Source organism: Breoghania corrubedonensis (assembly GCF_003053845.1).
Lineage (GTDB): Bacteria > Pseudomonadota > Alphaproteobacteria > Rhizobiales > Stappiaceae > Breoghania > Breoghania corrubedonensis.
Genome location: NZ_QAYG01000001.1, coordinates 746519 through 859213 on the forward strand (window position 1 = coordinate 746519; position 112695 = coordinate 859213).

Below are 112695 nucleotides of genomic sequence, written 5' to 3' on the forward strand. Positions count from 1 at the left end.
TCGCGGGGGCCGTAGCTCTGGCGCACGTCCGGGATCGGATAGGCCATCAGGTGATCGTAATCGATCATGCGCGCGCCTCCTCGTCGAGTTCGATGACGGCATCGAGCGCAAAGGCGCCATCGGGCAATGCCAGGACGGGGTTGAGATCGATGGAGACGAGCCGCGGACCGGCGGCGGCGGCAAACGCCGAGAGCCGGGAAAGCATGTCGGCCAGCGCATCGATATCGGCGGCGGGCCGGCCGCGCGCGCCCTTCAGGATCGAAGCTCCCTTGATCGAGCCGATCGTTTCCTTAGCCGCCTCATGATCGAACGGGCAGGTGCGGATGGCGACGTCGTTGAGGATCTCCACGAAGATGCCGCCGAGGCCGAAGACGGCGACCGGACCGAAGACCGGATCGCGGCTGATGCCCATCAGGCATTCCACGCCGCCGGACAGCTGGCGGGCGACGAGGACGCCGGAAATGTGAGCGCCGGGCGCGGACGCGGCGACGCTGGCGAGGATATCGCCGTAGGCGGCGCGGGCCTCGATCTCGTCCGCGATGGCGAGCTTCACGCCGCCGATATCGGACTTGTGGACGATATCGGGCGAGACGATCTTCATCACCACCGGAAAGCCGAGGTCCGCGGCGGCCCGGGCGGCCTCATCCGCGCTGCGGACGATGCGTTCGGGCGCGGCCTGAATGCCGGCCCCGCCAAGCAGCGCCTTGGCCTGATGTTCATCGGGCGCGGTTTGCGGCAGCGCCACGGACGGAAGCGCGGGCCGCGATGCTTCCGGCGCCGTAAACGCCGCGCCGACCCGGCCCATGGCGGCGATGGCGCGCACCGCGCGCGAGGGATCGGTAAAGACCAGGCAGCCGGCCCTCTCGTAGGCCGCGACCTTCTCGTCGTCGGCGATGATGCACAGCGCCAGCAGACGGTCGGGGAATTCCGCGCGAAGCCGTTCCAGCGTCTTGATGAGGCGCGGGGCGAGGCTCGCGCCGCCGGCGACATAGGTGAGGAAACACAGGATCGAGCGATAGCCGCCATCGGCCAGCGCGGAACGGGTGAAGGCTTCAAACAGGCTCAGGTCGTTGAGCGCCTGGGCGGTGCAGTCGAGCGGGTTCGCCGGTGCGCCGTAGGGCAGCAGGTCGAGGAGCTTGGCTTGCGCCGCTTCAGGCATGAGCGGCATCGGCAGGCCCTGTTCGGCCGCCTCGTCGGTCGCCACGATGCCGGCGCCGCCGGAAACGGTGATGATGCCGAGCGAATTGCTGGCGGGATAGATGCGCGGGCGCGCGGCATAGGCGAAATCGAGCATCTGCTCGGTGTCGCGCACCCGGATGACGCCGTGTTCGGCGAGCACGGCTTCGGCGACCGCATCGTCGCCGGTGAGCGAAGCGGTGTGAGAGGCGGCGGCCGAGGCGCCGAGGCTGGAGCGGCCGGATTTCAGCATGAAGACCGGTTTTTTCGCCGCGCGCGCCGCATCAAGGGCTGCGAGCAGCTTCGGCCCGTCGCGGAAGCCCTCCTGATAGGCGAGGATCACCTCCACCTCGTCCGCGCCGGCCATCCAGCCGATGGCATCGGCGACCGTCACGTCGGCCTCGTTGCCGGTGGTGATCAGCACCGAGGCGCCGAGCCCGCGAAGGCGCGCCATCGCGGCCAGATGCGCACCATAGGCTCCCGACTGGCTGGCGATGCCGATGGGGCCGGACAGCGGAAAGGCCAGTTCCAGCGAGGAGGAGAAGGTGCCGTAATAGCCGATCTCGACATTGTAGACGCCAAGCGTGTTGGGACCCAGCACCCGCATGCCGTGGCGCCTGGCGATGGCGAGCAGATCTTCTTGCGCGCGCTCGCCGTCCGCGCCCGTCTCGGCAAAGCCGGCGGAGAACAGCGTCACCGAGCGGCAGCCCTTGCGGCCCAACGCATCGACCACCTCGGGCGCATGTTTCGCCGCAACCGCGACGATGCCGGCCTCGGGCGCTTCGGGTAGATCGTCGACGGTTGCGTAGCAGGCGAGCCCCTGCACCTCGTCGCGCGTCGGGTTGACCGGCAGGATCGTGCCCTTGAAGCCGGCCTTGAGCATGGCCGCGATGGGGCGGCCGCCGATGCGGGTGGGATCGCCGGACGCGCCGACGATGGCGACCGAACGGGGGGTCAGCATGGCGCCGAGGCCCGAAAAGTCATAAGGGGTTCGAAGCTCGGCGTTCAAAGGGCGGCCTCCGATCCGAGGAAGGCCGTGACCTGGCTCGACAGCGTGCCGCCGTTGCCGTGCAGCAGCGCGATGTCGGCCCGATCCAGCTGGCGTTCGCCGGCCTCGCGGCGGATCTGGGCGACGCCCTCGGCGATCAGGAACATGCCGTACATGCCGGGATGGACGCAGGAGAGGCCGCCGCCGTTGGTGTTGACGGCAAGCGCGCCGCCCGGCGCGATGCGCCCGTCCCGCACGAAGCGCCCGCCCTCGCCCTTCGGGCAGAAGCCGAGGTCTTCCAGAAACAGGATCGTGTTGATGGTGAAGGCGTCGTAGAGCATCACCAGATCGACATCGCCGTGGCTGACTTCCGCCATTTCGAAGGCGCGCGGGCCGCTTTCGCTGGCCGCCGTGACGGTGAGGTCCGGCATGGCCTGGATGGAGCGGTGCCAGTTGGCGCCCGCGGCGCCCAGGAAATAGACCGGGGCTTTGGGGAAATCCTTCGCGCGATCGGCGCGCACGAGAATGCAGGCCGCCGCGCCATCGGTGACGAGGCAGCAGTCGCCGGCGGTGAGCGGGTCGCTCACCATGCGCCGGGAAAGCACGTCCTCGCGCGTCAGCGGACCGCGGGCGAAGGCGCCCGGATTGAGGTTCGCCCAGCCGCGCGCGGCGACCGCCACGTCGGCCAGATCCTCGCGCCGCGTGCCGTATTCGTGCATGTGCCGGCTGGTGGCGAGCGCATAGGCGGTGATGGGGTGGCGGGGGTTATAGGGCGTCTCGTGCCATTGCGGCTCCGACATGGAGACGAGCCGGCCGCCGGCGGTGCGCTGGTTGGAGCCGTAGCAGATGAGCGCCGCATCGCAGAGGCCGGCTTCGAGCGCGAGCGACGCCTGCAGCAGGTGCATCTCGAAGCTGGAGCCGCCGATATTGGTGCTGTCGAAGTATTTCGGCTTCAGGCCCAGATACTCGACCACGCTCATGGAGGCGAAGGCATGGCTGGAGGTTGCGGCGAAGACCGCGTCGATGTCGGAAAGCTCCATGCCGGCATCGTCGAGTGCCGCGCGCACGGAAAGGCCGAGAAGCTCCATGGCGGAAAAACCCGGCGCCTCGCCAACGCCCGCCGTGCCCATGCCGACGATGGCCGTTTTGCCGCGAAGGGAACTGGTCATGCGTGGGCCTCTTCGTTTGCGACACGGGGTGCGGTCTCATTCATGGGTTCGAAGACGACGCGCGGGGCCTCCCCCGTCTCGATGCGGGCCTTCACGCGGGTGCCGATTGCAACGCTTTCCACGCCGGAGATGGTCGTCATCATCCGCACGCCTTCGTCGAGATCAACGAGCGCGACGTTGTAGGAGCCCTCGCGCTTGCGGTTGACGGTGATGGCGTAGACGGTGCCGGTGCCCTTGGCCTCCACCCATTCCAGATCGACCGCGCCCGACGGCGCCATGACCTTGGGATAGAAGACATGTTCGCCGGTCGCGCGGGAGCGCTGGATCATGAAGCGGCCTTCGGCCAGATAGGCCTCGAAGGTCTGCTGCGGGCCTGCCTCTTGGGCGGATGGACGTCGGTCTGTCATGGGGTCTCCGGGTAAGGCGGACATCAGGCGGAAAGCCCGGCGCGGGTGGTGACAAGGACATCGCTGCGGCCGCTCTGCACGCAGGCGCCGTCGCTGTCGATGAGATCGAAACGCCGGCCGATGCGGCCCGTGCGGCTTGGTCCGGTGCGGCCGGTGCCGCGCAGCTCCTTGTCGAGGATGGTGAGGCGCAGGCGCAGCGTCGTGCCGATCAGGATCGGCTTTTCGAAACGCCAGTCGGAAATGCCGAGCATGGCAACGGCCGAGCCTTCGAAGATGCCGAGCCCGTGCATCAGCCCGATCGCCAGGCCAATGCCGAAGCTGCCGTGCACGAGCCGTTCGCCGTAGCGGGTGGTGCGGGCGAAATCGGCATCGGAATGGATGGCGTTCCAGTCGCCGGTCAGCATCGAGAACATGGTGAGGTCGGTCTCGGTGATCGTGCGACCGCCCGTCTCGAAGACCTGACCTTCCACGAAGTCCTCGAAATGCATGGCGCGGTGGCCCGGTCCAATGGTCGTGGGGCCGGAAGTCTCGGAGCCGGAGGACGTATTTGTGGTCATCGGTTTTCCTCCTTCAGGCGCTCTTCGGCCATGGCGCGCAGCGTGGCGCGCTTGATCTTCAGCCCGTTGGCGCTGTCGGTGGTGGGGTAGGTCTCAAGCGGCCAGACGCGGATCGGCACCTTGTAGGCGGCGAGCTTGCCGCGCGCGTCGGCGATGACCGCGTCGGCGTCGAAATTGGCCGGATCGGGCGTGATGGCGAAGGCGACGGGCCGGCTCTGCCCGCCCTCCACGACCGCGACCACCTGCGCATCGCTGACGCCGGGGGCGGCGCGCAGCACCTCCTCTATTTCGGCGGGATCGGTGAGAAAGCCGGACAGGCGGATGGCGTCGCCCATGCGCGCCAGATAGACGAAGCTGCCGTCGTCGCGCAGGTAGCCCATGTCGCCAGTGCGGAAGAACCCCTCCGCATCGATGGCCTTTTCCGTCGCCTTCGGGTTGCGGAAATAGCCGAGGAAATTGGTGGGCGCGCGAACCTCCAGCTCGCCCACCTCGCCCGGCGGCAGAAGCTTGCCGCTTTCCACCTCGCGCACGCGCACCTGCGCATCGTGCGAGGCGGGCCGGCCGCCGCCCTTCACCCGTTCCTCGGGCACCGCATCGCCATCCTGAACGGCGAAGATCGCGCAAACCTCCGAGGATCCGTAGAGCCCGCGCAACGGCACGCCGCGGCGCGCCGCCTCCAGCAGGATCTCGCCGACGCCCGGCGTGAAGGCGGCAAAGCCGCAGCAGCGCGCGCGATCGAGACAGCCGGGATCGACCTCCAGCAGCCGGCGGTACATCTCGTCGGAGCCGACCATGTGGGTAAGACCATGCGCCCGGATGCGCGGGGCATCGGCCGCGGCATCGAACATGGTGACAAGATGCAGCGGCGCGGCACCGGCCATCGCCGCCAGCGTGGCGTTAAGGCCGAAGACGCCGCAAAAGGGCATGGCCGCGAGATAGGCAGCACCCGGCGCATCGAATCCGTAGCTTTTCGCCGAGCGCAGCGCATGAAGCGCCAGAGTATGCTCGGAATGCGTGACCAGCTTGGGCGCGCTGGTGGTGCCCGACGTGGTGAAGAAGATCAGCGGCCGGTCCGGTTCGGTGGCCGCATCGCTGACGGCGTCCGGCTCGCCGACCTTTTCATTAGCCGGCAAAATACCATCCAGTTCGACGGCGACCACGGGACGGCCGATCAGGATGTCCGGCAGCGCATCGGAGGCGTCGAAGAGCGCGATGGTGGCGAGATCCGGCAGGTCCGCGTCCTCAAGCCCCGACAGGATCGACAGGAAATCGATCTTGCCGGTGCGGGGTGCGAGAAGCAGCATGCGCGCGCCGGAGGATTTCAGGATGTGCTCCAGCTCGCTGGTGCGATAACGGGTATTGACCGCCGCGATCGCCACGCCGCGCCGGGCGCAGGCAAACAGGAAGGCCAGCCATTCCGGCCGGTTGACGAGCCACAGGGCGATGCAGTCGCCCGTGCAGAGCCCCTGTGCCTGAAGCCAGCCCTCCGCGCGCGCGACGAGCGCATCGAAGGCGGCGGCATCAAGCGTGCCCCCCTCCTCGGTGACGAGGAGCGAACCGGCGCGGCCGCGCGCGGCCGCCAGAAGATCATCCAGTCTGTGTTTCATCAGTAGAGCGCCATCAGCTTGGAATTGTCGGCGAGGTCTTCCGGCAGGCCCTTCCAGATCATCCGGCCGGACTTCATCACCTCCACACGGTCGGAGATCTTCAGCGCCTCGCGCACGTTCTGCTCGACCAGCAGGATGGAGAGCCCCTCGCGCTGCTGGAGCTCGCGGATGGGGGCGAGCAGATCCTGAAAGAGTTTCGGCGCCAGCCCGATGGAAGGCTCATCAAGCAGCAGGATGCGCGGCCGCCCCAGAAGCGCCCGGCCGATGGAGACCATCTGCGCCTGGCCGCCCGACAGGGTGCCTGCCCGGCGGTGACGGAATTCGGCGATGACCGGCAGGATGGAGAAGACCCAGTCGCGCCGCTCGGCACGCTCGTCCTCGGGCACGCCGACCGCCCACATGCCCATCTCGAAGATCTCGTTGACGGTGAGGCTGGGGAAGATGCCGCGCCCTTCCGGCACCATGGCGATGCCGGCCTTCGACAGCGACTTGGGATCGGCGCCGGTCACCGGCTCTCCGCGCAGGCGGATCTCGCCGGCCTCGGCCGGGTGGAGACCGAACAGCGTCTTCATCAGGGTGGACTTGCCCGCCCCGTTGTGGCCGATGAGGCAGAGCACCTCGCCCTCGTGGAGCGTGATATCGAGATCCTCCAGCACCAGCGCGCCGCCATAGCCGGTGGTGAGGCCCCGCGCCTCTAAAATGGGCGCCTCCAGGATGGGCGCCCCGCCGCGGCGTTGGTCTTGTTGCGCGCTCATGCCCGGTCTCCGAAGTAGATGGCCGTCAGTTCCGGGTTCTCCAGAACGCTCTTGGGCTCGCCGTCTGCGAGCAGGCGGCCGCGGTCGAGGAAGGCGATGCGGTCGGAGATGCCGACGACGATGTCGAGATTGTGCTCGATGATGCAGACGGTGACGCCGGCGGCGACCTCCTCGCGCAGGAGCCGCAGGAAGGTCTCGTAGCTGTTGGGATCGAGACCGGAGGCCGGCTCGTCGAGCAGCCACAGCCGGGCATCGGCCGCCATGATGCGCGCCAGCGACAGGAACTTGCGTTCCGCATAGGCGAGATCGATGGCGCGCACATGCGCCTTGTCGATGAGGTCGGTGCGCTCCATCACGTGCTCCACCTTCGCCCGCTTTTCCCGGGCCGACGGGCCGGAGAGCGAGAACGGCAGGGCGCCGGGCTCCATGACGGTGAGGATGTTTTCCTCAACCGTCATGTCGTTGAAGAGGCGCAGGTCCTGGAAGGTGCGGGCGATGCCGAGACGGGCGATGCGATAGGGCTTCATGCCGGCGATGTCGCGGCCAAGCCAGCGAAGCGAACCGCCCGAGCGCACCAGATGGCCGGTGATCAGGTTGAAGAGCGTCGTCTTGCCGGCGCCATTGGGGCCGACGAGCGTGGTGACGATGCCCGCGCGCAGGTCCATGGAGACGTTGGAAACCGCGTGGACCCCGCCGAAGTGCTTCTCCAGGTTGCGGATTTCCAGAAGGACCTCGGGCGCCTCGACGGGCCGGGCGGCAGCGTTTGTGGCGGCGGATGCGGTCATCGGGCGGCCTCCGCCGGTCTGGACGCGGGAGCCTGCGCTTCCGTGTCGGGGTCCTTTGGCCGCGTGCGCGCCTTCGCCTTCGATCGTCCGACCAGACCGCCGGGGCGGAAGATCATGAGAACGGCCATGCCGAGGCCGTAGATGATCTGCTGGATGGCGCCGATCTGGGTCTGGGGCAGGAAGCTCATGTAGGAGAGCAGGCCCGGCAGCAGAAGAAGAAGCGCGGCCCCCACGACGGGGCCCGCCGCCGTGCCCGTGCCGCCGATGATCACCATCGCCATGACCAGCACCGAGGTGTCGAGCGTGAAGCTCTCCACGTTGATGAAGGCGAGATAATGGGCGTAGAGCACGCCGGCGATGGCCGCCAGCGCTGCGGAGATGACGACCGAGATCGTCTTGATGAGCGGCACATTCTTGCCGAAGCTTTCCGCAGCACTCTCGCTGTCGCGGATGGCGGTGAGAGAGCGGCCGAAGCTGGAATGGACCAGAAGCCGCGTCGCCACCAGCACCAGGACGAGGACGGCGAGCGACAGCGGGAAGAAGGCGGCCGGACGGTAGATCTGGTAGCCGACAAGATCGACGGGCGGGATGCCGATGAGCCCGCCGATGCCGCCAGTGACCGACTTCCATTCCGAAAAGACGGTGACGGCCAGCACCTGCAGGCCCAGCGAGGCGGCGACGAAATATTCGCCGCGCACCCTGAGCGCCGGCAGGGCGAGCGCCAGCGACAGAACGCCGGCCACGACCATGGCGATGGGCACAGTGACGAAGATGGAGGCGGAGAGGCTCATCGCCACCAGCGCGCCGGTATAGGCGCCGACGCCGAAGAACACCGCATGCGCCAGCGAGAAGATGCCGGCGTAGCCCATGATGAAGTTCAGCGTGATCGCCAGGATCGAGTAGATCGAGATCAGTACGCCGAGATTGAGCAGATAGGCTTGCATGATGGGTCTCCTCAGCGTGTCGCGTGGCGGCCGAAGAGACCGGCGGGACGAAGGAGGATGACGAGGAAGAGGATCGCGAAGGTCACCGCCTCGGTCCACTGGCTCTCGAAGACGACGAGCGCGAGGTTTTCGGCAAGGCCCAGAATGAAGCCCGCCACCAGCGCGCCGCCGATGGACCCGATGCCGCCGACGATGGTGGCCGCGAGCGAGATCAGCATGACGTGGTGGCCGAGCGTCGGGTTGAGGCCGGAGCCGAGTGCGGTGATGACCGCGCTGGGCACCACCAGCAGCGAACCGAGCGCGAAGGCGATGGAGGAGAGCCGTCGCGGATCGAGCCCGTAGGCGCGGATCAGCTCCGGCGAATCCGCCAGCGCGCGCAGCGCCATGCCCACATGGGTGCGGTTGAGGAAGAGAAGCAGCGCCACGAAGAACAGCCCCGCACAGGCGACCGCGATCCAGGCGAGCGGCGAGACGTAGACCCCGTCCATCAGCTTCACCGAGCGGCTGAGCCCGGTGGAGATGGTGACGAAGGAACGGCCGAACACCATGCCCAGCACGTTCTGCACCGCGATGCCGATGCCGAAGGAGGCGACGAAGACGGTGAAGAAGGAGCCCTCGTGACGCTGGATCGGCGCGTAGACGAGCCGGTCCATCGCCACGCCGAAGGCCATGGCGGCGAGGGCTGCGAGCACGATGCCCGCCACCATGCCGAGGCCCGAGGTCTCGGCCCAGTAGAAGACATAGGCCGCCAGCACGAAGGCTGCGCCGTGGGCGAAGTGGAACACGCGGGTCGCGCCGAAGATCAGCGAGAACCCGGCCGCGGTCAGCGCATAGAGCGCGCCGACCTGCAGCCCCGTGAAGGTGAGCTGGAGCCAGAGCATGGAGCGGGTGCCGTCTTTACTGGATGCTGACGGTGGTCAGGGCGACGGGTGCGCCCTTTTCGACCCGGTTCACCTGGATCGGCGCAAGCAGGGTGCCGTTGTCCTGGAAGGACACGGTTCCGCCGACGAGATCGAACGACTTCGTCGCCTTGCGCTGGGCCAGAAGATTGGCACCGGTGACGGGCTCGCCCTTTTCCTCCAGCGCGTGGGCGAGCAGCGCGAAGAGACGGACCGCATTGTAGTAGTTGGCCACATAGGCCGAGGGCATGCGGTGGTGGGAGGCCTCGTAGTCGGTGACGAAGCGCTTGGTGACGGGATCGGAGGAGGTGTAGTCGACCGCCTGCGTGGTGAAGAGCAGGCCGTCGGCCTCCGGCAGCTTCATCGCCTCGGGCACGGAGAAGCCCGAATAGGAGGCGAACTGCGCTTCCACGCCGTTGTCGCGCAACTGCTTGGCGATCTGCACCTGCTGGGCGCCGTAGGAGGCGATGTAGACCACGTCCGCGCCGGCCGAGCGCACCTTGGCGGCGATGCCGGAGAAGTTCTGCGTGTTGGTGGGCACCGACATGGCGTCGACCAGTTCGCCGCCCACGTCCGGCAGCGTCGCCTTCAGTTCGTCCAGGATCGACTGGCCGAGCGGATCGTCGACATAGACCAGCGCAACCTTCTTCAGCCCCTGGTCGGCCAGATACGGCACCATGGCGCGCACTTCGAGGTTCGCCAGCGGAATGACGTTCCAGAAATAGGGGCCGAGCTTGGCAAGGTCCGGGCCGACGCCGCCGCCGTTGACGGCCACCGTCTCGCTGCGCTGGGCAAGCGTCGAGATCGCCTTGGAAACGCCGGTGAAGGCCGACAGCACGTATGGCACCTGCGACACTTCGATGAGCTTGGTCATGCCCACGACGGCCGGCTGCGGCAGGGCCTGGCTGTCCTCGTATTCGATCGTCAGCCGCCCGCCGAGCATGTTGTCCGCGTTGACGTGCTGGGCGGCGAGATTGGCGCCGGAGGCGAAGATGTCGCCATAGGCGGAATTGGGGCCCGACAGGGGGAACAGCGCGCCGATCTTCAGATCCTCGGCATGGGCGCTGCCGATGGCGCTTCCCGCGACGGCGATGCACAGCGTTGCCGCGGCGACGGCCGAGGCAAATCTCGCTTTTTTCATTTTTTCTCCTCCCAGAGAGTTAGGCTTTATGCCTAGAGCGTTTTCTACATCAAGAATGGTATTCTGCAAAGAGAAAGCTATATTGCACCGCATCAAAATCCGCGGCGTCCCGTTGCGCCCTGTTGCGTTGCGATGCGGTTTCGCGGATCACGTAAACCATTGAAATCGGCCGAGCAGGGCCGATCCCCGGGCCGGCATCAGGCCCGAAACGAGGCTGGAAATGCGAAGAAAGAACAGCGAAGAGGGCGAGGCCGCGCCCGAGGGAGAGACCGGCCAGGGGGCAACGAAATATGTCGGCGCGGTGGAGAACGCGGTGGCGATCCTGCGTTTCCTGACGCATGCGCACGGGCCGGCGGGCGTTGCCCGCATCGCCCGCGAAACGGAAATCAACGTTTCCACCACCTTCAACATCGCGCGCACGCTGGCCAAGGAAGGGCTCGTCGCCTTTGACCCCGAAACCAAGGAATACCGGCCGGGCGTCGGGCTTCTGGAATTCTCCGTGCCGCTTCTGGGCACCAACCAGGTGGACCTGCTGCAACCGCGCCTTTCGGAACTGGCGGAGACGCACAAGGCGCTGATCGGGCTGTGGAAAGTAACGCCGGGCGACAGGATCGTGCTGGTCGACCGGGAGGTGAAGGGCACGGTGGTGCGCGTGGACATGCAGCTCGGCTCGCGCCTGCCGGCCCTCATCGGCGCGATCGGGCGCTGCGTCGCCGCCTCGCGCGGGCTGCCCCGGGCGGACCTGAAGCGCCGCTTCGCCGAACTGCGCTGGCAGAACCCGCCAAGCTTCGAGGACTATGCGCGCGACGTCGACAAGGCCCGCGAGACGGGCTTTGCGTTCGATCGCGGGAACCTGTTCCAGGGCGTCGACATCGTCGCCGCCGCCGTTCTGGACGAGCGCGGCAACGCCCGGCTCGGCATCAGCGGCATCACCATCCGGGATCAGATGTCGGAGGCGGAACTGGAGGCGCTCGCCCGCGAACTGGCAGACGTCGCGCGCTATTTCGCAGCCACGCTTTATGGACGGACGAGCGGCTAGGATGTCCGTGCTGGACGTGGTTGGGCCGCACCCGAAATTCCCGCGGCTCCGGATCACCCGGACGGAGCCTTTGCCCGCGAAAGCGGGTGCCGGGTGATGACGGCGCAGAGAACGGAGCGGGAGAAAGGCTTGGGGCCTTACGCCCCGCAGATCCGCTTGCGGGCGGCATCGCGCTCCGTGGCAAGGCGCGCGACGATGGTGGCGACCGGCTCGATCGCATCGATGGAGCCCACGCCCTGCCCGGCGCCAAAGATCTCCTTCCACGCCTTCGGCTTGGACGCGCCTGCGGCGAAATCCATGCGGCGGGGTTCGGCCGACGCGGCCTCGGCCGGATCGATGCCGGCGGCCGCGATGGAGCCCGCCAGATAGTTGCCGTGGGTGCCGGTGAACATCGGCGAATAGATGATGTCGGCAGCCGTGGAGGCGACCGCCATCTCCTTGTGCGCATCGATCGCCATCGATTCCGCCGCCGTCAGGAACAGCGTGCCGATATAGGCGAAGTCGCAGCCGAGCGCCTCCGCCGCCACGATCGCCCGACCATCGGCGATGGCACCGGAGAGAATCAGCGCGCCGTCGAAGAAGCGGCGCGCCTCGCCGGCGAGCGCGAAAGGCGACATCCGGCCGGCATGGCCACCCGCGCCGGCGGCAACCAGAATCAGTCCGTCGACCCCGGCGCCGGCCGCCTTGCGGGCGTGGCGCATGTTGATCACGTCGTGAAAGACGAGCCCGCCGTAGCCGTGGACGCGCTCGACCACGGTGCCGGGCTGGGAAAGCGAGGTGATGACCAGCGGCACCTTGTGAGCGGCGATCACTTCCAGATCCTCGTCAAGACGCGGATTGGATTCATGCACGATCAGGTTGACGCCGTAGGGCGCCGCCTTGCGGCCGGTCTCCGCCTCGAAGGCGGCGAGCCGGGCCTCGATCGCGCAGAGCCAGCGGTCGAGTTCGGGCTGGGGCCGGGCGTTCAGCGCCGGAAACGTGCCGATGACGCCGGCCTTGCATTGCTCGACCACCAGATCGACGCCGGAGGTCAGGAACATCGGAGCGCCGATTACCGGCAATCCGGCCGCCGCGCGCAGGGTTTCAACCGTCCACATCTTCTTCTTTTCCTCCCGGGTCGTATTCGGTGTCAGCGTCATTCCTGAACGCCATGCGTTTCCTGCGCGCCGTCGGCGCCCTCGCCTCCCTCCTGCCATTCCAGCACGAGCTGCGTCTGCGACACGACGGCGGCGAGCTTGCCGTCGCCGCGGAAGATCCTGACCTCCCAGATCATCGTCTTGCGGCCGCGATGGTAGGGCGTGGCGACGCCGCGTGCTGTATCGCCGATGCGGATGGGGCGCAGGAAGTTGGTCTTGCTTTCGAGCGTCACCGTGCCCTGGCCTTCGGGCAGGTTCAAAAGCGTGGCGGTGCCGCACAGATTGTCGGCAAACGACATCAGCGCCCCGCCATGCAGCACACCGTTGCGGTTGCCAAGCCAGGCTTCCACCGGCATTTCGCCCACGACCTCGTCGCGTGCGAAGCTGACCGTGCGAATTCCCAGGGCGCTGCTGAAGGGCGACAGCGTCTCAGCCACGCCACGAAGCCGCTCGTGCTCTTCGCCGTCCGTCATCTCGGAAAATGTCCTCCCATTTTCGAACGCGAGATTTAAGTGGGGCCAGAAACGCTGGCAAAGCATTTCAGCCATAGGCAACCGGCATGGCAGGGAAAGGGAGGTCGCGGCCTGACACGATGTCATCCCCGCGCAAGCGGGGGTGACATCGAATGTGCGGGCGAAACAGACCGCACAGGCGTGGAAACCTGAACTGTATCTCGTGCGGGACACGCGGCGCCGCGTCCCTCGCCAGCCGGGATCCGCCAATGAGCGCCGCACTTGCCGTCCGGCCCCTTCCGCTCATGCCCCTCCTCCGTCATTGCCCGGCTCTGTCTGGGTGATCCAGCACGCCCCGCGCACGCCGCAGCCGAAGATGGATTGCCCGGCTTGGTCCAGGCAATGACGAGGGAAGGGCCAGAGCCGGAGGCCCGAGCAGGCGCCCGCGCCAGGCTCGCCAAAAGGAGGCTGGCGGGGCGCGGGCCGGAGGGGCTAAGTTTTCCGTGAAATCGTCCGGTGCGAGGAATCGGAACAGTCTTTGAAGGGACGGGCCGGCCGGCGGGAGGCGTACGGCAGGCCGCAAGGAGCGCGCGCGACATCGCCGCGTCCCGACACGTCCCACCACTCTGGGAGGAAACGAAAAATGAGCGACATCGCATTCATCGGCCTTGGCAACATGGGCCTGCCCATGGCCATCAACCTCGTCAAGGCCGGCCATTCGGTCGTTGCCTTCGACACGGTGCCCGAGACGCAGGAGAAGGCCCGGGCGGAGGGAATGGCGGTCGCCGACGACGCGGCAAAGGCGGTCGCTGCGGCCGATTTCGTCATCACCATGCTGCCCAACGGCGCCATCGTCACCAGGGTCTACGAGACGATCGTGCCGGCGGCGAAGCCCGGCGCGGTGCTGATCGACTGCTCCACCATCGATGTGACGAGCGCCAGGACGGCCCATGCGATGGCGGAGAAGGCGGGCCTCCTGTCGCTCGACGCGCCCGTATCCGGCGGCACGGCGGGGGCTGCGGCCGGTACGCTGACCTTCATGGTCGGCGGGCAGCGCGAGGCCTTTGACAAGGCGAGCGTGATCCTCGACGTGATGGGCGGCAAGCTCGTCTATTGCGGGGACGGCGGGGCCGGGCAATCGGCCAAGATCTGCAACAACATGCTGCTCGCCATTTCCATGATCGGGGCCTGCGAGGCCTTCGCGCTGGCCGAAAAGATCGGGCTTTCGGCGGAAGCCGCCTTCGACGTGATCTCCACATCCTCCGGTTTCTGCTGGTCGGTCAACACGTACTGCCCGGTGCCGGGAGTGGGGCCGAAAAGCCCGGCCGACAACGATTACAAGCCCGGCTTCGCGGCCGAGCTGATGGCGAAGGATCTGGGGCTTTCGCAACAGGCGGCCGAGGCCTCCGGCCAGGCGACGCCGATGGGCGCGCGCGCGCTGGAACTCTACAGCCACTTCCTGGAAAACGGCGGCGCGGGCAAGGACTTTTCCGGCATGATCAATTATCTGCGGTCCGCCACGCGCGGCGGCGAATGACGCTGGCGAGGCGACCCGACGACCGGGCACCCGCCGCACGATCCGCGATCGGACGGGCGGGAACGGGGGCGCATCTTTCCCCCGTTCTTTCCACCGAAACGGTAGCGCGACATTGTCAGGCTTGATCTGGCGGCGGTGATTGAGGACAAGGAGAGGCTTTCTCCATCCGCGAGTCCCCGGAAAACCCCGCCATGTTCGACCTTCTCATCCGAAACGCCAACCTGCCCGACGGGCGGGAGGGCGTTGATATTGCCGTCAAGGACGGCCGCATCGCCGCTATCGAGCGGGCCATAGAGGGGCAAGCGGGAGAGATCATTGAGGCGGGCGGACGGCTTGTCTCGCCGCCTTTCGTGGACCCGCATTTCCATATGGACGCGACGCTGTCGCTCGGCCTGCCGCGGATGAACGTTTCCGGCACGCTTCTCGAGGGCATCGATCTCTGGGGCGAACTGCGGCCGACGCTGACGCGCGAAGCGGTGGTGGAGAGGGCGCTGAAATATTGCGATCTCGCGGTTTCGCAAGGGTTGCTGGCGATCCGCTCGCATGTCGATGTCTCCGATCCCGGCCTTGTCACGGTGGAGGCGCTGCTAGAGGTCCGCGAGAAGGTCGCGCCCACTATCGACCTGCAGCTCGTCGCTTTTCCGCAGGATGGCTACTACCGTTGCCCGGCGGCGGTGGACGCGCTCAACCGCGCGCTCGACATGGGCGTGGACGTGGTCGGCGGCATCCCGCATTTCGAGCGCACGATGGAGGACGGCCGGCGCTCGGTGGAGGCGCTCTGCCGCATCGCGGCCGAACGCGGGCTGATGGTCGACATGCATTGCGACGAGAGCGACGATCCGATGTCGCGCCATGTGGAGACGCTGGCGGCGGAAACCTTGCGCCACGGGCTTCAGGGCCGCGTTTCCGGTTCGCACCTCACCTCCATGCACTCCATGGACAACTATTACGTCTCCAAGCTCATTCCGCTGATGACGGAGGCACGGCTGAACGCCATCCCGAACCCGCTCATCAACATCGTCATCCAGGGCCGGCACGACACCTACCCCAAGCGGCGCGGCATGACGCGGGTGCGCGAGCTGATGGATGCCGGCATCAACGTCGCCTTCGGCCACGACTGCGTGATGGATCCCTGGTACTCGATGGGTTCGGGCGACATGCTGGAGGTCGCGCACATGGCCGTGCACGTGGCGCAGATGACCTCGATCGCCGACCGCAAGCGCATCTTCGACGCGATCACCGTCAACTCGGCGCGCGCGCTCGGGCTTGAAGGCTACGGGCTGGAGGTCGGCTGCAACGCCGACATGGTTCTGCTGCAGGCGCGCGATCCGCTGGAGGCGCTGAGGCTGAAGGCGACCCGGCTCGCGGTCATCCGCCGTGGCAGGATCATTGCAAGGACGCAACCGAGGATTGCGGAGCTCGACATCGAAGGGCGGCCGCAAACCGTCGATCCCGCGGATTACGCGCCGATCGCGGCCTCGTGAGAGGCGCGGCAAACCGCCGGGAGAACAATCCCGCACGATGCAATATTGTGCAGGCCGGCTGCTTGACAAAAATTTGAGCAGACGGTCAAATTTACGCGAAACAACAAGCGGGCGCACGACGGCCGCACAACCGGGGTTAACAGGGATATGGCGATCCTGAAATCGATGACACGCCGCAGCGTTCTTGCGAGCGGCGCGGCTCTTGGCGCGGGCCTTGCGGTTACGCTTTCCGGCACGCGGGCCGTTCTGGCGGACACGCCCTTGAAGGTGGCGGGCATTCACGCCTCGCCGGTGGAGAACGCCTGGAACTCGCGCCTGCACGAAGCACTGCTGGCGGCGGCCAAGGACGGCGTCATCGAGTACGAGTTCTCCGAGGGCGTGTCGGGCACCGACTACCCGCGCGCCATGCGCGAATACGCGGAAAAGGGCGTCGACCTGATCGTCGGCGAATCCTACGCGGTGGAGCGCGAGGCGCGCCAGGTCGCCAAGGACTATCCGGACGTGGCCTTCCTGATGGGCTCCTCGGGCGAGGCGTCGGGCGACAATTTCGGCGTCTTCGGCACCTGGAACTTCGACGGTGCCTATCTGGCGGGCATGCTTGCCGGCAAGATGACCAAGACCAACGTGGTCGGCTCCGTCGGCGCCATTCCGATCCCGGAAGTGAACCTCCTGATCAACGCCTTCAACGCCGGCGTTCATGAGGTGAACCCGGAGTGCAAGACGCTGGTCTCGTTCATCGGCACGTTCTTCGATCCGCCGAAGGCGCGCGAGGCGGGGCTTGCCGAGATCGACGCGGGCGCGGACATCCTGTTCGGCGAGCGCATCGGCACGGCGGACGCCGCCAAGGAACGCGGCATCAAGGCCGTCGGCTCGCTGATCGACTACACCGACCGCTATCCCGACACGGTGTTCGCCAACGCGATGTGGTACTTCCGCCCGATCCTCGACGCCGCGGTGGCCGACGTGAAGGCCGGCAAGCCGGTCGGCAAGATCTACACCGCCTACGGCCTGATGAAGGACGGCGGCTCGGACATCGTCTACACCAAGGGCGTGGCGCCCAAGGAAGCGGAAGAGGCGATGGAGAAGCGCCGTGCCGAGATCAAGGCCGGCACGTTCGAGGTGCCGCGCGACATGAGCGAGCCGAAGTAAGACGGCGCCGAAATCAGAACTGCGACCAACGGCGTGAACGCCCGACCAACCATGACAGGACAAGACGACGCGATGGCCCTTGCCGAGGCCATCGCGTCTTCGCATGTGAGCGCGATCGAGGCGATGGAAGCCGCGATCGCCGCAGCCCAGACCCATTCCGGCTTCGGCGCCGTCGACGTCCTCGTGCCCGAACTCGGGCTCTGCGTCGCGGAGGTGATGGAGCAGGAGCGGCTCGACCGGCCGGCCCGGTTCGTCACCCGGCCATTTGCCGGCGTGCCGACGCTTGCCAAAAACCTCGGCAGCCCGTTCGCCGGCATTCCCGCAAGTGCCGGCTCCAACGCGCTGCGCGGCATCGCCGACGGCACCGCCGACAGCGAATTCGCCCGCCGCTTCCGCAAGATGGGGCTGATCCCCTTCGGCTCCACGCTGGTGCCGGAATTCGGCCTGTCGCTGGCGAGCGAGCCCATCGGCCTGCCGCCGGCGCGCAACCCGCTCGATCCCGAACGCACGCCCGGCGGCTCTTCCGGCGGGGCGGCGGCGGCGGTCGCGGCCGGCATCGTCGCCATCGCGCATGCGACGGACGCGGGCGGCTCGATCCGCGTGCCGGCCGCCTGCTGCGGCCTCATCGGCCTGAAGCCCACGCGCGGGCTGATGCCGGGCGGGCCCGATTTCGGCAATCATCTGGGCGGGCTCGCCAGCGAATTCGCCGTCTGCCGGTCGGTCCGCGACGCGCGCCGGGCCTTCGATCATCTGGCCGGCCATGCCAAGGGGCCGACGCCGGAACCCGTCCTCGATCCCGATATCCAGAGCCGGTTGACCATCGGGCTCATCGGCGATCTCGGCCCCTTCGCGCTCGATCCGGCGCGAGAGAGGGCGGTGCGCGAGGCGGCCGCCCTTCTGGAAGGCGCCGGCCACCGGATAGCCGACATTCCGTTTGCCCGCCTCCAGACCCTCGTCGCCAGCGGCATGCGCGGCTTCGACCGCATCATCTGCGCATCGATGGCCGCCGCGTTCGCCAACGGCGAGCTTGACGAGGACAAGCTCGAACCGCTGACGCGTGCGGTGCTGGAGCGCGGCCGGGCATTGCCTGCGGCCGAGCTCTGGAGCGCCGAGCAGGAGGCCGTGCTCGCCGCCCATGCGATGTGGCGGCTCTTCGGCGAGGTCGATCTGCTGCTGACGCCGATGCTCAGCGCCGCACCGCCGAAGCTTGGCGCCTTCCCGACCGATCACGACGCGGTCGAGGCGCACTGGGGCCGCATGACGGCGTTTGCGCCGCTCGCCTCGCTCGCCAACATGACCGGCGTTCCCGCCCTTGCCCTGCCGTTTGGCGAGGATGCGGACGGGTTGCCGCTTCCCGTCCAGATCATGGGCCCGATGGGCGCCGACAGGCGGCTTTTGACGCTGGCCGAAACGCTGGAGCGCCTGCGGCCATGGGCCCACCGTTTTCCGGTCGCGGGGTTGCCGGCATGAGCGAGACACCGGTTCTGCGCCTCTCGGGCATCTCCAAGCGCTTCGGCGATACCATTGCCAACGATGCGGTTTCCATCGATCTGGCGCGCGGCGAGGTGCTGGCGCTGCTGGGCGAGAACGGCGCGGGCAAGACGACGCTGATGTCGATCCTGTTCGGCCACTACACGCCCGACGAGGGCACGGTGGAGGTGGAGGGCCGCGCCCTGCCCCCGGGCCGGCCACGGGCGGCCATCGATGCCGGTGTCGGCATGGTCCACCAGCATTTCTCGCTCGCCGCGAACCTGACGGTTCTGGAAAACGTCATGACCGGCACCCAGAGCCTGTGGCGGGCAAAGTCGGACACGGCATCGGCGCGCCGGAAGCTCGCCGAGATCGCCGACCGCTTCGGGCTGGCGGTCGATCCGGACGCACGCCTCGGCGATCTGTCGGTCGGCGAGCAGCAGCGCGTGGAGATCCTCAAGGCGCTCTACAACGACGCCCGCATACTGATCCTCGACGAGCCGACGGCGGTGCTGACCAACGCGGAAGCCGAGCGGCTGTTTTCCACCTTGCGCGAAATGGCGCGCCAGGGCCTGTCGCTGATCTTCATCTCGCACAAGCTCAACGAGGTGCTGGCGGCGGCCGACCGGGTGGTGGTGCTGCGCGGCGGCAAGGTGGTGGCCGAACGCCAGGCGGCGGCGACCACCAAGGAAGAGCTGGCCGAACTGATGGTCGGGCGCCAGGTCGCGCGGCCCAAGCGCGAGGCGGGCAAGGCGGGCGACGTGGTACTGGAGGCGATCGGCGCCTCGCTCGTCGTCGACGGCGTGCCCCGGCTTTCCGATCTCAACTTCCAGATCCGCGCCGGCGAGACGCTCGGCATCATCGGCGTTTCCGGCAATGGTCAGGGGCAGCTCGCCCATCTCGTCTCCGGCCTGTCGGCTGCGACCGCAGGCGAACTCAGGCTCTTCGGCGAACCGATCCCGACCGGCGTGGAAGCGTTGGTGGAAGCCGGCGTCGGCCGCATTCCCGAAGACCGCAACACCGAAGGCGCCATCGGCGAGATGACGCTTTGGGAAAATGCCATTCTGGAGCGGGTGCGCTCGAGGCGCTTTTCGAAAAACGGCTTTGTCGACAGGGCGGCGGCGCGCGCGTTCGCGGCGACCATCATCAAGGACTTCGACGTGCGCGGCGGCGCGCCCGACCGGCGCACCCGGCTTCTTTCGGGCGGCAACATGCAGAAGCTCATTTTAGGGCGCAACCTGCACGACCAGCCGAAACTGCTGATCGCCGCGCAGCCCACCCGCGGGCTCGATGAAGGCGCCATTGCCGCCGTTCACACCCGCATTCTGGAGGCGCGCGCCAAAGGGGCCGCCGTGCTGCTGATTTCGGAAGATCTGGACGAGGTGCTGAGCCTTGCCGACCGCATCCGCGCCATCGTCAAGGGACGGCTGTCGCCGCCGCTTGCAGCGGACGAGGCGAATGCGCAGAAGCTGGGGCTGATGATGGCAGGCGACTGGAACAAGGACAGTCAGCACGGGGAGGCCGGTCATGCGCTTTGAACGCCGCGCCCACCGCCCGCTCGCCCTCGTCATCGCCTCGCCGGTGATCGCCATCGTCGCCGCGCTCGCCATTTCCGGCGCGCTGATCGCGCTGGCCGGGGCGCCGGTGCTTCAGGCCTATTACCAGATCGCCGTCGGCTCCTTCGGCTCCAAACTCGCCTTCACCGAGACGCTGACACGGGCGACGCCGCTGATCTTCACCGGACTTGCCGCCGCCGTCGCCTTCCGGGCGCAGGTCTGGAACATCGGCGCGGAAGGCCAGTTCTATATCGGCGCCATTGCGGTCGCCGCCTTCGGGGCGCAGGCGACCGCCGGGCTGCCGGCAGCACTCGCCATTCCGCTTCTGATGCTCATCGGCGCCATCGCCGGCATGATCGTGCTGCTGCTGCCGCTTGGGCTGAGGCTCAAGTTCGGCGTGGATGAAGTGGTCACCACGCTGCTTTTGAACTTCGTCGCCGTGCTGTTCGTCTCCATGCTGATCGAGGGGCCGCTGAAGGACCCGCTGGCCTTCGGCTGGCCGCAGTCGGTGCCGGTCGCCGACAACGCGATCCTGCCGAAACTGATCGAACGCTCGCGGCTCCACATCGGGCTCGCGGTGGCGATCGCGATCGCCGTCGTCGTCCATGTCGTGCAGGCGCGCACGGTCTTCGGCATGCAGTCGAAGGCGGCAGGCCTCAACCCCAGGGCCGCGAAATTCGCCGGCGTGCCGCTCGCCTCCACGCTGATCAAGGTGGCGTGCCTTTCCGGCGGACTGGCCGGGCTTGCCGGTGCTGTCGAGGTGATGGGCGTGAAGGGCTACGTCACCACGGATCTCTCGCCGGGCTTCGGCTATTCCGGCATCATCGTCGCCATGCTCGCCAATCTTCATCCCATCGGCGTCATCGCGGCCGCACTCTTCACCGCCGCGATGTTCGTCGGCGCGGACGGCATGAGCCGGGCCATCGGCATCCCGAGCTATATCGCCGACGTCACCGTCGCGCTGTCGCTCTTGACCATGCTGGTGGCGCTGTTCTTCACGCAGTACAGGATCGTCAAGTGATGGAGATCCTCGACATCTTCGCTTCCGCAGGGCTCTGGGCCGCCGTGCTGCGCATCGCCACGCCGCTGATCTTCGGCACGCTGGGCGCGCTCTTGTGCGAGCGCTCGGGCGTGCTCAATCTCGGCATCGAGGGCATCATGACATTCGGCGCGATGGCCGGCTGGCTCGCCGTCTATAATGGCGCGGATCTGTGGATGGGGCTTCTCGTGGCAGCGCTGTGCGGCGCGCTGTTCGGGCTGCTGCACGCGGCGCTCACGGTGACGCTCGGCCTGTCGCAGCACGTCACCGGGCTCGGCATTACGCTGTTTGCCAGTTCGCTCAGCTATTTCCTGTTCCGCCTCATCGTGCCGATCAAAGGCACGCCGCCAACCATCGTGCCGTTCCAGCCGATCGACATTCCGGGCCTGTCCGACCTGCCCTTCGTGGGGCCCGCGCTCTTCACCCAGACCGCGCCGACCTATCTCGCCATAGCTCTCGCCGTCGTGCTCGGCTACGTGCTGTTCTTCACGCCGCTGGGGCTTGCGGTGCGCATGACGGGCGAGAACCCGCATGCGGCCGAGGCGCAGGGCGTCAACCCGATCACGGTGCGTTACGGCGCGATCATGGCCGGCAGCGCGCTGATGGGCGTGGGCGGCGCATTCCTGACGCTGTCGGCGTTCAACTCGTTCTTTCCGACCATGATCCAGGGACGCGGCTGGGTGTGCATCGCGCTCGTCGTGTTCTCCTCCTGGCGGCCGAGCCGGGCGCTTCTGGGCGCGCTTCTGTTCGCGCTGTTCGACGCCTATCAGCTGCGCTTGCAGACGGCCGTGGGCAAGGCGGTGCCCTATCAGCTCTTCCTGATGGTGCCCTACATCATGTCGATCGTCGCGCTCGTGGTGATGGCCCGGCGCGCAAGGGTGCCGCAGGCCCTGATGCAGGCCTATCGGCGCGGGGAACGGTAGCGACGGAGGTTCACACGATTTGCGGCTGAACGCAGGACGCCCTACCCCCAGCTCCAGTAGTCGTCGCCTTCCTTCGCATAGAAGCGCGACAGCACCATCTTGTGCACCTCCGAGGCGCCGTCGACGATGCGGGCGCAGCGGGCGTAGCGGTACATCCATTCCAGCATGGTGTCCTTGGAATAGCCGCGCGCGCCGTTGAGCTGGATGGCGGTGTCGATCGCCTTGTGCAGCGTGTCGGCCATGTGGATCTTGGCACTCGACACCTCCTTGCGGGCACGGTCGCCCTGGTCGAGCTTCCAGGCCGCGTGCATGACCAGCAACCGGCCCATCTGGATCTCGTGCGCCACCTCGCCGAGCGCCAGTCCGACCGATTCGCGATCGGCGAGGCGAACGCCGAAGCCCTCGCGGCGCGAGACGTATTCCTGCGCGATCTCCATCGCCCGCTTGGAAACGCCGAGCCAGCGCATGCAATGGGTGAGACGGGCCGGGCCGAGGCGGATCTGCGTCACCTTCAGCCCGTCGCCCACCTCCATCAGCCGGCAGCTGTCGGGGATCTCCAGACCGTCGAATTCCAGCTCGCACACGCCGCCGTGCTCATCCGGGCCCATGTTCTCGATGCGCCGCACGATGCGCCAGCCCGGCTGGTCGCGGTGGAACAGGAAGGCGGTGAGATGCCGGCGCTTCTCGTCCGGATTGTCGTCGGTGCGCGCGATCAGGATGAAGTGCTTGGCGATCGCAGCCCCCGAGATGAACCACTTGTGGCCGTATATCTTCCAGCTGTCGCCGTAGCGCTCGGCCCGGGTGCGTGTCATGCCGGGGTCCGAGCCGCCGCCGGGATGCGGTTCGGTCATCACGAAGGAGGAGTTGACCTCGCCCTCGATGATCGGCTGCAGCCAGCGCGCCTTCTGCTCTTCCGTGGCCGTCATTTCCAGAAGCCGCATGTTGCCGTCGTCGGGCGCGGCGCTGTTGAAAACGCACGGCCCGAAGACGCAGCGGTTCGCCTCCTCGTAGAAGACGGCCTGGCCGACCATGGAAAGCCCCAGCCCCCCGCGCTCCTGCGACACCTGCGGCGCCCACAGCCCCGCCGCACGCGCCTTCACGCGCAGCTCGTCGCGCAGCGCAAGGCGGATGTTCTCGTATTCGTTGTAGGTCGCGGGATCGGATTCGATCGGCAGCAGATGTTCGGCGACGAACGCGCGCACGCTGAGGCGAAGCGCCTCGTGACGGGGATCGAGCGTGAAATCCATCGGTCGTGTTCCTTGCAAGGGCAGAAAGAGACGGTGGGGAAAAGGCAGAAAGAGAGGGCGGGATCAGAGCGAATTGACGAGGTGGCCGCCGTCGACGGGAATGACGGCACCGGTCATGAAGGACGAGGCGTCGGTGGCCAGCAGCAGGAACGGCGCGTCGAGCTCTCCAAGATGGCCGATGCGGCGCATCGGGATGCGCTTGACCATCGCCTCGCCGCGCGGGGTCTCGAAAAAGCCCTCGTTGATCTCGGTGGCGAAATAGCCCGGCGCGATCGCGTTGACGCGCACCTCAAAGCGCGCGAGCTCCAGCGCCAGCGCCTTGGTGAGCTGCACGACGCCCGCCTTCGAGATCGCATAAGGAACCACGCCGGGGGCAACGCGCAACCCGAGCACCGAGGCGATGTTGATGATCGCGCCGGGGCTTTTCGCATCGCGCCAGTGGCGGGCGGCCTCCGTCGCCATCAGCCACACGCCACGCAGGTTCACGTCGAGCACGGCGTCGAAATCCTCGATCGTCTGATCGAGCGACAGCCCCTCGCTCGCCATGCCCGCGTTGTTGACGAGCACGTCGAGCCCGCCAAGCGCCTCGGCGGCCGCCGCGGTGCAGTCCTTCACCGATGTTTCGTTGGTGACGTCGAGCGGCAGGGCGACGGCTTCGGGCGCTCCGGCGGCCTTCAGCTCGCCGACGAGTTGTTCCAGCCGATCGATGCGCCGTGCGGCGACGGCGACGCTGGCGCCGTTTTTCGCGCAGATTTCGGCAAAATGCGTGCCCAGCCCGCTGGATGCGCCGGTGACAAGTATGCGTCGGCCCTTCAGCCGTGCGCCAAGATCCATGAAATCCTCCCAGGTTCCCGTCGGCTTCTCCCGAGCCGGTTCGGTCCGCCGACTTTAGGGGCAATGACGCGAATGGGAAACCTGTTCGCGATTGCGAAAGGAAAGGATCACCACGGATACGTGCAGCAGCGGCCGCAAACTGCGAACGGGCGGCAGACGAAAGCGCTCAGGAGGCAGCGCCGGAATGCCATTCCTCGCGCACGGACGGGTCTTCCTCCCGCTCCGCGTTTTCGCGCCCGAGCCGGGCGAACTCGTCCCCCGGCAGCAACCGCGACAGGGCCCAGACGGCCGCGCCGCGCACATCCGGGGCCGGATCGCCGAGCAGTCTCCGCGCCGTTTGCGCCAAAGCCGCGTCCCCGGAATTGCCGATGGCGATAGCCACGTTGCGGATGAAGCGGTCGCGGCCGATGCGCTTGACCGGAGAGCCGGAGAAAAGCGCGCGGAAGGCCGCATCGTCCAGCTTTGCGAGATCCGCCAAGGCCGGAGCCTCCAGATCGGCGCGCGCCTTGAGCTTCGCCTCCCGTGCGGTTTCGGCGAACTTGTTCCACGGACACGCGGCGAGGCAATCGTCGCAGCCATAGATGCGGTTGCCGATGGCCTGGCGGAATTCGCGCGGGATCGGGCCCTTGTGCTCGATGGTGAGATAGGAGATGCAGCGCCCGGCATCGAGCCGATAGGGCGCGGGGAAGGCCCTGGTCGGGCAGATGTCGAGGCAGGCGCGGCAGGAGCCGCAACGGTCCGCCTCGGGCGCATCGGCCTCGAGATCGAGCGTGGTGAAGATCGCGCCCAGGAACAGCCAGGAGCCGAATTCGCGCGAGACGAGGTTGGTGTGCTTGCCCTGCCAGCCGAGCCCGGCGGCCGCCGCCAGCGGCTTTTCCATCACCGGCGCGGTATCGACGAAGACTTTGACATCCGGCCCGCCGTCTCGCGCAAGTGCTCCGATCTGGCCGGCGAGCGTCTTGAGCTTGCCCTTGATGACGTCGTGATAGTCGCGGTGGCGGGCGTAGACCGAGATCGAGCCGACCTCGGGCCGCGTGAGATTTTCCAGCGGATCGCGGTCGGGGCCGTAATTCATGCCGAGCATGACGATGGAGCGTACGTCCTGCCACAGCACGCGCGGCGCGGCGCGGCGATCCGCCGTCTCCGCCATCCACTCCATGGTGGCGTGGTGGCCATCGGCGAGAAAGCGGGCAAGCCGCTCAGGCGCTTCAGGAATCGCGTCGGCATGGGTGATGCGGCAGGCATCGAAGCCCAGCGCCCGCGCCTTTTCGGCTATGGCCTTTTCAAGCCGCACACCCGGCTCCCCTCGCCTGCCCGTTCAAAACTTGCGTCTCAGAAATCGAGATCCGCGTAGCTCGGCGCCGGGCGCATGCCGGGGATCGTCTCGCCGAGCAGGCTGCGAAAGCTCGGCCGCGATTTCACCCGCGCGTACCAGGCCTTGGCGTGCTCGTCCTCCTCCCAGGGCACCTCGCCCAGGTAGTCGGCACACGAAAGCTCGGCCGCCGCCGCCATGTCGGCAAAGCTCAGCTTGTCGCCGCCGAGCCAGCGGCGCGACGCCGCCAGATAGCCGATGTAGCGCATGTGGTGGCGGATGTTGGTGCGCGCGGCCCTGAGTGCGGCCGAATCAGGCTCGCCGCCGCCGGCCGATTTCGGCATCTCCTGCTTGTAGACCTTCTCGCGCACGAAATGGCCGATCACCTCGCGGTCGAACTTGCCGAGGAACCAGTCGACGAGGCGGCGCACTTCCGCCCGGCGCTCGGCATTGTCGGGCATCAGCCGTTTTTCCGGGATCATGTAGCCGCGCGTCTCGTCGAGATATTCCATGATCACCCCGGCGCCGCAGACCGGCGTGCCGTCGTTTTCCACCGCCACGGGTACGGTGCCGGCGGGATTGATCAACAGGAAATCGCGGCGGCGCTGCCACGGGAATTCCAGGTAGGCTTCGAAGTTGACGCCATATTCGTGCAGCGCCAAGCGCACGAAGCGCGAGGCCGGCGAGAAAGGATGGTGATATACGATCAGCATGCGTGGTTCATATACTCGTACCGCGGTCCGTTGGGCCGCCATCAACATTGTTGATGTGCCCAATACGAGAAACCGGTAAACGGATCCTGCAAGCGCCGATATGCGGCCGGCAGGCACCTTCAAGACCCTTACCCGACGCCGGAAGGCGCCGCCAGATCAACTACCGGACAGAGGCCCGGATCGGGTACAAGGCCGGGCATAACCGGCCTGCCCCTCTCGCAACGCCCTATCCGTATCCTATCCAGTCATCAGCGGACCACATTCCCATGGACCTACAGACCATCTTCGAGGCGCTTATCCTGGGCACCGTCGAGGGCCTGACCGAATTCATTCCCGTCTCATCCACCGGCCACCTGCTGCTGCTCGGACATTTCATGGGCTTCGAGAACCCCGGCAAGACCTTCGAGGTCCTGATCCAGCTCGGATCGATCCTCGCGATCCTGTCGGTCTATTTCTCCAAGCTGTGGCAGCTCTTCATCAGCCTGCCGTCCGATCCCAGAAGCCGCTACTTCGTGGCCGGCATCTTGCTGGCCTTCCTGCCGGCCGCCGTCATCGGCTTTCTCGCCCACGACTTCATCAAGGCGGTCCTGTTCGCCTCGCCGGCGCTGATCTGCACGACGCTGTTTCTCGGCGGTCTCGTTCTGTTGTGGGTCGACAGGCTCGACCTCAAGCCGCGCTATCATGACGTGGCGCACTATCCGATGCACGTCTATCTCGCGATCGGCTGTTGTCAGGTGCTGGCCATGGTTCCCGGCGTTTCGCGTTCCGGCTCGACCATCGTCGGCGCGCTGCTTTTGGGAACGGACAAGCGCTCGGCGGCGGAATTCTCCTTCTTTCTGGCGATGCCGACCATGGCCGGTGCCTTCGCCCTTGATCTCTTCAAGAACCGCGACCTCATAACCCTCAACGATGCCGCAGTCATCGGCGTGGGCTTCGTCACTGCCTTCATCGCCGGCGTCGTGGTGGTGCGCTGGCTTCTCGACTACGTTTCGCGCCACGGCTTCTCGCTGTTCGCCTGGTGGCGCATCATTGTCGGCCTTGCCGGTTTCGCCGGACTGTACCTCTTCGGTTAACCCAGATCACCGGCAAGCCCGCACCACCGGTACCACCAACAAAAATGCGGCAGGGCCGAACCGGCCTTGCCGCACAAAATTGTCGCAAAAAAGACCGCCCCCGCCGCACAACGCCACGGCGGGGCCCCGCCTACTTGGCGTGATAGGCCGAATCGAACTGACCGTGGACGCGGTAGCGCCACAGGTAGGTCGGAAGGATCGCCGCCAGCGTTACCGGGGAGATGCCCAGGCCTTCCAGCGTATGGCCCGCGTCGATCGCCTCCTGCGACACCACGTTGTCGACCTCGAGCATGCGCACCTGATCGACGGTAAGCGGTGCCATGGGCAGCGACTGCACGATCCGCGCGAGGACGCGCGCGATACCGAACGGCAGCGAGACGAGCAGGCGCTTGCGTGCCGTTATCTCCAGCATCAGCCGCATGCATTCCTTGAAGGACTTCACCTGCGGGCCGCCCAGCTCGTAGGTGGCGCCGGCTTCCGCCTCGCCGTCGACCGCGCGGCCCACGGCCTCCGCCACATCCGCGACGAAGACCGGCTGGAACTTGGTGTGCCCGCCGCCGATCAGCGGCAAAAACGGCGACATCCGCGCCATGGAGGCGAAACGGTTGAAGAAATCGTCCTCGGGACCGAACAGGACGGAGGGCCGCATGATCACCGCCTGCGGTACGGCCTCGCGCACCGCGGCTTCGCCTGCCGCCTTGGAGCGGGCATAGCCGGCGGGCGAATTCGCATCCGCGCCGATGGCCGAGACGTGAACGAGATCGGTGATGCCGGCCTCGCGGCAGGCTTCAGCCACGGCCCGCGCGCCGAAGGCCTGGACGGCGTCAAATGTCTGACGGCCGCTCTGGGACAGTATCCCCACGAGATTGACCACGGCATCGGCACCGGCGATCGCATGCGCGACCGAATCGGGATAGCGCAGGTTCGCCTGCACGGCGTGGATCTGGCCCACGGTGCCCAGCGGCTGCAGGTGAAAGGCGAGATCGGGACGGCGCACGGCCACGCGCACCCGCCAGCCCCGTTTGGCCAGAACGCGCACAACATAGCGGCCGACAAAGCCGGAGCCGCCGAACACCGTCACAAGTTTTCCATTGAGCGGAGTGGTCATGATCGCTCCTTCTTCTCAGCCCACCGCATGTCACGCCTTGCGAACCCATGCGCGCGCGACGCGCCGAACCGGCTGATTCGCCAGCGGTCCGATTCGTCTTGCGCGCAGGCTCTGCGCCAGGCTCCCTCCGGTGGTCCGCACCCTTTTGCGGCTCTCAACGGACCGTCCTCCCGGCACGCCGTCATTGAAGGCGTGGGCAGCGCAGCATCGTCGCGTCCTTGCCTCATACCGCCTTGGACGCTGCGTGTGAAGTGCGCAGCATCTCCAACACCGTTTTGACGCGTCATGAAGCGAAAACAGATGGGTGTTGAAAAGCCCACAGGAACCGCTTGTTATGTGATTGACAAGGCGCGGCGGGGTCCGTATGTATCGCCGCCATCGGCCCAGGTGGCGGAATTGGTAGACGCGCTAGCTTCAGGTGCTAGTGCTCGAAAGGGCGTGGAGGTTCGAGTCCTCTCCTGGGCACCATTTCCCCGTTGAGAAGCTATATTTCTCAACGATTTCAAGACGTAGCGGCTCCCTCTGGTACACGTTCCGGTCCACCGGAGGTCCACATGGGGCTTGTTTTGAAATATGCCAGACTGACCAAGGCGGGGACTTGGCAATACCGACGGCGGATCCCTACCAAGCTCCGCGACTTCCTCACACAAGGTGAATTCAAGCGCTATCTCGGCTCGACCGAGCGCGAGGCGCTGAAGAATTTCCCGAAGGTCGATGCCGAATTCGAGCGGCTTGTCGCCGCCGCGCATCGCAGGGCTTCCCGGCTTTCCGATACGAGCCTGTCACCGCTCGACGTGCACCGCGAAGCGGAGCGTCTTGCACGTGAACTGGCGCAAGGCACGGTCACAATCGGCGGCCGAACGCTGCCCGCCAGCGACCCGGACGCGGCCGACATCCTTCGCGACAGCTATTTCTCCCAGCTCCCGCAAGACAATGAGACCGGCGAGCCTGTCGGCGAACCCGATATCAACGGCCGCGCGGTGAGCATTCTGGCCAATGGCGGGCGGCTTGCACGGCCCGAGCCCACGCTTGCCGACGCGAAGCGGCTCTATGTTCGCGAGCGCATCACCGGCGACATCAACGAAACCGCCAAGCTCAACCGGATCGAGCGGGTCATGGACTATCTGTCCCATGCCATCGACGCGACACGCCCGCTTTCCAGCCTGACGCGCGAAGACGCACGGGACGTTCGCGACCACATGCTGCGCGATCTCGACATGCGGCCCGCCACCGTCAAGCGCTACATGAACGACATCCGCGCGCTCGTCAGCTTCGGCATCACGGAATACGGACTGCGGGACGCGTCGAACCCGTTCATCCGACTTCCGGTCAAGACCGAGATTTCGGTCCAGGAGGAACGCTCCCCCATCCCGGAGGCAACACTCAGAGCGATTCGCTCACAGCTTGCCAACCATGCAGGTCCCACGCTGTTGCGGATTTGGCGGATGCTGGAGGGGACCGGCTGCCGTCTCGGCGAGGTGTCCGGGCTTCTGGTCGCCGATGTCGTGCTCGATGGCGCCATTCCCTATCTGAACCTCGTCCACCACCCGCACAGGCGGCTCAAGACGGCTGGATCGGTGCGCCGGGTGCCGTTGATCGGCGAGGCGCTGGAGGCCGCACAAGAGGCCGTAGACGCGGCCGAGGGGGGGACACCCTGTTCTCCCGATATGGCCGTGTGCGCGGTGCGGATGGAGCCTCGGCAGCGATCATGCGGCATGTGCGCGCCATCACCGACGATCCGAAGATCGTGGTCCATTCGCTGCGCCACAACATGGAAGACCGGCTGACGCGAGCCGGGGTGAGCGAGTTCGACCGCAATCTCGTCCTCGGTCACGCGCGCGGCGGCATGAGCGAGCGCTATGGCGGACCGGATGCGCGGCTTGAGGTCGCCGAGCGGGCGCTCAGGGCAGCGCTGGCGGATCGGGCGGGGCGATAGCCCGGTTCGGGAGGTCGCCCGATGCCTATATGCCGATGAAATCGTATCCGCCCCAACTCTCACACGGACCGAATGGGTGAGGACAGGGAACCCCGCCGGTTTCCCGGCGAGGCCCTGAGCGAACAAACGCCCGGCAGAGGGTGCAATTGCACCCGGCTACTAATTGCACCCGTACGGGCTAGAACGGGGCGTCCTCATCGTCGTCATCGTCAGCGTCGTCCCACTCGTTCACGTCGGCGCCCCATTCGTCCAGGTTGTCCCGCCCGCCGACAAACCACTCGGCGATTTGCTTGAACCGGGGATCGCCGAGAGCGGTCACGACCGCCTCGTTGACGGCATCGGTGTGACTTTGATCGCTATTTGGCGCTGAATATCGGCACTAATTGGCATTGCACAGTGCCAGCGACGATGATGAAGCGGTCGTTCTTGTCTCGCAATTGTCACCGAGCCTGCGATCCTAAGAAATCCGAAAGAGCGCGTGAGAACCTAATCGACCTCGTAGATACTATATGCTGCGAGGATACTCTCGGTCGATTTGCTCCGGCAGTTATCGACTAACTCTGGCGCTAACCTCCTTCGTAGAAATAGGAGGGGCGCATGCTGTCTTCATTTCCGGGAGACGATACTGCCCAATAGAGTGATGTTGAGCACATCTTAGGCCCAGCCCAAAAAACACGGTGCGCGCTCGATTGGGGCACGCATTGCCGCGACATCAAGACCGCCAACGGGCTCTTCAAGCGATGCAGAGTAGGCGTGGCACACTACCGCGCAAAGGCAGCCAAGACGATGGCAGGGGTATACAAACAAACCAATGTTTGTTTTAAAGGTGAACCTGAGCGTCCTATGCGTGAGGCCGATGAACGATATTCCGCCGGAACAATAGTTGATCGACAATGAATAGAAGATTTAAGAAGAAATATATCACAATATTTACTTTAGTGGCATTGTCATTGCTTGCCTATCGTATTACTTCTATTAATAGAAGCTGCAATAATTTAAGTGAAAATCAAGTATATATCTCCGCTCTTGGTCATTTTAAATTGAATTATGGTGGTGAAGGAACTATTAGTAAAGAAGATGGGGGAAATTATATAACCTACAAAAAATTGCCTTTTCCAGAGGCGGATATGTATATGGATATATATCCGGATTGTTGCAGTTATTACCCGACGCAAACAAGCGGTTATAAAACATCATTCAGTGATAAATACATATCCGGATTTTGTGGATTCGTCGAGTTTACTGTTCATCGGCGCTATGTGGGCGCTAGTGGAACGATCGAAGATGCACTCCCATACGGGCTTATATGGGCTGTCGACTATAAATACAACATAATTGAACACCCGAAACGGAGATAAAAATGTCTCTTCCTACAACTAGTGACGTTGTAACGAATTACCTATATGGCACCGGTGCTATTCCGACGGCTTATACTGATGGAGGACTGATCTGAAATTCAGATTCCAATAGCGAGATAATAATAAATGTCAAAGAATATATGGAAGACGGGGCGGGTCGATTTGCGCTGACCTCTAATTTTGTGTTAGTTCGGCAATTTTTTGATGCACCACTAGTTGTTTTAGAAGGGTACTTCAATGAATTTCTATCAAATGAAGGTGATTCAATCGTTCATATTTCAAAAGAACAAATGAAGGATCTTATTAATTTAGATTTTTATGGATTAGTAGTCGATCAAAAAGACTGGGACGATGGATCCGGTGACTACGTGGATCGCGTTTATGTATGGGGGAATACCGCATTTCAAATTAATAACGATGCCGATTTTATTATCGAAAAAAGTTATAATGCTAATGGTATTGCCATATACACTCCTCGACTCGAGAATTATTATATCGAACCGCTGCGTCTAGAAAATGGTTCAGGCGCTTATCAGCCGGAAAATTTCGATTTCAAAACAAGCAATGATGATTGGGTAACCCAGCAAACTGCGGAAACCTCTGAACGGGCTATTGATCCGTCAGGGATTGGCAGGACCGTTTCCTTGACATTTGATTCATCCGCTTTGACACCAAAGACCTACACGGTTGATGATTATCTCGCTGATGAGCAGAAGGATAGTCAATATTATAGTTCTTTTGAAACCGATTTCAGCAAGCACCAGCAGCTAGCTGATGGCACCCAAGATATATTTGATAATCTTTTCGATAGTGGAATTAGTGCAACTCTCTTTGACGATAAAATCATCGTATATGGCACAAATGAAAATGACGTCATGAATAGCTACACGACATCTAAAGGTCATGATGTTAGTGATGAAACGAGTACGGTCGGGATTTACGGCGTCTACAGTTTCACCTTCGATCTCCCGCAGCACGAAAAGACCGGCAACGGTTTTGTCTTTGTCAGCGGTGATGGCGCCGATGAACTATACGGCGGAGCCAAAAACGACTATCTATTTGCGGGTAATGGAGATGATTACCTTTTCGGTGGGGCTGGCACCGATCAAATGCAAGGTGGCGGCGGAAATGATTTCTTCAGTATTCAAGTAGAGGGCGATGAATATACAGTAGATTGGTCGTATTATAGTAATTTTGAACTATCAATGATGGATGATGCTGATGTCATCCTCGATTCCGATAAAAATGATACGTTAGTATTTGACGATTATATCGAAACGAACGGAGATATTTACGACGGAACGATCCATCTTGATGGTGCCGATTTTATGCTGGGTGGAGGATACGACGGCGGAACAAAATTCTTCAATCAAATTACAACTGATGTATATTCAATTGCTGGACTCTATGGTCCGCGTGTGGTGATAGGAGGTGATAATTACTACGTAAGCCTTTACTGCACCATAAAAGAATCCGATTTGTACATCTGGCGTTCTATAGAAGACGCATGGGATGGCGCCGACAACATGAATGGCGTGTGCATTATCAAAGACTTCGAGTGGGGCGATTTCGGCATAACGCTTGAGGGGCAGGGGAATACGGATGATGACGGCGACGACGATGGTGATGGTGATGGTGATGGTGATGGAGGATCGGACAATCCGGTCATAGACGGCACAGACAATGCCGATGTTCTCGACGGAACGGACGCGGATGAAGAACTACGCGGGCACGACGGAGACGATACCCTCAACGGAGAGGGCGGCTCCGATGTTCTGGATGGAGGGGCCGGGGCCGACGTCCTGAATGGTGGCGACGGTATGGATGCGGCGTCCTATGCCTCGGCAGCCGGCGGCGTCACTGTTCATACGGGAGATACGAGCCAGAACACCGGAGATGCGGCCGGTGACCAGTATATTTCGATCGAAGGCATACTCGGGTCCGGCTACAATGACGAGATCATATTCGTCTCCGACAACCCGATCGTGTATGGCGGAGATGGCGATGACACCATAACTCTTGTAGGCCAAACGGGTGAAGCCTACGGCGAGAACGGCAACGACACGCTTTACGGTTCATCGGGCACCGATGCTCTAGACGGGGGCGCAGGCAACGATATCCTCTTCGGTTACGAAGGCAACGATACCATCGACTGCGGAGCCGGCGATGACTACGCAATCGGCGGCTCGGGCGACGATACGATTTATGGCGGCGACGGCGGCGACGAGATTTATGGTCATGAAGGTGCTGACACTATCGAAGGCGGTGCCGGTGACGATATTCTGTTTGGCGATGGCGGTAACGACCGGCTGGTAATGGGAGCCGGCGATGATTACGCACAAGGCGGTGCCGGCAACGACACTTTCGTCTTCGGCTCGGATCTCGGCGGAAACATAATCGCGGATTTTTCTTCCGGCGATATCATCGAGTTCCAAAACGTCGCCAGTATAGCCTCCTATCAGGATCTCCAAGACTATATGAGCGAGTGGGACGGAACGACCTACATCGAAATCGATGCCAGAACTATGTGACGCTTGAGGGCGTCAGTATGAGTTCGCTCACGGAATCCGACTTCCAGTTCGCCTGATCGATGGTGGTGTCAAACGCTCAAAATGCGCCCCGGGCCTCGACTTTGTCCGGGGCGCTATCCGCCTGCCGCGGCGCGTTTTTCGGCGTAGGCGCCGTCAGTCTCGTCATCAACCTGTTGATGCTGACGGGCCCGATGTTCATGCTGCAGGTCTATGACCGGGTGCTGGCCAGCCGCAGCGTGCCGACGCTGATTGTGCTCGCGGGTCTTGCCGGCGCACTCTACGTGTTCTTCGGTCTGCTGGAGGACTTGCGTGGTCGCAGCCTGTTGCGGATTGGCCAGAGGCTCGACACCCAGCTTTCGGGCGCGAGCTTCGCAGCCGCCGTCAACCTGCCCGTGGCGCTCGGACGACGCGGGGCGCGGCTCGATCCCGTGCGCGATCTGGAGCTGGTGCGCCAGTTCCTCACCGGGGCCGGGCCGGCAGCACTGTTCGATTTGCCCTGGATGCCGCTCTATCTGGCGATCGTCTTCCTGCTCCATCCCTATCTTGGTTTTCTGGCGCTGGGCGGTGCCACGTTCATTATCGCGCTGCTTGTCCTCAACGAGGCGACCTCACGCAAGCCGACGCAGGAACTCGCGGGTCTGAACGGACAGAAAGTCACGACGCTTACCTCGGTCCGGCGTAATGGCGAGGTCGTCTCCGCCATGGGCATGCTGGAGACCCTGACCAACCGCTGGAACGCGGGTAATCAGCGCTTTCTCTCCCGCCAGCAGCGTGCCAGCGACCGCGCCCTGATGTTCGCCTCCATCACCAAGGCGTTCCGGTTCCTGCTGCAATCGGCGGTACTTGGGCTTGGCGCCTGGTTGGTCATCCGTCAGGAGATGTCGTCGGGTGGCATGATCGCGGCCTCGATCATCACCTCGCGCGCACTGGCCCCCGTCGAGCAGGCGGTGGCGCACTGGCGCGGCTTTGTCGGCGCGCGCCAGGCACGCCGACGGCTCGATGAGGTTCCGCGCGCCGAGACCCACACGCCTGAGACCGAACTGCCCGCGCCCCATCGCGATCTCAAGGTCGAGGCCTTGATGGTCGCCGCCCCCGGCGAGACAACGGCGCTTATCCAGGGCGCGAGCTTCCGGCTTGCCGCCGGCGACGGGCTCGGCGTTATCGGCCCGTCCGGCTCGGGCAAGACGAGCCTTCTGCGCGCACTGGTCGGGGTCTGGCCGACGAGCCGTGGTGCGGTGCGTCTCGATGGATCGGAACTCAACCAGTGGACGCGCACGGCGCTCGGCGCCTCGATCGGCTACCTGCCGCAGGACGTGGAGCTGTTTGAGGGAACGATAGCGGAGAACATCGCCCGGTTCGAGCCGGAGCCCGCTTCGGAGGCCGTGCTGGAAGCCGCCCGACTTGCCGGGGTGCACGATCTCGTCGCCGGTATGGACAAGGGCTATGACACGCAGATCGGCGAGGCAGGCGCCCGGCTCTCCGCCGGCCAGCGCCAGCGCATCGGTCTGGCGCGCGCACTCTATCGCTCTCCTTTCCTGATCGCGCTCGACGAACCCAACTCCAATCTCGATGCGGAGGGCGACGCGGCCCTCACTCAGGCAATCAAGGCAATGCGCGAGAAGGGCTCGATCGTCATCGTGGTGGCGCACCGACCAAGTGCGCTGGCTGCGGTGGATACGGTGCTGTTGATGAAGGACGGCCGCCAGGCGGCCTTCGGGCCGAAGCAGGAGGTTCTGGATCAATTGCAGAAGGCCCAGACACAGCCGCAACCTCAGGCGCCGGCCGGTTCGTTGAAGGTGGTGCCGCAGCATGCATGACACCGGCGACACCTACGACGAAGCGGCGATCTCGCATTCGCTGAGGCGCAACCTGTGGCTGGCGCTGGCGCTCGCGGTGCTGCTGGTGGCGGGCTTTGGCGGCTGGGCGGCGATCTTCGAGATATCGGGGGCGGTGATCGCGCCGGGCACTGTCGTCGTGGAAACGAGCGCCAAGAAGGTGCAGCATCAGGAAGGCGGCATCGTCGGCGAGATCCTCGTGCGCGACGGCGACCGGGTCGATGCGGGCGATCTGCTGCTGAGGCTGGATGATACGGTGGTCAGGGCCAATCTCGCCATCGTCTCCCGCCAGCTTGACGATCTCACCGCCCAGGAAGCTCGCCTGCTGGCGGAAATCGAAGGCGACGAGAGCATCACGTTTCCGGCCGCATTGGAGGCGCGGCGGGGAGACGTTGCTGTTGCGATCGGTCTCAAGGGGCAGGAGGATCTTCTCGTGGCGCGCCGTACGAGCCTGGCCGGGCGGCGTGCGCAGCTGAACGAGCAGATCGGCCAGTACAAGGAGCAGATCCACGGGCTCGCCGTCCAGCGCGATGCCAAGGCGGAGGGCATCGGCCTTATCGGCGCGCAGATCGAGGATTATCAGAGCCTGTTCGACAAGGGGCTGGTGCCGGAATCGCAACTGACCGCCTTGAAGCGGGACCGCGCCGAACTATCCGGTTCCCATGGCGGCTTCATCGCCGAGATCGCGCAGGTCGGACAGGCTATCAGCGAGCGCCGCATCCAGATCCTGCAATTGGATGAGGAATTCCGCGAAAAGGTGCTGACGGAGTTGCAGGAGGTCCGTGCCAAGATCGCGCAGCTGGAAGAACAAAAAGTAGCGGCCGAGGACAAGTTGCGCCGGGTGGAGATCCGCGCGCCGCGCGCGGGCTTCGTGCATCAGTCGGCGGTGCACACGGTGGGCGGCGTGCTGGGCCCCGGCGAGGTGGCGATGCTGATCGTGCCACAGGAAGACGTGCTTCTGGTGGAGGCGCACGTACAGCCCACCGATGTCGATGATGTTCATCCGGGGCAGACAGCGACGTTGAGACTGTCGAGCTTCGACATGCGCACGACGCCTGAGCTTCAGGCCAAGGTGCTGACGCGCTCGGCCGACCTGACGCAGGATCCGACCACGGGGATGGCCTACTACACCGTGCGGCTTACCATTCCCGAGGAGGAGCGCGCCAAGCTCGATGGAAAAGTGCTCGTGCCCGGCATGCCCGTGGAGGCCTTTATCGAAACAGGCATGCGAACGGTGATGTCGTATTTCCTCAAGCCGCTCACCGACCAGTTCGCGAAGGTGTTCAGGGAGACGTGAACTCCTTTGGAACGACGGCAAGGCCGCGTTCTCACCATTTTATGACACCGCTGCGGATGATTGCCGAGCAATCGTTCGATAGACGGTCGGCCGCGAGATCGAAAACACCTCGGCAAGATCGCTGATCGAATAGTCGCCAGTGTCATACATCCGGCGCAGTTCCTTTTGCTGGCGCTCGGAGAGCTTCGGCTTCTTACCGCGCAACTTGCCCCTCGAACGGGCAAGCGCCATGCCCTCGCGCGTCCTCATCCGGATCAGATCGGCCTCGAACTCGGCGAAGGTGGCGAGGATGTTGAAGAACAGCTTGCCCATCGGGTCGGACGGATCATGAACGCTGGTCCCGATCTGCAACCTCACGCCCCGCGCGGCAAGATCATCCCCGATCGCGCGAGCGTCAGGGACGGAGCGCGCGAGACGATCGAGCTTGGGAACCACGAGCGTATCGCCGTTGCGCACGGCCGCAAGCGCCTGATCGAGACCGGGTCTCGCTCGGTTCGCGCCTGTGAAACCATGATCGGTATAGATGCGATCCGCCGCAACGCCGAGTTTTTGCAAGCTGTCCTTCTGGGCGGCGAGATCCTGTTTGTCGGTCGAGCAGCGGGCATAGCCAATGAGTGTGTTCGTCATGTTCGAATCTGTAACGTAAGGGGCTCCTTCACTGCAAGAAATATAGTACCATCCATATGAGACGGACGCCTCCTTGGAAAGGCCAGGCTTTTAGCCCTGTCGAATTGTCGTGGGCACGCCGTCCGTTGAACGAACCTCTTTCGGACAGGGGGATTTCATGAACAAGGCAGAGGATGACGGAACGGTCGCAAAGCGCCTTGCCATGTTACGCCCCTATATTGATGGCGAGGCCCCACTAACGAAGGTGGCCGCTGCTGCCGGTGTCCCGCTTCGCACCGCTCGCCGCTGGATTGCGCGAATACGAAAGGGTGGCCCCGCCGCACTTGAACGCAAACAACGCGCCGATGCCGGAGACCGACGGCTCGATGCCGATCTTGTGGAGCTGATCGAAGGGTTGGCTCTCACCAGCCCGCGGCTGTCGATCGCAACCATTCATCGCCGCGTCTGCAAGTTTGCGGCGGATCGGGGATTGCGGCCGCCTTCCTATGCGAGTGTTCACTCAATCGTGGGAGAGATCGACCCGGCCACTCTGACGCTTGCCCATGAAGGCGAAGCCTCTTTCCGTGACCGATATGAACTGATCCATCGGCATCGCGCCGAGCGGCCGAACGCGATATGGCAGGCCGATCACACCCAGCTCGATATTTTGATCCTAGACGCCAATGGGACGGAAGTCCGCCCGTGGCTGACGACCGTGATCGACGACTATTCTCGCGCCGTCGCTGGATACATGGTGTTCCTCGGATCTCCATCGGCCCTGAACACGTCGTTGGCGTTGCGCCAGGCGATCTGGCGCAAGCCGCAAACCGACTGGCCGGTCTGTGGGATACCCGACCTGCTGCATGTCGATCATGGGGCGGATTTCACCAGCATCCATCTCGATCAGGCGGCCGCGGATCTTCGCTTTCAGATCATCTATTCCGCCGTTGCCCGCCCCCAGGGGCGAGGCAAGGTCGAGCGGCTGTTTGGAACGATCAACATGGAGTTGCTGCCAGAGCTGCCGGGGCATCTTTGCAGGGGAAAGCCCGCGACTGCCCCTCGGTTGTCGCTGCCGGAACTGGATGCTGCTGTCGGAGCCTTCATTGTCGGCAACTACAACACAAGAAAGCACAGCGCGATCGGCGCGGCTCCGATCGAAGCGTGGCGCGGCCAGGGCTGGCTGCCCCGGCTGCCGGACGATCTGGAAGTGCTCGACACATTGCTGGTCATGGTTGCCAGGCCCCGCGTGATCCGTCGCGACGGCATTCATTTCGAGGGGCTGCGCTTCCTCAACCCGACATTCGCGGCCTATGTCGGCGAAGCCGTGACCATCCGCTACGACCCCCGCGATATGGGAGAAATCCGGGTCTTCTATCGCAATGCGTTCCTCTGCCGCGCAGTCAACGCCGAGCATGCCGACCGGAGCGTCACCCTCAAGGATGTGCAGACTGCCCGTGCCGCCTATCGCCGCAAGGTACGTCAGGAAATCAAACAGAAGCGAGGTCGTGTGACCGATCTGCTGCCAGCCCCGCCTGCCCCGATATTCGCCCCGCCAACGCCAAAACCGGAAGCACAGCTGCCCGCTCGGCGGCGTCTGCGCATCTATGCCGAAGACAAATGATGGCGCAGAGGGGAGGCTGATGACGCAGAGGGGAGGCGAGCGAACGGGCACATTCATCGTCACCGGCGAGCACCGTCGCTTCTCCGAGTTCGCCGATGCTGTTCGCAAGCATCGATATATCGGTGTTTGTCATGGTCCCGCCGGTGTGGGCAAAACGCTTTCCGCCCGCCGCTACGCCCGATGGGATATCGCACAAGCCCTGCTGGATGAATGGGGCCCGCGGAAAGAGTCGGATGCAAAGGTCCACGCGGCGCTCGCCCGCTCACGCGCAGTCTTCTACACGCCGACGGTGGGAGCCACCTTGAACGAGTTGCGCAAGGATTTGCCACGTCTGCTTAGCCGCGTCGATATCTGCGTGGACCAGCATGTAAGGCCGCCGGGCAGCCTCATTTCGTGCGGCCGTTCCCGTTATGTCGAGTTGATCATCGTCGACGAGGCCGAACGCCTTTCGACGTCAGCCCTCGAATACCTCCGGGATGTGTTCGATCGTGAAGGCATCGGCCTGATCCTGATCGGCATGCCCGGCATTCAAATGAAGCTTGCCCGCTACCCTCAACTCTACAGCCGCGTTGGTTTCGCCCATGCTTATCGGCCTTTGCAGGATAAGGAACTGACATTCGTCCTAACCCGGCGCTGGCGACAGCTCGGGCTCAATCTTGATGACGCCGACTTCACAGACACCCAGGCCGTTGCCACGATTGTCCGGATCACGGGCGGCAATTTCCGCCTCGTTCACCGGCTGTTTGTCCAGATCGAGCGCATCTTGCGCATTAACGGGCTCAAGACAATCACTGATGATGTCGTCGAGGCGGCACGATCCGTCCTCGTGATCGGCGCCACATAGCGCTGATAATCAGTGCCAATTTGCGATCAAGGTCACAGCCTTTCTCCCGCCAAAACCGCGTCTGCAAGTTCCGTCAGATGTGTCTTGAACCCATTAGCCACATCGGAAATTCATCATCAACACCAATGATTTATAGTGTTTCCAGAGTGACGGACAAACCATTCTTAAATCTTGCATTTTATCTTCATATTTTATCTGGTGACGACGGTTTGCTCGCCGGGCAACCGGGGAAAGGCCCACGCAACAATGAAAGGGGCGGCGCAACGCGCGATGCGGCGCCCTCGCCGGTTGGCAGGAAGAGAGGGTTCTGGCATACACGGTCGCGAAGCGCCGCGTGCGCCGCCTTTCCTTCGAATTCCATCGGGACACTTGCATGACCATCCGCCTGCACAAGGGCGACCTGCCCTCTCTCGAGTCTTATCCAGCCGGCGGCGCCGTCGCGGTCGACACCGAGACGATGGGCCTCAATCCGCACCGCGACCGGCTGTGCGTGGTCCAGCTTTCCCCCGGCGACGGCACGGTCGATGTGGTGCAGATCGCCAAGGGACAGCGCGCGGCGCCAAACCTTGCCGCGCTGATGAGCGATGCGGCCCGGGTGAAGATCTTCCATTTCGCGCGTTTCGATATCGCGGCGTTGCAGCATGGCCTGGGCATTGCGACGAGCCCGGTCTTCTGCACCAAGATCGCCTCGCGGCTGGTGCGCACCTATACCGACCGGCACGGGCTGAAGGACCTGACGCGCGAACTCATCGGCGTTGAGCTTTCCAAGCAGCAGCAGAGTTCCGACTGGGGGGCGGACACGCTGAGCGAGGCGCAGCTCACCTATGCCGCCTCCGATGTGCTCTATCTGCACGCGCTGCGCGACGAACTGATCGTGCGGCTCGCACGCGAGGGACGCACCGACATCGCGCAAGCCTGCTACGACTTCCTGCCCACCCGCGCCCGCCTCGACCTTGACGGCTGGCCGGAAGCGGACATTTTCGCCCATTCGTAGGGACAGGCGCGAGCCGGCGGGCGCGGGGAAACGCCCCCGACGCCTTGCCGCTCATGACGCTTTCGTGATGATTGCGGCCCGCCATGATCCACATCCGCCACAATAGCGCGTATAACGGTTCCCTCGACAAACCCTTCACCGCCCCGGCCGGAAGCGAGATGGATCAGCGAACGGACCAGATCGGCCCGCACTCCTCCGCCGGAGTTGCAGACGGCTCTTCTTCTGCGCTTTGGGGCGTGCAAACCCCGGAGCGGCTTCAGCACGAGCGGAGGGCGGCCCGACGGCACTCGACCCGCGTGCGCTGGCTGAAGCGGCTTTTGCCGGCGATGAGCGTGCTGATCGTGGCGGGCGTCCTGGGCGCGATGGCGTTGCGCAACCTGCTGCCCGGCTTCGATCTCGGCGCCATCAACATCACCACCGACGGCATCGTGATGAGCAACCCCGAACTTTCCGGCCACGATGGCGAGCGGTCCTACAGGGTTACCGCCAAACGGGCGATCCAGAGCCTGATGAACCCGAAGCTCATCACGCTCGAGGAAATCGACGCCCGGGTGAAGCTCAGTCCCGAAGAATGGGTGGCCTTTACCGCTCCGCACGGTATTTATGACAGTGGGAACGAACGGCTGAAGCTGTCGGACGGGATCAAGCTGGAATGGAGCCGCGGTTACCACGTGACGCTGAGCGGCGCTGAGATCGGCCTGAAGGACGGGTCCATCCTGTCGGACGACGCGATCCACGTCAGCTCCGATCAGGGCACGTTCCAGGCCGGCAGGATTTCGGTTGCGGACAACGGCGCAAGCGTCCATTTCACCGATGGAATAAAGATGACACTTCATCCCGCCCAGGCGGGCGACAAGAAACAACGGGAACAAGCTCAATGATCCGCACGCTGCCGGTCGCAGTCCTGCTTATCGCCGTCATTGTCGCCGTCGCGCAGATCGCGGTCGCGCCGCAGGCGAGCGCCCAGACCTTTTCCGACAGCTTCGCCGGCTTCGGCTCCAACGAGAAGGAGCCGATCCAGATCGAGGCAAAGGAACTCAACGTCCAGGACAAGGACCACACGGCCGTCTTCGTCGGAGATGTCGTGGTGCGCCAGGGCGACGCCACGCTCAAGACGCAGCGGCTGAAGATCTTCTATGCCGGCTCGGCCGCCGGCGGCCCGGTGCAGAGCCGCATTTCCCGCATGGAAGCCAGCGGCACGGTGCTGATTTCCTCAAAGGACCAGACGGCCACCGGCGACCGCGCCTCCTTCGACATGGACCGCGAGCGGCTGGTGCTTTCGGGCAAGGAAGTGGTTCTCTCGCAAGGCCCCAACGTGGTGGTCGGCAGCCGGCTGACCGTCAACCTCAAGACCGGCAAGGTGGATCTGGAAGCACCGGGCAAGGGCCGCGTGAAGGTGCTGATCACGCCCAACAGCCTGAACGGCAATACCGGCGGAACCAACTGAACGCGCCGGCTTTTCGTGCCGGATGCAAGGCATCGCCGACAACGCCGGGCGACGCCGGGCGGGGCCTGCGTGTTCCCCGCGTCTCGACACGTCCGGACAAAGGCTATACGAAAATGCCGGCTGACCGGTTTGTGGTTCGTCCTATCCCTTATCGAGACTTGACCCCTTGAGACTATTCCCCTTCCCCGTGCCGTTCTCGCTCAAGGGTCGCGCAGGACCGAAAACCCGAAACATGAGTGCAGGGGCGACGGGCGGCGCGGCCCCGCTCGAGGGGAATGGCGAGGCGCTCGTCATCACCGGCATCGGCAAGAGCTACCGTCGGCGCCGCGTCGTCAAGGATGTCAGCCTGTCGGTGCATCGCGGCGAAGCGGTTGGCCTCCTGGGCCCCAACGGCGCCGGCAAGACCACCGTGTTCTACATGATCACGGGCCTGATCCAGCCGGACCACGGCTCGATCCATCTCGACGGTTTCGACATCACGCGCCTGCCCATGTACCGGCGCGCCCGGCTCGGCATCGGATACCTGCCGCAGGAAGCCTCCATCTTCCGCGGGCTGTCGGTCGAGGACAACATTCGCGCCGTGCTGGAAGTGGTGGAGCCGAACCGCAAGCGGCGCGCGGAAGAACTCGACGCGCTGCTCAACGAATTCGGCGTCACGCATCTTCGCAAGTCGCCCGCCATCGCCCTGTCGGGCGGCGAGCGGCGGCGCGTCGAGATCGCCCGCGCGCTGGCCAGCCGCCCCGCCTTCATGCTTCTCGACGAGCCCTTCGCAGGCATCGACCCGATCGCGGTCGGCGACATCCAGCAGCTGGTGCGCCACCTCACCCAACGCGGCATCGGCGTTCTGATCACCGATCACAATGTGCGCGAGACGCTGGGCCTGATCGATCGCGCCTATATCATCGCGTCGGGCGAGGTGCTGACGGAAGGTCTGCCCCGCGACATCGTCGACAATCCCGATGTGCGCCGGCTCTATCTCGGCGAACAGTTCACCTTCTGAATTCGGCTTTGCCCCGTTCGACCGCGCGCGATGGCGGCCATGCGGGCCAGCCCCGCGTTTGCCGGCAACGGTGGCCCCGCTCTCCCTTCCGCCCCCACGCGCCCGTTTACGCTTTGAACGCAACCGCGACGTAGTGTAAGACTCCAGATGCAAGTCCAAAAGCAAGAATTGGACCAGTTTTTCGCAGCAGGGTCGACAAACGCCGATGGCCATCGCACCGAGACTAGAGGTACGCCAAAGCCAGTCGCTGGTGATGACGCCGCAGCTGATGCAGGCGATCAAGCTCCTGCAGCTGTCCAACCTCGATCTGGTCGCCTATGTCGACGCCGAGCTCGAACGCAATCCGCTGCTGGAGCGCAGCGACAGCGAGGATGGGTCCAGTCCCGAGACGAGCCCGCAGACCAGTTCGGAATCCGACGCCGGCGAAGGCGGCGCGTCGGAGGCTGCCGAGAGCGGTAACAGCGAGAGCGGCGGCGGCGAGGGTAGCGCCGGCGAGGGCAGCGATTGGGTGGACGCGCAGATCGAGCGCGAGCCCGGCACGATCGCGGAAAAGCTAGATGCCGATTTCGGTAATGTCTATCAGGACGACACGCCATCGGGGACGACCGACCCGGGCGCGCTGGCCGGCGATCCCTGGCAGCAGCAGGGTGCAGGGCGCGGCGCGGCTTCGTCCGAAGGCTACAACCTGGAAAGCTTCATCGCCGAGGATGTGTCGCTGAGCGGATATCTGGGCGAACAGATGGCGCTCCTCATCACCGATCCGGCGGAACGGATCATCGCCGGCAATCTCATCGACAACCTGGATGACGCGGGATACCTGCGCACCGACGTCGATGAGGTCGCGGAGCGGCTCGGCGCCGGGCCCGCTCAGGTGGAAAGCGTTCTTCAGCGCCTGCAGACGCTGGAGCCGACAGGCGTCTTCGCCCGCAATCTGGCGGAGTGCCTGCGGCTGCAACTGCAGGAAAAGGATCGCTACGATCCGGCGATGGCCGCGCTTCTCGACAATATCGAACTGCTGGCCAAGCGCGATGCGGCCGCGCTGAAACGGCTGTGCCACGTCGATGACGAGGATCTCGCGGAGATGATCTGCGAGATCAAGGCGCTCAACCCGAGGCCCGGCAGCACCTTCGGCGCCGTCGTGGTGCAGCCGATGGTGCCCGATGTGATCGTCCGCCCGGCCTCCGACGGCGGATGGTCGATCGAACTCAACAGCGACAACCTGCCGAAGGTGCTGGTCAACCAGACCTATTACGCGACCGTTCAGAAGACGGCGCGCAACGAAACCGAGAAGGCCTATCTGACCGACTGCCTGCAGACGGCGAACTGGCTGGTGAAAAGCCTCGACCAGCGCGCCAGGACCATTCTCAAGGTCGCCACCGAGATCGTGCGCCAGCAGGACGCGTTCCTCACCTACGGCGTGCAGCATCTGCGTCCGCTGAACCTGCGCACGGTCGCGGACGCGATCGGCATGCACGAGTCGACCGTCTCCCGCGTGACCTCGAACAAGTACATGGCGACGACGCGCGGGATCTTCGAACTGAAGTATTTCTTCACATCCGCCATCGCCTCGTCGCAAGGCGGCGACGCGCATTCGGCGGAATCCGTGCGCCATCGCATCCGCCAGATGATCGATCAGGAGAGCCCCGACGCGATCCTTTCCGACGACACCCTCGTCACCATGCTCCGGCAGGCGGGCATCGACATCGCTCGGCGCACTGTGGCGAAGTACAGGGAATCGCTACGCATTCCTTCCTCCGTACAACGCCGGCGCGAAAAGCGGGGATGACGCCTCGCCGCAGACGGGACGGCCTTTGCAAGGACCGTGGGAAGCCCCAATTGACTTACAGGTGCCGCCGACTTAGAAGTCCGGGCTCGTTCACTCGAGACAACCCCACGCGACAGAAGTTGCGGCAACTGAGGGGCGGTCGTGATATCGTACCCTCGCCGCGGGAAGCGGTCCGGGCAAAGCGGCAACGAAGGTTCGCTTGCCGCCCAGGTCGACCAGAACAACGTCAGAGGAACTCCATGACCTTGCGGATTTCGGGAAAGAACGTCGACGTCGGCGATTCCATGCGCACGCATGCCGAGGAGCGTATCGACGACGCACTTTCCAAATATTTCGATGGCGGCTACGACGCCACGGTCACGGTCGGACGCGAAGGCTCCGGTTACCGTTCGGAATGCAAGATCCGGCTCGACACCGGCATCGTCCTTCAGGCTTCGGGGGAATCTCAGGACCCGCGGGCCAGCTTCGACCAGGCAGCCGAACGCATCGCGAAGCGGCTGCGGCGCTACAAGCGCAAGCTGAAGGACCATTCGTCCGATGGCGCGGTGCGCGAGGTGATGGAAGCCACGTCCTACGTCCTGGCATCGACTGAAGAAGAAGAAGAGATCGAGGCGAACTACAACCCCGTCATCATCGCCGAGACGCCTTCGCGCGTGCGTACGCTGACAGTCGGCATGGCGGTGATGGAACTCGACCTCAGCGAAGCTCCGGTGGTAATGTTCCGCAATGCGGGCAATGGCGGCCTCAACGTCGTCTATCGCCGCAAGGACGGCAACATCGGCTGGATCGATCCCTCCCTGTCCGAGACGAAAGAGTCCTGAGCGGACGGCAGTCATTTGAAGCACCCGCGCGTGCCCCGGTACGCGCGGCGAAGCCATATGGGCTAATACAATGGATTTGAGCGACCTCATCACGGCAGACGCCATCATTCCGGCGCTCAAGGTGAATAGCAAGAAGCAGGTCATTCAAGAGCTGGCGGCCAAGGCGGCCAGCATCACCGGCCTGCCCGAACGTGATATTTTCGACACGCTGCTGCAGCGCGAACGGCTGGGCTCGACAGGCGTCGGCCACGGCATCGCCATTCCGCACGGCAAACCGGTATCGCTCAACCGGCTCATCGGCGTGTTCGCACGCCTGGAGCGACCGATCGACTTCGACGCGCTGGACGACCAGCCGGTCGATCTGGTGTTCCTGCTGCTGGCCCCTGAAGGTGCCGGTGCCGATCACCTGAAGGCGCTCGCGCGTATTGCCCGTCAGTTGCGTGACCCGGGCATCGCGGCGAAGCTGCGCGCCAGCACCGATGCCTCGGCGATCTTTGCCCTGCTGACCCAGTCGAGCGCCTCCAACGCCGCGTGATCGCGATATAGGCCGGGATCCGGACAATGTCCGGCGGCCACGAAACCTGCTACAATTCGCATTTGTTTGCACAGGCAGCCTTGGGGGAGGTTGGCGCGCCATGCAGGATTTGTTGGGTTTCGTTTTCGCCGGCCTCGCACTTACCGGAAGCCCGGGGCCGAATACGCTGAGCCTGGCCGCCGTGGGTGCGGCCTACGGGTTCAGGCGCGGCATTCTCTACATGGCCGGATTGTTCGTCGGCATGCTGATCGTCATGGCGGTGATCGCCACCGGCGTTGGCGGGCTGATGCTGACCGTTCCGGGCGTGGCGCCGCTGGTGACCGCTCTGGCGGCGGTCTATTTCCTTTATCTGGCCTTCAAGATCGCCACCGCGCCGCCGATCGACGCACCGGACCGGGAGCGCCGCGCGCCGTCGTTCCAGGGCGGGGTGTTCCTCTCGCTGGTCAATCCGAAGGCCTATGCGGCGATGGCCGCGCTTTTCTCGGGCTTCCAGCTCTTTTCCGCCAGTACGGAACTCGACCTCACGGCCAAGATCATCGCCCTTGGCGCGATCATCGCCCTGGTCAACGCCCTGTGGCTTTCCGCAGGCTCCGCGCTGACCGCGCTTTTCCGGGACCCCACGGCCAGCCGCGCGATCAATATCGGCTTCGCCGTGCTGCTGCTGGCGTCCCTGGCCTTCGCGGTGCTGATCTAGCGCGCTTTCCGATCAAACAACCGACCCGTTTGATCGACAAGAATACGCTTCTGCTTTTCAGGCGGTCTTCTTGCGCTTGGGCCGCAATACGTGGACGTGATCGGCATCGTAAAGCGCGCTGTCGCGGAAATCCGCGTCGCGCGCGGCGAGCGCCGGACCCACGAAGACAAGCGCGGTGCGGGTGATCTTGGAGGCGCGCACCTTCTCGCGGATATCGCCGAGCGTGCCATGCAGGAAGGCCTGATCCGGCCAGCCGACGCGATAGGCGACGACCACCGGGCAATCGGCGCCGTAAAGGGGAACAAGCTGGCGTTCCACCTCGCGCAGGTTTCGAACCGAAAGATGGATCGCCAGCGTCGCCCCGGACTTGCCCAGCGTCGCCAGATCCTCGCCGTCGGGCATGGAGGAGGACTTCATCGCCGTGCGGGTGAGGATGATGGTCTGCGCCACTTCGGGAATAGTGAGTTCCATCTTCAAGGCCGCGGCAGCCGCCGCGAAGGCCGGCACGCCGGGCGTCACCTCGTAGGGGATGCCGGCCGCATCGAGCCGGCGCATCTGTTCGGCGATGGCACCGTAGATCGAGGGATCGCCGGAATGGACGCGGGCGACATCGTGGCCAGCCGCATGCGCCATCTCGATTTCCGCGATGATCTCGTCGAGCGTCAGGGGGGCGGTGTCGAGCACACGGGCGCCTTCAGGGGCTTCCGCGACGATGGCCTCCGGCACCAGCGAGCCGGCATAGAGGCAGACCGGGCAGGCCCGGATCAGCTTCAGGCCGCGCACGGTTATGAGATCGGGATCGCCGGGCCCGGCGCCTATGAAATGGACGGTCATGATGGTCAGGCTTCCTCTGCCGGGGCAGCGTGCTTGGCCGCATAGCCGCGCGGCGTGTAGACGTAGGGTGTGAGCGCGCCACGCGTTACGGCGCGCGTCGCCGTGGAGCCGACGAGGACGATGGTCAGCATGTCGACCTCGTCGATCGCGAGGCCGCCCAGCGTCGTCACCCGCACCTCCTCGCCCGGCCGGCCGAGATTGCTCGCGAGCACCACGGGCGTTTCCGCGGGGCGGCGGCGCAGGAGGATCTCGCGGGCGCGCTCCAGCTGCGTGCGGCGGCGCTTGGAGACGGGATTGTAGAAGGCGACGACGAAATCGCCGGCGGCGGCCGCCGCGATACGCGCCTCGATGGTCTCCCACGGGGTGAGCAGGTCGGAGAGCGAGATGGTGCAGAAGTCGTGGCCGAGCGGCGCACCGACGCGCGCGGCGGCCGCCTGAAGAGCGGAGATGCCCGGGGTCATGACGATCTCCACCCGGCGCGCGGCATCGCTCACCCCGCCATCATCGCCCGGCCGGTCGACAAGTTCATAGACAAGCGCACCCATGGCATAGATGCCGGCATCGCCAGAGGACACCAGCGCGACGTTACGCCCGGTGCCGGCGAGTTCTAGCGCGGCGCGCACCCGGTCCTCCTCCGCGCCCAGCGGATAGTCGTGGCGCTCCTTGCCGGCGATGGTCGAGGCGACGATATCGAGATAGAGCGAATAGCCCACGACCGCGTCTGCCTCGGCAAGGAACCGGCCGGCCTCCGGCGTGCGCCAGGCGGGCGCGCCGGGACCGATGCCGACAATGGAGAGCCGCCCGCGCGGACGGCCGATCCGGCGCCAGTCGACGAAGCCTTCGGCCCGCGCGATCGCCACGGTCGCGTTGGCGCTCTTGCGCTTTTCGATCACCAGCCGCCCGGCCGCGCCGACACCTGCGAGCGCCGCTGCCTCGGCCACCCCGTGGCAGCCGACCTCGGCGAAGACGACATCGGACGGGTTGGCCAGACGCGGCGTCTCCGCCTCCAGCGTGGCGGCGTCAAAGAGACGGAGCGGAACGCCGAGTTCTTCCGCCAAGAGGATCATCGCCGCCTCGTCCGCCTTGAGATCGAGGGTTGCCAGCGCCGCGATGGAACCGAGCGCGAGGTCAGCCTCGACAAGGGCGCCGAGAACGAGAGCGCGCATTTCCTCATACCCGCAATCACGCGCCGAGCCGATGCCGACGACGAGCGTCTTGGGGTGATAGACCAGCGTCTCGGAGTCGCCGGCGACCGGCTTCTCCGTGGCGATGAGGCGGACTTCCTTCATGCCCTTGGGCGGGGTGACGGATTCGCGGCGCCACAGGTCGCGCTGGTCGAGCCAGTGCGGCTCGCCCTCGATGAGCGGCGTCGCGCCGGCCAGAAGCGCCGCCATGACGGACTTGGCATCATCCGGGTTCGCAAGCCGCCAGCCCTTGGGCGGTTCGTCGAGGGCAACGCCCAGCACGCGGTCGCCGGCCGTGGTGACCGCCGCGGTGGAGCCGATGCGTGTCGCAATCTCGCGGGCGAGATCGTTGGCGCCGCGATGGCCGCCCAGCAGCGGCACCACATGGGCGCCGTCGGCGGAGACGGCAAGAACGGGCGATTCCTCGCGCTTGTCCTCCAGCATGTGGCCCAGCGCGCGGATGAGAATACCCGCAGCACACACACCGATGATCGGCGTGCGCGCGGCGAACAGCGTGCGGATGTGCTCGCTCGTATCCTCGAAGGTGAGATCGGCGGCCATGATGCGACCGGAAAGACCGTGCACACGCCCGCCAATGGCGCCCGCGATACGGCGCGCGGCGTTCATGCCCGACGGGCTCAGGACGATGATTGCGGCGCGAGACTCCACGGCTCGTCTCCCTTGTAGATGAGGATCATCGAGAAATAGGGCGCCTCATCGCCCGCAACGTCAACCAGAGGCATGACCTGCTGGTTGGCGAGCGTAGCGCGGGCGACGTAGCCGGCCTTTTCCGTCAGTCCCAGTTCCTCCACAAGCCGGCGCACCTTCGCGAAATGGCGCCCGACCTTGATGATTGCGGCAGCGTCACATTCGACAAGTCTCGCACGCAGGGCCGCCTCGTCAAGCGGGGCGGGGATGACCGCGAAATGGTCGTTGCGCGCCGCCAGCGGGCGGCCAAGCGCCGACGCGCAGGCGGTCAGCGAGGTGACGCCCGGCACGATTTCGCAAGCGTGGAGCGGGGCGAGCCGCTCGAAGAGATACATGAACGAGCCGTAGAAGAACGGGTCGCCCTCGCACAGGACCACCACGTCGCGCCCGGAATCGAGATGCCCGCCGATCTCGGCGGCCGCACCGTCATAGACCTCGCGGGCTGGAAACCGCTCCGAGCGCATGGGCACGACGATGGGGATTTCGATCGCTCCGGCGGGAATGAAGCCGGCGGCGATCGAACGGGCGAAGCTCTCGCCTGTATCGGGTGCGGGATAGGCGATGACGGCCGCTCCCGATATCAGCCGGTGCGCCTTCAAGGTGATGAGGTCGGGATCGCCGGGACCGACGCCGACGCCGTAGAGCGTTCCGCTCATGAATCATATCCCCGAGATTTGACAAGCGACCATTGGGTGACCGGCATGGCCGGTCGCCAACCGGTCAGGCTGCCCACGGCCGAGGCGCGGGAAACGGCGAGGCGCACGAGATCGCCGCCGTGGCTTGCGTGAAGCGCCAGCAGGATCGCCTCGCTTTCGAGTGTCACCGCATTGGCGACAAGCCTGCCGCCCGGCTTCAGCGCCGCGAAAGACGCTTCGAAAACAGCCTTAGAAAGTCCGCCGCCGATGAAGATCGCATCAGGTGCGCGAAGGTCTTCAAGGGCATCGGGCGCCGTGCCGTCCCGGATATCGAGATCGGGAACGCCGAGGGCGAGCGCGTTTTCCGCCATGATGGCACGGCGATCCGCGCGCGGCTCGATGGCGATGGCGTGCGCCCGGGGTGCGGCGCGCATCCATTCGATGGCGACGGAACCGCAGCCCGCGCCGATATCCCACAGGAGAGCATCGGGCAAAGGCATGAGCCTCGCGAGCGTCAGCGCGCGGACCTCGCGCTTGGTCATCTTGCCATCGTGCCGGAAGGCCTCGTCGGGCAGACCCGGCACGCGCGGCAGAAGCAGCGCATCGGACCCCGCGACGCATTCGATGGCCAGCGTGTGCAGCGGCGCGACGTCGAAATCCCAGTCGCGCGCGAGACCCTCAACGCGTCGCTCGCTCGGGCCGCCCAGATGTTCGAGCGCGACCAGCGGACTGTCGCCATAGCCGGCGTCTGTCAGCATCGCGGCGACGGTGCGCGGGCTATCGGCGACGGTCAGCGCCAGAATGCGGGCGCCGGGTACGAGCGCCAGCTTGAGACGTTCCGCCGGGCGGCCATGGAGGGTGACCGTCTCCACCTCGGCCAGCGGCCAGCCCATGCGGGCGGCGGCAAGCTGGAAGGCGGACGGCGCGGGCAACACGCGCATTTGATCGGCCGGGATACGGCGGGCAAGCGTCGCGCCGATGCCGAACCACATAGGATCGCCGGTCGCGAGCACGACGACGCGCCGGCCGCGCGATGCCTCGATCTCGTCGAGCCCGGCGGCAAGCGGCGACGGCCACGGGCGTTTTTCCGCGCTCACGGATCCGGCCAGGTCCAGGTGGCGCCGGCCGCCATAGACGATTTCGGCGTCCGCGAGAAGACGACGCGCGACAGCGGATACCCCGTCGACACCATCCTCACCGAGGCCGATCACGGTGAGCCAGGGCGCCGTCATTTACCCCCCATCCGGAAGGGCTTGCGCGGCTTTTCCTCGTCGAGCGCACGCGGCACCGCATCGCCCACAGCGTCGTGGGAGCGCGTTGCGCGCGCCCGCGACTGCGTATCAGCCGCATCGTCGGCCGGCGCGCCGCCATGCGACAGAAACCCGCGCGAACGCAAGCCCGGCTTCGCGGGTGCCTGTTTCGCGACGTTCCCGCGTGGCACCGGTGCGTTGTCCTTACCCTTCATCGCGCGGTTTCCTCGACCAGGCCGGCCGAGACCGCATTGACGGCGGCGGCAGCCATGGCCGAGCCTCCGCGCCTGCCGTGAACGGTCGCGAAGGGAACGCCGCGCGGATTTGCGGCAAGCTCCGCCTTCGATTCCGCGGCGCCGACAAAGCCGACCGGAAACGCGAGGATCGCCGCAGGCTTCGGCCAGCCGTCATCAAGACAGGCCAGCAGGTGAAAGAGTGCGGTGGGCGCGTTGCCGATGACGACAACAGCCCCTTCCACACGATGCCGCCACAGCTCCACGGCGGCGGCGGTGCGCGTCGTGCCCTCGCGAATGGCGAGGCCGGGCACCCGTTCGTCATCCAGCGTGCAGACGATTTCGTTTCCGCAAAGGCGACTGGCGATGATGCCGGAGGCGACCATTTTCGTGTCGCACAGGATCGGCTTGCCCGCTTCGATCGCGGAATGGGCGCAGGCGACAACGTCCCCGGACGCCTCGAAATCCTCGATCAGATCGACCATGCCGCATGCGTGGATCAGGCGGATAGCGAGCGGCTGGAGGTCGGGAGCCAGCCTGTCGATCGGCGCCTCGGCGCGAATGGTCGCGAAGGAGGCGGCGTAGATCGCCCCCGGATCGCGTTCGTAGTGGAGCGTCACGCTCCCTCTCCCTGTTTCATGCTGCGCGGCCCCAGCGGGTGGTCGGCATGAGGATATGGATGGTGGTGGTGGTCATGGCCATCGCCGTGCCCATCGCCGTGCCCATCGCCGTGTTCGTGACCGTGATGATGATGGTGATGATCTTCACCATGGTCATGATGGTGATCGTGACCGCCGCCGATGCCTTCCACGTGATGGTGGTGACTTTCCTGTGGCAGGCCGATCTCCGCCTCGAAACCGAGCACCTGTTCGCGGTACTTGCAAAGCTGACAATTCATCACATTGGCCCCTTCGAGAATCTCGCGGACCCGCTCCGCCATCGTGTCGATGACGAGCGGGTGGTCGTTGAGATAGGGGGCCTTGATGAACTCGATATCGGGATGACGGGCCGCGACCTTGTCGGTGTAGTCGTAGATGCGCTTCACCAGAATGCCGGTGAAGAGGAAATACGGGAAGACGATGATACGGCGGTAGCCAAGCTTTGCCGCGTGTTCCAGCCCCGGCTCGACCAGCGGAAAGGTGACGCCGGAATAGCATGTCTCGCCCCAGCCGAAGCCCATGCCTTCCCACAGGAGCCGCATGACCTTGGCGACGTTGGAATTGGCGTCGGGATCGGACGCGCCGCGCCCCACCACCATCAGCAGCGTCTCATGCGCCGGCACATCGCCGCCCGCCACCTCGATCGCCTCCCGTATACGGGCGGAGGCGGCGCGCACCATGCGGGTATCGACGGCCAGTTCGCGACCGTAGTCTATGCGCATTTCGGGATGCTGCGCCTGATAGGTGTTGAGCACGGAAGGGATGTCGTTCTTGGCATGACCGGCGGCAAACAGCATGCCCGGCACGGCCAGAACCCGCGTGCAGCCGGCGGCGCGCAGATTGTCGAGGCCGGTGCGAATGATCGGGGTCGCGAATTCCAGGTAACCGTAATCGACCGGCCAGTCGGGGAAATGCGCGCGCAGGCGCTCGGCCAGCACGGCGAATTCGGCAACGGCGTTCTCGTCGCGGCTGCCATGGCCGCAGATCATCAGCCCGAGTTTGTCGCTCATAGTGTCGCCTCCGCGCGGCGGCTCGGGGCCTGCGCGAAAAAGGCTTGGAAAATCGAGGTGCGTCTTGCCATGAAGGCCTCCCGCTTCTGTTGGTCCAACGTCCGCGAGGGCGTGCGGGCATTCTTCGCGACCGTTTCCGAATCGCAAAGCTGCTCTCAGCGCCGAACGGCTCCGGGATTGATCCCCTGCTTGGGTCGATCGCACCGGACTCGCTTTCAGTCCCTTGCGGGACGCCGTCCTGTTGCGGCGCAACGCTAGCGGAGGTGACGGCCGCAATCAATCGCCGTCAGGCGGCGCCCGACACGGAGCCGATTGCCGGAGGCTTGAGGCTCCCGCGTTCCCGGGAGCATCCCGCCGGATTTTTCCCGCCCCGCCCACATCTGTGGCAATTTCATACCCGCTGGCGGTTGCATCGGCGCCGCGGAACGTCACATACAAGGTGAACGCTTCGCCGCACGCTGCCTCATCGACAGGGAAAATTCATGTCGCTCAGAGTCGTCTTCATGGGTACGCCGGACTTTTCCGTACCCACCCTCATGGAAATCATCGGCCAGGGCCACGAAGTCGTCGCCTGCTACACTCAGCCGCCACGACCGGCGGGACGCGGCATGGAAGAACGGCCCTCCCCCGTCGAGGTCAAGGCGGAAGCGTTTCACATTCCCGTCTACACGCCACGCACACTGAAAAGCCCGATCGAGCGGGAAAGTTTCCTGTCGCACGAGGCGGATGTCGCCGTCGTCGTCGCCTACGGACTGATCCTGCCGAGGGACGTCCTGATCGCGCCCGTCCATGGCTGCCTCAACCTGCATGCCTCGCTGCTGCCGCGCTGGCGGGGAGCGGCGCCCATCAACCGCGCGATCATGGCCGGCGATACGGAAACGGGCGTGGAGGTCATGCGGATGGAGGAAGGGCTCGATACCGGGCCCGTCTGCATGGCGGAAAAAATGGCGATCGGTCCCGACATGACGGCGGGCGAACTGCACGACGCGCTTTCCCGGCTCGGCGCCGATCTTGTCGGCCGCGCTCTGGCGGCCCTGTCGCGCGGCGCGCTTGGCGCGGAGCCGCAATCGCAAGAGGGCGTCACCTACGCCAGCAAGATTTCCAAGGACGAGACGCGGATCGACTGGTCGCGCCCGGCGGCCGAGGTTCATAATCACATTCGCGGGCTCTCGCCGTTTCCCGGTGCGTGGTGCGAAGTCCCGCGCGGCGAAAATACGGAACGCGTCAAGGTACTGCGCAGCACCGCTGCGGCGGGTTCGGGCAAGCCGGGCGAAGTGCTGGACGCGATGACGATCGCCTGCGGCGAGGGCGCAGTCCGGCTCACCCAGGTGCAGCGCGCCGGCAAGCGACCGATGGACGCGCAGGAGTTCCTGCGCGGCTCGCGGATCGAGCCGGGCACGATCCTGCCCTGATCTTGCGGCAAGGCAATCCGATCCCAAGAGCTTCGAACCAAGCATCTTCAAATCAAGCGAGGCAAGCATATGAGCGAGCCCACCCCCCGGGCGACAACCCCGGCCAACCTCACGTTCCGGCCCGTCGGGCCCAATGATGCCGTTCTCATCGGCAGACTGGTCGGAGAAGCCTTCGAACGTGACAACGAGGCGCGCCTGGTCGGTGCCCTGCGCATCAGCGACGATCTCGTTCTGGAACTGGTCGCCAGTGACGGCGCCAACATTCTCGGCCATGTGGTGTTTTCCCGGGCCACGGTGAGCGAGGGCGACACCGGGCTCGAGATCGCGATCCTGGCGCCGCTGTCGGTGCGACCGGACATGCAGCGCGCCGGCATCGGCTCGGCGCTGGTGAAAGAGGCACTGGAGCGGCTGAAGCGCGAGGATATCGACCTCGTGGTGGTGGTCGGCGATCCCGCCTACTTCACCCGGTTCGGCTTTTCCGCCGGGCTCGGGGAGAAATTCGATACGCCATGGGCGGGGCCGAACTTCCTGGCGATGGAACTGAAGGAAGGAACCTCGGACCGGTTGCCGGCAACGCTCACCTTCGCCGCACCGCTGACGGCGGTCGATTAGGGTGCTTTCGCACCGTCGGGGAATAATGTCCGTATTGTGGCAAGTGTCGCGGTGCTCTAGCTTCGCGCCATGGCGCATATCGACTACCGAACGGGTCTGATCATCCTGCTGCCGCTCGTCCTGCTGTTTCTGGCAGGTCTGGCGGCCGGCGTCGTCGCGGCATTCCTGATCTGCAACCTGCCGCTTCTCAAGCGGATGTGGGACAAGGGCGGCGCGATGTCCTTCGCGCTGTCGGCGTCGCTTTCGCTCACCCTGACGGTGCTGATCGGCTCGGTTCTGTCCGGTCTGCTGCTGAAGCTCGGCCTGTTTGGAAACGACGTCTACGTGCCGGAGAGCTTCCCGCTCTTTCTGGCGCGTCCGACCCTGGAATTCTTCCTGGTCATGCTCGCCTCGCTCGCACTCGCATTTCTCGCGTTCGGCTTCCTGCGGCGGTCGTCCGAACTGGTCCAGCGGGTCGTGGTTCCCGTCGTCTTCATCGCGGTCTTCGTGCTTGGACTTGCGCTGGTCAAGACCTGGTCGAGCTACTGGATTCTCGCCGACCAGTTCGACACCGACCTGTTCGCCGGCACGCTTTATCAGATGGTCTACGGCGAACTGGCCACGATCGGAGGCGCGTTCGCGACGCTTGGAGACGCCTTTTCGGCGAATGGCGGCGGGCTGTTCGGCCGGCTCTTCCAGTCGCTCGGCGGCGAACTCGACACGCTGTGGAACACGGTGCGCAACGCCGGCGGCAACCAGTTCGTGCTGGTGGAGGCCTTTCCGGTGATCTTCGCGGTGTCCTCGCTCGTCGCTCTCGTCTATATGGTGCTGCGCTGGCCGTTCACGGCCTTCTCCCACGCCAAAGACGAACACTGAGAAGCACGACGCGCCTTGCCCCGCTACAAGCTCACCATCGAATATGACGGCACCGGTTTCGTCGGCTGGCAACGCCAGGAAAACGGCATGTCGGTGCAGCAGGCGATCGAAGAGGCGATCGCGGCCTTTGCCGGCGAGGCGCCGGTCATCAAGGGGGCGGGGCGAACGGATGCGGGCGTGCATGCCACGGGGCAGGTCGCCCATGTCGATCTCGCGCGCGAGTGGGATGGCGACAAGGTGCGCGAGGCGACGAACGCCCTGCTGCGGCCGCACGCGGTGTCGATCCTCGCGGCGGAACGTGTGGCGGACGATTTCGACGCCCGCTTTTCAGCCGTGAAGCGGCACTACCTCTACCGCATCATCGACCGGCGCGCGCCTCTGGCCCTGGAGCGCCATCACGCCTGGCATGTGCGCCACCGGCTCGATGCGGACGCCATGCACGATGCCGCGCAAGGATTTCTCGGCAAGCACGACTTCACGACCTTCCGCGCCAGCCAGTGTCAGGCGAAAAGCCCTGTGAAGACGCTCGATGCGTTCTGCGTCCGGCGCGATGGCGACGTCATCAACCTCACCTGCTCCGCCCGCTCCTTCCTGCACAACCAGGTGCGTTCCATGGTCGGCACGCTGAAGCTGGTGGGCGAAGGAAAATGGAGCGCGGCCGATCTTGTCTCGGCGCTCGATGCCGCCGATCGCGCCCGGTGCGGCCCGGTCTGTCCGCCGGACGGGCTCTACCTGACGCAGGTCGACTACTGAGCGTCACCCGAGACTGACAAGCCGGCTGAAGCCGAGCGAGATCACGGTGGAGAGCGCCATGTCGAAGATGACGATGCCCAGCGCGAACGAGACGCTCGCCTCAAGCGCGACGCGGGCAACCCGGAAACGCAGATAGAGGGCAATTCCCGTCGCCACCAGCGACACGAAGGTAAACCCGTCGAGCCCGACAACCCCGATCCCGTAGAGAAGCGCGGCGGCGAGAAGCGGTATCGCGGCCAGCAATTCGCTCCAGTTGCGCACGACGATGAAGCCCACATAGTGCCTTGTGAGCCCGAGCGGGCGCGCCAGAACCGCCAGCACAACCGGAAAGGCGACCCAGTCGAGGAGAAGCCGCCCGGCCTCGACCCAGTAGAACGCCTGCAGCTCGAGGTTCTCGGCACCCGGAAACTCGCTGATCGCAATCTGCAATTGCGCCTTGGATACGAGCAGATACGGGATCATCAACGGCACAACGATCAGGAACGAGCGCCAGAAACCGGCGATCGAAAGATCGAAGCCGCGCAGACCTTGCGGGTTTCCCTTGAAGATCTGCCAGACCCCGGCAAGCGAGTTGCGGATTTCCGCGCCACTGAAGACCATTATCCAGCCTTGAAATAGTCTGAGAGAAACCGCCGGTAGATGGCGGCGAGTGTCTCCAGATCCGCAAGGGCCACGCGCTCGTCGATCTGGTGCATCGTCTGTCCGACGAGACCGAATTCGACCACGGGGCAGTAATTCTTGATGAAGCGGGCATCCGAGGTACCGCCGCCGGTTGAAAGCTCCGGCTGACGCCCGGTCTCCGCCGCCACCGCCGCACTGAGCGCGCCGATCAGCGCCGTGTCGTTGGTCAGAAAGCTGTCGCTGCCGTCCTCGCGGAAAACGAGCTCGTAGCCGACCGTATTGCCGGCCGCCTCCCGTATTGCCGCTTCGATATGCCGGGCAAGGCTCTCGCGCGTCCAGGTGTCATTGAAGCGCACGTTGAACCGTGCGCCGACCTTTTCCGGGATGACGTTGAAGGCCGGGTTGCCGGTATCGATGCCGACGATTTCCAGATTGGAGGGCTGGAAGCGCTCGTTGCCGTCATCAAGGTGCAGGCCGTCGAGCGCGGCGCACAGCCGCAACAGGCCGGGAACCGGGTTTTCCGCCAGATGGGGATAGGCGACGTGGCCCTGCTTTCCCTTGACGGTGAGCGTGCCCGACAGCGATCCGCGCCGGCCAACCTTGATCGCGTCGCCAAGGGTCTGCGGATTTGTCGGTTCGCCGACGATGCAGGCATCGAACCGCTCGCCGCGCGCGCGGCACCATTCCATCAGCCGAACCGTACCGTTCACGGCCGGGCCTTCCTCGTCGCCGGTGATGAGGAAGGAGATGGCGCCGGGAAAGGTCTCGCCCGCATCGGCGATAAAATCGATGGCGGCGGCGGCAAAGGCCGCGACGCCCCCCTTCATGTCGACCGCGCCGCGGCCGTAGAGGACGCCATCCGCGATCTCGCCGGAAAAGGGCGCATGGGTCCAGCTCGTTTCCTCGCCCGGCGGCACCACATCCGTGTGGCCGGCGAAGGCGACGTGTGGATGCCCGCGACCGTAACGCGCGAAGAGGTTTTCCACGTCGGGCGTGCCAGGGGTCTGGAAGGTCACGCGGTGGACCTCGAATCCGGCGCCCTCAAGCAGCTCCGCCAGAAAGGCGAGCGCACCGCCCTCCTCTGGCGTCACGCTCGGGCAACGGATGAGATCGCGTGCGATGCGGACCGGTGCCGTCAAATCCCGTTCTGTGGAGGCGGCATCGGCGGAAGAGACAGTCATGGCAAATCCTGGGAAATTGGAATGCGGGCGCGTCAACGGACAGATCAGGGCCGGTCGGGGCCAGGACCATAACGGTTCGCCCCCGGATCGCCGGGCACGAGCCCCATATAGAGGGCGAGCAGGATATTCGCCAAAGGCACCATCCAGATCAGCGCGACAAGGCCCGACCAGCCGTGATCGCGGCAGCGCTTGGCGATGAGCACCAGCGCGCACCACTCCAGCGGCAGCATCGCCACCAACACGCCGGCGCTTGCGTCGGTCATGCTCACCTGATCTATGGCGCCGTCACTGTTCATGTCGATGATCAGCGTCGCCTCCCACGCGCGCCCGAGCGCGAAGATGACGCACAGCACAGCGGCGAAAGCGAGCCAGTAGACATGGCGCGAGATGCGTCCGCCGGGGTGGAAGAACAGCCACAAAAGCTCCATCAGGCCGGCTGGTGTCGAACGCGGGTCGGTCATGGGTGGCGCTTTGTCCCGAAGGTGGATGCGACGGCACGCGGTGTGGACCTCGGCTCAGACCGTCGCTGGCATTCGTTACCTATTGTCGTTACCCGCCGGACTCAAGGGGCTTGTTTCACGACGCCTGCGTCAGGTAGCCGTTGGCCCCGCGCGCGCCGGTGACGATTTCGGCCAGCCAGTCGCATGCCGCACGTACCGCCGGACGCTTTTTCACGTCCTCATGGACGACGAGCCAGAGGGGGCGTTCGATGCTCACAGACGGGTCTATCACGCCGATCCCGCTCGATTGCGAGATCATCCACTCCGGCAACATGGCCCCGCCCATTCCAGCTTCCACCGCCACGCGCATCCCGGCCAGCGTCGCGATACGAGCGCGCGGTGATGCGCCGTCGAAATATTTCCTGACCGCGACGATTTCCGGCGCATGGTCGAGGTCGCGCTCATACGCGACATACCCTTCGGGCTTCGTTCCCACCCGGCCGGCGAGCAGGAAGCGGATACGCCCGAGGCGGCGCGCGACCAGCTTTCCGCGGGCGGGACGTTCCAGCCGGATGGCGATGTCCACCTCACGACGGGCAAGCGACGCGGTTTCGTTGGTTCCAATCAATTCGAGCACAAGGTTGGGATGACGCTGCGCGAAATGGGGAAGGTGCGGCGCGATCATGTGCTCGATGACGGAAAGAACGGACGTCACACGCACGATCCCATGCAACACCTCGGTGCTGCGGGAGGCATCGGCGAGCGCGTTTTCCATCGCCTCGGCGGCAATGGCGATGGCGCGACCGGCCGCATTGGCGACCAGCTTGCCGTCCATACGCCTGAAAAGCGTTGCGCCGGCCTCCCCTTCCACCGAGGCGAGACGACGCGCCACGGTTGTTTCATTGATGCCGAGACGGCGCGCCGCGCCTGCGATCGTGCCCGAACGTGAGACGGTGAGAACCAGATGATGATCGTTCCAGGTCAGCATTCCTGCATATTTGCAGGTTTGACCGGCGCATGCGAGGCGTTTCCGCGCCCTTCGACACATCCTATGGTGGCAAAAACCTGTCCAGCGCGAGCCCTTGAGTATGACTTCAAACCTTCAAGCCTCTCCCAAAACACTGCGTGAAATGGCCGGTGCCCCTGGCTGGAACCGCCCCAAACCAGGTGAGGCGGCGATCCTGCTGATCGACGCGCAGGAGGAATACCGTTCCGGTGCGCTGGCGCTCGGAGATGTGACATTGGCGCTGGAGGAAATCGCCCGTCTCAGACAGCATGGCGGCGAACTCGGCCTGCCCGTCTTTCACATCCGCCATGCCGGGACTGCGGGCGGACTGTTCGACCTGGACGCGCGCGGAGGGGCCTTTTGCGCGGAGGCCGAGCCGGTCGCTGGCGAGACGGTCATCGACAAGCGGCTGCCCAACGCCTTCGCCGGCACGCAACTTGCCAACCTGCTCGCCGAGAAGGATATCCGGCGGATCGTCGTGGCCGGTTTCATGACGCACATGTGCGTTTCGTCCACGGTGCGCGCGGCTCTGGATCTCGGGTTCGCGTCGGCGGTCGTGGCAAGCGCCTGCGCGACACGCTCCCTGCCGACCCATGACGGAGGGGTGGTCTTCTCGGCCGATGTACACCGGGCGGCCCTGGCCGCTCTCGCCGACCGTTTCGCCGATGTGCTGCCCGGAGCGGCGGCCGTGTGAAACGCAACACCCCGCACGCGAAAACGTGCGGGGTGTTCAATGTCGGCGACCTGGCGCTAGCTCTTCGGGGCATGAACGTGCCCATGCCCCAAGAGCGCGCCTCATCGCGATACCGTCACTCAGTCGCGCAGCAGGTCGTTGATCGATGTCTTTGAGCGGGTCTGCGCATCGACGCGTTTGACGATGACCGCGCAATAGAGGCCCGGGCCCGGCGTGCCGTCGGGCAGCGACTTGCCCGGCATGGAGCCCGACACGACCACCGAATAGGGCGGTACCTTGCCGATGTGGATCTCGCCGGTGGTGCGGTCGACGATCTTGGTGGAAGCGCCGATGAAGACGCCCATCGAGATCACGGCGCCCTCGCCGACAGTGACGCCTTCCACGATCTCCGAGCGCGCGCCAATGAAGCAATTGTCCTCGATGATGACGGGACCGGCCTGCAGCGGCTCCAGAACGCCGCCGATGCCGACGCCGCCGGACAGGTGCACGTTCTTGCCGATCTGGGCGCAGGAACCGACCGTCACCCAGGTATCCACCATCGTGCCGGCATCGACATAGGCGCCGAGATTGACGAAGGACGGCATCAGCACCACGCCGGGCGCAACATAGGCGGAGCGGCGCACGATGCAGTTCGGCACGGCGCGGAAACCCGCAGCCTCGAAGTCGAGAGCGCCCCAGCCCTCGAACTTGGACGGCACCTTGTCCCACCATGCGGCGTCGCCCGGTCCGCCCTTGATGACGGTCATCGCGTTGAGACGGAAGGACAGCAGAACCGCCTTTTTCAGCCACTGGTTGACGACCCAGTTGCCGTCGACCTTCTCCGCCACCCGCGCCTTGCCCTTGTCGAGCATGTCCAGCGCGGCTTCCACCGCATCGCGGATTTCACCGCTTGTCGAAGTGCCAATATTGGCACGGTCGTCGAAGGCGGTGTCGATGGTTGCCTGCAGCGCGGCAAGGTCGGGATGGGCGCTCATGAGTCGAAGAATCTCCGAAAAGGGCTTGGTGTATGGGCCAGCGCGGGAGAAAAGCCGTCGCGGACAGGGAAGTCAATACGGCAGTGGCGCGCGCAAGAGCGCGCACCGGCCACGCGGCAAGGCGTGCCCCAGGGGCATCGTGCTGGACGGGGCGACACCGGACATCGTAAAGGGAACGACCTTGCCTGTCCCGCCCAAGCTGTCCCTGCGCACGAGCACGCCCCATGGAATTGTGGATCCCGATAACGATCGCCGCGGCCTTTCTGCAGAACGTGCGTTCAGCGCTGCAGAAGCATCTCAAGGGACGGCTCGGCACCACCGGCGCGACCTTTGTGCGCTTCGGCTACGGCTTTCCCTTCGCCAGCGCCTATGTCGCCGTTCTGCATCTGGGGCTGGGGCATCCGCTTCCCGTCGCGAACATTCCCTTCGCGCTTGCCGGCATGGCGGGCGGACTGGCGCAGATCTTCGCGACCTTCCTGCTTGTCCACCTCTTCTCCTACCGCAACTTCGCGGTTGGAACCGCCTATTCCAAGACGGAACCGGTGCAGGCGGCGATCTTCGGGCTGGTGTTGCTGGGCGAAAGCGTGACGGCATCGGCCGTTCTGGCAATCGGGATCGGGGTCGTCGGCGTCATCGTCATCTCGATGGCGCGACAGCCGCTTTCCTGGCGGGCTGTTTCCGCATCGCTGGTTGGCCGGCCGGCCTTGATCGGACTTGCGTCGGCGGCTCTCTTCGGCGCATCCGCCACCTGCTATCGCGCCGCATCGCTGGCGCTGGGCGGTCCCGACTTCCTGATGAAGGCGGCTTTCACGCTCGGGTTCGTCACCGTCTTCCAGACCGCCGTGATGGCCCTTTACATGCGCAAGCGCGAGCCCGAGCAGCTGGCCGCAAGCCTCGCCCACTGGCGTATCGCGGTGTGGGTCGGGCTTGTCGGCGTTACCGCATCGGCCGGCTGGTTCACCGCGATGACGCTGCAGAAGGTCGCCTATGTGCGGATGCTGGCACAGATCGAGCTGGTCTTCACCTTCGCGGCCTCGGTGCTGATCTTCCGTGAAGCGATCAACCGCAAGGAGATCATCGGCTGCGTGCTGATCGTTGGCTCGATCGTGCTGTTGCTGGTGGCGCGGTAGGCGCGCGGCGCAAGGCCGCGCGACCGTACGTCAGCCAACCTTCTTCGCCGTCGCAAGGAAGGCGTTGAGGTCGGAGCGGATCTCCTGGAGATAGGTCACCTCTTCGGCCAGCGAGCCGGAGGCATGATGCACCTGGCCGCTGATCTCGCTCGTGCCTTCGCTGGCGGTGCGCAGCGCGCTGATGCCGGCGGTGATGCTGCCGGCCCCGCGCGCCGCCTCGTCCACGTTGCGCGCGATCTCGCCGGTGGCGGCGGTCTGCTGTTCCACCGCCGAGGCGATCGCGTTCGAGATCTCGCTCACCTTCTCGATCGATTCGCTGATCTCGGCATTGGCGACGACCGCATTTCCGGTCGCCGATTGCAGGGAAAAGATCTCGCCGTTGATCTCCTCCGTCGCCTTCGCCGTCTGCCCGGCGAGCGCCTTGACCTCCTGGGCGACGACGGCGAAGCCCTTGCCCATTTCGCCCGCGCGCGCCGCCTCGATCGTGGCGTTGAGTGCGAGCAGGTTCGTCTGCGCGGCGATGTCGTTGATGAGCTGGACCACGACGCCGATGCGCTGCGACATGTCCGAAAGACCATCGATCTCGCGGTTCATGGCCTTGGATTTCTCCACCGTGCCCTTGGCAATCTCCGCGGCGCTGATCACCTGGCGGTTGATCTCGCCGATGGATTCGGTGAGTTCGTCGGTGGTGCCGGCGACGTTGCGCATGTTCGCAGCCGCCTGCTCCGCGCCGGAGGAGACATCGAGCGAGCGTTCGCTGGCGGCGGCGCTTGCCCGCGCCATTTCTCCCGAGGCATCCTTCAGTTCGCTCGTCGCCTCGCCTATCCGTCCGACCGTCTCGTGCAGCCGCTTTTCCAGCCGCGAGGCCAGATCGCTGAACGTCTCGTGCCGGTCGCGGATCTTGTGGGTCGCTTCGTTGATACTGCGTGCGGCAGCGCTGAAGGAGCCGACCATGCCCTTTTCGGAAATCAGCCGGAAGTGCCTGTTCTGCCCGACATAGTCCAGGCACGTCTTGGATTCGCGCAGATAGGCATCCGTGCGGTCTATCAACAGGTTGATGGCATGCATCAATTCCGCAGCATCATCCTTGTCGTCGATGTTGAGAATGCGTGCCTCGAAATCCCCGTTCGCCACTTTCTTGCAGACTTCGGTGGCCTTGCGCAGCGATGCGCGTTTCGACCTGAAAAACATCGTTTCGTCCTGTCCTGACCCTCGCCCCAACTCCGACCCGTATCATGGTCTCAGGCCGCCTTGTCGCGCGCACCCGTGGCCACAAGCGAGGCGACGAATTCATCGTAGGGAAGTCCCGTTCCGGTGATCGTGTCGACCAGCATGCGGTAGCCGGCGGCAAGCTGCTTCTTGCCGTTGACATGGCGCGCCTCTTCCTCGCAAAGCGCGCGGTAGAGCGGAATGATGGGGTTCTCCAAAACATGCCGATCCGGCACCCGGCGGTTGGAGTGGTAACCGATCATGTTGCCGGCATCGTCGTAGCTGGGGGTGACATGGGCATAGACCCAGTAATGGTCGCCATTCTTCGCCCGGTTGATCACGTAGGCGAAGATCTCCTGGCCCGCCTCGATCGTGTCCCAAAGGAATTTGAACACCGCGCGCGGCATATCCGGATGGCGAATGATACTGTGCGGCTGCCCAAGAATTTCGGCCTCCGTGTATCCCGCCACATGCAAAAATGTCCGGTTGGCGTACGTTATACGCCCCTTGAGGTCCGTCTTGCTGACAATAACGTCATCTTCTTCAAAGAAACGCTCAACACCAGTCAGCGGCCGAGACTTACTCATCCTCTCAACCCCGCATCCATATTCTGATCAGAAAATCAAAGCGCACGAGCCATTTGCATGCCATCAAACAGCTTCGCCGCCTTGCGTAAATTTAGACTGAATGGATAAATAGCGATGATTACCTAACGCAAAATGACCAAATTGCAGTTTATGACAATTCGCATAAACAATACTACCCTTTGGGAACGTTCCCTTAAGTAATGCCCGTCATGCGTGTATTGATCTGAAAGCGGAGACGGAGGCCAGGCGCTCTCCGCCAAGCCGCGGTATCGCGCGCGCCTTTCGTGCCGACACGCGCGAAGCGCGGCAAGCCGATCGTCGCAGGTGGAGAAAAGGGCGGCCGGTTGCCGGCCGCCAGTCCTGTCAGGCGTCCGATCAGGCACCAGTCCGAGCTCGATCACGGGCCCCGTTCAGGGGCGGCTCAGGCGCTCGCGCGCTGCTTGTCGTAGCGCGCCTGCTTGGTGAACTTCTTCACCACGCGCTCGCGTTTCAGCCTGGAAATATGGTCGATGAACAGCACGCCGTTGAGATGATCGATCTCGTGCTGCAGGCAGGTGGCGAGCAGCCCCTCGGCCTCCATCTCGCATTCATTGCCGTCGCGATCGAGGAACTTCACGCGCACCTTGGCGGGACGCTCCACGTCCTCGTAGTACTCAGGGATCGAAAGGCAGCCTTCCTGATAGACGGACTTATCCTCCGACGACCAGATGATTTCCGGATTGATAAAGACCCGTGGATCCTTGGGCTGTTCGTCCTTTGCGACATCCAGCACCAGCAGCCGTTTCGGGATGGCGATCTGGATCGCGGCCAGGCCGATGCCCGGCGCTGCATACATGGTCTCAAGCATGTCATCGGCAAGCTGGCGGATGTCTCCGTCAACCTTTTCGACCGGCTTGGAAACCTGACGCAGCATGGCGTCGGGGAGGATGATGATGTCGCGTTTGGCCATGGACCATGAGATAGGAAATCGGAAGGCTGCGGTCAATCTCGGAGAATGCCGATCAACGGCGGAAACCGGGGCAGGACTGCCCCGGTTTCGGAATCTTCTTCGAAAACGTGCTCAGGATCGCCCTCAGCGCCGCTCGACCTGGCTGACGTCGCGCACCGCGCCGCGGGCAGCCGAAGTCGCGAGCGCAGCATAGGCCTTCAGCGCCGAAGAAACCTTGCGGGAGCGCGGCTTGGCCGGCTTCCAGGCATCCTTGCCCTTTGCCTCCATCGCGGTACGGCGCGCGGCCAGAACCTCGTCGGAGACCGCCAGATGAATGGTGCGGTTGGGGATATCGATCTCGATCGTGTCGCCCTCCTCCACCAGGCCCACGGTGCCGCCTTCTGCCGCTTCCGGCGAGACGTGGCCGATGGAGAGCCCCGAGGAGCCGCCGGAAAAGCGGCCGTCGGTGACGAGCGCGCAGGCTTTGCCCAGCCCCTTCGATTTCAGATAGCTGGTCGGGTAGAGCATTTCCTGCATGCCCGGGCCGCCCTTGGGGCCTTCGTAGCGGATCAGGACGATATCGCCGGGCTTGATCTTGCCGGTGAGAATGTCGCTCACCGCCTGATCCTGGCTCTCGCTGATGCGGGCCGGACCGGTGAATTTCAGGATGCTCTCATCGACGCCGGACGTCTTCACGATGCAGCCGTCCTCGGCGAGGTTGCCGTAGAGTACGGCGAGGCCGCCGTCCTTGGAGAAGGCGTGATCGTAGGCGCGGATGATACCGGACGTTCGGTCGGTGTCGACGTCATCGAACCGGCGATCCTGACTGAAGGCGACCTGCGTCGGCACGCCACCGGGGGCCGCGCGGAAGAACTCATGCACCGACTGGCTGTTGGTGCGCATCACGTCCCAGCGATCGAGCGCATCACCCATGGTCGCGGCGTGAATGGTGGGGACCGTATTGTCGATCAGCCCGGCGCGGTCGAGCTCGCCGACGATGCCCATGATGCCGCCGGCGTTGTGGACGTCTTCCACATGCACGTTGGCGACCGAGGGTGCGACCTTGCACAGCACCGGCACGCGGCGCGACAGGCGGTCGATGTCGGACATCGTGAAATCGACCTCGCCCTCCTGCGCGGCGGCGAGAAGGTGCAGTACGGTGTTGGTGGAGCCGCCCATGGCGATATCGAGCGACATGGCGTTCTCGAAGGCCGGCACGGTGGCGATGGAGCGCGGCAGCACGCTCTCGTCGTCCTGCTCGTAGTAGCGGCGCGCCAGATCGACGATCAGGTGTCCGGCCTCGACGAAGAGGCGCTTGCGGTCGGCGTGGGTGGCGAGCGTCGTGCCGTTGCCGGGAAGTGCCAGGCCCAGCGCTTCGGTCAGGCAGTTCATCGAATTGGCCGTGAACATGCCCGAGCAGGAGCCGCAGGTGGGGCAGGCGTTCTGCTCGTAGGTCATCACGTCGGCGTCCGACACATTGTCGTCGGCCGCGACGATCATCGCATCGATCAGGTCGACGGATTTCGCCTCACCGTTTTCCAGAACGACCTTGCCGGCCTCCATCGGGCCGCCGGAGACGAACACGACCGGAATGTTGAGCCGCATGGCGGCCATCAGCATGCCCGGGGTGATCTTGTCGCAATTGGAAATGCACACCAGCGCATCGGCGCAATGGGCGTTGACCATGTACTCCACGCTGTCGGCGATGATCTCGCGCGAGGGCAGCGAATAGAGCATGCCGTCATGGCCCATGGCGATGCCGTCATCGACCGCGATGGTGTTGAATTCCTTGGCGATGCCGCCGGCCTTCTCGACCTCGCGGGCGACAAGCTGGCCCATGTCCTTCAGGTGCACGTGACCGGGCACGAACTGGGTGAAGGAATTGGCGATGGCGATGATGGGCTTGCCGAAATCACCGTCCTTCATGCCGGTGGCGCGCCAAAGGCCGCGCGCGCCGGCCATGTTGCGGCCATGCGTGGAAGTGCGGGAACGATACGGGGGCATGAGCGAACCTCGGCAAGTCTTGTTGGTTTGGCGGCTGGCTGTTTCCGGCGCCCTTTTTCGCAGCTTTTCGGGGCACAAGAAAGGCCACAGAGGGCGAAAGCGGTACGCATGGGTGCGGATGCAACGGCATAAGCCAGCCGGGGCTGGAATACTTGATCAGCGGATCCAGGCGAAGAATTTGAACCAGAGGCCCGCTTCCCTCAGCCAATAGGGGACCTGCAAGACCCAGGGCACGGCGCAGACCACGAGGACGGCGCGCCGTGCGATGAGCGAGGGAAACCTGTTCAGGAGAAAGCCAACCAGTGTCGGCAACACCAGCATAAGCGCGACTGCAAGCAGAGTTGCTGCGCCGACTGAAACAGCCCTTGCGGGGACTGTGGGATATTCCGCCGCCCGACTGCCCGTGACGAGGGCTACCCATGTGATGATCGGAGAAAAAAGCAGGACGGCCCAAGTGACGACGACCCACATGACCTGCCATCCCAAGGACATTCGCCCAGCCTTCGGGGCAGAGGCGAACAACCCGACCGCCAACAGGACGAGGATCATCGCCGTGGCGCCAATCTCGACCAGGGCGCGCACCCGATAGAACCAGTCGGGTGGCATCATGTTGTATTCGTAGACGCCCACCATGTAGCCGAACGCGACCATGGAAAGGCCCAGAGCAACGAGCGTTGCGAGCAAGGCCCTCGCAGACAGCAACCGCGCGGCGACCATGAAGGGAAGAAAACCGAGGAGTGCCAAATTCAGTGGGCCTGAGGTCGCGAGCATCTCGCCGTGCGTGAACCGCCCCAGGCTCGTCAGGAACTGCCATTGGCTGAAAAAGAAGATCGAAAGGTATTCCACCTGGTGCCCCCCGGCATTCGTTGATGCATGAGCCTTGCGGCCGGCGGCACCCTATAAGCACGACGACGCGAATGTCTTCTACCCAGTCTGCGCTGCACAAGCGTTTTTCGAATTCACCTCGCCCTTGCTGACTTCGACCGGCAATCCGTGCTGCGATGATGCGATACAGTAAAATGCGAGACTGAGGCTGGAAAAAACGCCGGACATGCCGGGCCAGCGGCATGTCGGGGCACATACCCCTCGCGCAGTGTCATCTCCGCGCAGGCGGGGATCCAGCATTCCAGAGACGCTGCGTCCCTTGCCTCATCGCTCAATCCTGTGGCTGCTGGATTCCCGCCTGCGCGGGAATGACATCGAATGTGGGGCCGATTTGACCGGAATTTCGGCCACGCCACGTTTGCGCCAATCCCGGCAACGTCATCCCGACAGCGTCATCCCGGACGCGATGCCGCGCGAAGTGCCGCTTCGCAGATCCGGGATCCCCCCTCGGCGTCTGCCGCTCGAGATCCCGGTTCTGCGCAGCAACGTTTCACGTTGCAACGCGCCCGGGATGACGCCGGAGAGTGTTGTATTCGGGACTTGCTGCCACTTGGCGCAACGCCCCACGCCCGATAGCTCCAGCAAAAGTCTCGCCATCGCTTCCGCCCCGAATCGTTCTATGTTTGTTTCATGGATTTCTCGGCCCCGCTCTTTCCGTTTTCGGGACGCTGGATCACGCTTGGCGAGGCGATGGTCGCGGGCGGGGCGTGCCTGCTTGTCCTGTTGTTCATGATCGTGCTGCGGCAGTCCGGCGCGCGCCGGCGGGCGGAGCGGGCAGCCCACCATCATGCCCGCGAACTGGAAGCGCGCATCGATGCCCTGCTGACCACCCAGGCCGAGATGACGGGGCGGATGAAGACCATGTCCGAGCATCTGGGCCAGCGCCAGTCGGACCTGATGCGCTCGCTCAATGAGCGGCTCGACGGGTTCGGGCACAAGCTCGGCCAGTCGATGGCGCAAAGCTCGCAGACGACCCAGGCGAGCCTCTCCCACCTGCACGAGCGGCTCGGTATCATCGACCGGGCGCAGAAGACCATCACGGATTTGTCCGGACAGGTCGACGCCTTGCAGCAGATCCTGTCGAACAAGCAGGCGCGCGGCGCCTTCGGGCAGGGGCGGATGGAGGCGATCATCCAGGATGCGCTGCCCGACACCGGCTATGCCTTCCAGGCGACGCTTTCGACCGGCTCGCGGCCGGACTGCCTGATCTTCATGCCGAATGGCGCAGCCCCGCTGGTCATCGACGCGAAATTTCCGCTGGAGGCCTTCAACCGCATCCGCGACGAGGACGACGATCCGAAAGCCGCCGCCCAGCAGTTCCGCCGCGATGTCGCCAAACACGTGCTCGACATCCGCGAGCGTTACCTGCTGGCGGGCGAGACCCAGGACACGGCCTTCATGTTCGTGCCCTCCGAATCGCTGTTTGCGGAGCTGCACGAGAATTTTTCCGACATCGTGCAGAAGGCCAACCGGGCGCGCGTCGTCATCGTCTCGCCGTCGCTCCTCATGCTGTCGATCCAGGTGATCCAGTCCATCCTGCGCGACCAGCGCATGCGCGAGCAGGCCCACGTCATCCAGGCGGAGGTGCGTCACCTGATGGAGGACGTGACCCGGCTCGACGAGCGGGTGGCGAAACTACAGCAGCGCCACGGCCAGACGGGCGAGGCGATTGGCCAGATCCTGACGACGACGGGCAAGATCACACGACGTGGCGAACGCATCGACGCGCTGGATCTCGATGAGGAAGACGAGGCGCGGCGGGACGTGGCGAAGGTGGCGCGCGACGTCGCGCAGGACGATGTGGAGGGAGACGGCGATGTTCTGCCGATCCAGCTGCGCCGGTCGGAGCCGGGGGGCACCTGAAGATCGGGGGTGCGGGGCGTTGCGTCCGTGGCCTGGACTGCCATCGAAATGGCACCCGCATGGCAGCTATCCCCCAAGGTTAGCCGCCTTTGTAATCTTCCCATCACACGGCATCACTACACATCGCATCGGCCGCGCGGCGCCCTCCTCTCGGGCAGTGCCGGGCGACACCCACCTGCCTCAACAGTCAAATCTCGGGGATGCGACGATGCGAAAATTCCTGGCCGCAGGCCTTCTGCTTTCCACCGCCCTAGCCACATCGATAGCCGCGACGGCGCCCGCCACCGCCGACGACGGCAAGGCCTTCGAGGCCGTTCTCGCCGGCCACGCGATACTACCAGCGAAGACGCTCATTCCGGCCCCCGCCGATGCGCCCGAAAGCCTCAAGGTTTCCGGCAAATACACCGGAAAGACGCCCGCGCGCATTTCCGCCAAGCCCACCGATGGCGACGCGCTGCCCTTCAACGGCCAGCCGGTGCAGGGTTTCTCCGGCATCAAGACGCTTGGAGACGGCACCTATTTCGTCGGCACCGACAACGGTTTCGGCAAGAAGGTCAATTCGCCCGACGCCATGCTGATGGTCCACACCATCAAGCCGGACTTCGCGAACGGCACCATCGAGATGGTGAAGACCACCTTCATCTCCGATCCCGACAAGGTCATCCCCTTCGTAATCGTCAATGAAGGCTCCGAGACACGCTATCTCACCGGCGCCGATCTCGACATCGAGGGCTTCCAGCCGATCGGCGACAAGATCTATATCGGCGATGAGTTCGGCCCGTTCGTCATCGCGGTCGATGCGGCGACCGGCAAGGTCACCGACTTCTTCGAAACCGAAGTCAACGGCAAGACTGTCCGTTCGCCGGACAATTACGCCGTCCAGCTTCCCAATCCGGATGGCAAGCGCCCCGACTACAACCTGGAACGCTCCAAGGGCTTCGAGGGCTTTGCCTCCTCCATGGACGGGACGAAGCTCTACGGCCTCCTGGAAGGCCCGCTGTGGGACAAGAGCGAAGGCGCCTATGAGAATGTCGGCGGCGTCGATGCCTCGCGCATCGTCGAGTTCGATGTGGCCAAAGGCGCGTGGACCGGCCGGTCCTGGCTCTATCCGTTTGCCGCCAACAATCACGCCATCGGCGATTTCAACATGATCGACGAGAGCCGCGGCCTGGTGATCGAACGCGACAACGGTCAGGGCGACGCGGAGCTTGCCTGCAAGGACGGCGCGAGCGAAGGCTGCTTCAAGGAGCCGGCGAAGTTCAAGCGCATCTACATGATCTCGTTTGCGGGCGTGGAGGCGAACCAGCCGGTGAAGAAGGTCGGCTACATCGACCTGATGGACATCAATGATCCGGACGGCCTCGCCCGCCTCGGCAAGCGCGAGGATGGCCGCTTCACGTTCCCCTTCGTGACGATCGAGAATGTCGACAAGGTCGATGACGAAACCATCATTGTCGGCAACGACAACAACTTCCCCTTCTCCAAAGGCCGCGATGTTGTTGCCGTCGACAACAACGAGATGGTGATCCTGAAGGTCGGCGAGTTCCTGAAGGCACGCTGATCAGAAGCCGGAGCGCCGAGGGGATCCGTCGGCGCTCCGCGCATATCCGGGCGGCGTGAGACGAAGCCGACCGCCGATCGGGAAACCCGGGGCAGTCGGCGCTGCCGGCGGGCCGCTCCGTTTGTTCTCCTTCCCGCCGACCTCCCCCTCCCCAATCCGGCACTTGGCCGTTGACAACCGCGGATATAACCATAAACCTGGTTATATGGTTTGTTCAGATCCGAAACTTGCTATCGAGGAAGCCGCGCAGGGGTTCGCCGCGATCGGCTCGGAGGCACGGCTGCAGGTCATGCTCACGCTGGTCCGGGCCGGACGCTGCGGGCTGAGCGTCGGCGACATTCAGGCGCGGACCGGCATGGCGGCATCAACGCTGGCGCATCACCTGCGTTTTCTCGCCGCCGCAGGCCTGATCGAGCAGGAAAAGGTGGGGCGATCCGTCATTAACCGGGCCGCGTTTCCCCGTCTGGAGTCCCTGGCCGGCTACATCCTCAGTCAATGTTGCGCCGACATCGTGCCCCCGCTGGCGCTGGCGGAAAAAGAGGCAGCAGACGCATGACCGTGATCGCCCGCACGCAGCCCTCGCCGTTTGTCCGGATGAAGCCGTGGCTGACCTCGCCGTGGATGTTCATCGCGCTCTGCCTTGCGGCCGTTCTGGTTCTCGACCCCGCCCGTTTCAACGAAGTCGGCACGATCGCGGCCGGCTCGTTCATTCGTACACTCGGCTACATCGCGCTCGCCGCACTGATGGTCGCCTGGCTGAAAGCGGCGGGTGCGGAAACGATCATCGCGGAAGCGTTCAAGGGGCGCGAAGTGCGGATGATCGTGCTGGCGGCCCTCTTCGGCGGGCTCGCGCCTTTCTGCTCCTGCCAGGTCATCCCGTTCATTGCCGGACTGCTCGCTCTCGGCGCGCCGCTTCCCGCGGTCATGGCGTTCTGGCTCGCATCGCCCCTGGTCGATCCGGCGACCTTGCTGATCACGGCTGCCGCGCTCGGCTGGCCGATGGCCATCGCCAAGGCACTGTCTGCGGTCATCCTCGGGCTTTTCGGCGGCTTCGGACTCAAAACGATGATGAGCGCGGGGCTTTTCCGCAACGCGCTGCGCCCGCAGGCCGCTCCCGCCAGCTGTTGCTGCAAGTCGGAACAGCCACTATCGGGCAGGCCTCACTGGCGGTTCTGGGGCGAGCCGGCACGACGCGAAGCGTTCCGGAGCGAACTCATCCGCAATTCCGCCTTTCTCATCAAATGGCTGGCGCTGGCCTACGTTCTGGAGGCGCTGCTGATCACCTATATACCGGCCGATGCAGTGGCCGGGTTCGTCGGCGGCAGCGGCGTGACGGCAATCGCCACGGCGGCGATCATCGGCATGCCGGCCTATCTCAACGGCTACGTGGCGCCGCCGCTGGTTGCGGGCCTGGTTGCGCAAGGCATGAGCCAGGGCGCGGCCCTCGCCTTCATGATCGCGGGTGCCGTGAGCTGCATTCCCGCCATGGCCGCGATCTGGTCGCTGGTGCGCCGCGACGTCTTTTTCGCCTATATCGGCTTCGGTCTCGTGGGCTCGGTTCTCGCCGGGATGGCGTTTGAAGTCGTGATGTGAAAGCCTCAGCGGCCATCACCGGGTTCGCCGTGATCCTGCGCATAGGCTGTCAGGCCCTTTCGCAGCCGCTCAAGACCCGCTTTCAACGCCACCAGTTCCGCAAGCCCCATTCCCGTCGCTTCGAAAACACAGGCGGGAATTCCGCCCGCCGCATCACGCAAGGCATGCCCCTTTTCGGTGAGGCTCACACGGACGACGCGTTCGTCCCTGGTGTCCCGGCGCCTGACGAGAAGGCCCGCCGTTTCCAACCGCTTCACCAGAGGCGTCAGGGTGGAAGATTCCAGCCCGAGCGCGCCTCCCAGGCTGCCGATCGTGCGATCGTCCCCTTCCCACAGCGCGGCCATCACCAGAAATTGGGGATAGGTCAGGCCAAGCTCGTCGAGCAGAGGCTTGTAGACACGATTGAAGGCGTGACCGGTCGCGTAGACGGAAAAGCAGAGGAAGTTGTCCAGCCGCAGCAGATCCGCCGACGAGGGCTCGGAACTCGCATCCGGCGCCGGCGTTTTCGTGGCGCACTCTGTCGCCGTCTTGTCGTGTCTTGTCATAATGGCCTCACCTTCCCACCCTAGATAAATCGCGCACGATTTAATCGCAAGGCTTGACAAAAATCGAAAACGGTCCATTTACATCGTACACGATCTAATCGTGAACGATTTTTTAAGCCAGAAATCAAATACCTCACTCGCACGAGCGGGGAACCGGAAACTCTACAACCGGGCTCGCCCGTATGCGCCCGGTTCGACAGGAAAGGACAACGTCATGTCGCTGAACGTAATGTACCGCACCGCATCCAAAGCCACCGGTGGCCGCGATGGTTCCGCAAAAAGCCTGGATGGCTCGCTCGAGGTGAAGCTCGTCACGCCGAAGGAACTTGGCGGCGCGGGTGGCGAGGGCACCAATCCCGAGCAGCTCTTTGCCACCGGCTACGCGGCCTGCTTCCTTTCGGCGCTGAAGTTGATGGCGGGACAGGCCAAGGTGAAGCTGCCGCCGGAAACCGCGATCACGGCAACTGTCGGCATCGGCCAGCGCTCTGAGGGCGGATTCGGGCTGGAAGTCGCGCTTTCGGCATCCGCCCCGGGTCTCGACAAGGCGACGCTGGAAGAACTCGTCGCAAAGGCGCACGAGGTCTGCCCCTATTCCAACGCCACACGCGGCAATATCGACGTCTCGCTCTCTGTCGTGGAGTAACGTCACCGCCCTCGCTGACCGCCCGCAATGGTCTTTCGATCCCCGCGGGCGGTTGGCAGCCGCCGCCGTCCGGCCTAGATTGTCCGCCCGCCCGCATGCCCGGTCCAGTCAGGACCGGGCCGTTTTCTTCGAACGACGGACAGACAAATGGCACTTCTGATTGCCGTGCACGGTTGGGACAGCGAAAGCTGGTCCTCCCGCTTCTCCAACCTTTTGCCCGGCCACGACGTCCGCTGCCACCCCGAAACGACGGGGAATCCGGCCGAAATCCGTTATCTGCTCGCCTGGAAGCCGGATAGCGACCTGCTCGCCTCACTCACCAATCTGGAAGTCATCTTCTCGCTCGGCGCCGGGGTCGATCATCTGTTGCAGACCCCCGACCTGCCGGATGTACCGATCGTGCGGATCGTCGATCCCGATCTCACCATGCGCATGAGCGAATGGATCGTGCTGCAGGTCTTGCTGCATCATCGCAAGCACCGAACCTACCACGCGCAACAACACCAGCGGCTGTGGCAGCCCCACGACCAGCCGGCGGCAAGCGCGGTGCGGGTCGGCATCATGGGGCTCGGCGTACTGGGCAGGGATGCCGCGACACACCTGTCACGTCTCGGTTTTCAGGTCGCCGGCTGGAGCCGGTCGCCCAAGGAAATCGACGGCATCCGTTCCTTCAGCGGCGCGGACGGGCTTGACGATATGCTCAAGCGCACCGACATCCTGGTCAATCTGCTGCCGCTGACGCAGGACACGCGCGGGCTCATCGACTACAGACTGCTCTCGAAGCTCTCCACCGACGGCAAGCGCCACCCGGGTTGCGATGCTCCGGTGCTCGTCAACGCCGGCCGTGGCGCATCGCAGGTGGAGGCAGATATCGTGCGCGCGCTCGATGACGGCACGCTGGCCGCCTGCTCTCTCGATGTTTTCGAGACCGAGCCGCTTCCCGCCCCCTCTCCTTTGTGGACGCATCCAAAGGTCTACGCGACGCCGCACGTGGCGGCCGACTCTGATCCGCAGACGCTGTCTCACTACGTGGCCGAGCGCATCCAGGCGTTCGAGGCCGGCGAAGGCCTCATCAACGTGGTCGATCGTGCGACCGGGTACTGAGCGTCGCGCATGATGAAGCGATAGCCGACTTGCCAGAAGCCGCGCCCTATTCGGCCGCCACATTCGCGGCGCGCGCGGCTTTTTCCGCCTCGCCCAGCAGCTCCCACAGCAGGGCCAGACGCTCGCCGCCCATGGCCTTGGCGATGGCGGTCTCGGTACGGCGCCAGCCGCGCCAGGCGTCGCGGAAGACCTTGCGCCCCGCTTCGGTGACCACATGGCGCTGGAGGCGGGCGTCGTCGGCCTTTTGCACGGCCACCCAGCCAAGCCCCTCCATGCGATCGAGCGTGCGTGTCATCGTGGTCCGATCGGTGCCAAGCCGTTTGGCCAGGGCACTGATGCCCAACCCGCCGAGCCGCTCAAGTTCCGCGAAGACCGCGAACTGGACGATCGAGACGCCGGTATCGGCCAGCGCCGCCTCGTAGAGACGCGACAGACGGCGGTCGGCCCGGCGCAGGCGATAGCAGGTGCAGTTGAGATCGTCGCTCATCGCGAAGTGGCCCATTTATGTGCCGTTACACATGGACACTAGACGCACCTGGAAGAACAGGCAAGAATGACAAGATAGGGTGTAACAGCACATAATTGGGAGGAATGCAGATGAACAAGCCCGCAGAAATGCAGTACGGCGTGGTGTCGCGCGCGGAGTGCGAAGGGATGAGCGGGCTGGAGATCCTCCGGGCGATGATCGATCGCCGCTTTCCCGCCCCGCCGATCACCCGCACCATGGCCTTCGATCTAAGGCAAGTGGAGGAGGGATACGCCCTCTTTGCCGGGCAGCCGAGCTTCGATTTCTACAACCCGCTTGGCACCGTGCATGGTGGCTGGCTGGCCACATTGCTCGATTCCGCGCTCGGCTGCGCGGTCCAGACCACCCTCAATCCGGGGGAAAGCTATACGACACTGGAATTCAAGGTGAACTGCACCCGCCCGGTTTTCGACACAACCGGAGAACTCCTTTGCGAGGGCAAGACCGTCCATCGCGGCAAGCGCACGGCAACGGCGGAGGCGACCCTCAAGGACAGCGACGGTCGTCTTTACGCGCACGCCAGCGAGACTTGCATGCTCTTCCCCGCAACCACGTAACAGCGCAGGCCCGGCGGGACTTTTCGCGATCCGACCACGGCACTTGTGTCACCTCGCCCTTGCCGGGGCAGCATTTTGCTGTCCGGGCGTATCACCTTGCGCCGGTTTGCCAAAGTGGCTTATCTGAACGCCGCTGTCCCGTTGGGGCAACGTCTGGAGGGGTGTCTTGGAAACTGCAATCACGCTGATCGGTCTTGCTCTACTCGCCATCGTCGTTGCGGCGCTACTGGGCTTTGTCGCCTGGCTGCGGACCGCCGACCTGGGCCGGCGGGTGATGCAACTCGAAAGCGATATCGCCTCCCTTCGCAGGTCGCAAGTGCCGCCAGCGCGCGCCGAGGGCAGCGCCGCATCCAGCCATGCGCGCGAGGAGCCGTCCGCGGAAAAGCAGAAACCGAACGAAGAACCCGACACCGGTTCGGCTTCGGTTTCGCCTGCCTCCCCGCCGCCAACGGCCTTTCCTCCGTTCCTCGCTCCCGACAGGGCGCCTCTCACTCCGGCGGACAGGGCCCGCGCGCGGGTTCCCGCCATGGCCGCTGCGTCTGTTTCCGCACAAGATACAGCCATGCGCGAAAACGGCACGGAGGGAAACGCAGGGGCCGGAGGTTCTTCCTTCGAGATGCGTTTTGGCGCCAACTGGACGGTCTGGATCGGCGGTCTGGCGCTCGTCCTCGGCGGCATCTTTCTCGTGCGTTATTCCATCGAGGCGGGGCTTCTGCCACCGATTGTGCGGGTTCTGGCGGGTGGCGTCTTCGCCGCGCTGCTGATCGGTCTTGGCGAATGGCGGCGACGGCGCACCGCGGAAGACGACCCGGCCGAGGCGGGCGACGCGCGCGCCTATATCCCCGGCATCCTGACGCTCGCCGGCATCACATCGGCCTTTGCCAGCGCCTATGCCGCCCACGCGCTTTACGGACTGATCGGCCCGGCCGCCGCGTTCGTGCTGCTGGGCGCTGTTGCGCTGCTCACCCTCGCCGCCTCGCTGCTGCACGGACCGGCGGTCGCCAGTGTCGGGCTTGTCGCCTCCTATGCGGTGCCGTTCCTCGTTTCCTCCGATGAGCCCGCGCTTGCGCCGGTCGTCTTCTACGGCCTGTTCGTCACGCTCGCGACCTATGCTGTCGCCCGCATCCGCCGCTGGCGCTGGCTGGCGATCGCGGGAGCCGCGTGCGCGGTCGCCTGGGCGCATGTGCTGAGCGCGCTTGGCGTGCCCGCCGATGCGGGATATCTCGCCATCTACGATATCGGCGCGCTGGCGCTGGCCGGCTTCTTCTTCGTGGTGAACCTCTATCCGCGAAATCCGGAAACCGAGGAGGTGAAGCCGGACTGGATGGTGAGCGCCATTCTCGCCGCCCATGCGCTGCCGGCTCTCTATCTCCTGCAGATCGACGCCTTCGGCACGGTATCTGTTGCCACGCTCTTCATCGTCATGGCCGCCTTGCTGGTGATGGCGAGCGAATGGCCAGCCGTTGCGGCCGGCGCCCTTGCCGCCGCTGTCCTCGGTGCTTTTGCCCATCTCACGTTCGAGGTACCAATCGCTCCGGCTTCGTTCGCGCCCGACATCGCCTCGGATCCGGTCATCGCCAGCGCGCTGCTCAATCCGCGAACAACCGCTCATCTGCATTTCGGGCTTGCGATCGGGCTGCTGCTGGGCGTCGCCGGGCTCGTCGGCACATGGCGGTCCGCCGGGCGCTGGGCATTGGCGGCGGCCGGCACGGCAGGACCGCTCGGCGTTTTCGCCGTTTCCTATCTGAGAACCGATACGGCGGGACTGGAAACCGCCTTCGGGCTTTCCGCCCTCGCGCTCGCCGCCGCTTTCGCCGGCGTCACTGCCTTTTTCGAAACGCGGCTGCCGCGTCTTTCCTTCACCCGCGATCTCGCCGTCTCCGCCTATGCCATCGCGACCATCGCGGCACTCGTGACAGGAATGGCGATCCTGCTGCACGAAGGCTGGCTGGTGATCGGCCTCGCGCTGCTGACCAGCGGCATCGCCTGGGTGGAAACGCGCAAACCCTCGCCGGTACTGCGCTGGCTGGCGGTGGCAGTGGCGGCTGGCTGCTGCCTTTTCATCGCCGACGATCCGACCATTGCCGGCGCGGCTCTCGGCACCACGCCGATCTTCAACTGGCTGCTTTACGGCTACGGCGTGCCGACGATCGCCTTCGCCGCGACCGCGTGGCTGCTTGCCCGTCGCGACCGCGATCTTCCGCAGGCGATCTTCGAGGCGCTGACGATCGTCTTCGCACTCGCCACCGTCGCCATGCAGATCCATCACCTGATGAACGGCGGCGACATGCGCGCTTCCGCCGACACGCTGGCGGAGGGAAGCCTGCACACGCTGCTGGCGCTTGCCGCCGCGATCGGACTTCAGAAACTTCAGGGCCGGGCCGGAGGGCGGGTCTTCGACATCGCCTCCATGCTGGCCAGCTTCGTCGGCTTTGCGATGATCGCTCTGGTGAACCTCATCGTGCTGAACCCAATGGCGAGCGGTGAGGAGATCGGAACGAACGCACTCTTCAACGTGCTGATCCCCGCCTACCTGTTGCCAGCCGTGATGCTGGCCACCCTCGTCTGGCAGGCGCGCGGCAAACGACCGAAGGCATATGTGACGAGCGCCGCCGTGCTGTCGCTCGTCATGCTGTTTGCCTGGGTGACGCTGGAGGTGCGCGCGCTGTTCCATCGCCCGAGGCTCGACTGGGGTCTGACCGGCGATGGGGAACTCTACACCTATTCCGCCGTGTGGCTGGTTCTCGGCATCGCGTTGCTGATCGCTGGCGTCTTCACCCGGTCCCGCTCTGTCCGGCTGGCGTCCGCCGCCGTCGTCGCTCTGGTGGTGGTCAAGGTCTTCCTCATCGACATGGGCAGCCTGACCGGCATCTGGCGCGCGGTCTCGTTCATCGGCCTCGGCTTCGTGCTGATCGGGATAGGCGCTCTCTACCAGCGGCTGCTTCGCGCCGCGCCCAAACCGCCGCCGGAGACACGCGACGAAAAGCCTGCCTGAGCGGGCAGATTCCACTCGCCGGCCAATTCCGGATGCGCTACCCCGGAAGGCGCACCCAAATAGCCTTTCAAGAGTAACAACATGAAATCGGTTTTCTCGGAACGTCAGCTTCTGCACACGCCCTCAAAGGAACTTTCCGATGGGGAAATGCGCGCGGCGGTGGAACTGCCGGCACGCGCCGAATATGTCCGCGACCGCATTCTCGAGGTAGGGCTCGGAGACATCATCGAGCCGAGCGCCTTCGGACGCGCGCCGCTGGAGCGTGTCCACACGAAGGACTATCTCGATTTCATGGAGGGCTTTCGCGCACTGCATGAAGCCGCGGGGCGCACCGGCGAGGCGTTTCCCTTCATCTGGCCGACACACGGGCTGCGCTCCGACGTCACCCCGCGCCATGTCGACGGGCTGCTCGGGCGCTATTCCTTCGATGCGGGCACGCCGATCGGTCCAATGAGCTGGGAAGCGGCGAAGATCAGCGCCGACACGGCGCTGACGGCGGCGAAGATGATCGCGCAAGGCGCCCCCGTCGCCTTCGCGCTCTGCCGCCCGCCGGGACACCATGCCATGACCGACCGCTTCGGCGGCTACTGTTTCCTGAACAACGCGGCGATTGCCGCGCAGTATCTGCGTGACGAGGGGGCCGAGCGCGTCACCATCCTCGATGTCGACTACCATCACGGCAACGGCACGCAGCAGATCTTCTATGAACGCGGGGACGTGCAGTTCCTGTCGCTGCATGCCGACCCGGCTGACGAGTTCCCCTATTTCCTCGGCTACGCCGACGAAGTCGGAGAGGGCGAGGGCGAAGGCTGCAACTTCAACTGGCCGATGCCGCTTGGCACCGACTGGTCGGGCTGGAGCGCTTCGCTGGACGAGGCCTGCGCGCGGGCCGCGTCCTTCGGCACCGACACGCTCGTCGTCTCGCTGGGGCTCGATCCGTTCGAGAACGATCCGATCTCCAAGTTCAAGCTCGTCAGCGATGACTTCATCCGTGTCGGAGAGCGCATCGCCAAGCTCGGACTGCCGACGCTGTTCGTCATGGAAGGCGGCTACGCCATCGATGCGCTGGGCGTGAACTGCGTCAACGTGCTGAGCGGGTTCGAGGGCGCCTGAGGGCAGCCGCGAAGGATCCGAATACCATCCGACCCCCGGCATGGCGTCCCCGACGCCCTGCCGACAGGACATATCCGCGCGAAGGCCCGCAAACGATCTTGCGAAGCCCGTGGTTTGGGGGCATGAGGGGCCGCGCGCTGTTGCGCAGTCTTTCAAGGAAACCGGCCATGTCCTGGCTCTTGTTCATCCCGGCCTGCTTCGCGCTCAACATGGCGCCGGGGCCCAACAATATCACCGCCTTCGCAACCGGAGCGCGGCTTGGCTTCTGGGCGGGGTTCCTCGCCGCGCTCGGCCGGCTACCCGCCTTCGCGTTTCTGATCGCCCTTACCGCGGTCGGCCTCGGCGCGGCCTTGGCGACCTCGGCCGTCGCCTTTTCGATCATCAAGTATGTCGGTGCCGCCTATCTCGTCTATGTGGGCATCCACATGTGGCGCGCACGCATCGATACGGCGCACCCGCACGAGGAACGCAACATTCGCGCGCTGGCGCGCCGCGACTTCCTGATCGCCATCACCAATCCCAAGGCGATCGCGATCTTCACCGCGGTCTTCCCCCAGTTTCTCGATCTTGCACAGCCGGTCGCGCCGCAGTTCCTGTGGATCGGCGGTACGTTCCTGTGCCTGGAAACGGTTGCGATCGCGATCTACGTCGCGGCCGGGAAGCTCCTGAGCGGGGTCATCAACCAGACGGCCATCGGCCGGACCCTCAACAAGGCGGTCGGCGGGTTCCTCGTCTTTTCCGGCGCTTCGCTGGTCCTGTCGCACTAGGATGGCACGGCACCCGACCTTCCACCCGACAGGCGCAGCGGCAGCGCTCATGGCGCTTGCCGTGCTGGCGTTTTGCGCGGCCGGCGGTGCCCGGGCGCAGGAGCCGGGCAAGGCCGGGGCCGGACTTTCCGAACCGCCCCAAACCGACTGGCGCAGCCAGGTTCGCTCCCTGCGCATCGGCGTGCTCTCGCCGGGCGGGGAGGAACGCGAATTGACGATGGCGGAGCCCTTTCGCGCCCACATGCAGGAAACGCTCGGGCTGCCGGTCAAGCTGGTGCCGGCACGCGACATGCGCGCGCTGATCGATGCCATCGTCAATGGCCGGGTGGATTATGCCCGCATGAGCGCCAGCGCTTTCGCCTCCGGCTGGGCGCTGTGCCGCTGTCTGGAGCCGCTAGCAGCACCGCAGGCCGCCGATGGCACCCGTGACTATCGCGCGATCGCCGTCGCCCGCACCAGTGTCGCCATCAACCGACTGGGCGACCTGAAGGGCAAGCGGGTGATCTTCTCCGAGCCGGGATCGGTGAGCGGCTACATGGTGCCGATCGCTGTGCTGCGCGGCCAGGGTATCGATACGGCGCATTATTTCTCGGCGCAGAACCATGCCGAAGGACCGCAAACCGCAATCGCCGCCATGCTGCGCGGCGACTATGACGCCGCCTTCGCGTGGTCGAGCCTCGCCGGGGAACGCGGCGAGGGCTACAGCCTCGGCCCGCTTCGGCGGATGGTCGCGCAAGGGCGACTCGACATGGACGCGATCCGCATCATCTGGCAATCGGACCCGATTCCGCATCCCCCGCAGGTGGTGCGTGCGAACCTGCCCGAAGACCTGAAATCCCTCATCCGTGCGGCGCTCTTCGATCTGCTCGCCGCCGAACCCGAGGCCTATGACGCGACCGAACCTGCGTTTTCAGGCGGCTTCGTCGCGGTAACGCGCGACAGCTACACCGTTCTCCTGCACGCCTTCGCACTGCAATAGCGTGTTTTGGGCCGGCGTAGTCGCGCGTGTCGCAACGCCGCGCGCCGGGACATGCTGCTCGGTTGTCCAGTGCAGAGATCCCGTTCCCCCGACCTGCATAAGCCAGGCGCGATGCGGAACCGGCCGAGCCCTCCCACGTTATCTTCCCATAGCATGTCGCGGACAGTGTTCCTGTCCCCCCTCCCTTCGTAAGAGGAAGAACGTCATGCCCGCGACAAACACATACCAGAACCGGCAAGGAGCCAAACCATGCGGACCAAGACAGCGATTGCGGGTCTCGTCTACCCGCAGGTAAACGCAGTTCTTTTCGGCCTGGGGATAATCGCGACGCTGCTGATTCCGACGCTCAAGGTGCACGCGATGACCGTGCTGCCCATCGTCATCGCGTCGAGCCTTGTCCTATCCGTGCCGCTCACGTGGTGGATCGCGCCGCGTCTCAGGCTGCGCTACTGGCGTAGCCGGCGAGACGCGCCGTATGGCGGGCGATAACGATTTCCTCGTTGGTCGGGATCGCGAAGCAGCGCACGCTTGACGGCGCCGCGATTTCGATCTCGTTGGCGGCGTTCTTTTCCTCGTCGAGGGCAAATCCCAGCCAGCCGAGTTCCTGACAGACGATCTCGCGCAGCAAGGGCGAATTCTCGCCGATACCGCCGGTGAAGACGAGCGCGTCAACGCCGCCGATCACGGCCGCGAGGGCGCCGATCTCGCGCCGGATGCGGTGGGCGAAATAGTCTATCGCCTCACGTGCGCGCGGATCGTCGCTTTTCTCCAGGGTGCGCATGTCGGAGCTGATACCCGACAGACCCAGAAGGCCGGACTTGTTATAGAGCAGGTCCGTCACCTCTTCGACCGACATGCCCTTCTCGCCGAGCAGATAAAGCAATACGCCAGGATCGATCTGGCCGCAGCGCGTTCCCATCGGCAGGCCATCAAGGGCGGTGAAGCCCATCGATGAGCAGACGCTGCGCCCTTCGCGAATGCCACAAATGGAAGCGCCCGCGCCCAGGTGACCGACGATAACGCGACCCTGCGCGACGTCGGGAGCGATCTCGCGCAGCTTCTGGCTCACATATTCATAGGACAGACCGTGGAAGCCGTAGCGGCGCACGCCCTCGTCAAAATAGTTTCGCGGCAGTGCGAAGGTGTCGCTCACCCACGGATGGTGGCGATGAAAGGCGGTATCGAAACACGCGATCTGCGGGACTGCGGGAAAGGCCGCCTGGGCGGCGCGGATACCGGCCATGTTGTGCGGCGCATGAAGGGGGGCAAGGGCCGCGCAGAGATCGAGTTCTGCCTCGTTCGCCTCGGTCAAGAGCAGCGGCTGGAAGTGATGGGGACCGCCGTGCACGACGCGATGGCCGACCGCGTCGACCTTCTGATCGGGGAACGCCTCGTGGAGGAAGTCGAGAATGACGGCGAGTGCCGAGGCATGATCGGAAATGCCGGAGGGATCGAGCGGACGATGCGAAAGCCCCTGCCCGTCGCCGGATTCGGCGTCGAAGGCGGGCGTCGTTCCGATGCCGGTCACCTTGCCGCGGCAGATCTCCACCGCATCGATCGTCACATGAGCGACCGCGTAGAGCGCAAACTTGATGCTCGACGAGCCAGCGTTAAGAACCAGAACGCTGCTCCTCATATCAGACGGTACCCTGACCGGCAGGTTCACTGCCACCGACGGAATGCCCCGTTCCCGAAGTCATGACGAATTCCTCCTCTTTGTCCCTGGCGGCAACGCCGGTGCGTTGCCAGTGCGTGTAAAGCAGGGCAAGCGCGCACGATGCGAGCCTCGCCCGATCATCGTCGGCCCGGCTGGTCAGAATGACCGGAACGCGGGCGCCCAGAACGACGCCGGCTGCCTGGGCATGGGCGATAAAGGTCAATTCCTTGGCCAGCATGTTGCCGGCTTCCATGTTCGGCATGATCAGCACGTCGGCGTGGCCGGCAACCAGCGAGGTAATACCCTTGGTGCGTGCGGCGTTGACGTCGACCGCATTGTCCATGGCAAGCGGACCGTCGACAATCCCCCCCGTGATCTGACCTCGTTCCGCCATCTTGGAGAGAATGGCGGCGTCGAGCGTGGAGGGAATGGCCGGGTTGACCGTCTCCACCGCCGACAGGATGCCGACCTTGGGCGTCTCGATGCCCATGGCGCGGGCGAGATCGATGGCATTCTGGGTAATGTCGACCTTGGTGTCGAGGTCGGGGGCGATATTGATCGCCGCATCGGAAATGATCAGCGGCGCGACACGGCCGGGCACATCCATGATGAAGGCATGGGAGATGCGGCGTGTGGCGCGCAAGCCGCCGTCGCGCGAAACCACCGGCTTCAACAGCGTGTCGGTGTGGAGATGGCCCTTCATCACCGCGCCCGCCCGTCCCTCGTGGACAAGGCTCACGGCCTTCCTGGCCGCCTCGACGTCGCCTTCCGTCTCCACGATCTCGCATGCCGCGAGCGACTGCCCGAGACGCGCGGCAAGCGCCTCGATCGAGGCACGGCGACCGATCAGGATCGGACGGATGAGACCGGCTTCGGCCGCCATCAGCGCGCCGCCGAGTGAGGCGTCGTCGTCCGGCCACACGACGGCGGTCGCCAGCGGCTCCAGCATCTGGGCACGCGCGATGAGACGATCGAAATGCTGATGGCGTTCGACCAGGATCTGCGGGACCTCATGCGCCGCGAACACGATCTTGCGCGTCGGCGCCTCCACGACCCCCTCACCTTCCGCCACAAGCCGTCCGCCGGTCGTCTCCACCTTGGTGGCGACACGGATGAGATTGGCCGGCTCCTTGGCCACCACGGTGACCGTTACCGTCAGCGTGTCGCCGACCTGGGCGCGGTCGAGAAAGTCGAAATGCTGAGAGCGGTAGATCGTGCCTGGACCGGGCAGGATATTTCCAAGCACAGCCGAAACCAGAGCGCCGACCCACATGGACGGGGCGAGCGCCCTGTCCTTGCGACCATCGCCATCGTGATCGAAATCGGGCAGGTTGAGCGGGTTCAGATTTCCCGAGGCGTTGGCGAAGATATAGAGATCGTTTGCAGTGCACACTCTGGAGATACTTGCCGAGTCGCCAACGGCTATCTCGTCATAGGTCTTGTTTCCGGCCATTGCGCACGCCTCGTTCTGGGACGGTTTACCGCACCGCATGCGGCATGATTTCGCACTGCATTATCATGCCGGGGCAGGAAGCGTCGAGCCTCATCGGCCTTGGTGAAGCCTCGCTCGGCAGAACGACGGAGCGGGGCATTGCGCCCAGAACCGGCCGCAACCGCCTATTCGAGCTCAACAGCCGGGATCGGGTATCGTATCGACGAGACGCGGGCGCAGATAGAACGTCTCGCCCATGTCGATGGAGCTGGGGATGATCGCGGTGAAGATCGGCTTGTAGGGGTAGGAGGATACCGAGACAATCAGCGAGGTGTTTGCCAGCTGCAGGCTGGCGGGTATCTCGATTGGCGGAGCGCCCCCGGTGGTCCATGCCGTACTTCCGCTCGCGCAGCTCCATTCGACCTTGGCCTTGGAATCCTCGTCGAAGCTGACGCTGGAGACGATCATGCCAAGCCCGGTGGCCTCGTAAGGCTGCATCACCGCATCGGAGGCTTCGAAGATGTCGGTCATGTCGGTGGCGCTGACGCTGTCACTCTGGGCGACGAGATCGCCAACGGTGAAAGCCACCTGGGTAACCTTGCGGTCATAGGTGAGCGCCCGGGTCAGCTCCGAAGATCCCAGCAGCAGCAGGATCAGCACCGGCAGCACAAGCGCGAATTCCACTGCCGCGATGCCGCTTTGGCAGCGCGCGAAGCGTGCAATCGCTTTCGCACGGCGGCTTCCTTCGGGAGCGACGCAGGTCATGACGAGCCCCCGCCGTTCTTCGTTTCCGGGAAAGGTTCTGTGCGGAAAGCCTGGACCGCACCGAGCAGACGACTGCCGTCGCTGAGGTCGGCGAAGTTGACACCCAGATAGGAGGTCATCATCGGCCAGCGATAAAACACCCGCACGACGACGATCTGCGAGGCGCCGGCATTGACATAGCTGAAGTCGGCATCCTTCAATTTGTCTTTCTCGATCGGGTCGGAAAGCGAGATCCCGGCAAATGACGTGAAGGTCTGAACGTCAATCGAGAGCCTGTCAGCGGAAAAGAAGCCGGGAAGCCTGTCCATGATCTGCGTCTTGAACTTGGCGCCGTCGAAGGACTGGGAATAGGCCTGGCCCGTGCGGATCAGGCGGGCGGCATCGGCGGTCGCGTTATCGAGAATGCGTCCGGCGAAGAACATCAGACCGATTTCGGTGATACCGAGAATGAGCGCGAAGAACGGCGCCGCCACCATGGCGAACTCGATCGCCGTGGCACCGGTCTCGTCGCGGCGGCCGCGACGCGTCAGGTCCGCAACACGCCGCATCACCAGCCGTGCCGGCGAAAGCCGGCGGGCGGATGCGGGAACGGACGGACCGGCTCGTTTCATCCTCAACGCCTCGTCTTCGCCGGCCATCTTGCCGGCGGCCACCTGCGGGCCGGATGGCCTGGTTACGCGCAGACAGGCGAAACGATGACCATCACCCTGTTCAAATTGCCTAGATAACCTTGCAGATCCGTTTCCAACCCGGTGCATTCTTCAAGTATTGCGATGCGACACCAGCTCCGTGACCGGGCGGTAACGCGGGCCGCCGCTCGAATGCGGCTGTGCGCCCGGACCTACTGATCGGCGGCCGCCCCGCCTCCTTCGGACAAGGCCCTTCGCTTGCCGATCTGGGCGTAGGTATCGTCGAAGAATTCCTTGGAATCGCCGATGCTCGGATAGGGTTTGCAGATCGGCGAACAGCCATAGCTGTAGCTCGCTCCGGCCCGGGTCACCGTCACCACGGATGAGGCTTGCGGCTCGACCTGGATCACTTCGTCGATGATCGGATCGCCCGCCTTGTTGAGGATGACGAGATTGGTCGACCCGAAGGACTTGCCTGTGATGACCAGCGTGGTGCGGTCATGCATCGTCACGTCGGCGATGGCCGGATTGCCGACAATGATCGTGTCGGCCGGTTCGTCGATCCGGAAGACCTTGGCGCGATCGGTCACCACGGACACCACGCCATCCGCCCAAGCCGGCAGCGCTGCCGCGAGGAGGATGCCAACGACAGGCAATATCCGCAAGTGAGTGCAACGCATGGATCTCTCCACTTGAGCTTCAGGTCTAAGTGGAACGGATGTTGCGCCTTCTTGGTGAAGGAATGGCTAACGAGAGCTTCGCGGCATGCCGGTCAAGGCGTCGATCGGGCTGCCTGCGCCGTTGCGCGCCATATCGAGGATATACTGGACAATAGCGCATGCTTAACAACCCACTAATGAGCTTCCGATAATTATAGTAAAAATATAGTAATATTTTCACGTCTTCGCCTTTAGCAAAGCCAGCACTCCTTTCGGCAACTCGATACACAAGCTACCGTTTCTTAACCATAGCCTCTAATGCATTGCTGAATTGCAAAAGCACCTGGTCGATTAACTTGATTGAAACAACTGATCCATAGTGTTCCCCTCAGTTTCGAGCGGCAAAGAAAAACAAGCCCGCCGAACAGGTGCTGTCAAAACCACGTGGATGTAGGAGCATACCAATGAAGACCCTTTTCGCCCGTTTCGTGAAGGACGAGTCCGGCGCCACCGCGATCGAGTACGGCCTGATCGCGGCGCTCATTTCCGTCGCCATCATCACCATCCTGACCACGCTCGGGACTAACCTGAACACGACGTTCAAGTCGGTGTCTGATAAGCTGCAGTAATCGATCGACGCCATTGCGGGCGTCATGGTTTCGTCAGTTCCGTGGAGCCGCCGCCAAGACGGCGACTCCAAACGGAAAACACCGAACCGTTTGTAAAGAGCAGTCAAAAAACGGGTGGCCAGGTGCCACCCGTTTTCGTTTCCGGACAGGCCGTTTTCAAATCGCCTCTGGGGAAGTCGCGCTGTCTGGTTAACGCGATCTTCAGTGCCTTGCGGGTAATTTCTTCCCTAGGTTCGACAATGCGGTTCAGGTCATGCTTGCGCAGATTCTCTTCTTCGCCTTTCCGCTGCTCGTGGTTTTTGCCGGGATCAGCGACATGATGACGATGACGATTTCCAACCGGTTTTCGCTCGCCCTCATCGCGCTCTTTCTTGTCGCCATCCCGTTCGTCACCGGCTGGGATCCCGCGACATGGGCCGAGCACCTGCTGGCCGGCGCGATCATGCTGGTTGTCGCCTTCGCCATGTTCGCTTTCGGCTGGGTCGGCGGCGGCGATGCCAAGCTCTCGGTCGCCATCGCCCTTTGGCTCGGCCTGCCACAGCTCCTCGCATTCGTTGTTCTCGCATCGCTTTTCGGGGGCGCGCTAACGCTCGGCCTGCTCGGCTTTCGCAATGTTCCGATACCGCCCGCGGCCATTCGCCTCCCCTGGATCGTCCGCCTGCATGACCTCAAGGACGGAATCCCCTATGGCATGGCCCTGTCGGCTGCCGGCCTGGTGCTCTACCCGCAGACAATCTGGCTGGGGCTTCTTCATTAATCTTGAAATTAATGCGGCAAATTGAACAACAATCATCTTATTAATAAAAATTTAATACAATAAATTCTGGAAGATTAGATTGCTTAACAGAATTTAACAACTGGCCGGCAATTTTTACTATTTGCAGTTCATCTCCCGCGATTAACTATGTTTTATCCATTTTCCGTTGAAACTTGAACCCGTCGAGGCGACCTGGCGACGTATGCCTTTTGTCGCGTCGAAATGAACGGATGGGAACCTGGCGATGAAGTTGGCGCGTATTGCCGTCTTGGGCGTTGCACTGGGAGCTGGGCTGATCGCCGCAAGGCTGATGATGAACATGTCCGCCCCTGCGCCCGAACCCGTGGAGACGGTGCAGCTCAAATCCGTGATCGACACGACCGACGTACTGATCGCCTCCAGCGACATCCCGCTCGGCTCGATGCTGAAAGCCGGCGACATGTCATGGGAGCCCTGGCCGAAGGGCAGCGTCGCCGACGGTTTCATCACCCGCCAGAACCGCCCGGACGCGCTGACGGACATGGCCGGGCGCATCGCCAAGGCCCCCGTCTTTTCCGGCGAACCGATCCGCGAACAGCGCCTGATCAAGACCGACCGCGGCTTCATGTCGTCGATCCTGCCGAAGGGCAAACGCGCCGTGGCGGTTTCCGTGGAAGCGGTCACCACGGCCGGCGGCTTCATCCTGCCCGGCGACCATGTCGACGTGATCCTGACCAAATCCGGCCGTCGCGGTTCTTCCGGGGCGGTCAGCCGGACAATCCTGCAAAACGTGCGGGTGCTCGCCATCGACACCAAGACGAAGAGCGAGAACGACGAGAAGTCGCTGCCGCCGAACCGGACGGCAACGCTCGAACTCGACCCGACCCAGGCGGAGATCATCACCGAATCCCAGCAGTTGGGCACCATCGCGCTGACCCTGCGCAGCGCCGAGGACTCCATCGCCGGCGACGACGAGGCGGTGACCACCAGCGATGGCGGCGTGAACTTCGTCAGGTTCGGCGTCACAACGCAGGAATCCACGCGGGAATAGTCCCGCGTTGGGGCAGGAATCCACGCGGGAATGATCCCGCACGCGGCAAGAATCCACGCGGGATGAACCCGCGCACGAAGGAGTGAACCGATGGTCCGCGGAGCGCTATTGAAGGGGCTCCTGGTTGCCCTGGGCCTCGCCATGGCGGGGCTCATTGCAACCGGCGCGCCGGCCGATGCCGGAAACGCGTTCCCCAAAAAGGTGCGCATCGCGGCCGGCCAGGGCACCATGGCCGCTCCGCTCTCGGTGGGTATCGGCCGTTCCGTCGTGGTCGAGACCGGCGACGCGGTGGCCGACGTGATGGTGTCTGACCCCACCATCGCCGATGCTGTCGTGCGGACCCCGCATCGTGTCTTCGTGCTCGGCGTCAAGGCCGGCCAGGCCAACCTGTTTCTGTTCGGCGCCGGCGGGCGCCAGATCGCCAGCCTGGATCTCACCGTCGCCCAGGACACCAGCGAACTCAACAACCTGATCACCCGGCTGGTGCCGGGCTCAAACGTGCATGTCGAGGTCGCCAACAACGCCATCATCCTCTCCGGCACCGTGCTGACCCCGCTCGATTCACAGAAGGCGATCGAGATCGCCAAGGGCTATTCCGGGTCCGGTGACGGCGACAAGTCGAACGTCATCAACATGCTGAATGTGATGGGCAAGGAGCAGGTGTTCCTGAAGGTGACCATCGCAGAAGTGGAACGCACGCTCGTCAAACGGCTCGGCATCAACTTCGACAGCGTCTCCATCGGCACCGGCGCCTATAGTCTGGGATATACCGGTTTCAACAGCACGCTGCTGGATACGGCCGAGGCATCGCTCGGGTTTTCCAAGGGGTCGACCAGTATCCAGGCAAAGCTGCAAGCGTTGCAGGAAGACGGCGTCGTGCGCACGCTCGCCGAGCCGACACTGACCGCGATCTCCGGCGAAAATGCGAGCTTCCTCGTTGGCGGCGAGTACCCGATCCCGGTTGCCCAGGACAACAACAAGATCTCTATCGAGTTCAAGCCGTTCGGTGTCGGGCTCGACTTCACGCCGATCGTCCTGTCCGGCGGCCGCATCAGTTTGCGCGTCAAGACCGAAGTCAGCGAGTTGACCAGCGACGGATCGATCGACATCAGTGGCCTGACCATCCAGGCGCTGAAGGTGCGGCGCGCGGAATCGACGGTCGAACTGCCCTCCGGCGGCGCCCTCGTGATGGCGGGACTGTTGCGCGACAATTTCGAGGACACGCTGAAGTCGGTTCCCGGGCTTGCAAAGCTCCCGATCCTCGGCGCGCTGTTCAAGAGCCGGGACTACCAGCGCAACCAGACCGAACTCGTCGTCTTCGTCACGCCCTACATCGTCAAGCCGACCTCTCCCGCCAAGCTGGCTCGCCCGGACAAGAACCTGGCGCCGGCAAGCGATGCGGAATCGCTTTTCTTCGACCGCCTGAACCGCGTCTACCGAGCCGATCCGGCGGCCCCCACCGGCTCCTATCAGGGCCAGGTCGGGTTCATCTATGAGTGAGGACAGCAGCATGGCATTTGCTCAAGAAGCGCCGGCCGTATCCCGGCACCGGTCAGCGCGCGTGCCGCGTGCGGCGCTGCTTGCCGCCGCCGCCGGCCTCGTCCTGCTGTCGGCCGGCTGCCAGACCGCCCCCACGGGCGAAAACCTGGCGATGAACGATTACCGGCTGCGCCATCCGATCGTGATCTCGGAACAGGCGGAAACCTTCGACATTCCGGTGGGCGTGGAAACCCGCCGGTTGTCGCGTTCGATGGAGCGCGCCGCATCGGATTTCGCGCATGAAGCCCGGCGCAGCGGCGCCCGTCACATCGAGATCCTGGTGCCGTCCGGGTCCGGGAACGAGGCCGCGGCCCATTCGGTCGCCGGTCAGTTGCGCCACGCCCTGGCAAGATCCGGCATCGCGCCTCAGAACGTCTCCATCCGCGCCTATCCGGTCGATGACCCGGCTGCGATCGCACCGGTCCGCCTCGCCTATCCCAAGGTGAAGGCGGCCGTTCATGCCTGCGGCCGGTGGACGGAATCACTGAGCAACCAGTTCAACAATGCGGATCATCCCGATTTCGGCTGCGCGACGCAGAGCAATCTTGCCGCGATGGTTGACGATCCGGTCGATCTGCTGAGGCCGCGCGAGATGGGACCGGCCGACAGGGCCCGCCGTGACACGGTCTCCGAGAAATATCGCGCCGGCACGACGCCGAGCGGCAAGTACACCGAAGGCGTCGGCGCGAAAGTCAGTGACGTCGGCAACTGAGGTTAGTTGAGATGAACGAATTGGCGCATCAGACTGCAGCGCTCGACACCCCTGCCGACGACACCTATTCGGATGGCGGTGGACAAGGCCCGGCGCGGGCCGACGGCCTCGACTTGCGTCCGGTGCCGCGTGTCTCCATTCAGGCGTTCTGCGAAACGCCGGGCGTCGCGCAGGCCATCGAGCAGGCGTCGGAAGACCGCCGCATGGCCAAGGCGCACACCAAGGTACACATGGGCGGCATCGCGGCCGCGGTCGACTTCTACCGTTCCGCACCCACGCCCAACCTGATCATCCTGGAGATGCGCGGCGCGCTGGTCACGCTGACCGATGGCCTGGATGCGCTGGCCGAGGTCTGCGACGCGGGAACGAAGGTGGTTGTCGTCGGCGAGACCAACGACATCGAACTCTATCGCGACCTGATGCGGCGCGGGGTCAGCGAATACCTCGTCGCTCCGATCGATCTGTTCGACGTCATCGCAGCGATCAGCGAGATCTTCGGCGATCCGGAAGGCTCCCCGCTGGGGCGCACCATCGCCTTCATCGGCGCCAAGGGCGGCTGCGGGGCCTCGACCATCGCGCACAACGTCTCCTGGTCGATCGCCCGCAGTCTTGAAACCGACGTGGTGCTTGCCGATTTCGACCTGCCCTTCGGCACGGCCGGCCTCGACTTCAACCAGGATCCCTTGCAGGGCGTGCTGGAAGCCGTCTCCACACCCGATCGTCTCGACGACATGCTGTTCGACCGGCTGCTGTCCAAGTGCAGCGAGCATCTGTCCATCCTGGCGGCACCCGCGGCACTGGAACGCGCCTACGACTTCAAGGAAGACGATTTCTCGCAGCTCATCGACATCATGCGCCAGGGCGTCCCGACGGTCGTGTGTGACGTGCCGCACATGTGGACGAGCTGGGTGCAGAAGATGCTCGGCGCGGCCGACGAGGTGGTGATCGTCGCCGAACCCGATCTCGCAAATCTGCGAAACGGCAAGAACCTGGCCGACAAGCTGCGTCAGCTGCGTCCGAACGACCACGCGCCGCATCTGGTGTTGAACCGGGTCGGGGTCCCGAAGCGACCCGAAATCAAGCCGGCAGATTTCGCCGAGGCGCTGGAGCTGACGATCGGAGCTTCGATCCCCTTCGATCCGCAGCTCTTCGGAACAGCCGCCAACAATGGCCAGATGATCGCCGAACTCGGCGGCAAGAGCGAGGTCTGCGAGACGATCAAGGCGATCGCCCAGATCACCACCGGTCGCAGGGAAATACACCAATCGCGTCGGCGCTCGGCGTTGACGCCGCTCTTGCAGAAGTTGCGCGGCCGCTCCTAGGCGGCGCGGCGACAGGGGGAAGTCTCTAGATGTTCGGCAAACGCGGCAGTTTCGGCACCAAGGATGACATGGGGGCGGGCCAGAGAGCCGCAGCCTCGGTCGCGCCCAAACCCGCGCCCCGTGTGGAAGCGGCGTCTATCCCGTCTTCCTCGGAAACAAGCCGGCTGGATGCGGCCTCGCAGCCCCGCCCGCCGGAGCCTCCCAAGGCCACGGGTCAGCGGGGACGTTCGGAAGAATATTACGACACCAAGACCTCGATCTTCTCCGCGCTGATCGACACGATCGACCTGTCACAGCTTGCCAAGCTCGACCCGGAATCGGCGCGCGAGGAAATCCGAGACATCGTCAACGACATCATCGCGCTGAAAAACGTGGTGATGTCGATCGCCGAGCAGGAGGACCTGCTCGACGACATCTGCAACGACGTGCTGGGCTACGGCCCGCTGGAACCGCTGCTGGCGCGCGACGACATCGCCGACATCATGGTGAACGGCGCGGAGACGGTCTACATCGAAACCGAGGGCAAGGTTCACCAGACGCCGATCCGCTTCCGCGACAACCAGCAGCTGATGAACATCTGTCAGAGGATCGTTTCCCAGGTCGGCCGCCGCGTCGACGAGGCGAGCCCTATCTGCGACGCGCGCCTTCCCGACGGCTCGCGCGTCAATGTCATCGCGCCACCGCTGGCGATCGACGGGCCCGCCCTCACAATCCGCAAGTTCAAGAAGGACAAGCTGACGCTCGACCAGCTCGTCCGCTTCGGCTCGATCACACCGGAAGGCGGCGTGGTGCTGCAGGTCATCGGCAAGTCGCGCTGCAATGTGCTGATTTCCGGCGGTACCGGTTCGGGCAAGACGACGCTGCTGAACTGCATGACCAACTACATCGACACCGATGAACGCGTCATCACCTGCGAGGATGCGGCGGAACTGCAACTCCAGCAGCCCCATGTGGTGCGGCTGGAAACGCGCCCGCCCAATCTGGAGGGCGAGGGCCAGGTGACCATGCGCGACCTGGTCAAGAACTGCCTGCGCATGCGGCCAGAACGCATCATCGTCGGCGAGGTGCGCGGCCCGGAGGCCTTCGACCTCCTCCAGGCCATGAACACCGGTCACGACGGCTCGATGGGTACGTTGCACGCCAATAGCCCGCGCGAGGCGCTGTCGCGTCTCGAATCGATGATCACCATGGGCGGCTACGCACTGCCCTCGCGCACGATCCGCGAGATGATCGTCGCCTCCGTCGACGTCATCGTGCAGGCGGCGCGCCTGCGCGACGGCTCGCGTCGCATCACACACATCACGGAAGTGGTCGGCATGGAAGGCGATGTGATCGTTACCCAGGACGTGTTCGTCTACGAAATCGTGGGCGAGGACGCCAACGGCAAGATCATCGGCCGGCACAAGTCGACCGGCATCGGCCGGCCGAAATTCTGGGACCAGGCACGCTATTTCGGCGAGGACTCCCGTCTCGCCGCAGCCCTTGACGCAGCAGAGGTGGTCGATAGCGAAACGGCTTGAGGCGCGCCCGGGCGCGGGCCGCTCGATCTAGAGACTTTCGGCCGGTTTCCGCAAAACCGCGCCAACGAGGAAGGACATCGCCGCGTGCGGCACGCAGAAGGCAGGCCTTCGCGTCGCACCGATCCAGGAACCGATCATGTTTTCGCCGGAAGTAACCATCATCGCCGTTGTCGGCCTCGTCGTCCTCGCCACGGGCGGCGTGCTCTATGCGCTCCTGCAACCGCAGATCTCCGGCGATACCCGGCAGTCGAAGCGCGTGGCCCAGGCGGCGACATCGCGCACCCAGGTGGTGGCCGACCGGCGCAACGTCCATGACGCCGACAAGCGCCGCAAATCGATCCAGGATTCGCTCAAGGAAATCGAGCAGCGGCAGAAGACAAAGGCCAAGAAATCAAACGAACCCGGGCTGATGACGCGGATCCAGCAAGCCGGGCTGACGTGGTCGCGCCGCCAGTTCACGCTGATCAGCGTCGCGGTCGGCGCCGTCCTCGCCCTGCTCGCCCTGCTGCAGGGGATGCCGCTTCTGGTGGTGGGGGGCGCCGCGATCGTCGGCGGCCTCGGCATGCCGCGCTGGTACGTCAATTTCCTTCGCAAGCGACGGATAAAGGCCTTCCTGGAGGAGTTGCCGAACGCGGTCGACGTCATCGTGCGCGGCATCAAGGCCGGCCTCCCGCTCAGCGACTGCATGCGGGTGATCTCGATGGAGGCGCGCGAGCCGGTGAAAACGGAATTCCGCCGGATCGTGGAAGCCCAGGCGATGGGCGTTCCGATTTCGGAGGCCGTCGCCAAGCTTCCCGAGCGCATGCCGACACCCGAAGCCAATTTCTTCGCCATCGTCATCGCCATCCAGTCGCAAGCCGGCGGCAACCTCTCCGAAGCGCTCGGCAACCTGTCCAAGGTGCTGCGCGACAGGAAGCGCATGCGCGGCAAGATCCAGGCTGTCTCGATGGAGGCCAAGGCGTCCGCCGGTATCATCGGGTCTCTGCCGGTGATCGTCGCCGCACTCATCTACATCACCAGCCCCGGCTACATCGCGATCCTGTTCATCGAGCCCGTCGGCAAGATCATCCTCGGTCTTGCCGGTTTCTGGATGTTCTGCGGCGTCATGATCATGCGGCGCATGATCAATTTCGAGATCTGAGCGGAGGGTATCATGAACTCGATCATGAACATGCTGCTCAACGAGCAGTTCCTTATCGCGGCGCTGACGACGCTGGCGGTAGCGGCGACGATCGTCACCATCGCCCTGCCCGCCTTCGAAGGCAGCACGCTGAAGAAGCGGATGAAGAGCGTGGCCCTGGAGCGCGAGGAGATGCGCGCGCGCGAACGCTCCCGGCTGGCGGCCGCCGAAAAAGCCAAGGTCTCCCTGCGCCACGAGCCGAAGCAGAACCTGCGCAATTTCGTCGACCGGCTGAACCTGAAGGATGCCCTGGTCGACGAAAAGACGGTGGCGAAGCTGCGCGTCGCCGGCCTGCGCGGCCAGCAGGCACTCTATACGTTCCTGTTCGCCCGCGTGGTCGTGCCGATCATCCTGTTCGTGTTGTCGTTGCTCTACTTTTTCGTGGTCTTCAAGACAGGCCACCCCGCCGGCATCAAGATCGCCTTCTCGCTGATGGTCGCGATGCTGGGCTTCTATGCGCCCAACATCTACGTTTCCAACCGCACCAAGAAACGGCAGCAGTCGATCCGGATCGCGTGGCCGGATGCGCTTGATCTGATGCTGATCTGCGTGGAAGCAGGCATGTCGATCGAAGCCGCCTTTCGCAAGGTGGCGGAAGAAATCGGCGCCCAGTCGGTGCCGCTGGCTGAGGAACTGGCGCTGACCAACGCCGAACTCTCCTACCTGCAGGAGCGGCGCAAGGCCTACGAGAACCTGGCCGCGCGCACAGGCCTGGAAGGGGTGAAGGCGGTTTCGACGTCGCTCATCCAGGCGGAGCGCTACGGCACGCCGCTAGGCACCTCGCTCCGCGTCATGGCGGACGAGAACCGCAACGAACGCATGCAGCTTGCCGAAAAGAAGGCCGCCGCCCTGCCGCCGCAGCTCACGGTGCCGATGATCGTGTTCTTCCTGCCGGTGCTCTTCGCGGTGATCATGGGCCCGGCGATCATTCAGGCGATGCGGCTTTAGAGTTCAGCCACCCCCCAAAAAATAGGATCGAGCGCTCAGGACGCGCGCACGTACTCGATCATACGCGCTCGCGACAGCGCCAGTTCGATGCGATCGGGTGCCAGCGTGTTGAGGCAGATACGCCTGGACCACGGCCCGTCCCGAAGCGTGAAGAGACAGCGTCCATCGCCAAGCGGACGCAATGGCATCTGCTGGCGCGTCGGGCCCGCCCCCATCTCCACGGCGCCGCCGCGGATGGTGAGGCATGCGGAAAAATCGGGCGCGCGCCATTCCCCTTCCAGGTCTGACGGCATTTCGCGAACAGGGAAGACCGGCTGGTAGCGTACCGGAGAATGCCCCGCCTCGCCGACGATCGCCTCGCCGTCCATACGCAGGCGCAGATGGGATGTCGGCGAGAGACTGTCGACCCAGCCCTCGCCGGCAGGGTAGAGCGCGACCTCGTCGTCAAGCCGTGCCGCGCTCGTGTCTGCGACCTCCATCCAGTCGCCCCCGGTCTCGCCGACATAGAGCCCCGGACGCAGGGTCGAACCGGTGCGTGGCAGAGTTTCGTTCAGGAGCGCCGCCATGACGGTCTGGGCGATTTCGCTTGTGTTGACGTCATCGCGATTGGTGACAATGACACACCCGCTCGACGTGCGCGGATCGATCAGAAAATAGGTCTTGTATCCCGGCTGAGATCCTCCGTGACCGACGAGCTCGGCTCCACCGACCATCTGCCGGCGCATTCCGAGCCCGTAATCGGTCGGCCGGCCGTCGGCCAGATACCGACGTGCCGTCAGCGCGGAGAGCCGTCCTTCGAAATGTCCTTCGCCGCGCAGGAGCGCCTGAGCCCACAGGGCCAGCGCGTGCGCGCTTCCGGCCAGACTGCCAGCCGCCGACAGATGCATGCCCTGAAGCCCGACGCGCCAGCCCTCGCCGTCGCGCCAGTAGCCCGGCGCGAGACCTTCAAGCGGATCCGTCCACATCTCCATGGCCCGCATCGCGAGGCCGAGACCATCGCGGATTTCGGTGCCGACGAAATCGTCGAAGGCCAGGCCGTGCCCCTGCATGGCAGCCTCCACCAGTCGGTAGCCGCCGTTCGAATAGTGAACTTCCGTGCCGGCGGGATAGTTCGCCCGCCGCATGGCCGCATGAAACGCGAGAAGCGGAGCCGCCTTCGTCTCGGTGAAGATGGAATGGCCGATGAGGGTCAGGCATTCGCGCGTGTCGGGCACGCCGCCGGACATGTCGAGCGCGCGCCCAACGGTGATATCGCCCAGAGCCGGCTGCAGCCGCGGAAGATGCCGGGCAAGCGGATCCTCGAGCGAAATCGCTTCGGGATGGGCGAGAACGAAGCTGGCGAAGACATGCTTTGTGACGGAGGCGTAGCGCACGACGGTGTCGGCGGTAAAAGGCGCGCGGGTCGCAAGGCTCGCCAGCCCCGCGGCGGTCTGGAAGCGAATGTCACGGCCATCGAAACCGATCACCGCGCCGCCGGGCGATGTGCCGTCCCAGCTCGTAACCGCGCGCTCCGCCGCTGCCTGGGCGGCTTTCCAGTTCAACTCGTTCACCGTGATTGTTCCTTATGCGCCCGGCTTGGCCTGCGACACGCTCGACGGTTCCGCCGGCACGTCCTCCAGTTCCACGCTCAGCCGACGCAATTCCTGTGTGTGCGGATGGCTCACATTGCCCGCCCGCAGATCCTCAACGCTCGTCTGCTCGACCATGAGACCGTTCTGCATCACGCCCACGCGAGCACATAGATGCGAAATGACGGCGAGGTTGTGACTGACCATCACATAGGTCAGGCCGTGCTCCTCACGCAGGTCGGCGAGCAGGTTCAGCACTTCCGCCTGCACCGACACATCGAGCGCGGAGGTCGGTTCATCGAGCAGCAGCACCTTCGGTTCCGCGATAAGCGCGCGCGCGATCGCCACACGCTGGCGCTGACCGCCGGAAAGCTGGTGGGGATAGCGGAAGCGCGCCGTCTGCGGAAGCGCCACATCCGACAACGCCTTGTTGATACGGCGGTCGATTTCCCCGATGCGGTTGACCAGCAGGATCTCCGACAGGATACGGTCGATCGTCTGGCGCGGGTGCAACGATCCGAACGGATCCTGAAACACCATCTGCACCTTGCGGAAGAACTCGCGCGAGCGGCGCTTGGGAACGGCCTCGCCGTTGAAGAGGATGCGGCCGTCCCAGCTCTCGTTGAGGCCCGACATGGCGCGCAGCACCGTGGACTTGCCCGACCCGCTCTCGCCGACGATGCCGAACGTCTCGCCCCGGGCGACCTCGAAGGCGACGCCCTTCACCACCTCGGCGCTGGAGAAGCTGATCCGGAGATCGGCAACCTCGATCATCCTGTCGCTCATCGCGCCGTCTCCTCAAGCCAGATGTCCTCGCGGGCAAGCACCGGCAGCCGGTCGCGCGGATGCATCAGCGACGGCATGCAGTTGAGCAGGCCGCGGGTATAGGGATGGCGCGCGTTCATGAGATCGGACGCCGCCATTTCCTCCATGATCTGGCCGGAATACATGACGCAGACCCGGTCGCAGAAATGCGAGACGAGCGGCAGATCGTGGCTGATCAGGATCAGACCCATGCCGCGTTTTTCCACCAGATCGTTGATGAGGCGCAGGATCTCGGCCTGGACGGTGGCGTCCAGCGCCGAGGTCGGCTCGTCGGCGATCAGCAGTTCCGGGTTCGGCGCCAGCGCCATGGCGATCATCGCGCGCTGCCCCATACCGCCGGAGACCTCGTGCGGATAGGACGCATAGACCTTCTTCGGATCGCGGATCAGCACCTGATCGAGCAGGTCCAGCGTCGCTTGCTTCGCCTGGCGGGCGGACCCGCGCTTGTGCTCGCGCCAGGCTTCGTCGATCTGCGAGCCGATGGTCTTGACCGGGTTCAGCGAATATTTCGGATCCTGCAGCACGAAGCCGACGCGGCCGCCGCGGATCCTGCGCATCTGCCGTTCGGACGCCTTCAGCACGTCGACGTCGTCGTAGCGCAACGTGTCCGCGCTCACCTGCGCGGTCTTCGGCAGGAGCTTCATCAGCGCCCGGGCGGTGAGCGACTTGCCCGAACCGCTCTCGCCAACGATGCCGAGCTTCTCGCGCCCGAGCGTCAGCGAAATGCCGCGCACGGCCTCGAACCGCTTGCCGCGGCTCGTGAAGGCGATGCGGAGGTTCTGGATGTCCACCAGCATCGTCATCTCTCAGTTCTGCTTCGGGTCGAGGACATCGCGCAGCCCGTCGCCAAGGAAGTTGAAGGCCAGCGACACCAGCAGGATCGCCATGGCCGGCGACAGCGCCACCCACCATTCCTGCAGCATGAAGCGCTTGGCGATGGCGAGCATGGCGCCCCATTCCGGCGACGGCGGCTGCGCGCCCATGCCGAGAAAGCCGAGGCTGGCGGCGGTGATGATGATCGACGACATGTCGAGCGTCACGCGGACGATCACGCTGGGCACGCAGAGCGGCATGATGTGCCTGAACACGACGCGGCGAGGCGAGGCGCCGGCCAGCCGGCAGGCGGCGATGAAATCGGAACTGCGCACGGTGAGCGTTTCGGCGCGCGCGATGCGCGCATAGGGCGGCCAGGCGGTGAGCGCGATGGCGACGATGGCGCTTTCCACGCCGGGATGAAGGGCCGCGACCAGCGCCAGCGCGAGGATCAGGCGTGGGAAGGACAGGAACACGTCGGTGACGCGCATCAGAACCGTGTCGATCCAGCCGCCGAAATAGCCCGCGACGCAGCCGACAACAAGGCCGACGGGCGCCACGACGATGACGATGGAAATCACCATGCCCAGCGTCACCCGGCCGCCGTAGAGGATGCGGGACAGGATGTCGCGGCCGAGTTCGTCGGTGCCGAGCCAGTGGGCCGCACTCGGGCGGGCCAAGCGGTGGGCAAGATCCTGCGCGGCCGGATCCCAGGGGGCGAGCAGCGGCGCCAGGATCGCCAGACCCCCGAAGAACACGACGATGACGAGGCCGATCATCGCCAGCGGATTGCGGCGCAGGGCCAGCCAGATCCGGTAGCGTCGGCCCCAGGCCGCCTGTCGGCGGGACGTGGGCGTGTCGTCCAGCGCCCAGGTTCGGAAGGTGGTCAGCACGTTCGTTGCCCTTCTCAGCTCACACGCGGGTCGAACACGCGATAAAGGATATCGGCGAGCAGGTTCAGCGCCACATAGATCAGACCGATGAGCAGCGTGCAGCCGACGACGGGGTTCATGTCGCCGTTCATCAGCGCCTTGGTCAGATACAGCCCCAGCCCCGGCCAGGCGAAGACGGTCTCCGTCACCACAGCGCCTTCAAGAAGGCCCGCATAGGTGAGCGCCAGCACCGTCAGCAGCTGCACCGCGATGGTGGGAAACGCATGGTTGAGAACAACCTTGCGCGCCGAAAGCCCCTTTGCCCGGGCCGCGACGATGAACTCGCCGCGCAGCGCATCGAGCATGAAGGCGCGGGTCATGCGGGTGATGTAGGCAAGCGAGAAGTAGCTCAGGATCGAGACCGGCAGCACCAGATGGGCGACCGCATCGCGGAACGCATCCCAGTCGCCGGCATAAAGACAGTCGATGGTCAGGAAGCCGGTCACCGGAGTGATCATGTCCTGATAGATGATGCCCTGCCGTCCGGGGCCAGGCGCGATGCCAAGCCCGGCGTAGAAGATGATCAGGGCGAGCAGCGCCAGCACGAAGACCGGGACGGAGTGGCCGGCCAGACAGATCACGCGGATGATCTGGTCGGTCAGGCTGTCCTGGCGTACCGCCGCCCAGATGCCGAGCGGCACGCCGATCACGGTGGCGATGATCAGCGCATAGGTGGCGAGTTCCATCGTCGCCGGGAAATAGTGGGCGATGTCGGAGGCGACCTCGTTGTGGGTCAGCACCGACTGGCCGAAATCACCCTGCAGGACCTGCGTGAGATAGTGCCAGTACTGCACGATCAGCGGCTGATCGAGCCCCATCGCGAGGCGTGCCTTCTCGACCACCTCCTGGCTGGCGTTGTCGCCGACCGCGGCGATGACGGGATCGACCGGCATGACCCGGCCGATCATGAATGTCACGACCGACAGTCCGAACAGCGTCGCGAGGACGCTGCCGAACTGCGATCCGAGGGACTTAAGCCGCCTGATCAAGCCTTGCTGGTCCCTGCATAGGAGTGGCTGTCGGGCAACGTGCCCAGACGCACGCCCTCGACATTCGGACGCATGGCCGCAACCACCGACGACTGCATCATCACCACGAACGGGCTGTTGTTCATGTAGTACTTCTGCAGCTCGACGTACTTCTGGATGCGGGTCTCCGGATCCGGCTCGTCGCGTGCCTCCTCGGCCATCGCCGCGATCTTGTCGTCCTGGAAATGCGAGCGCCAGCAGAACGGACGGGTCGTCGCATCGTCGGAATTGTCTTGGTTGATGCAGAACACGTCGGCATTGGAATTGGGGTCGAAATAGTCCGTTCCCCACGACGACAGCGCGATCTGATGCTTGCGCGCGCGCATCTTGGTCAGCACCTGGCGGTTCTCGGCGGCGAGCAGGGTCACCTTGATGCCGATCTTGCCGAGATCCGACTGGATCGCCTGGGCGATATCCGGGTACGGCGGGGCCGAGTAGTGGTCGATCTCGATCTCGAAGCCGTCGGGATAGCCGGCCTCGGCCAGAAGCGCCTTGGCCTTTTCGAGATCCTGCTCGTACGGGTTCTCGTTATAGGCGCCCGGCAGGCCTTCCGGGACGATCGCCTGATGGACCACGTAGGTCATCGGCACGATGTTCTTCTGCATGGACCGGTAGCCCACCGCCCACTTGAACGCTTCCCAGACCTTCGGGTTCTGCAGCTGTTCGACCGACTGGTTCAGCGACATCAGCATGATCGAGGCGGTCGACTTCTGCATCAGCTTGATGCTGTCGTCGCCTTCCAGACCCTTGAGCTGCTCGGTCAGCAGGTTGCGGGCGATATCGACGTCGCCCTGCTTCAGCATGAGAAGCTGCGAGGACGGATCGACGATGTGGCGCATGATGATGCGCTCGATGTTGCCCTTGTAGTCGCCGTTCGGGTTCTTCAGCAGCACGACCGAATCGCTGGCGCGCCAGATCTTCAGCATGAATTCGCCGGAGCCAGCCGAATTCTGGCGCAGCCACGCGTTGCCGAGATCGTCGCCCTCGGCGTGATCGAGCGCGGCCTTCTTCTCGATGATCGCGCCGACATTGGCCGAAAGGCAGTAGAGCAGCAGGCCGAGGGCTGTCGGGTTCTCGGTCTTCAGCACGACCGTTTCGGCATCCGGCGCGGTGATCGCCGTTTCCGCATTGTCGGCGTTGAAGCCGAACTGGGTGATGATGAAGGCCGGGCTCTTGTTCAACTTCACCGCGCGCTGCAGCGAGAAGGCGCAATCCTCGGAGGTGACCGGCGCGCCGGACGAGAACTTCAGGCCCTTGCGGATCTTGAAGGTGAAGGTCTTGCCGTCTTCGGACGCGGTCCAGCTTTCCGCGATCTGCGGATCGACCTTGTCGGGATCCTCCAGATTGGGCGCCACCAGCTTGTGGTACATGTTGCCGCAAATCTCGGCGCCAACGGACTCAAAGCCCTCGTGCGGGTCGAGGCTGGTCATGTTGTCGAGTTGCATGGCAACCACGAGAACGCTTTGCGGCGTCGCGGCGAAAGCCTTGGTGAACGAAAGATACGACAGCGCCGGAAAGGCGGCCGACGCGGCGAGAAAATTGCGCCTGGAGATCATTCCCGTTTCCCTCTTATTGCAGTCGGACGTCAACTCCGCCGGCAAACGGCCCTGGCGGCGGCCGTATGCGGGACGAGTCTTGCCGTTTGCGGATTTCACACCGAGGGTGGGCGTTACCACGCGGCTTTTCCGGGCAGCCAATGCAGAATCGGAAAATTCACATGAGAAATTTGCATAAGTCAGCAAATTCATAGTGTTAACAGAATCGCGATGCCCCAGGGTGCGACGTTTGCATATTGCATTGGCACCTCAATCGGCACAGACAGGGGAAAAATGAGAAGCTAAGGATCGACATGGAAACTCCCCAAACCGTCCCCGTGTTCGACGGCCACAACGACGTCCTGTCGCGCTTGTGGCGTTCCGGCGGTCCCGATGCGGCCAGCCGTTTCATCCGGGGCGAGGATGCAGGTCACATCGACCTGCCGCGCGCAAAGGCAGGCGGGCTCGCAGGCGGCTTGTGCGCCGTTTACGTGCCCAGCGAACGGGTGCTCGATGCCGACGGCAACTGGCCCACGCCATCGCGTTCGGAAGCGCTGGATGTCACCACGGCCATGGCCGGGCTGCTGGCGCGGATCGAGCGGGAATCGCAGGGCGGACTGAAGATCTGCCGCAGCGCGGCGGATATCCGCACGGCGATGGACACCGGCGCCTTCGCCTCGGTCCTGCATATCGAGGGCGCGGAAGCGATCGGGGTCGATCTCGACCTGCTCTACCTGCTCTATAATGCGGGCCTGCGCACGCTTGGACCGGTCTGGAGCCGGCCGAACGTCTTCGCCTTCGGCGTGCCGTTCCGCTTCCCCTCCGGCCCCGATATCGGGCCGGGCCTGACCGACGCGGGCAAGGCGCTGGTGCGCGCGTGCAACGACCTCGGGATTCTCGTTGACCTGTCGCATCTCAACGATGCCGGCTTCTGGGACGTGGCGGAGATTTCGGACGCACCGCTGGTGGCGTCCCATTCCAATGTCCATTCCATCTGTCCGCACAGCCGCAACGTGACCGACAAGCAGCTCGACGCCATTGCCGAGACCGGCGGGTTGGTCGGCATCAATTTCGGCGTGCTGTTCCTCGATCCGCAGGGCAACAAGGACAAGGCGATGGACCTGTCCAATCTGGTGCGCCACGTGGACTACATCGTGGACCGCGCGGGGATCGATCACGTCGCGCTGGGGTCCGATTTCGACGGCACCACAATCCCCGACGCGTTGCGTGACGCGAGCGACCTGCCCAAGCTGATCGCCGCGCTTCGCGAGGCCGGCTACGACGGCGAGGCGCTGGACAAGATCACCCACCTGAACTGGATCCGCGTCCTGGAACGCACCTGGGGCGGCTGAGCGCCGAGAAGGCGCTGCTCGTATCGGTGCAGCCGCACGATGCGAGGGGCGCCTCTCCCCAGACGTTCAGAGAAAGGGACGCGGTGCGTCAGGCCTCGCGCAGCCAATCTGACAGGAGCGGGCGGCTGAGCCCGCCACAGCCCTCGACAGGGCCCGCCGCGCACAGGGCGTTCAGCACCGCCTCCTCACAGCTTTCCGCCGCCGCACGGAACAGATCGTCGATGCGGGCATCGTTCAGCCGTTCCATCACCATCAGATCGTGCTTGCTCTCGTGCGCGATCCGGTTAGCGGTCGTGAAGCCGAGAACGATATCACCGCTGCCATTGCCCCAGAAGGCGCCGAGCCGGGCAAGTCCGGCACCGGCGCGCCGGCAAATGCGGCGAAGCTGACGCTGGTCAACCGGCACATCCGTCGCCAGCACGACGATGACCGAGCCTTTTTCCGTGTCACCGGAAACGCTGCGCCCGGCGGCGGCTCGCGGGTCGGGACGGCGGCCATCGGGAAGCACAAGGTCTCCGGCACGACCGAAATTGGCAAGAACCAGCACGCCCAGATGGCGGATGCCGTCAGCGATGCCGATCTGGCGCGAAGCTGTACCGATGCCGCCCTTGAAGCCGAAGCACGTCATGCCGGTGCCCGCCCCCACCGAGCCTTCCTCCACCTCCACACAAGCGGCGTCGAGCGCTGCGACGGCATCCGCCTCACGCACCGCCATGGCCTGAATGTCGGAAAGCGCGCCGTCGTTGCACTCGCACACCACGGCGTTGACGGTGGAGGTACATCGCCCGATCTGCGGGGTCTCGGCGATCGCGCGACGTACGAGCGCATTGGCACAGGTGCCCACGGCGAAGGTGTTCGTGAGCAGGATCGGGGTCTCCAGAGAACCGAGTTCGGCGACCTGGACGAGCCCCGTGCTCTTGCCGAACCCATTGACGATCTCCACCGCAGCCGTGAGCTTTTCGCGGAACAGGTTGCCGGGCTGCGGTATGATCGCGGTCACACCGGTGTTGATATCACCCTGACGAATGGTGCGGTGGCCGACGGACACGCCATCAACATCGGTGATGGCGTTGCGGTTGCCTGCGGGCAGAAGGCCGGGCGTGACGCCGAAGTCGCGAAATCGTGCCATGGGAGGCCTCCTGCTCGTCTCGTTGCCGTATACGCCGTCTCTCTACACGGTTTCGCAGGCACGTGCCGCTTCCAGATAGATGGCCTGCAGCTTGCGGGTCATCAGGCCGGGCCGACCATCACCGATGACCTGATCGGCGATACGCACCACCGGAGTGACGAAGCTGGAGGCACTGGTGAGGAAGGCTTCCGCCGCATCCTTGGCCTCTGCGACCGAGAAGGCCCGTTCCTCCAAGGCCAACCCCTCGCTGGCGATCAGCTGCATGACAGCCTTTCGGGTGCATCCAGGCAGGATATCGTGCGAGTTGGGCCGGGTGCGGATCGTACCGTCGCGGGTCAGGATGAAAGCCGTATTCGAGGCCCCTTCGGTGATCAAACCGTCCTGGAAGAGCCAAACATCGTCGAAACCGGCGGCATGGGCGGCCTGCTTGGCCATCACCTGCCCCAGAAGCATCACGGTCTTGATATCACGCCGTTCCCAGCGCGGATCGGGCGACAGGGCGACGGCGATACCAGCTTCCTGGCGCGCCGTACCGTAGAGTTTCTTGGGCTGGGTGAAGGCCACGAAGTTCGGCTTGAGGTCCTTTTCGGGCAGGAAGTTGCGTTCCGCCGCCCCGCGCGTGACCTCCAGATAGATCGTCCCGTCGGTCATCTGGTTGCGCCGGACGAGCTCGATCTGGACCTTGCGAATTCCATCGAGCGGCAACGGCATCGGGATTCCGAGTTCGCGCAGCGAGCGTTCGAAGCGCGCCAGATGCAGATCGTTGTCGATCAGGTGGCCGTCGATCATGGCGGTCACTTCGTAGATGCCGTCGCCAAACAGAAAGCCTCGGTCCATGACCGGGATTACCGCATCGCTTTCGGCCACGAAGGCCCCGTTCACATAAATCTGCCGTGTCATCACTTCTGCCATCATTCAACGAGGGGAAAAGGTGCCCGACCCTGCAGAGCTGAAGCGTCTTCTCGTCGCGGGCCGTTTCGCGCGAGCGTACCGCCGCGCACATGCGCGCGCATCGGAACCTCGGTTTCGCCAGCTTCGTGCCGGATGGCCCGGGCGAGGAGAACGGGCCCCAGAGCGAATATCTCGAGCACATTCGCGCCGCACGGATCATGTCCATCCGCGCGACACGCGCCATGCTCTATGCGTATCGGTCGTGCTTGGCCAATGCCGGTTTTCGCGCGCCCTAGTCCGTTTTTGCATAGGCCTTTCGCACAGCAATTGCGCGCGCGGGCGAGCGGGAGTAGACAGGCGCGACGGAGACCCTAATGGAATTGAAGTGGCTAGAAGATTTCGTGATGCTGGCGAGCGTGGCCAGCTTTTCCCGGGCCGCGGCCGCGCGCAATGTCACGCAATCGGCATTCAGCCGGCGTATCAAGCAGCTGGAGACCTGGCTCGGCGTGACGTTGATTTCGCGCGCCAGCCTGCCGGCCGCGCTCACCCCTGAAGGCAAGGCGTTTCTGCCGGTGGCGCAAGAGGCGATACGCATGTTCTACAATGCGCGCAACACGCTGACCGCGCGCTCGGGCGCGGGCGAGAACTGCCTCACCTTCGCCGCCCTGCACACGCTGACCGTCACCATGATGCCGGACTGGCTGAGCCGTATCCGCGAGACGATCCCCCATCTCACCACCGCTCTCATCCCCGACCGGGGCGGTATCGAGGCCAATGCGGATGCACTGGTCAACGGCGAGGCCGACCTCTTCCTCACCTACACCCATCCCTTCGTTCCCCTGTTGGTGAACCCGGATCAGTTCGACTGGCTGCATCTGGGAGAAGAGACGGTCATTCCCGTAGCGGCACCTCAGCTCCAGTCCTTCGCCGGCAATGACGCCCGCCCGGGACGAGGGCTGCTCGATCGCGCCATCGAGACCGGCGAGACTGTCCCCTATCTCGATTATGGCCTCTCCTCCTTCTTCGGCACGGCCCTTCAGCGGATCTTTTTCGAGAAGAAGCCCTTCCGGCGGCACAACGTGCACCAGAACACCATCAGCGCGGAGTTGCGCACCTTCGCTCTCAAGGGATGGGGGGTATGCTGGCTCCCGGAGGGCCTGCTTGGCGAGGATCTCGCGACGGGTGCGCTGGTGAGGGCCAGCGAAGACCCCCAGTGGGATATGCACACGCAGATCCGGCTCTACCGCTATCGCGGCCGCGACAAGCAGCTGACCGACGAATTCTGGCGCGTGGTCAGCACCATGCTTCCCGGATCGGCCGAACGCGAAACGACGGGCTGACGAGATCCCATCAGGCAAATACTTTGAATCTGATTGTCACAATATTTTAACTATGCGGATTAATCTGACCTTATCCCAATTGCACTAGTTGTTTTCCCTAAGGACTTGATGGCGTGCCGATGGTCCGGCCCGTCGCGCGATTTGGGGAACCCAGCCATGAACGCAACCATTCGTGAACTGCTCGCAGAGCACGGCAGCCTCCCGGTGTCGGTCGAAACGCTGGCAAACGATGCCGATCTCTATGAAGCGGGGTTGTCCTCCTTCGCCTCGGTGCAGGTGATGCTCGCTCTGGAGGAACATTTCGACATCGAATTTCCCGACACGATGCTGAACCGCAAGTCCTTCGCGACCATCGCGGCGATCACGGCGTGCGTCGCGACGTTGTGCGGAGATCAGGAGGCCGCGCAATGAATGAGATTTCCGAGATCAAGGCCATGGACCTCGTCGAGCGTGCGCGCCGGGTCGCGAAGATCGCCGCCAGCCATGCCGACGACGTCGACGCCCGGGGCCGGTTCCCTGAAGAAGCCATTGCGGCCATGAAGGCGGAGCGGCTGCTTGGCGTCCAGGTTCCGGCGGACTTGGGGGGAGAAGGTGCCACGACGGCCGAGATCGCCGAAATCTGCTCTATCCTCGGCCAGTCCTGCGCGGCCGCCGCGATGACGTTCTCGATGCACCAGATCAAGGTGTCCAGCGTCGTCTCTCATGGGGCGGACGCGCCGTGGCACCAGGCTTTTCTGAAACGGATCGCGGGCGAGCAGCTGCTGCTCGGCTCCGCGACGACGGAAGCCGGCATCGGCGGCAACATGCGCAACTCGATCTGCGCAATCGAGGTCGATGGCGACACCTGCCGGCTGGAAAAGGATGCGACCGTCATCTCCTACGGCGAAGAGGCCGACGCCATTCTGGTGACCTCGCGCAGCCATGCCGACGCCGCCCCTTCCGATCAGGTGATGACCGTCTTCCTCAAGGGCCAGTACACGCTGGAAAAGACCCACGACTGGGACACACTCGGCATGCGCGGCACCTGTTCCGACGGCTTTCTGTTCAAGGGAGAGGCGCCGGCGGAACAGATCCTGCCGAAGCCCTTCGCCGAAATCGCGGCGCAGTCGATGCTCGCCAACGCGCATATCCTGTGGAGCGCGGTGTGGTTCGGCATCGCCGCCGATGCGGTCAACCGCGCGCAATCCTTCGTGAAGGCAGCCGCGCGCCGGACGCCGGGGACCACCCCGCCGGGTGCGTTGCGCCTTGCCGAAGTCTCGGGCCTGCTGCAACTGGTGAAATCGAATGTCATGACGGCGCTCGGCCAGTTCGAGGCCGCACGCGACGATGAAACGAAACTGTCGTCGATGGCGTTCGCGGTGGCCATCAACAACGTCAAGATTTCTTCGTCCGAGTTGATCCTGACCATCATCAACCATTGCATGATGATCTGCGGCATCATGGGCTACAAGAACGGCACGCCGTTCAGCCTCGGCCGACACCTGCGCGATGCCCATTCCGCGCAGCTGATGATCTCGAACGACCGCATCCTCGCCAACTCTTCGACAATGCTGCTCGTGCAGCGTCAAGACACCAGCCTGTTGAGGTAATCCGATGGATATCCAGACCCCTCTCCTCAACCGGCTCTTCGACGCCGGTCTTCTGATCGACACCGGCGTTGACGGCCTCTACGGCCGCTCTGGCGCTTTCGAGGACGTCATCGCCCGGTTCGAAACCTTGATCGAGACGTTCGGCGGCGCGGACAACGCGGAAGCCATCCGTTTTCCGCCGGGCATGAACCGCACCCACTTCGAGGGTTCGGGCTACATGAAGAGCTTTCCGCAACTCGCCGGCACGGTGCACAGTTTCTGCGGCTGCGACCGCGATCACATGAACCTGCTGAAGTGCATGGCCGAGGGCGAGGACTGGACCAAGGATCAGGAAGCCACCGACATCGTGCTGACGCCGGCGGCCTGCTATCCGCTCTATCCGACCATCGCCAAGCGCGGGGCCCTGCCCGAAGGCGGCGGCCTGTTCGACCTGCAGTCCTACTGCTTCCGCCACGAGCCGTCGAAGGACCCGGCGCGCATGCAGATGTTCCGGATGCGCGAATATGTGCGCATGGGAACGCCTGCGGAAGTTCGTGCCTTTCGCCAGCAGTGGATGGAACGAGGCAAACAGCTGATCGAGACCGTTCAGCTTCCCGTCGAGATCGACATCGCCAACGATCCGTTCTTCGGACGGGCCGGCAAGATGCTGGCGAACAACCAGCGCGACCAGAACCTGAAGTTCGAGTTGCTGATCCCGGTCACGTCGACGGCCAAGCCGACGGCCTGCCTGTCGTTCAACTACCACCAGGACCATTTCGGCGCGACCTGGGGCCTGAAGACGACCGACGGCGAGGTCGCGCACACAGCCTGTGTCGGGTTCGGGCTGGAACGCATTGCGCTGGCGCTGTTCGCCCATCACGGACTTGATACGGCCGACTGGCCGGAACCGGTGCGCAAGGCGCTGTGGGGGTGAGCATGACGACGAACACCGAACGGGAGGCGGTGTTTCCCGCATTGGATCCGGCCGCCTACCCGCGCCATGCCCTCCATTCGATGGAGCGCGACTGGCCAGAAACCAATTGCTATCTCGATATCTGGATCGAGGTGCTGGCGACACTC

At 64.6% G+C, this 112695-nt stretch carries 110 protein-coding genes and 1 tRNA gene (2 of these 111 only partly in view); 59 read left to right on the forward strand and 52 right to left on the reverse strand.

Translation table 11 applies throughout. The features are described 5' to 3' along the window. The 11 genes in view from C8N35_RS03270 to C8N35_RS03320 are tightly spaced (at most 23 nt apart) and all read right to left on the reverse strand, a layout consistent with a single transcriptional unit that may run on beyond the window. Window positions 1-68: the 5' end (the start) of a MaoC/PaaZ C-terminal domain-containing protein gene (locus tag C8N35_RS03270; RefSeq protein WP_107988163.1), read on the reverse strand. Its footprint begins 778 nt before the window's first position; the window shows 68 of its 846 coding nt (coding positions 1-68); its start codon is at window positions 66-68; its stop codon lies off the left edge, out of view. Then, window positions 65-2185, reverse strand: a complete 2121-nt coding sequence (locus tag C8N35_RS03275; protein ID WP_210203374.1) for an acetate--CoA ligase family protein — start codon at window positions 2183-2185, stop codon at window positions 65-67. The genes C8N35_RS03270 and C8N35_RS03275 overlap by 4 nt, the downstream gene beginning before the upstream one ends. After that, window positions 2182-3333 carry a thiolase gene (locus tag C8N35_RS03280; RefSeq protein WP_107988164.1) on the reverse strand — a complete coding sequence of 384 codons (1152 nt, stop codon included), beginning with the start codon at window positions 3331-3333 and terminating at the stop codon, window positions 2182-2184. The genes C8N35_RS03275 and C8N35_RS03280 overlap by 4 nt, the downstream gene beginning before the upstream one ends. Continuing rightward, window positions 3330-3740 (reverse strand): Zn-ribbon domain-containing OB-fold protein, encoded by a 411-nt coding sequence (locus tag C8N35_RS03285; protein WP_107988165.1) that lies wholly within the window; start codon window positions 3738-3740, stop codon window positions 3330-3332. The genes C8N35_RS03280 and C8N35_RS03285 overlap by 4 nt, the downstream gene beginning before the upstream one ends. Before the next feature lie 23 nt (window positions 3741-3763). Beyond that, entirely contained in the window at window positions 3764-4297 is a 534-nt protein-coding gene (locus C8N35_RS03290) for a MaoC/PaaZ C-terminal domain-containing protein (RefSeq protein WP_107988166.1), read from the reverse strand. Then, complete coding sequence (locus C8N35_RS03295) at window positions 4294-5904, reverse strand: AMP-binding protein (protein ID WP_107988167.1); 1611 nt, start codon at window positions 5902-5904, stop codon at window positions 4294-4296. The genes C8N35_RS03290 and C8N35_RS03295 overlap by 4 nt, the downstream gene beginning before the upstream one ends. Next, on the reverse strand, window positions 5904-6659 hold the full coding sequence (locus tag C8N35_RS03300; RefSeq protein WP_107988168.1) for an ABC transporter ATP-binding protein: 756 nt from the start codon (window positions 6657-6659) through the stop codon (window positions 5904-5906). Before C8N35_RS03300 ends, C8N35_RS03295 begins: the two co-directional genes overlap by 1 nt. Continuing rightward, the gene (locus C8N35_RS03305; RefSeq protein ID WP_107988169.1) at window positions 6656-7444 is read right to left on the reverse strand and encodes an ABC transporter ATP-binding protein; all 789 of its coding nucleotides are present in this window, start codon (window positions 7442-7444) and stop codon (window positions 6656-6658) included. The genes C8N35_RS03300 and C8N35_RS03305 overlap by 4 nt, the downstream gene beginning before the upstream one ends. Next, on the reverse strand, window positions 7441-8388 hold the full coding sequence (locus C8N35_RS03310; protein WP_107988170.1) for a branched-chain amino acid ABC transporter permease: 948 nt from the start codon (window positions 8386-8388) through the stop codon (window positions 7441-7443). The genes C8N35_RS03305 and C8N35_RS03310 overlap by 4 nt, the downstream gene beginning before the upstream one ends. Before the next feature lie 11 nt (window positions 8389-8399). After that, window positions 8400-9269: a branched-chain amino acid ABC transporter permease gene (locus C8N35_RS03315; RefSeq protein ID WP_107988171.1), complete on the reverse strand. Its 870-nt coding sequence runs from the start codon at window positions 9267-9269 to the stop codon at window positions 8400-8402. Window positions 9270-9285: 16 nt separating this feature from the next. Beyond that, complete coding sequence (locus C8N35_RS03320; protein ID WP_107988172.1) at window positions 9286-10428, reverse strand: ABC transporter substrate-binding protein; 1143 nt, start codon at window positions 10426-10428, stop codon at window positions 9286-9288. Between the two features lie 220 nt (window positions 10429-10648). Here C8N35_RS03320 and C8N35_RS03325 point away from each other — a divergent pair, with 220 nt between their 5' ends. Continuing rightward, window positions 10649-11467 (forward strand): IclR family transcriptional regulator, encoded by an 819-nt coding sequence (locus C8N35_RS03325; RefSeq protein ID WP_107988173.1) that lies wholly within the window; start codon window positions 10649-10651, stop codon window positions 11465-11467. Window positions 11468-11604: 137 nt separating this feature from the next. On the opposite strand, the gene C8N35_RS03330 is transcribed toward C8N35_RS03325, so the two are convergent. After that, complete coding sequence (locus C8N35_RS03330; RefSeq protein ID WP_342753475.1) at window positions 11605-12606, reverse strand: NAD(P)H-dependent flavin oxidoreductase; 1002 nt, start codon at window positions 12604-12606, stop codon at window positions 11605-11607. Then, a complete protein-coding gene (locus C8N35_RS03335) occupies window positions 12603-13076 on the reverse strand; it encodes a PaaI family thioesterase (RefSeq protein ID WP_107988174.1) in 474 nt (157 codons plus the stop codon). Before C8N35_RS03335 ends, C8N35_RS03330 begins: the two co-directional genes overlap by 4 nt. 517 nt (window positions 13077-13593) lie before the next feature. On the opposite strand from C8N35_RS03335, the gene mmsB reads away from it, so the two are divergent. The 7 genes from mmsB to C8N35_RS03370 all read left to right on the forward strand — a co-directional run bounded on the left by mmsB (window position 13594) and on the right by C8N35_RS03370 (window position 22213). Further along, window positions 13594-14592 (forward strand): 3-hydroxyisobutyrate dehydrogenase, encoded by a 999-nt coding sequence (mmsB, locus tag C8N35_RS03340; protein ID WP_281261762.1) that lies wholly within the window; start codon window positions 13594-13596, stop codon window positions 14590-14592. Between the two features lie 191 nt (window positions 14593-14783). Beyond that, the gene (locus C8N35_RS03345; protein ID WP_107988176.1) at window positions 14784-16076 is read left to right on the forward strand and encodes an amidohydrolase family protein; all 1293 of its coding nucleotides are present in this window, start codon (window positions 14784-14786) and stop codon (window positions 16074-16076) included. A 147-nt stretch (window positions 16077-16223) separates the two neighbouring features. Next, window positions 16224-17225 carry a BMP family protein gene (locus C8N35_RS03350; RefSeq protein ID WP_245926642.1) on the forward strand — a complete coding sequence of 334 codons (1002 nt, stop codon included), beginning with the start codon at window positions 16224-16226 and terminating at the stop codon, window positions 17223-17225. A 51-nt stretch (window positions 17226-17276) separates the two neighbouring features. Continuing rightward, entirely contained in the window at window positions 17277-18695 is a 1419-nt protein-coding gene (locus C8N35_RS03355; protein ID WP_107988177.1) for an amidase, read from the forward strand. Then, the gene (locus C8N35_RS03360) at window positions 18692-20233 is read left to right on the forward strand and encodes an ABC transporter ATP-binding protein (protein ID WP_107989052.1); all 1542 of its coding nucleotides are present in this window, start codon (window positions 18692-18694) and stop codon (window positions 20231-20233) included. Before C8N35_RS03355 ends, C8N35_RS03360 begins: the two co-directional genes overlap by 4 nt. Further along, the gene (locus C8N35_RS03365) at window positions 20223-21272 is read left to right on the forward strand and encodes an ABC transporter permease (protein WP_107988178.1); all 1050 of its coding nucleotides are present in this window, start codon (window positions 20223-20225) and stop codon (window positions 21270-21272) included. Before C8N35_RS03360 ends, C8N35_RS03365 begins: the two co-directional genes overlap by 11 nt. Further along, on the forward strand, window positions 21272-22213 hold the full coding sequence (locus C8N35_RS03370; protein WP_428977085.1) for an ABC transporter permease: 942 nt from the start codon (window positions 21272-21274) through the stop codon (window positions 22211-22213). Before C8N35_RS03365 ends, C8N35_RS03370 begins: the two co-directional genes overlap by 1 nt. 41 nt (window positions 22214-22254) lie before the next feature. Here the strand turns inward: C8N35_RS03370 and C8N35_RS03375 are convergent, their stop codons facing one another. From C8N35_RS03375 to C8N35_RS03390, 4 genes are all read right to left on the reverse strand, one after another. After that, window positions 22255-23460: an acyl-CoA dehydrogenase family protein gene (locus C8N35_RS03375; protein WP_107988180.1), complete on the reverse strand. Its 1206-nt coding sequence runs from the start codon at window positions 23458-23460 to the stop codon at window positions 22255-22257. 63 nt (window positions 23461-23523) lie between these two features. Next, window positions 23524-24294, reverse strand: a complete 771-nt coding sequence (locus tag C8N35_RS03380) for an SDR family NAD(P)-dependent oxidoreductase (RefSeq protein ID WP_107988181.1) — start codon at window positions 24292-24294, stop codon at window positions 23524-23526. A 166-nt stretch (window positions 24295-24460) separates the two neighbouring features. Continuing rightward, window positions 24461-25588 carry a tRNA epoxyqueuosine(34) reductase QueG gene (gene queG, locus C8N35_RS03385; protein WP_107988182.1) on the reverse strand — a complete coding sequence of 376 codons (1128 nt, stop codon included), beginning with the start codon at window positions 25586-25588 and terminating at the stop codon, window positions 24461-24463. A gap of 38 nt (window positions 25589-25626) precedes the next feature. After that, on the reverse strand, window positions 25627-26319 hold the full coding sequence (locus C8N35_RS03390; RefSeq protein WP_107988183.1) for a glutathione S-transferase family protein: 693 nt from the start codon (window positions 26317-26319) through the stop codon (window positions 25627-25629). Window positions 26320-26585: 266 nt separating this feature from the next. Between C8N35_RS03390 and C8N35_RS03395 the strand changes: the two genes are divergently transcribed. Continuing rightward, window positions 26586-27392, forward strand: coding sequence for an undecaprenyl-diphosphate phosphatase (locus C8N35_RS03395; protein ID WP_107988184.1), 807 nt, complete (start codon window positions 26586-26588; stop codon window positions 27390-27392). 130 nt (window positions 27393-27522) lie between these two features. Here C8N35_RS03395 and C8N35_RS03400 read toward each other — a convergent pair whose 3' ends face one another. Then, a complete protein-coding gene (locus C8N35_RS03400; protein WP_107988185.1) occupies window positions 27523-28500 on the reverse strand; it encodes a complex I NDUFA9 subunit family protein in 978 nt (325 codons plus the stop codon). 381 nt (window positions 28501-28881) lie between these two features. On the opposite strand from C8N35_RS03400, the gene C8N35_RS03405 reads away from it, so the two are divergent. The 3 genes from C8N35_RS03405 (at window position 28882) to C8N35_RS24475 (ending at window position 30436) form a co-directional block, all read left to right on the forward strand. Continuing rightward, window positions 28882-28968: transfer RNA gene (locus tag C8N35_RS03405), tRNA-Leu, on the forward strand. An 86-nt stretch (window positions 28969-29054) separates the two neighbouring features. Next, complete coding sequence (locus C8N35_RS24470) at window positions 29055-30287, forward strand: site-specific integrase (RefSeq protein ID WP_107988186.1); 1233 nt, start codon at window positions 29055-29057, stop codon at window positions 30285-30287. Continuing rightward, entirely contained in the window at window positions 30248-30436 is a 189-nt protein-coding gene (locus C8N35_RS24475) for a site-specific integrase (RefSeq protein WP_146177338.1), read from the forward strand. Before C8N35_RS24470 ends, C8N35_RS24475 begins: the two co-directional genes overlap by 40 nt. 178 nt (window positions 30437-30614) lie before the next feature. Here the strand turns inward: C8N35_RS24475 and C8N35_RS23820 are convergent, their stop codons facing one another. After that, window positions 30615-30755 carry a hypothetical protein gene (locus tag C8N35_RS23820; protein ID WP_170122009.1) on the reverse strand — a complete coding sequence of 47 codons (141 nt, stop codon included), beginning with the start codon at window positions 30753-30755 and terminating at the stop codon, window positions 30615-30617. A gap of 574 nt (window positions 30756-31329) precedes the next feature. On the opposite strand from C8N35_RS23820, the gene C8N35_RS23555 reads away from it, so the two are divergent. The 4 genes from C8N35_RS23555 (at window position 31330) to C8N35_RS03425 (ending at window position 37457) form a co-directional block, all read left to right on the forward strand. Further along, window positions 31330-31794, forward strand: a complete 465-nt coding sequence (locus C8N35_RS23555; protein WP_146177339.1) for a hypothetical protein — start codon at window positions 31330-31332, stop codon at window positions 31792-31794. A gap of 140 nt (window positions 31795-31934) precedes the next feature. Continuing rightward, window positions 31935-34325: a calcium-binding protein gene (locus tag C8N35_RS03415; protein ID WP_107988187.1), complete on the forward strand. Its 2391-nt coding sequence runs from the start codon at window positions 31935-31937 to the stop codon at window positions 34323-34325. A gap of 59 nt (window positions 34326-34384) precedes the next feature. Beyond that, window positions 34385-36142: a type I secretion system permease/ATPase gene (locus C8N35_RS03420; protein ID WP_107988188.1), complete on the forward strand. Its 1758-nt coding sequence runs from the start codon at window positions 34385-34387 to the stop codon at window positions 36140-36142. Further along, window positions 36135-37457, forward strand: coding sequence for an HlyD family type I secretion periplasmic adaptor subunit (locus C8N35_RS03425; protein ID WP_107988189.1), 1323 nt, complete (start codon window positions 36135-36137; stop codon window positions 37455-37457). Before C8N35_RS03420 ends, C8N35_RS03425 begins: the two co-directional genes overlap by 8 nt. Window positions 37458-37496: 39 nt before the next feature. Here C8N35_RS03425 and C8N35_RS03430 read toward each other — a convergent pair whose 3' ends face one another. Then, window positions 37497-38084, reverse strand: coding sequence for a recombinase family protein (locus tag C8N35_RS03430; RefSeq protein WP_107988190.1), 588 nt, complete (start codon window positions 38082-38084; stop codon window positions 37497-37499). A gap of 157 nt (window positions 38085-38241) precedes the next feature. Here C8N35_RS03430 and C8N35_RS03435 point away from each other — a divergent pair, with 157 nt between their 5' ends. From C8N35_RS03435 to C8N35_RS03480, 10 genes are all read left to right on the forward strand, one after another. Beyond that, window positions 38242-39684, forward strand: a complete 1443-nt coding sequence (locus tag C8N35_RS03435) for a Mu transposase C-terminal domain-containing protein (protein ID WP_107989053.1) — start codon at window positions 38242-38244, stop codon at window positions 39682-39684. Between the two features lie 19 nt (window positions 39685-39703). Beyond that, a complete protein-coding gene (locus C8N35_RS03440) occupies window positions 39704-40528 on the forward strand; it encodes an AAA family ATPase (protein WP_107988191.1) in 825 nt (274 codons plus the stop codon). 373 nt (window positions 40529-40901) lie between these two features. Beyond that, on the forward strand, window positions 40902-41522 hold the full coding sequence (locus C8N35_RS03445; protein WP_107989054.1) for a ribonuclease D: 621 nt from the start codon (window positions 40902-40904) through the stop codon (window positions 41520-41522). A 158-nt stretch (window positions 41523-41680) separates the two neighbouring features. Next, a complete protein-coding gene (locus tag C8N35_RS03450; RefSeq protein WP_146177340.1) occupies window positions 41681-42403 on the forward strand; it encodes an LPS export ABC transporter periplasmic protein LptC in 723 nt (240 codons plus the stop codon). Continuing rightward, window positions 42400-42969, forward strand: coding sequence for an LptA/OstA family protein (locus C8N35_RS03455; protein WP_107988193.1), 570 nt, complete (start codon window positions 42400-42402; stop codon window positions 42967-42969). The genes C8N35_RS03450 and C8N35_RS03455 overlap by 4 nt, the downstream gene beginning before the upstream one ends. A 232-nt stretch (window positions 42970-43201) precedes the next feature. Then, window positions 43202-43969: an LPS export ABC transporter ATP-binding protein gene (gene lptB / locus C8N35_RS03460; RefSeq protein WP_107988194.1), complete on the forward strand. Its 768-nt coding sequence runs from the start codon at window positions 43202-43204 to the stop codon at window positions 43967-43969. A gap of 205 nt (window positions 43970-44174) precedes the next feature. Next, window positions 44175-45755, forward strand: coding sequence for an RNA polymerase factor sigma-54 (gene rpoN, locus C8N35_RS03465; RefSeq protein ID WP_107988195.1), 1581 nt, complete (start codon window positions 44175-44177; stop codon window positions 45753-45755). Between the two features lie 239 nt (window positions 45756-45994). Then, window positions 45995-46576, forward strand: a complete 582-nt coding sequence (gene hpf, locus C8N35_RS03470) for a ribosome hibernation-promoting factor, HPF/YfiA family (RefSeq protein WP_107988196.1) — start codon at window positions 45995-45997, stop codon at window positions 46574-46576. A gap of 70 nt (window positions 46577-46646) precedes the next feature. Then, window positions 46647-47111, forward strand: a complete 465-nt coding sequence (ptsN, locus tag C8N35_RS03475; protein WP_107988197.1) for a PTS IIA-like nitrogen regulatory protein PtsN — start codon at window positions 46647-46649, stop codon at window positions 47109-47111. Between the two features lie 100 nt (window positions 47112-47211). After that, window positions 47212-47805: a LysE family translocator gene (locus tag C8N35_RS03480; protein WP_107988198.1), complete on the forward strand. Its 594-nt coding sequence runs from the start codon at window positions 47212-47214 to the stop codon at window positions 47803-47805. 57 nt (window positions 47806-47862) lie between these two features. Here the strand turns inward: C8N35_RS03480 and cobM are convergent, their stop codons facing one another. Genes cobM through C8N35_RS03515 form a run of 7 tightly spaced genes read right to left on the reverse strand, consistent with a single transcriptional unit; the run spans window position 47863 to window position 54318 of the window. Further along, window positions 47863-48639, reverse strand: coding sequence for a precorrin-4 C(11)-methyltransferase (gene cobM, locus C8N35_RS03485; protein ID WP_107988199.1), 777 nt, complete (start codon window positions 48637-48639; stop codon window positions 47863-47865). Window positions 48640-48644: 5 nt separating this feature from the next. Continuing rightward, window positions 48645-50492: a precorrin-3B C(17)-methyltransferase gene (gene cobJ / locus C8N35_RS03490; RefSeq protein WP_107988200.1), complete on the reverse strand. Its 1848-nt coding sequence runs from the start codon at window positions 50490-50492 to the stop codon at window positions 48645-48647. Then, window positions 50462-51187 (reverse strand): precorrin-2 C(20)-methyltransferase, encoded by a 726-nt coding sequence (gene cobI, locus C8N35_RS03495; protein WP_107988201.1) that lies wholly within the window; start codon window positions 51185-51187, stop codon window positions 50462-50464. The genes cobJ and cobI overlap by 31 nt, the downstream gene beginning before the upstream one ends. Next, on the reverse strand, window positions 51184-52398 hold the full coding sequence (cbiE, locus tag C8N35_RS03500; protein WP_107988202.1) for a precorrin-6y C5,15-methyltransferase (decarboxylating) subunit CbiE: 1215 nt from the start codon (window positions 52396-52398) through the stop codon (window positions 51184-51186). The genes cobI and cbiE overlap by 4 nt, the downstream gene beginning before the upstream one ends. Continuing rightward, the gene (locus C8N35_RS03505) at window positions 52395-52631 is read right to left on the reverse strand and encodes a hypothetical protein (RefSeq protein WP_107988203.1); all 237 of its coding nucleotides are present in this window, start codon (window positions 52629-52631) and stop codon (window positions 52395-52397) included. The genes cbiE and C8N35_RS03505 overlap by 4 nt, the downstream gene beginning before the upstream one ends. Further along, window positions 52628-53269 (reverse strand): precorrin-8X methylmutase, encoded by a 642-nt coding sequence (locus tag C8N35_RS03510; RefSeq protein WP_107988204.1) that lies wholly within the window; start codon window positions 53267-53269, stop codon window positions 52628-52630. The genes C8N35_RS03505 and C8N35_RS03510 overlap by 4 nt, the downstream gene beginning before the upstream one ends. Beyond that, window positions 53266-54318, reverse strand: a complete 1053-nt coding sequence (locus C8N35_RS03515) for a sirohydrochlorin chelatase (protein WP_107988205.1) — start codon at window positions 54316-54318, stop codon at window positions 53266-53268. Before C8N35_RS03515 ends, C8N35_RS03510 begins: the two co-directional genes overlap by 4 nt. 482 nt (window positions 54319-54800) lie before the next feature. On the opposite strand from C8N35_RS03515, the gene fmt reads away from it, so the two are divergent. The 4 genes from fmt (at window position 54801) to truA (ending at window position 57950) form a co-directional block, all read left to right on the forward strand. After that, window positions 54801-55730 carry a methionyl-tRNA formyltransferase gene (gene fmt, locus C8N35_RS03520; RefSeq protein WP_107988206.1) on the forward strand — a complete coding sequence of 310 codons (930 nt, stop codon included), beginning with the start codon at window positions 54801-54803 and terminating at the stop codon, window positions 55728-55730. A gap of 69 nt (window positions 55731-55799) precedes the next feature. After that, the gene (locus C8N35_RS03525; protein ID WP_107988207.1) at window positions 55800-56342 is read left to right on the forward strand and encodes a GNAT family N-acetyltransferase; all 543 of its coding nucleotides are present in this window, start codon (window positions 55800-55802) and stop codon (window positions 56340-56342) included. 69 nt (window positions 56343-56411) lie between these two features. After that, window positions 56412-57197, forward strand: coding sequence for a hypothetical protein (locus C8N35_RS03530; protein WP_107988208.1), 786 nt, complete (start codon window positions 56412-56414; stop codon window positions 57195-57197). A 15-nt stretch (window positions 57198-57212) separates the two neighbouring features. Further along, the gene (truA, locus tag C8N35_RS03535) at window positions 57213-57950 is read left to right on the forward strand and encodes a tRNA pseudouridine(38-40) synthase TruA (RefSeq protein ID WP_107988209.1); all 738 of its coding nucleotides are present in this window, start codon (window positions 57213-57215) and stop codon (window positions 57948-57950) included. Window positions 57951-57953: 3 nt separating this feature from the next. Here truA and C8N35_RS03540 read toward each other — a convergent pair whose 3' ends face one another. The 4 genes from C8N35_RS03540 to C8N35_RS03555 all read right to left on the reverse strand — a co-directional run bounded on the left by C8N35_RS03540 (window position 57954) and on the right by C8N35_RS03555 (window position 61180). After that, window positions 57954-58550: a hypothetical protein gene (locus C8N35_RS03540; protein ID WP_107988210.1), complete on the reverse strand. Its 597-nt coding sequence runs from the start codon at window positions 58548-58550 to the stop codon at window positions 57954-57956. Beyond that, window positions 58550-59752, reverse strand: a complete 1203-nt coding sequence (gene dapE / locus C8N35_RS03545) for a succinyl-diaminopimelate desuccinylase (RefSeq protein WP_107988211.1) — start codon at window positions 59750-59752, stop codon at window positions 58550-58552. The genes C8N35_RS03540 and dapE overlap by 1 nt, the downstream gene beginning before the upstream one ends. Before the next feature lie 44 nt (window positions 59753-59796). Then, window positions 59797-60213 (reverse strand): DUF805 domain-containing protein, encoded by a 417-nt coding sequence (locus C8N35_RS03550; protein ID WP_107988212.1) that lies wholly within the window; start codon window positions 60211-60213, stop codon window positions 59797-59799. Between the two features lie 115 nt (window positions 60214-60328). Continuing rightward, window positions 60329-61180 carry a LysR family transcriptional regulator gene (locus tag C8N35_RS03555; RefSeq protein ID WP_170122010.1) on the reverse strand — a complete coding sequence of 284 codons (852 nt, stop codon included), beginning with the start codon at window positions 61178-61180 and terminating at the stop codon, window positions 60329-60331. Between the two features lie 142 nt (window positions 61181-61322). On the opposite strand from C8N35_RS03555, the gene C8N35_RS03560 reads away from it, so the two are divergent. Beyond that, a complete protein-coding gene (locus tag C8N35_RS03560) occupies window positions 61323-61892 on the forward strand; it encodes an isochorismatase family protein (RefSeq protein ID WP_245926643.1) in 570 nt (189 codons plus the stop codon). A 119-nt stretch (window positions 61893-62011) separates the two neighbouring features. Here the strand turns inward: C8N35_RS03560 and dapD are convergent, their stop codons facing one another. Then, complete coding sequence (dapD, locus tag C8N35_RS03565; RefSeq protein WP_107988215.1) at window positions 62012-62866, reverse strand: 2,3,4,5-tetrahydropyridine-2,6-dicarboxylate N-succinyltransferase; 855 nt, start codon at window positions 62864-62866, stop codon at window positions 62012-62014. 224 nt (window positions 62867-63090) lie between these two features. On the opposite strand from dapD, the gene C8N35_RS03570 reads away from it, so the two are divergent. Then, complete coding sequence (locus C8N35_RS03570; RefSeq protein ID WP_107988216.1) at window positions 63091-63996, forward strand: DMT family transporter; 906 nt, start codon at window positions 63091-63093, stop codon at window positions 63994-63996. Window positions 63997-64026: 30 nt separating this feature from the next. Here C8N35_RS03570 and C8N35_RS03575 read toward each other — a convergent pair whose 3' ends face one another. The 5 genes from C8N35_RS03575 to C8N35_RS03595 all read right to left on the reverse strand — a co-directional run bounded on the left by C8N35_RS03575 (window position 64027) and on the right by C8N35_RS03595 (window position 69570). Then, window positions 64027-65187: a methyl-accepting chemotaxis protein gene (locus C8N35_RS03575; RefSeq protein ID WP_107988217.1), complete on the reverse strand. Its 1161-nt coding sequence runs from the start codon at window positions 65185-65187 to the stop codon at window positions 64027-64029. A gap of 50 nt (window positions 65188-65237) precedes the next feature. After that, window positions 65238-65792 (reverse strand): PAS domain-containing protein, encoded by a 555-nt coding sequence (locus tag C8N35_RS03580; RefSeq protein ID WP_107988218.1) that lies wholly within the window; start codon window positions 65790-65792, stop codon window positions 65238-65240. Between the two features lie 421 nt (window positions 65793-66213). After that, on the reverse strand, window positions 66214-66741 hold the full coding sequence (gene def, locus C8N35_RS03585; protein WP_107988219.1) for a peptide deformylase: 528 nt from the start codon (window positions 66739-66741) through the stop codon (window positions 66214-66216). Window positions 66742-66864: 123 nt separating this feature from the next. Then, a complete protein-coding gene (ilvD, locus tag C8N35_RS03590; RefSeq protein ID WP_107988220.1) occupies window positions 66865-68724 on the reverse strand; it encodes a dihydroxy-acid dehydratase in 1860 nt (619 codons plus the stop codon). 156 nt (window positions 68725-68880) lie between these two features. Beyond that, window positions 68881-69570: a hypothetical protein gene (locus tag C8N35_RS03595; RefSeq protein ID WP_107988221.1), complete on the reverse strand. Its 690-nt coding sequence runs from the start codon at window positions 69568-69570 to the stop codon at window positions 68881-68883. Between the two features lie 669 nt (window positions 69571-70239). Here C8N35_RS03595 and C8N35_RS03600 point away from each other — a divergent pair. From C8N35_RS03600 to C8N35_RS03615, 4 genes are all read left to right on the forward strand, one after another. Then, window positions 70240-71472 carry a DNA recombination protein RmuC gene (locus C8N35_RS03600; protein ID WP_107988222.1) on the forward strand — a complete coding sequence of 411 codons (1233 nt, stop codon included), beginning with the start codon at window positions 70240-70242 and terminating at the stop codon, window positions 71470-71472. Window positions 71473-71680: 208 nt separating this feature from the next. Further along, window positions 71681-73033: an esterase-like activity of phytase family protein gene (locus C8N35_RS03605; RefSeq protein ID WP_245926644.1), complete on the forward strand. Its 1353-nt coding sequence runs from the start codon at window positions 71681-71683 to the stop codon at window positions 73031-73033. A 163-nt stretch (window positions 73034-73196) separates the two neighbouring features. After that, window positions 73197-73589 (forward strand): ArsR/SmtB family transcription factor, encoded by a 393-nt coding sequence (locus tag C8N35_RS03610; RefSeq protein WP_245926645.1) that lies wholly within the window; start codon window positions 73197-73199, stop codon window positions 73587-73589. Then, the gene (locus C8N35_RS03615) at window positions 73586-74626 is read left to right on the forward strand and encodes a permease (RefSeq protein WP_210203375.1); all 1041 of its coding nucleotides are present in this window, start codon (window positions 73586-73588) and stop codon (window positions 74624-74626) included. The genes C8N35_RS03610 and C8N35_RS03615 overlap by 4 nt, the downstream gene beginning before the upstream one ends. Before the next feature lie 5 nt (window positions 74627-74631). Here C8N35_RS03615 and C8N35_RS03620 read toward each other — a convergent pair whose 3' ends face one another. Next, entirely contained in the window at window positions 74632-75084 is a 453-nt protein-coding gene (locus C8N35_RS03620) for a MarR family winged helix-turn-helix transcriptional regulator (RefSeq protein WP_245926708.1), read from the reverse strand. 301 nt (window positions 75085-75385) lie between these two features. Here C8N35_RS03620 and C8N35_RS03625 point away from each other — a divergent pair, with 301 nt between their 5' ends. Together C8N35_RS03625 and C8N35_RS03630 are read left to right on the forward strand one after the other, a co-directional pair. Then, window positions 75386-75814, forward strand: a complete 429-nt coding sequence (locus C8N35_RS03625) for an organic hydroperoxide resistance protein (RefSeq protein WP_107988225.1) — start codon at window positions 75386-75388, stop codon at window positions 75812-75814. Between the two features lie 147 nt (window positions 75815-75961). Further along, the gene (locus C8N35_RS03630) at window positions 75962-76918 is read left to right on the forward strand and encodes a 2-hydroxyacid dehydrogenase (RefSeq protein ID WP_107988226.1); all 957 of its coding nucleotides are present in this window, start codon (window positions 75962-75964) and stop codon (window positions 76916-76918) included. Window positions 76919-76964: 46 nt separating this feature from the next. Here C8N35_RS03630 and C8N35_RS03635 read toward each other — a convergent pair whose 3' ends face one another. Then, entirely contained in the window at window positions 76965-77405 is a 441-nt protein-coding gene (locus C8N35_RS03635; RefSeq protein ID WP_170122011.1) for a MarR family winged helix-turn-helix transcriptional regulator, read from the reverse strand. Window positions 77406-77515: 110 nt separating this feature from the next. On the opposite strand from C8N35_RS03635, the gene C8N35_RS03640 reads away from it, so the two are divergent. The 6 genes from C8N35_RS03640 to C8N35_RS03665 all read left to right on the forward strand — a co-directional run bounded on the left by C8N35_RS03640 (window position 77516) and on the right by C8N35_RS03665 (window position 84344). Further along, entirely contained in the window at window positions 77516-78001 is a 486-nt protein-coding gene (locus C8N35_RS03640) for a PaaI family thioesterase (RefSeq protein WP_107988228.1), read from the forward strand. Window positions 78002-78167: 166 nt separating this feature from the next. After that, window positions 78168-80996 (forward strand): DUF2339 domain-containing protein, encoded by a 2829-nt coding sequence (locus C8N35_RS03645; protein WP_107988229.1) that lies wholly within the window; start codon window positions 78168-78170, stop codon window positions 80994-80996. Window positions 80997-81077: 81 nt separating this feature from the next. Then, window positions 81078-82109 carry a histone deacetylase family protein gene (locus C8N35_RS03650; RefSeq protein WP_107988230.1) on the forward strand — a complete coding sequence of 344 codons (1032 nt, stop codon included), beginning with the start codon at window positions 81078-81080 and terminating at the stop codon, window positions 82107-82109. A gap of 167 nt (window positions 82110-82276) precedes the next feature. After that, window positions 82277-82876 carry a LysE family translocator gene (locus C8N35_RS03655; RefSeq protein WP_107988231.1) on the forward strand — a complete coding sequence of 200 codons (600 nt, stop codon included), beginning with the start codon at window positions 82277-82279 and terminating at the stop codon, window positions 82874-82876. A 1-nt stretch (window position 82877) separates the two neighbouring features. Further along, window positions 82878-83855 carry a phosphate/phosphite/phosphonate ABC transporter substrate-binding protein gene (phnD, locus tag C8N35_RS03660; protein ID WP_107988232.1) on the forward strand — a complete coding sequence of 326 codons (978 nt, stop codon included), beginning with the start codon at window positions 82878-82880 and terminating at the stop codon, window positions 83853-83855. A gap of 249 nt (window positions 83856-84104) precedes the next feature. Then, the gene (locus C8N35_RS03665; protein ID WP_107988233.1) at window positions 84105-84344 is read left to right on the forward strand and encodes a hypothetical protein; all 240 of its coding nucleotides are present in this window, start codon (window positions 84105-84107) and stop codon (window positions 84342-84344) included. On the opposite strand, the gene C8N35_RS03670 is transcribed toward C8N35_RS03665, so the two are convergent. The 5 genes from C8N35_RS03670 to C8N35_RS03690 form a co-directional block, all read right to left on the reverse strand. Further along, window positions 84292-85491, reverse strand: coding sequence for an acetate/propionate family kinase (locus C8N35_RS03670; protein WP_107988234.1), 1200 nt, complete (start codon window positions 85489-85491; stop codon window positions 84292-84294). The two genes, C8N35_RS03665 and C8N35_RS03670, sit on opposite strands and share 53 nt — an antisense overlap. 1 nt (window position 85492) lies before the next feature. Then, window positions 85493-86965 (reverse strand): bifunctional enoyl-CoA hydratase/phosphate acetyltransferase, encoded by a 1473-nt coding sequence (locus C8N35_RS03675; RefSeq protein WP_107988235.1) that lies wholly within the window; start codon window positions 86963-86965, stop codon window positions 85493-85495. A 174-nt stretch (window positions 86966-87139) separates the two neighbouring features. Beyond that, window positions 87140-87709: a TadE/TadG family type IV pilus assembly protein gene (locus C8N35_RS03680; protein ID WP_107988236.1), complete on the reverse strand. Its 570-nt coding sequence runs from the start codon at window positions 87707-87709 to the stop codon at window positions 87140-87142. Continuing rightward, a complete protein-coding gene (locus C8N35_RS03685) occupies window positions 87706-88320 on the reverse strand; it encodes a TadE/TadG family type IV pilus assembly protein (protein WP_170122012.1) in 615 nt (204 codons plus the stop codon). Before C8N35_RS03685 ends, C8N35_RS03680 begins: the two co-directional genes overlap by 4 nt. Window positions 88321-88550: 230 nt before the next feature. Continuing rightward, entirely contained in the window at window positions 88551-89018 is a 468-nt protein-coding gene (locus tag C8N35_RS03690; RefSeq protein ID WP_107988238.1) for a pilus assembly protein N-terminal domain-containing protein, read from the reverse strand. Between the two features lie 443 nt (window positions 89019-89461). Here C8N35_RS03690 and C8N35_RS03695 point away from each other — a divergent pair, with 443 nt between their 5' ends. The 9 genes from C8N35_RS03695 (at window position 89462) to C8N35_RS03735 (ending at window position 98634) form a co-directional block, all read left to right on the forward strand. Next, window positions 89462-89626: a Flp family type IVb pilin gene (locus C8N35_RS03695; protein ID WP_107988239.1), complete on the forward strand. Its 165-nt coding sequence runs from the start codon at window positions 89462-89464 to the stop codon at window positions 89624-89626. 253 nt (window positions 89627-89879) lie between these two features. Then, window positions 89880-90383, forward strand: coding sequence for an A24 family peptidase (locus tag C8N35_RS03700; RefSeq protein WP_107988240.1), 504 nt, complete (start codon window positions 89880-89882; stop codon window positions 90381-90383). 244 nt (window positions 90384-90627) lie between these two features. Further along, window positions 90628-91413, forward strand: a complete 786-nt coding sequence (cpaB, locus tag C8N35_RS03705; RefSeq protein ID WP_107988241.1) for a Flp pilus assembly protein CpaB — start codon at window positions 90628-90630, stop codon at window positions 91411-91413. A 90-nt stretch (window positions 91414-91503) separates the two neighbouring features. Then, entirely contained in the window at window positions 91504-92913 is a 1410-nt protein-coding gene (locus tag C8N35_RS03710; RefSeq protein WP_107988242.1) for a type II and III secretion system protein family protein, read from the forward strand. Window positions 92914-92923: 10 nt separating this feature from the next. Further along, window positions 92924-93664 (forward strand): CpaD family pilus assembly protein, encoded by a 741-nt coding sequence (locus C8N35_RS03715; protein ID WP_107988243.1) that lies wholly within the window; start codon window positions 92924-92926, stop codon window positions 93662-93664. An 11-nt stretch (window positions 93665-93675) separates the two neighbouring features. Then, complete coding sequence (locus C8N35_RS03720) at window positions 93676-94986, forward strand: CtpF protein (protein WP_245926646.1); 1311 nt, start codon at window positions 93676-93678, stop codon at window positions 94984-94986. Window positions 94987-95015: 29 nt separating this feature from the next. Beyond that, a complete protein-coding gene (locus C8N35_RS03725) occupies window positions 95016-96506 on the forward strand; it encodes a TadA family conjugal transfer-associated ATPase (RefSeq protein WP_245926647.1) in 1491 nt (496 codons plus the stop codon). A 136-nt stretch (window positions 96507-96642) separates the two neighbouring features. Further along, the gene (locus C8N35_RS03730) at window positions 96643-97647 is read left to right on the forward strand and encodes a type II secretion system F family protein (RefSeq protein WP_107988244.1); all 1005 of its coding nucleotides are present in this window, start codon (window positions 96643-96645) and stop codon (window positions 97645-97647) included. 9 nt (window positions 97648-97656) lie between these two features. After that, window positions 97657-98634, forward strand: a complete 978-nt coding sequence (locus C8N35_RS03735; RefSeq protein ID WP_428977098.1) for a type II secretion system F family protein — start codon at window positions 97657-97659, stop codon at window positions 98632-98634. A gap of 35 nt (window positions 98635-98669) precedes the next feature. Here the strand turns inward: C8N35_RS03735 and C8N35_RS03740 are convergent, their stop codons facing one another. From C8N35_RS03740 to C8N35_RS03765, 6 genes are read right to left on the reverse strand one after another with little or no spacing between them, the layout of a single operon-like run. Then, window positions 98670-100184, reverse strand: coding sequence for a serine hydrolase domain-containing protein (locus C8N35_RS03740; RefSeq protein ID WP_170122013.1), 1515 nt, complete (start codon window positions 100182-100184; stop codon window positions 98670-98672). Between the two features lie 12 nt (window positions 100185-100196). Beyond that, window positions 100197-100976, reverse strand: coding sequence for an ABC transporter ATP-binding protein (locus C8N35_RS03745; RefSeq protein ID WP_107989060.1), 780 nt, complete (start codon window positions 100974-100976; stop codon window positions 100197-100199). An 8-nt stretch (window positions 100977-100984) separates the two neighbouring features. Continuing rightward, complete coding sequence (locus tag C8N35_RS03750; protein ID WP_107989061.1) at window positions 100985-101824, reverse strand: ABC transporter ATP-binding protein; 840 nt, start codon at window positions 101822-101824, stop codon at window positions 100985-100987. A gap of 9 nt (window positions 101825-101833) precedes the next feature. Continuing rightward, window positions 101834-102733, reverse strand: a complete 900-nt coding sequence (gene nikC / locus C8N35_RS03755) for a nickel transporter permease (RefSeq protein WP_107988246.1) — start codon at window positions 102731-102733, stop codon at window positions 101834-101836. Between the two features lie 14 nt (window positions 102734-102747). Then, window positions 102748-103761: an ABC transporter permease gene (locus C8N35_RS03760; protein WP_245926648.1), complete on the reverse strand. Its 1014-nt coding sequence runs from the start codon at window positions 103759-103761 to the stop codon at window positions 102748-102750. Continuing rightward, window positions 103758-105356, reverse strand: coding sequence for an ABC transporter substrate-binding protein (locus C8N35_RS03765; protein WP_107988247.1), 1599 nt, complete (start codon window positions 105354-105356; stop codon window positions 103758-103760). The genes C8N35_RS03760 and C8N35_RS03765 overlap by 4 nt, the downstream gene beginning before the upstream one ends. A gap of 293 nt (window positions 105357-105649) precedes the next feature. Between C8N35_RS03765 and C8N35_RS03770 the strand changes: the two genes are divergently transcribed. Then, on the forward strand, window positions 105650-106687 hold the full coding sequence (locus C8N35_RS03770; protein WP_107988248.1) for a dipeptidase: 1038 nt from the start codon (window positions 105650-105652) through the stop codon (window positions 106685-106687). A gap of 88 nt (window positions 106688-106775) precedes the next feature. Here the strand turns inward: C8N35_RS03770 and C8N35_RS03775 are convergent, their stop codons facing one another. Both C8N35_RS03775 and C8N35_RS03780 read right to left on the reverse strand, forming a co-directional pair. Further along, window positions 106776-107816: a DmpA family aminopeptidase gene (locus tag C8N35_RS03775; RefSeq protein WP_107988249.1), complete on the reverse strand. Its 1041-nt coding sequence runs from the start codon at window positions 107814-107816 to the stop codon at window positions 106776-106778. A gap of 42 nt (window positions 107817-107858) precedes the next feature. Next, window positions 107859-108716, reverse strand: a complete 858-nt coding sequence (locus C8N35_RS03780) for a D-amino-acid transaminase (RefSeq protein WP_107989063.1) — start codon at window positions 108714-108716, stop codon at window positions 107859-107861. Window positions 108717-109081: 365 nt separating this feature from the next. Here C8N35_RS03780 and C8N35_RS03790 point away from each other — a divergent pair, with 365 nt between their 5' ends. The 5 genes from C8N35_RS03790 to C8N35_RS03810 all read left to right on the forward strand — a co-directional run. Continuing rightward, window positions 109082-110047, forward strand: a complete 966-nt coding sequence (locus C8N35_RS03790; protein ID WP_107988251.1) for a LysR family transcriptional regulator — start codon at window positions 109082-109084, stop codon at window positions 110045-110047. Window positions 110048-110203: 156 nt separating this feature from the next. Beyond that, on the forward strand, window positions 110204-110458 hold the full coding sequence (locus C8N35_RS03795) for an acyl carrier protein (protein WP_107988252.1): 255 nt from the start codon (window positions 110204-110206) through the stop codon (window positions 110456-110458). Beyond that, window positions 110455-111636, forward strand: a complete 1182-nt coding sequence (locus tag C8N35_RS03800) for an acyl-CoA dehydrogenase family protein (RefSeq protein ID WP_107988253.1) — start codon at window positions 110455-110457, stop codon at window positions 111634-111636. Before C8N35_RS03795 ends, C8N35_RS03800 begins: the two co-directional genes overlap by 4 nt. Before the next feature lie 4 nt (window positions 111637-111640). Then, window positions 111641-112549, forward strand: a complete 909-nt coding sequence (locus C8N35_RS03805; RefSeq protein ID WP_107988254.1) for an amino acid--[acyl-carrier-protein] ligase — start codon at window positions 111641-111643, stop codon at window positions 112547-112549. 2 nt (window positions 112550-112551) lie between these two features. Further along, window positions 112552-112695 carry the start of a DUF1839 family protein gene (locus tag C8N35_RS03810; protein WP_107988255.1) on the forward strand. Its footprint extends 870 nt past the window's final position, so the window shows 144 of its 1014 coding nt (coding positions 1-144); the start codon lies at window positions 112552-112554; the stop codon falls past the right edge of the window.

What these genes read in the sequence shown, in the direction of transcription:
- C8N35_RS03280 (WP_107988164.1), bottom strand. Translation starts at nt 3,333, where the DNA reads ATGACCAGTTCCCTTCGCGGCAAAACGGCCATCGTCGGCATGGGCACG.
- C8N35_RS03285 (WP_107988165.1), bottom strand. Translation starts at nt 3,740, where the DNA reads ATGACAGACCGACGTCCATCCGCCCAAGAGGCAGGCCCGCAGCAGACC.
- C8N35_RS03290 (WP_107988166.1), bottom strand. Translation starts at nt 4,297, where the DNA reads ATGACCACAAATACGTCCTCCGGCTCCGAGACTTCCGGCCCCACGACC.
- C8N35_RS03295 (WP_107988167.1), bottom strand. Translation starts at nt 5,904, where the DNA reads ATGAAACACAGACTGGATGATCTTCTGGCGGCCGCGCGCGGCCGCGCC.
- C8N35_RS03300 (WP_107988168.1), bottom strand. Translation starts at nt 6,659, where the DNA reads ATGAGCGCGCAACAAGACCAACGCCGCGGCGGGGCGCCCATCCTGGAG.
- C8N35_RS03305 (WP_107988169.1), bottom strand. Translation starts at nt 7,444, where the DNA reads ATGACCGCATCCGCCGCCACAAACGCTGCCGCCCGGCCCGTCGAGGCG.
- C8N35_RS03310 (WP_107988170.1), bottom strand. Translation starts at nt 8,388, where the DNA reads ATGCAAGCCTATCTGCTCAATCTCGGCGTACTGATCTCGATCTACTCG.
- C8N35_RS03315 (WP_107988171.1), bottom strand. Translation starts at nt 9,269, where the DNA reads ATGCTCTGGCTCCAGCTCACCTTCACGGGGCTGCAGGTCGGCGCGCTC.
- C8N35_RS03320 (WP_107988172.1), bottom strand. Translation starts at nt 10,428, where the DNA reads ATGAAAAAAGCGAGATTTGCCTCGGCCGTCGCCGCGGCAACGCTGTGC.
- C8N35_RS03325 (WP_107988173.1), top strand. Translation starts at nt 10,649, where the DNA reads ATGCGAAGAAAGAACAGCGAAGAGGGCGAGGCCGCGCCCGAGGGAGAG.
- C8N35_RS03330 (WP_342753475.1), bottom strand. Translation starts at nt 12,606, where the DNA reads ATGACGCTGACACCGAATACGACCCGGGAGGAAAAGAAGAAGATGTGG.
- C8N35_RS03335 (WP_107988174.1), bottom strand. Translation starts at nt 13,076, where the DNA reads ATGACGGACGGCGAAGAGCACGAGCGGCTTCGTGGCGTGGCTGAGACG.
- C8N35_RS03345 (WP_107988176.1), top strand. Translation starts at nt 14,784, where the DNA reads ATGTTCGACCTTCTCATCCGAAACGCCAACCTGCCCGACGGGCGGGAG.
- C8N35_RS03350 (WP_245926642.1), top strand. Translation starts at nt 16,224, where the DNA reads ATGGCGATCCTGAAATCGATGACACGCCGCAGCGTTCTTGCGAGCGGC.
- C8N35_RS03355 (WP_107988177.1), top strand. Translation starts at nt 17,277, where the DNA reads ATGACAGGACAAGACGACGCGATGGCCCTTGCCGAGGCCATCGCGTCT.
- C8N35_RS03360 (WP_107989052.1), top strand. Translation starts at nt 18,692, where the DNA reads ATGAGCGAGACACCGGTTCTGCGCCTCTCGGGCATCTCCAAGCGCTTC.
- C8N35_RS03365 (WP_107988178.1), top strand. Translation starts at nt 20,223, where the DNA reads ATGCGCTTTGAACGCCGCGCCCACCGCCCGCTCGCCCTCGTCATCGCC.
- C8N35_RS03370 (WP_428977085.1), top strand. Translation starts at nt 21,272, where the DNA reads ATGGAGATCCTCGACATCTTCGCTTCCGCAGGGCTCTGGGCCGCCGTG.
- C8N35_RS03375 (WP_107988180.1), bottom strand. Translation starts at nt 23,460, where the DNA reads ATGGATTTCACGCTCGATCCCCGTCACGAGGCGCTTCGCCTCAGCGTG.
- C8N35_RS03380 (WP_107988181.1), bottom strand. Translation starts at nt 24,294, where the DNA reads ATGGATCTTGGCGCACGGCTGAAGGGCCGACGCATACTTGTCACCGGC.
- C8N35_RS03390 (WP_107988183.1), bottom strand. Translation starts at nt 26,319, where the DNA reads ATGCTGATCGTATATCACCATCCTTTCTCGCCGGCCTCGCGCTTCGTG.
- C8N35_RS03395 (WP_107988184.1), top strand. Translation starts at nt 26,586, where the DNA reads ATGGACCTACAGACCATCTTCGAGGCGCTTATCCTGGGCACCGTCGAG.
- C8N35_RS03400 (WP_107988185.1), bottom strand. Translation starts at nt 28,500, where the DNA reads ATGACCACTCCGCTCAATGGAAAACTTGTGACGGTGTTCGGCGGCTCC.
- C8N35_RS24470 (WP_107988186.1), top strand. Translation starts at nt 29,055, where the DNA reads ATGGGGCTTGTTTTGAAATATGCCAGACTGACCAAGGCGGGGACTTGG.
- C8N35_RS23555 (WP_146177339.1), top strand. Translation starts at nt 31,330, where the DNA reads ATGAATAGAAGATTTAAGAAGAAATATATCACAATATTTACTTTAGTG.
- C8N35_RS03415 (WP_107988187.1), top strand. Translation starts at nt 31,935, where the DNA reads ATGGAAGACGGGGCGGGTCGATTTGCGCTGACCTCTAATTTTGTGTTA.
- C8N35_RS03420 (WP_107988188.1), top strand. Translation starts at nt 34,385, where the DNA reads ATGGTGGTGTCAAACGCTCAAAATGCGCCCCGGGCCTCGACTTTGTCC.
- C8N35_RS03425 (WP_107988189.1), top strand. Translation starts at nt 36,135, where the DNA reads ATGCATGACACCGGCGACACCTACGACGAAGCGGCGATCTCGCATTCG.
- C8N35_RS03430 (WP_107988190.1), bottom strand. Translation starts at nt 38,084, where the DNA reads ATGACGAACACACTCATTGGCTATGCCCGCTGCTCGACCGACAAACAG.
- C8N35_RS03435 (WP_107989053.1), top strand. Translation starts at nt 38,242, where the DNA reads ATGAACAAGGCAGAGGATGACGGAACGGTCGCAAAGCGCCTTGCCATG.
- C8N35_RS03440 (WP_107988191.1), top strand. Translation starts at nt 39,704, where the DNA reads ATGACGCAGAGGGGAGGCGAGCGAACGGGCACATTCATCGTCACCGGC.
- C8N35_RS03445 (WP_107989054.1), top strand. Translation starts at nt 40,902, where the DNA reads ATGACCATCCGCCTGCACAAGGGCGACCTGCCCTCTCTCGAGTCTTAT.
- C8N35_RS03450 (WP_146177340.1), top strand. Translation starts at nt 41,681, where the DNA reads ATGGATCAGCGAACGGACCAGATCGGCCCGCACTCCTCCGCCGGAGTT.
- C8N35_RS03455 (WP_107988193.1), top strand. Translation starts at nt 42,400, where the DNA reads ATGATCCGCACGCTGCCGGTCGCAGTCCTGCTTATCGCCGTCATTGTC.
- lptB (WP_107988194.1), top strand. Translation starts at nt 43,202, where the DNA reads ATGAGTGCAGGGGCGACGGGCGGCGCGGCCCCGCTCGAGGGGAATGGC.
- rpoN (WP_107988195.1), top strand. Translation starts at nt 44,175, where the DNA reads ATGGCCATCGCACCGAGACTAGAGGTACGCCAAAGCCAGTCGCTGGTG.
- hpf (WP_107988196.1), top strand. Translation starts at nt 45,995, where the DNA reads ATGACCTTGCGGATTTCGGGAAAGAACGTCGACGTCGGCGATTCCATG.
- ptsN (WP_107988197.1), top strand. Translation starts at nt 46,647, where the DNA reads ATGGATTTGAGCGACCTCATCACGGCAGACGCCATCATTCCGGCGCTC.
- C8N35_RS03480 (WP_107988198.1), top strand. Translation starts at nt 47,212, where the DNA reads ATGCAGGATTTGTTGGGTTTCGTTTTCGCCGGCCTCGCACTTACCGGA.
- cobM (WP_107988199.1), bottom strand. Translation starts at nt 48,639, where the DNA reads ATGACCGTCCATTTCATAGGCGCCGGGCCCGGCGATCCCGATCTCATA.
- cobI (WP_107988201.1), bottom strand. Translation starts at nt 51,187, where the DNA reads ATGAGCGGAACGCTCTACGGCGTCGGCGTCGGTCCCGGCGATCCCGAC.
- cbiE (WP_107988202.1), bottom strand. Translation starts at nt 52,398, where the DNA reads ATGACGGCGCCCTGGCTCACCGTGATCGGCCTCGGTGAGGATGGTGTC.
- C8N35_RS03505 (WP_107988203.1), bottom strand. Translation starts at nt 52,631, where the DNA reads ATGAAGGGTAAGGACAACGCACCGGTGCCACGCGGGAACGTCGCGAAA.
- C8N35_RS03515 (WP_107988205.1), bottom strand. Translation starts at nt 54,318, where the DNA reads ATGAGCGACAAACTCGGGCTGATGATCTGCGGCCATGGCAGCCGCGAC.
- fmt (WP_107988206.1), top strand. Translation starts at nt 54,801, where the DNA reads ATGTCGCTCAGAGTCGTCTTCATGGGTACGCCGGACTTTTCCGTACCC.
- C8N35_RS03525 (WP_107988207.1), top strand. Translation starts at nt 55,800, where the DNA reads ATGAGCGAGCCCACCCCCCGGGCGACAACCCCGGCCAACCTCACGTTC.
- C8N35_RS03530 (WP_107988208.1), top strand. Translation starts at nt 56,412, where the DNA reads ATGGCGCATATCGACTACCGAACGGGTCTGATCATCCTGCTGCCGCTC.
- C8N35_RS03540 (WP_107988210.1), bottom strand. Translation starts at nt 58,550, where the DNA reads ATGGTCTTCAGTGGCGCGGAAATCCGCAACTCGCTTGCCGGGGTCTGG.
- dapE (WP_107988211.1), bottom strand. Translation starts at nt 59,752, where the DNA reads ATGACTGTCTCTTCCGCCGATGCCGCCTCCACAGAACGGGATTTGACG.
- C8N35_RS03550 (WP_107988212.1), bottom strand. Translation starts at nt 60,213, where the DNA reads ATGACCGACCCGCGTTCGACACCAGCCGGCCTGATGGAGCTTTTGTGG.
- C8N35_RS03555 (WP_170122010.1), bottom strand. Translation starts at nt 61,180, where the DNA reads ATGCTGACCTGGAACGATCATCATCTGGTTCTCACCGTCTCACGTTCG.
- C8N35_RS03560 (WP_245926643.1), top strand. Translation starts at nt 61,323, where the DNA reads ATGGCCGGTGCCCCTGGCTGGAACCGCCCCAAACCAGGTGAGGCGGCG.
- dapD (WP_107988215.1), bottom strand. Translation starts at nt 62,866, where the DNA reads ATGAGCGCCCATCCCGACCTTGCCGCGCTGCAGGCAACCATCGACACC.
- C8N35_RS03570 (WP_107988216.1), top strand. Translation starts at nt 63,091, where the DNA reads ATGGAATTGTGGATCCCGATAACGATCGCCGCGGCCTTTCTGCAGAAC.
- C8N35_RS03575 (WP_107988217.1), bottom strand. Translation starts at nt 65,187, where the DNA reads ATGTTTTTCAGGTCGAAACGCGCATCGCTGCGCAAGGCCACCGAAGTC.
- C8N35_RS03580 (WP_107988218.1), bottom strand. Translation starts at nt 65,792, where the DNA reads ATGAGTAAGTCTCGGCCGCTGACTGGTGTTGAGCGTTTCTTTGAAGAA.
- def (WP_107988219.1), bottom strand. Translation starts at nt 66,741, where the DNA reads ATGGCCAAACGCGACATCATCATCCTCCCCGACGCCATGCTGCGTCAG.
- ilvD (WP_107988220.1), bottom strand. Translation starts at nt 68,724, where the DNA reads ATGCCCCCGTATCGTTCCCGCACTTCCACGCATGGCCGCAACATGGCC.
- C8N35_RS03600 (WP_107988222.1), top strand. Translation starts at nt 70,240, where the DNA reads ATGGATTTCTCGGCCCCGCTCTTTCCGTTTTCGGGACGCTGGATCACG.
- C8N35_RS03605 (WP_245926644.1), top strand. Translation starts at nt 71,681, where the DNA reads ATGCGAAAATTCCTGGCCGCAGGCCTTCTGCTTTCCACCGCCCTAGCC.
- C8N35_RS03615 (WP_210203375.1), top strand. Translation starts at nt 73,586, where the DNA reads ATGACCGTGATCGCCCGCACGCAGCCCTCGCCGTTTGTCCGGATGAAG.
- C8N35_RS03625 (WP_107988225.1), top strand. Translation starts at nt 75,386, where the DNA reads ATGTCGCTGAACGTAATGTACCGCACCGCATCCAAAGCCACCGGTGGC.
- C8N35_RS03630 (WP_107988226.1), top strand. Translation starts at nt 75,962, where the DNA reads ATGGCACTTCTGATTGCCGTGCACGGTTGGGACAGCGAAAGCTGGTCC.
- C8N35_RS03635 (WP_170122011.1), bottom strand. Translation starts at nt 77,405, where the DNA reads ATGAGCGACGATCTCAACTGCACCTGCTATCGCCTGCGCCGGGCCGAC.
- C8N35_RS03640 (WP_107988228.1), top strand. Translation starts at nt 77,516, where the DNA reads ATGAACAAGCCCGCAGAAATGCAGTACGGCGTGGTGTCGCGCGCGGAG.
- C8N35_RS03650 (WP_107988230.1), top strand. Translation starts at nt 81,078, where the DNA reads ATGAAATCGGTTTTCTCGGAACGTCAGCTTCTGCACACGCCCTCAAAG.
- C8N35_RS03655 (WP_107988231.1), top strand. Translation starts at nt 82,277, where the DNA reads ATGTCCTGGCTCTTGTTCATCCCGGCCTGCTTCGCGCTCAACATGGCG.
- phnD (WP_107988232.1), top strand. Translation starts at nt 82,878, where the DNA reads ATGGCACGGCACCCGACCTTCCACCCGACAGGCGCAGCGGCAGCGCTC.
- C8N35_RS03665 (WP_107988233.1), top strand. Translation starts at nt 84,105, where the DNA reads ATGCGGACCAAGACAGCGATTGCGGGTCTCGTCTACCCGCAGGTAAAC.
- C8N35_RS03670 (WP_107988234.1), bottom strand. Translation starts at nt 85,491, where the DNA reads ATGAGGAGCAGCGTTCTGGTTCTTAACGCTGGCTCGTCGAGCATCAAG.
- C8N35_RS03675 (WP_107988235.1), bottom strand. Translation starts at nt 86,965, where the DNA reads ATGGCCGGAAACAAGACCTATGACGAGATAGCCGTTGGCGACTCGGCA.
- C8N35_RS03680 (WP_107988236.1), bottom strand. Translation starts at nt 87,709, where the DNA reads ATGACCTGCGTCGCTCCCGAAGGAAGCCGCCGTGCGAAAGCGATTGCA.
- C8N35_RS03685 (WP_170122012.1), bottom strand. Translation starts at nt 88,320, where the DNA reads ATGAAACGAGCCGGTCCGTCCGTTCCCGCATCCGCCCGCCGGCTTTCG.
- C8N35_RS03690 (WP_107988238.1), bottom strand. Translation starts at nt 89,018, where the DNA reads ATGCGTTGCACTCACTTGCGGATATTGCCTGTCGTTGGCATCCTCCTC.
- C8N35_RS03695 (WP_107988239.1), top strand. Translation starts at nt 89,462, where the DNA reads ATGAAGACCCTTTTCGCCCGTTTCGTGAAGGACGAGTCCGGCGCCACC.
- C8N35_RS03700 (WP_107988240.1), top strand. Translation starts at nt 89,880, where the DNA reads ATGCTTGCGCAGATTCTCTTCTTCGCCTTTCCGCTGCTCGTGGTTTTT.
- cpaB (WP_107988241.1), top strand. Translation starts at nt 90,628, where the DNA reads ATGAAGTTGGCGCGTATTGCCGTCTTGGGCGTTGCACTGGGAGCTGGG.
- C8N35_RS03710 (WP_107988242.1), top strand. Translation starts at nt 91,504, where the DNA reads ATGGTCCGCGGAGCGCTATTGAAGGGGCTCCTGGTTGCCCTGGGCCTC.
- C8N35_RS03715 (WP_107988243.1), top strand. Translation starts at nt 92,924, where the DNA reads ATGGCATTTGCTCAAGAAGCGCCGGCCGTATCCCGGCACCGGTCAGCG.
- C8N35_RS03720 (WP_245926646.1), top strand. Translation starts at nt 93,676, where the DNA reads ATGAACGAATTGGCGCATCAGACTGCAGCGCTCGACACCCCTGCCGAC.
- C8N35_RS03725 (WP_245926647.1), top strand. Translation starts at nt 95,016, where the DNA reads ATGTTCGGCAAACGCGGCAGTTTCGGCACCAAGGATGACATGGGGGCG.
- C8N35_RS03730 (WP_107988244.1), top strand. Translation starts at nt 96,643, where the DNA reads ATGTTTTCGCCGGAAGTAACCATCATCGCCGTTGTCGGCCTCGTCGTC.
- C8N35_RS03745 (WP_107989060.1), bottom strand. Translation starts at nt 100,976, where the DNA reads ATGATCGAGGTTGCCGATCTCCGGATCAGCTTCTCCAGCGCCGAGGTG.
- C8N35_RS03750 (WP_107989061.1), bottom strand. Translation starts at nt 101,824, where the DNA reads ATGCTGGTGGACATCCAGAACCTCCGCATCGCCTTCACGAGCCGCGGC.
- C8N35_RS03765 (WP_107988247.1), bottom strand. Translation starts at nt 105,356, where the DNA reads ATGATCTCCAGGCGCAATTTTCTCGCCGCGTCGGCCGCCTTTCCGGCG.
- C8N35_RS03770 (WP_107988248.1), top strand. Translation starts at nt 105,650, where the DNA reads ATGGAAACTCCCCAAACCGTCCCCGTGTTCGACGGCCACAACGACGTC.
- C8N35_RS03775 (WP_107988249.1), bottom strand. Translation starts at nt 107,816, where the DNA reads ATGGCACGATTTCGCGACTTCGGCGTCACGCCCGGCCTTCTGCCCGCA.
- C8N35_RS03780 (WP_107989063.1), bottom strand. Translation starts at nt 108,716, where the DNA reads ATGACACGGCAGATTTATGTGAACGGGGCCTTCGTGGCCGAAAGCGAT.
- C8N35_RS03790 (WP_107988251.1), top strand. Translation starts at nt 109,082, where the DNA reads ATGGAATTGAAGTGGCTAGAAGATTTCGTGATGCTGGCGAGCGTGGCC.
- C8N35_RS03795 (WP_107988252.1), top strand. Translation starts at nt 110,204, where the DNA reads ATGAACGCAACCATTCGTGAACTGCTCGCAGAGCACGGCAGCCTCCCG.
- C8N35_RS03800 (WP_107988253.1), top strand. Translation starts at nt 110,455, where the DNA reads ATGAATGAGATTTCCGAGATCAAGGCCATGGACCTCGTCGAGCGTGCG.
- C8N35_RS03805 (WP_107988254.1), top strand. Translation starts at nt 111,641, where the DNA reads ATGGATATCCAGACCCCTCTCCTCAACCGGCTCTTCGACGCCGGTCTT.